The sequence below is a fragment of the Symbiopectobacterium sp. Eva_TO genome (assembly GCF_053848865.1).
Window position 1 is genome coordinate 1 of record NZ_JBSPEY010000002.1, and the last position, 91,741, is coordinate 91,741.

115 protein-coding genes, 2 tRNA genes and 10 pseudogenes are annotated in these 91,741 nt (G+C 50.0%); 84 read left to right on the plus strand and 43 right to left on the minus strand.

Annotation, left to right across the window (positions count from 1 at the left end; all coding sequences use genetic code 11):
* The first annotated feature begins 203 nt into the window (after nucleotides 1-203).
* The 4 genes from ACWWJF_RS00730 (at nucleotide 204) to ACWWJF_RS00745 (ending at nucleotide 2,894) form a co-directional block, all read left to right on the plus strand.
* On the plus strand, nucleotides 204-692 hold the full coding sequence (locus tag ACWWJF_RS00730) for a ricin-type beta-trefoil lectin domain protein (protein WP_455868374.1): 489 nt from the start codon (nucleotides 204-206) through the stop codon (nucleotides 690-692).
* 268 nt (nucleotides 693-960) lie between these two features.
* Nucleotides 961-1,212, plus strand: coding sequence for a phage holin family protein (locus ACWWJF_RS00735; protein ID WP_455868375.1), 252 nt, complete (start codon nucleotides 961-963; stop codon nucleotides 1,210-1,212).
* 82 nt (nucleotides 1,213-1,294) lie between these two features.
* Nucleotides 1,295-1,744, plus strand: a complete 450-nt coding sequence (locus tag ACWWJF_RS00740) for a lysozyme (RefSeq protein WP_455868376.1) — start codon at nucleotides 1,295-1,297, stop codon at nucleotides 1,742-1,744.
* Between the two features lie 109 nt (nucleotides 1,745-1,853).
* Nucleotides 1,854-2,894: an IS481 family transposase gene (locus ACWWJF_RS00745; protein WP_455868377.1), complete on the plus strand. Its 1,041-nt coding sequence runs from the start codon at nucleotides 1,854-1,856 to the stop codon at nucleotides 2,892-2,894.
* Between the two features lie 56 nt (nucleotides 2,895-2,950).
* Here ACWWJF_RS00745 and ACWWJF_RS00750 read toward each other — a convergent pair.
* Nucleotides 2,951-3,223: pseudogene (locus ACWWJF_RS00750) on the minus strand (ATP-binding protein); the annotation flags it as partial.
* Nucleotides 3,224-3,237: 14 nt separating this feature from the next.
* Nucleotides 3,238-4,767: an IS21 family transposase gene (istA, locus tag ACWWJF_RS00755; RefSeq protein ID WP_455868378.1), complete on the minus strand. Its 1,530-nt coding sequence runs from the start codon at nucleotides 4,765-4,767 to the stop codon at nucleotides 3,238-3,240.
* A gap of 281 nt (nucleotides 4,768-5,048) precedes the next feature.
* Here istA (ACWWJF_RS00755) and ACWWJF_RS00760 point away from each other — a divergent pair, with 281 nt between their 5' ends.
* From ACWWJF_RS00760 to ACWWJF_RS00775, 4 genes are all read left to right on the plus strand, one after another.
* Nucleotides 5,049-5,738: a Rha family transcriptional regulator gene (locus ACWWJF_RS00760; RefSeq protein WP_455868379.1), complete on the plus strand. Its 690-nt coding sequence runs from the start codon at nucleotides 5,049-5,051 to the stop codon at nucleotides 5,736-5,738.
* Nucleotides 5,710-6,186 (plus strand): hypothetical protein, encoded by a 477-nt coding sequence (locus tag ACWWJF_RS00765; protein WP_455868380.1) that lies wholly within the window; start codon nucleotides 5,710-5,712, stop codon nucleotides 6,184-6,186. The genes ACWWJF_RS00760 and ACWWJF_RS00765 overlap by 29 nt, the downstream gene beginning before the upstream one ends.
* Nucleotides 6,158-6,349: an Rz1-like lysis system protein LysC gene (lysC, locus tag ACWWJF_RS00770; protein ID WP_455868381.1), complete on the plus strand. Its 192-nt coding sequence runs from the start codon at nucleotides 6,158-6,160 to the stop codon at nucleotides 6,347-6,349. Before ACWWJF_RS00765 ends, lysC (ACWWJF_RS00770) begins: the two co-directional genes overlap by 29 nt.
* 211 nt (nucleotides 6,350-6,560) lie before the next feature.
* Nucleotides 6,561-7,094 (plus strand): phage antirepressor N-terminal domain-containing protein, encoded by a 534-nt coding sequence (locus ACWWJF_RS00775; protein ID WP_455868382.1) that lies wholly within the window; start codon nucleotides 6,561-6,563, stop codon nucleotides 7,092-7,094.
* Between the two features lie 135 nt (nucleotides 7,095-7,229).
* On the opposite strand, the gene ACWWJF_RS00780 is transcribed toward ACWWJF_RS00775, so the two are convergent.
* Complete coding sequence (locus ACWWJF_RS00780; RefSeq protein ID WP_455868383.1) at nucleotides 7,230-7,436, minus strand: hypothetical protein; 207 nt, start codon at nucleotides 7,434-7,436, stop codon at nucleotides 7,230-7,232.
* 139 nt (nucleotides 7,437-7,575) lie between these two features.
* On the opposite strand from ACWWJF_RS00780, the gene ACWWJF_RS00785 reads away from it, so the two are divergent.
* The 23 genes and pseudogenes from ACWWJF_RS00785 to ACWWJF_RS00895 all read left to right on the plus strand — a co-directional run.
* A complete protein-coding gene (locus ACWWJF_RS00785) occupies nucleotides 7,576-7,707 on the plus strand; it encodes a hypothetical protein (RefSeq protein ID WP_455868384.1) in 132 nt (43 codons plus the stop codon).
* Nucleotides 7,708-7,717: 10 nt separating this feature from the next.
* Nucleotides 7,718-7,933, plus strand: a complete 216-nt coding sequence (locus ACWWJF_RS00790; protein WP_455868385.1) for a hypothetical protein — start codon at nucleotides 7,718-7,720, stop codon at nucleotides 7,931-7,933.
* Nucleotides 7,934-8,136: 203 nt separating this feature from the next.
* Nucleotides 8,137-8,367, plus strand: a pseudogene (locus ACWWJF_RS00795) (phage regulatory protein/antirepressor Ant); the annotation flags it as partial.
* 70 nt (nucleotides 8,368-8,437) lie between these two features.
* Entirely contained in the window at nucleotides 8,438-9,895 is a 1,458-nt protein-coding gene (locus ACWWJF_RS00800; RefSeq protein WP_455868386.1) for a glycosyltransferase family 2 protein, read from the plus strand.
* Entirely contained in the window at nucleotides 9,877-10,476 is a 600-nt protein-coding gene (locus tag ACWWJF_RS00805; RefSeq protein ID WP_455868465.1) for a hypothetical protein, read from the plus strand. Before ACWWJF_RS00800 ends, ACWWJF_RS00805 begins: the two co-directional genes overlap by 19 nt.
* Nucleotides 10,469-10,837 carry an HNH endonuclease gene (locus ACWWJF_RS00810; RefSeq protein ID WP_455868387.1) on the plus strand — a complete coding sequence of 123 codons (369 nt, stop codon included), beginning with the start codon at nucleotides 10,469-10,471 and terminating at the stop codon, nucleotides 10,835-10,837. The genes ACWWJF_RS00805 and ACWWJF_RS00810 overlap by 8 nt, the downstream gene beginning before the upstream one ends.
* 182 nt (nucleotides 10,838-11,019) lie before the next feature.
* Nucleotides 11,020-11,511 carry a terminase small subunit gene (locus tag ACWWJF_RS00815; protein WP_455868388.1) on the plus strand — a complete coding sequence of 164 codons (492 nt, stop codon included), beginning with the start codon at nucleotides 11,020-11,022 and terminating at the stop codon, nucleotides 11,509-11,511.
* 2 nt (nucleotides 11,512-11,513) lie between these two features.
* Nucleotides 11,514-13,172 (plus strand): terminase large subunit, encoded by a 1,659-nt coding sequence (locus tag ACWWJF_RS00820; RefSeq protein WP_455868389.1) that lies wholly within the window; start codon nucleotides 11,514-11,516, stop codon nucleotides 13,170-13,172.
* 82 nt (nucleotides 13,173-13,254) lie between these two features.
* A complete protein-coding gene (locus ACWWJF_RS00825; protein ID WP_455868390.1) occupies nucleotides 13,255-15,189 on the plus strand; it encodes a phage major capsid protein in 1,935 nt (644 codons plus the stop codon).
* Between the two features lie 38 nt (nucleotides 15,190-15,227).
* On the plus strand, nucleotides 15,228-15,395 hold the full coding sequence (locus ACWWJF_RS00830) for a hypothetical protein (protein ID WP_455868391.1): 168 nt from the start codon (nucleotides 15,228-15,230) through the stop codon (nucleotides 15,393-15,395).
* The gene (locus ACWWJF_RS00835; protein ID WP_455868392.1) at nucleotides 15,395-16,753 is read left to right on the plus strand and encodes a phage portal protein; all 1,359 of its coding nucleotides are present in this window, start codon (nucleotides 15,395-15,397) and stop codon (nucleotides 16,751-16,753) included. The genes ACWWJF_RS00830 and ACWWJF_RS00835 overlap by 1 nt, the downstream gene beginning before the upstream one ends.
* Nucleotides 16,750-18,315, plus strand: a complete 1,566-nt coding sequence (locus ACWWJF_RS00840) for a phage portal protein (RefSeq protein WP_455868393.1) — start codon at nucleotides 16,750-16,752, stop codon at nucleotides 18,313-18,315. The genes ACWWJF_RS00835 and ACWWJF_RS00840 overlap by 4 nt, the downstream gene beginning before the upstream one ends.
* Entirely contained in the window at nucleotides 18,312-18,638 is a 327-nt protein-coding gene (locus ACWWJF_RS00845; protein WP_455868394.1) for a head-tail connector protein, read from the plus strand. Before ACWWJF_RS00840 ends, ACWWJF_RS00845 begins: the two co-directional genes overlap by 4 nt.
* Nucleotides 18,639-18,647: 9 nt before the next feature.
* A complete protein-coding gene (locus tag ACWWJF_RS00850) occupies nucleotides 18,648-18,989 on the plus strand; it encodes a phage head closure protein (protein ID WP_455868395.1) in 342 nt (113 codons plus the stop codon).
* The gene (locus ACWWJF_RS00855; protein ID WP_455868396.1) at nucleotides 18,982-19,431 is read left to right on the plus strand and encodes an HK97-gp10 family putative phage morphogenesis protein; all 450 of its coding nucleotides are present in this window, start codon (nucleotides 18,982-18,984) and stop codon (nucleotides 19,429-19,431) included. The genes ACWWJF_RS00850 and ACWWJF_RS00855 overlap by 8 nt, the downstream gene beginning before the upstream one ends.
* Nucleotides 19,428-19,775, plus strand: coding sequence for a hypothetical protein (locus ACWWJF_RS00860; RefSeq protein ID WP_455868397.1), 348 nt, complete (start codon nucleotides 19,428-19,430; stop codon nucleotides 19,773-19,775). The genes ACWWJF_RS00855 and ACWWJF_RS00860 overlap by 4 nt, the downstream gene beginning before the upstream one ends.
* Nucleotides 19,776-19,839: 64 nt before the next feature.
* The gene (locus ACWWJF_RS00865) at nucleotides 19,840-20,547 is read left to right on the plus strand and encodes an immunoglobulin domain-containing protein (RefSeq protein ID WP_455868466.1); all 708 of its coding nucleotides are present in this window, start codon (nucleotides 19,840-19,842) and stop codon (nucleotides 20,545-20,547) included.
* 17 nt (nucleotides 20,548-20,564) lie between these two features.
* Entirely contained in the window at nucleotides 20,565-21,044 is a 480-nt protein-coding gene (locus ACWWJF_RS00870) for a phage tail assembly chaperone (RefSeq protein ID WP_455868398.1), read from the plus strand.
* On the plus strand, nucleotides 20,962-21,237 hold the full coding sequence (locus ACWWJF_RS00875) for a phage tail assembly protein T (protein ID WP_455868467.1): 276 nt from the start codon (nucleotides 20,962-20,964) through the stop codon (nucleotides 21,235-21,237). Before ACWWJF_RS00870 ends, ACWWJF_RS00875 begins: the two co-directional genes overlap by 83 nt.
* Before the next feature lie 65 nt (nucleotides 21,238-21,302).
* Nucleotides 21,303-21,464 (plus strand): YebO family protein, encoded by a 162-nt coding sequence (locus ACWWJF_RS00880; protein WP_455868399.1) that lies wholly within the window; start codon nucleotides 21,303-21,305, stop codon nucleotides 21,462-21,464.
* A gap of 57 nt (nucleotides 21,465-21,521) precedes the next feature.
* Nucleotides 21,522-22,690, plus strand: a protein-coding gene (locus ACWWJF_RS00885; protein WP_455868400.1) for an IS3 family transposase whose coding sequence is annotated in 2 segments (ribosomal slippage) — nucleotides 21,522-21,777 and nucleotides 21,777-22,690 — 1,170 coding nt in all. Because the reading frame shifts where the segments join, the coding sequence is not laid out codon by codon here.
* 231 nt (nucleotides 22,691-22,921) lie between these two features.
* Nucleotides 22,922-23,176: a hypothetical protein gene (locus ACWWJF_RS00890; RefSeq protein ID WP_455868401.1), complete on the plus strand. Its 255-nt coding sequence runs from the start codon at nucleotides 22,922-22,924 to the stop codon at nucleotides 23,174-23,176.
* A gap of 61 nt (nucleotides 23,177-23,237) precedes the next feature.
* Nucleotides 23,238-24,887: pseudogene (locus tag ACWWJF_RS00895) on the plus strand (tape measure protein); the annotation flags it as partial.
* A 120-nt stretch (nucleotides 24,888-25,007) separates the two neighbouring features.
* Here ACWWJF_RS00895 and ACWWJF_RS00900 read toward each other — a convergent pair.
* Nucleotides 25,008-26,176 (minus strand): IS3 family transposase gene (locus tag ACWWJF_RS00900; protein ID WP_455868400.1). Its coding sequence is split into 2 segments (ribosomal slippage): nucleotides 25,008-25,921 and nucleotides 25,921-26,176, totalling 1,170 coding nucleotides; the frame shifts between segments, so codons are not numbered across the junction.
* A 90-nt stretch (nucleotides 26,177-26,266) separates the two neighbouring features.
* Here ACWWJF_RS00900 and ACWWJF_RS00905 point away from each other — a divergent pair.
* The 8 genes from ACWWJF_RS00905 (at nucleotide 26,267) to ACWWJF_RS00940 (ending at nucleotide 36,379) form a co-directional block, all read left to right on the plus strand.
* On the plus strand, nucleotides 26,267-27,781 hold the full coding sequence (locus ACWWJF_RS00905; RefSeq protein ID WP_455868402.1) for a phage tail tape measure protein: 1,515 nt from the start codon (nucleotides 26,267-26,269) through the stop codon (nucleotides 27,779-27,781).
* Nucleotides 27,781-28,137, plus strand: coding sequence for a phage tail protein (locus ACWWJF_RS00910; protein WP_455868403.1), 357 nt, complete (start codon nucleotides 27,781-27,783; stop codon nucleotides 28,135-28,137). The genes ACWWJF_RS00905 and ACWWJF_RS00910 overlap by 1 nt, the downstream gene beginning before the upstream one ends.
* 49 nt (nucleotides 28,138-28,186) lie before the next feature.
* Nucleotides 28,187-28,939, plus strand: a complete 753-nt coding sequence (locus ACWWJF_RS00915; RefSeq protein ID WP_455868404.1) for a phage minor tail protein L — start codon at nucleotides 28,187-28,189, stop codon at nucleotides 28,937-28,939.
* 3 nt (nucleotides 28,940-28,942) lie between these two features.
* Entirely contained in the window at nucleotides 28,943-29,671 is a 729-nt protein-coding gene (locus ACWWJF_RS00920) for a C40 family peptidase (RefSeq protein WP_455868405.1), read from the plus strand.
* Nucleotides 29,655-30,260 carry a tail assembly protein gene (locus ACWWJF_RS00925; protein ID WP_455868406.1) on the plus strand — a complete coding sequence of 202 codons (606 nt, stop codon included), beginning with the start codon at nucleotides 29,655-29,657 and terminating at the stop codon, nucleotides 30,258-30,260. Before ACWWJF_RS00920 ends, ACWWJF_RS00925 begins: the two co-directional genes overlap by 17 nt.
* Before the next feature lie 56 nt (nucleotides 30,261-30,316).
* Nucleotides 30,317-33,763 (plus strand): host specificity protein J, encoded by a 3,447-nt coding sequence (locus ACWWJF_RS00930; RefSeq protein ID WP_455868407.1) that lies wholly within the window; start codon nucleotides 30,317-30,319, stop codon nucleotides 33,761-33,763.
* An 84-nt stretch (nucleotides 33,764-33,847) separates the two neighbouring features.
* Nucleotides 33,848-34,825: a DUF6453 family protein gene (locus ACWWJF_RS00935; protein ID WP_455868408.1), complete on the plus strand. Its 978-nt coding sequence runs from the start codon at nucleotides 33,848-33,850 to the stop codon at nucleotides 34,823-34,825.
* Between the two features lie 33 nt (nucleotides 34,826-34,858).
* Entirely contained in the window at nucleotides 34,859-36,379 is a 1,521-nt protein-coding gene (locus ACWWJF_RS00940) for a phage tail fiber protein (RefSeq protein WP_455868409.1), read from the plus strand.
* Nucleotides 36,380-37,103: 724 nt separating this feature from the next.
* Here ACWWJF_RS00940 and ACWWJF_RS00945 read toward each other — a convergent pair.
* From ACWWJF_RS00945 to ACWWJF_RS00980, 8 genes are all read right to left on the minus strand, one after another.
* Nucleotides 37,104-37,754, minus strand: a complete 651-nt coding sequence (locus ACWWJF_RS00945) for a tyrosine-type recombinase/integrase (RefSeq protein ID WP_455868410.1) — start codon at nucleotides 37,752-37,754, stop codon at nucleotides 37,104-37,106.
* Nucleotides 37,755-37,889: 135 nt separating this feature from the next.
* Complete coding sequence (locus ACWWJF_RS00950) at nucleotides 37,890-38,348, minus strand: phage integrase Arm DNA-binding domain-containing protein (protein WP_455868411.1); 459 nt, start codon at nucleotides 38,346-38,348, stop codon at nucleotides 37,890-37,892.
* The gene (locus ACWWJF_RS00955) at nucleotides 38,326-38,565 is read right to left on the minus strand and encodes an excisionase (RefSeq protein ID WP_455868412.1); all 240 of its coding nucleotides are present in this window, start codon (nucleotides 38,563-38,565) and stop codon (nucleotides 38,326-38,328) included. The genes ACWWJF_RS00950 and ACWWJF_RS00955 overlap by 23 nt, the downstream gene beginning before the upstream one ends.
* A 149-nt stretch (nucleotides 38,566-38,714) precedes the next feature.
* A complete protein-coding gene (locus tag ACWWJF_RS00960) occupies nucleotides 38,715-38,876 on the minus strand; it encodes a protease FtsH-inhibitory lysogeny factor CIII (RefSeq protein WP_455868413.1) in 162 nt (53 codons plus the stop codon).
* Nucleotides 38,877-38,890: 14 nt separating this feature from the next.
* Nucleotides 38,891-39,100 carry a ParE family toxin-like protein gene (locus ACWWJF_RS00965; protein ID WP_455868414.1) on the minus strand — a complete coding sequence of 70 codons (210 nt, stop codon included), beginning with the start codon at nucleotides 39,098-39,100 and terminating at the stop codon, nucleotides 38,891-38,893.
* Nucleotides 39,090-39,413 carry a hypothetical protein gene (locus ACWWJF_RS00970; protein ID WP_455868415.1) on the minus strand — a complete coding sequence of 108 codons (324 nt, stop codon included), beginning with the start codon at nucleotides 39,411-39,413 and terminating at the stop codon, nucleotides 39,090-39,092. The genes ACWWJF_RS00965 and ACWWJF_RS00970 overlap by 11 nt, the downstream gene beginning before the upstream one ends.
* A 9-nt stretch (nucleotides 39,414-39,422) precedes the next feature.
* Nucleotides 39,423-40,196, minus strand: coding sequence for a Rha family transcriptional regulator (locus ACWWJF_RS00975; protein ID WP_455868416.1), 774 nt, complete (start codon nucleotides 40,194-40,196; stop codon nucleotides 39,423-39,425).
* A 63-nt stretch (nucleotides 40,197-40,259) separates the two neighbouring features.
* Nucleotides 40,260-40,787, minus strand: coding sequence for a Rha family transcriptional regulator (locus tag ACWWJF_RS00980; protein ID WP_455868417.1), 528 nt, complete (start codon nucleotides 40,785-40,787; stop codon nucleotides 40,260-40,262).
* A 320-nt stretch (nucleotides 40,788-41,107) separates the two neighbouring features.
* On the opposite strand from ACWWJF_RS00980, the gene ACWWJF_RS00985 reads away from it, so the two are divergent.
* A complete protein-coding gene (locus tag ACWWJF_RS00985) occupies nucleotides 41,108-41,422 on the plus strand; it encodes a DUF1640 domain-containing protein (protein WP_455868418.1) in 315 nt (104 codons plus the stop codon).
* A 482-nt stretch (nucleotides 41,423-41,904) separates the two neighbouring features.
* Here the strand turns inward: ACWWJF_RS00985 and ACWWJF_RS00990 are convergent, their stop codons facing one another.
* The gene (locus ACWWJF_RS00990; RefSeq protein ID WP_455868419.1) at nucleotides 41,905-42,123 is read right to left on the minus strand and encodes a hypothetical protein; all 219 of its coding nucleotides are present in this window, start codon (nucleotides 42,121-42,123) and stop codon (nucleotides 41,905-41,907) included.
* A 604-nt stretch (nucleotides 42,124-42,727) separates the two neighbouring features.
* On the opposite strand from ACWWJF_RS00990, the gene ACWWJF_RS00995 reads away from it, so the two are divergent.
* Nucleotides 42,728-44,059 carry an IS4 family transposase gene (locus ACWWJF_RS00995; protein WP_455868420.1) on the plus strand — a complete coding sequence of 444 codons (1,332 nt, stop codon included), beginning with the start codon at nucleotides 42,728-42,730 and terminating at the stop codon, nucleotides 44,057-44,059.
* 922 nt (nucleotides 44,060-44,981) lie between these two features.
* Here the strand turns inward: ACWWJF_RS00995 and ACWWJF_RS01000 are convergent.
* From ACWWJF_RS01000 to ACWWJF_RS01020, 5 genes are all read right to left on the minus strand, one after another.
* A complete protein-coding gene (locus ACWWJF_RS01000) occupies nucleotides 44,982-45,551 on the minus strand; it encodes a hypothetical protein (RefSeq protein ID WP_455868421.1) in 570 nt (189 codons plus the stop codon).
* Entirely contained in the window at nucleotides 45,542-47,926 is a 2,385-nt protein-coding gene (locus ACWWJF_RS01005) for a fimbria/pilus outer membrane usher protein (RefSeq protein WP_455868422.1), read from the minus strand. The genes ACWWJF_RS01000 and ACWWJF_RS01005 overlap by 10 nt, the downstream gene beginning before the upstream one ends.
* 10 nt (nucleotides 47,927-47,936) lie before the next feature.
* Complete coding sequence (locus tag ACWWJF_RS01010; RefSeq protein ID WP_455868423.1) at nucleotides 47,937-48,608, minus strand: fimbria/pilus chaperone family protein; 672 nt, start codon at nucleotides 48,606-48,608, stop codon at nucleotides 47,937-47,939.
* 104 nt (nucleotides 48,609-48,712) lie between these two features.
* On the minus strand, nucleotides 48,713-49,390 hold the full coding sequence (locus tag ACWWJF_RS01015) for a hypothetical protein (protein ID WP_455868424.1): 678 nt from the start codon (nucleotides 49,388-49,390) through the stop codon (nucleotides 48,713-48,715).
* 447 nt (nucleotides 49,391-49,837) lie between these two features.
* Nucleotides 49,838-50,532 (minus strand): IS1 family transposase gene (locus ACWWJF_RS01020; protein ID WP_455868425.1). Its coding sequence is split into 2 segments (ribosomal slippage): nucleotides 49,838-50,289 and nucleotides 50,289-50,532, totalling 696 coding nucleotides; the frame shifts between segments, so codons are not numbered across the junction.
* Nucleotides 50,533-50,752: 220 nt separating this feature from the next.
* Between ACWWJF_RS01020 and ACWWJF_RS01025 the strand changes: the two genes are divergently transcribed.
* Nucleotides 50,753-51,676, plus strand: a complete 924-nt coding sequence (locus ACWWJF_RS01025; protein ID WP_455868426.1) for an IS5 family transposase — start codon at nucleotides 50,753-50,755, stop codon at nucleotides 51,674-51,676.
* A gap of 36 nt (nucleotides 51,677-51,712) precedes the next feature.
* Here the strand turns inward: ACWWJF_RS01025 and ACWWJF_RS01030 are convergent.
* Both ACWWJF_RS01030 and tnpA read right to left on the minus strand, forming a co-directional pair.
* Nucleotides 51,713-51,844: pseudogene (locus tag ACWWJF_RS01030) on the minus strand (transposase); the annotation flags it as partial.
* Between the two features lie 180 nt (nucleotides 51,845-52,024).
* A pseudogene (gene tnpA, locus ACWWJF_RS01035) lies at nucleotides 52,025-52,174 on the minus strand (IS200/IS605 family transposase); the annotation flags it as partial.
* On the opposite strand from tnpA, the pseudogene ACWWJF_RS01040 reads away from it, so the two are divergent.
* The 4 genes and pseudogenes from ACWWJF_RS01040 to ACWWJF_RS01055 all read left to right on the plus strand — a co-directional run.
* A pseudogene (locus ACWWJF_RS01040) lies at nucleotides 52,118-52,312 on the plus strand (transposase); the annotation flags it as partial. The pseudogenes tnpA and ACWWJF_RS01040 sit on opposite strands and share 57 nt — an antisense overlap.
* Nucleotides 52,313-52,337: 25 nt before the next feature.
* A complete protein-coding gene (locus ACWWJF_RS01045) occupies nucleotides 52,338-53,546 on the plus strand; it encodes an RNA-guided endonuclease InsQ/TnpB family protein (RefSeq protein ID WP_455868427.1) in 1,209 nt (402 codons plus the stop codon).
* A gap of 309 nt (nucleotides 53,547-53,855) precedes the next feature.
* Nucleotides 53,856-54,242: a coiled-coil domain-containing protein gene (locus ACWWJF_RS01050; protein WP_455868468.1), complete on the plus strand. Its 387-nt coding sequence runs from the start codon at nucleotides 53,856-53,858 to the stop codon at nucleotides 54,240-54,242.
* A 15-nt stretch (nucleotides 54,243-54,257) separates the two neighbouring features.
* Nucleotides 54,258-54,335, plus strand: a tRNA-Gly gene (locus ACWWJF_RS01055).
* A 71-nt stretch (nucleotides 54,336-54,406) separates the two neighbouring features.
* On the opposite strand, the gene ACWWJF_RS01060 is transcribed toward ACWWJF_RS01055, so the two are convergent.
* The 8 genes from ACWWJF_RS01060 to ACWWJF_RS01095 all read right to left on the minus strand — a co-directional run bounded on the left by ACWWJF_RS01060 (nucleotide 54,407) and on the right by ACWWJF_RS01095 (nucleotide 58,235).
* Nucleotides 54,407-55,030: a lambda exonuclease family protein gene (locus ACWWJF_RS01060; protein ID WP_455868428.1), complete on the minus strand. Its 624-nt coding sequence runs from the start codon at nucleotides 55,028-55,030 to the stop codon at nucleotides 54,407-54,409.
* Entirely contained in the window at nucleotides 55,014-55,754 is a 741-nt protein-coding gene (gene bet, locus ACWWJF_RS01065) for a phage recombination protein Bet (protein ID WP_455868429.1), read from the minus strand. Before bet ends, ACWWJF_RS01060 begins: the two co-directional genes overlap by 17 nt.
* Nucleotides 55,751-56,059 (minus strand): hypothetical protein, encoded by a 309-nt coding sequence (locus ACWWJF_RS01070; protein WP_455868430.1) that lies wholly within the window; start codon nucleotides 56,057-56,059, stop codon nucleotides 55,751-55,753. Before ACWWJF_RS01070 ends, bet begins: the two co-directional genes overlap by 4 nt.
* The gene (locus tag ACWWJF_RS01075; RefSeq protein WP_438816323.1) at nucleotides 56,052-56,237 is read right to left on the minus strand and encodes a hypothetical protein; all 186 of its coding nucleotides are present in this window, start codon (nucleotides 56,235-56,237) and stop codon (nucleotides 56,052-56,054) included. The genes ACWWJF_RS01070 and ACWWJF_RS01075 overlap by 8 nt, the downstream gene beginning before the upstream one ends.
* Nucleotides 56,238-56,378: 141 nt before the next feature.
* Nucleotides 56,379-56,615 (minus strand): hypothetical protein, encoded by a 237-nt coding sequence (locus tag ACWWJF_RS01080; protein ID WP_455868431.1) that lies wholly within the window; start codon nucleotides 56,613-56,615, stop codon nucleotides 56,379-56,381.
* Nucleotides 56,612-56,815, minus strand: coding sequence for a hypothetical protein (locus tag ACWWJF_RS01085; protein ID WP_455868432.1), 204 nt, complete (start codon nucleotides 56,813-56,815; stop codon nucleotides 56,612-56,614). Before ACWWJF_RS01085 ends, ACWWJF_RS01080 begins: the two co-directional genes overlap by 4 nt.
* Before the next feature lie 106 nt (nucleotides 56,816-56,921).
* Entirely contained in the window at nucleotides 56,922-57,293 is a 372-nt protein-coding gene (locus ACWWJF_RS01090) for an antitermination protein (protein WP_455868433.1), read from the minus strand.
* Nucleotides 57,294-57,782: 489 nt separating this feature from the next.
* Complete coding sequence (locus tag ACWWJF_RS01095; RefSeq protein ID WP_455868434.1) at nucleotides 57,783-58,235, minus strand: helix-turn-helix domain-containing protein; 453 nt, start codon at nucleotides 58,233-58,235, stop codon at nucleotides 57,783-57,785.
* A 49-nt stretch (nucleotides 58,236-58,284) separates the two neighbouring features.
* Here ACWWJF_RS01095 and ACWWJF_RS01100 point away from each other — a divergent pair, with 49 nt between their 5' ends.
* From ACWWJF_RS01100 to ACWWJF_RS01120, 5 genes are all read left to right on the plus strand, one after another.
* Nucleotides 58,285-58,512, plus strand: coding sequence for a helix-turn-helix transcriptional regulator (locus ACWWJF_RS01100; RefSeq protein WP_455868435.1), 228 nt, complete (start codon nucleotides 58,285-58,287; stop codon nucleotides 58,510-58,512).
* Between the two features lie 202 nt (nucleotides 58,513-58,714).
* On the plus strand, nucleotides 58,715-58,993 hold the full coding sequence (locus tag ACWWJF_RS01105; protein WP_455868436.1) for a CII family transcriptional regulator: 279 nt from the start codon (nucleotides 58,715-58,717) through the stop codon (nucleotides 58,991-58,993).
* A 34-nt stretch (nucleotides 58,994-59,027) separates the two neighbouring features.
* Nucleotides 59,028-59,192, plus strand: coding sequence for a hypothetical protein (locus tag ACWWJF_RS01110; protein ID WP_455868437.1), 165 nt, complete (start codon nucleotides 59,028-59,030; stop codon nucleotides 59,190-59,192).
* Between the two features lie 11 nt (nucleotides 59,193-59,203).
* Nucleotides 59,204-59,974 (plus strand): helix-turn-helix domain-containing protein, encoded by a 771-nt coding sequence (locus ACWWJF_RS01115; protein WP_455868438.1) that lies wholly within the window; start codon nucleotides 59,204-59,206, stop codon nucleotides 59,972-59,974.
* Nucleotides 59,971-60,384, plus strand: coding sequence for a DnaB-like helicase N-terminal domain-containing protein (locus tag ACWWJF_RS01120; protein ID WP_455868439.1), 414 nt, complete (start codon nucleotides 59,971-59,973; stop codon nucleotides 60,382-60,384). The genes ACWWJF_RS01115 and ACWWJF_RS01120 overlap by 4 nt, the downstream gene beginning before the upstream one ends.
* Here ACWWJF_RS01120 and ACWWJF_RS01125 read toward each other — a convergent pair.
* From ACWWJF_RS01125 to ACWWJF_RS01145, 5 genes are all read right to left on the minus strand, one after another.
* Nucleotides 60,348-61,516, minus strand: a protein-coding gene (locus ACWWJF_RS01125) for an IS3 family transposase (RefSeq protein ID WP_455868400.1) whose coding sequence is annotated in 2 segments (ribosomal slippage) — nucleotides 60,348-61,261 and nucleotides 61,261-61,516 — 1,170 coding nt in all. Because the reading frame shifts where the segments join, the coding sequence is not laid out codon by codon here. The genes ACWWJF_RS01120 and ACWWJF_RS01125 overlap by 37 nt on opposite strands.
* Before the next feature lie 57 nt (nucleotides 61,517-61,573).
* A complete protein-coding gene (locus ACWWJF_RS01130; RefSeq protein WP_455868440.1) occupies nucleotides 61,574-62,011 on the minus strand; it encodes an antA/AntB antirepressor family protein in 438 nt (145 codons plus the stop codon).
* Between the two features lie 67 nt (nucleotides 62,012-62,078).
* Nucleotides 62,079-62,858 (minus strand): BRO-N domain-containing protein, encoded by a 780-nt coding sequence (locus ACWWJF_RS01135; RefSeq protein WP_455868441.1) that lies wholly within the window; start codon nucleotides 62,856-62,858, stop codon nucleotides 62,079-62,081.
* Nucleotides 62,859-63,141: 283 nt separating this feature from the next.
* Entirely contained in the window at nucleotides 63,142-63,351 is a 210-nt protein-coding gene (locus tag ACWWJF_RS01140) for a DUF1187 family protein (RefSeq protein WP_455868442.1), read from the minus strand.
* A 19-nt stretch (nucleotides 63,352-63,370) separates the two neighbouring features.
* Nucleotides 63,371-64,171 (minus strand): KilA-N domain-containing protein, encoded by an 801-nt coding sequence (locus ACWWJF_RS01145; protein WP_455868443.1) that lies wholly within the window; start codon nucleotides 64,169-64,171, stop codon nucleotides 63,371-63,373.
* A 62-nt stretch (nucleotides 64,172-64,233) separates the two neighbouring features.
* Here ACWWJF_RS01145 and ACWWJF_RS01150 point away from each other — a divergent pair, with 62 nt between their 5' ends.
* Nucleotides 64,234-64,770 (plus strand): DUF1640 domain-containing protein, encoded by a 537-nt coding sequence (locus ACWWJF_RS01150; protein WP_455868469.1) that lies wholly within the window; start codon nucleotides 64,234-64,236, stop codon nucleotides 64,768-64,770.
* Between the two features lie 9 nt (nucleotides 64,771-64,779).
* A tRNA-Lys gene (locus ACWWJF_RS01155) sits at nucleotides 64,780-64,855 on the plus strand.
* Nucleotides 64,856-64,914: 59 nt separating this feature from the next.
* Here the strand turns inward: ACWWJF_RS01155 and ACWWJF_RS01160 are convergent.
* From ACWWJF_RS01160 to ACWWJF_RS01175, 4 genes are all read right to left on the minus strand, one after another.
* Nucleotides 64,915-65,508 carry a lambda exonuclease family protein gene (locus ACWWJF_RS01160; RefSeq protein WP_455868444.1) on the minus strand — a complete coding sequence of 198 codons (594 nt, stop codon included), beginning with the start codon at nucleotides 65,506-65,508 and terminating at the stop codon, nucleotides 64,915-64,917.
* Nucleotides 65,505-66,673 (minus strand): IS3 family transposase gene (locus tag ACWWJF_RS01165; RefSeq protein WP_455868400.1). Its coding sequence is split into 2 segments (ribosomal slippage): nucleotides 65,505-66,418 and nucleotides 66,418-66,673, totalling 1,170 coding nucleotides; the frame shifts between segments, so codons are not numbered across the junction. Before ACWWJF_RS01165 ends, ACWWJF_RS01160 begins: the two co-directional genes overlap by 4 nt.
* Before the next feature lie 513 nt (nucleotides 66,674-67,186).
* Nucleotides 67,187-67,558: an antitermination protein gene (locus tag ACWWJF_RS01170; RefSeq protein ID WP_455868445.1), complete on the minus strand. Its 372-nt coding sequence runs from the start codon at nucleotides 67,556-67,558 to the stop codon at nucleotides 67,187-67,189.
* A 501-nt stretch (nucleotides 67,559-68,059) separates the two neighbouring features.
* A complete protein-coding gene (locus ACWWJF_RS01175) occupies nucleotides 68,060-68,749 on the minus strand; it encodes a helix-turn-helix domain-containing protein (protein ID WP_455868446.1) in 690 nt (229 codons plus the stop codon).
* Nucleotides 68,750-68,795: 46 nt separating this feature from the next.
* On the opposite strand from ACWWJF_RS01175, the gene ACWWJF_RS01180 reads away from it, so the two are divergent.
* Both ACWWJF_RS01180 and ACWWJF_RS01185 read left to right on the plus strand, forming a co-directional pair.
* Nucleotides 68,796-69,023 carry a YdaS family helix-turn-helix protein gene (locus ACWWJF_RS01180; protein ID WP_455868470.1) on the plus strand — a complete coding sequence of 76 codons (228 nt, stop codon included), beginning with the start codon at nucleotides 68,796-68,798 and terminating at the stop codon, nucleotides 69,021-69,023.
* Nucleotides 69,024-69,220: 197 nt separating this feature from the next.
* Nucleotides 69,221-69,463 carry a CII family transcriptional regulator gene (locus ACWWJF_RS01185; protein WP_455868447.1) on the plus strand — a complete coding sequence of 81 codons (243 nt, stop codon included), beginning with the start codon at nucleotides 69,221-69,223 and terminating at the stop codon, nucleotides 69,461-69,463.
* A gap of 719 nt (nucleotides 69,464-70,182) precedes the next feature.
* Here ACWWJF_RS01185 and ACWWJF_RS01190 read toward each other — a convergent pair.
* Nucleotides 70,183-70,746 (minus strand): helix-turn-helix domain-containing protein, encoded by a 564-nt coding sequence (locus tag ACWWJF_RS01190; protein ID WP_455868448.1) that lies wholly within the window; start codon nucleotides 70,744-70,746, stop codon nucleotides 70,183-70,185.
* 143 nt (nucleotides 70,747-70,889) lie between these two features.
* Here ACWWJF_RS01190 and ACWWJF_RS01195 point away from each other — a divergent pair, with 143 nt between their 5' ends.
* The 11 genes from ACWWJF_RS01195 (at nucleotide 70,890) to ACWWJF_RS01245 (ending at nucleotide 77,180) form a co-directional block, all read left to right on the plus strand.
* Nucleotides 70,890-71,099, plus strand: a complete 210-nt coding sequence (locus ACWWJF_RS01195) for a transcriptional regulator (protein ID WP_440866682.1) — start codon at nucleotides 70,890-70,892, stop codon at nucleotides 71,097-71,099.
* A gap of 104 nt (nucleotides 71,100-71,203) precedes the next feature.
* A complete protein-coding gene (locus tag ACWWJF_RS01200; protein WP_455868449.1) occupies nucleotides 71,204-71,482 on the plus strand; it encodes a CII family transcriptional regulator in 279 nt (92 codons plus the stop codon).
* A gap of 75 nt (nucleotides 71,483-71,557) precedes the next feature.
* Nucleotides 71,558-71,890 carry a hypothetical protein gene (locus tag ACWWJF_RS01205; RefSeq protein ID WP_455868450.1) on the plus strand — a complete coding sequence of 111 codons (333 nt, stop codon included), beginning with the start codon at nucleotides 71,558-71,560 and terminating at the stop codon, nucleotides 71,888-71,890.
* Nucleotides 71,891-72,176: 286 nt separating this feature from the next.
* Nucleotides 72,177-72,686, plus strand: coding sequence for a replication/maintenance protein RepL (locus tag ACWWJF_RS01210; protein WP_455868451.1), 510 nt, complete (start codon nucleotides 72,177-72,179; stop codon nucleotides 72,684-72,686).
* Nucleotides 72,687-72,752: 66 nt separating this feature from the next.
* Nucleotides 72,753-74,408 (plus strand): DEAD/DEAH box helicase family protein, encoded by a 1,656-nt coding sequence (locus ACWWJF_RS01215; protein ID WP_455868452.1) that lies wholly within the window; start codon nucleotides 72,753-72,755, stop codon nucleotides 74,406-74,408.
* Nucleotides 74,362-75,321: a primase-helicase zinc-binding domain-containing protein gene (locus tag ACWWJF_RS01220; RefSeq protein ID WP_455868453.1), complete on the plus strand. Its 960-nt coding sequence runs from the start codon at nucleotides 74,362-74,364 to the stop codon at nucleotides 75,319-75,321. The genes ACWWJF_RS01215 and ACWWJF_RS01220 overlap by 47 nt, the downstream gene beginning before the upstream one ends.
* Before the next feature lie 82 nt (nucleotides 75,322-75,403).
* Nucleotides 75,404-75,841: a recombination protein NinB gene (locus ACWWJF_RS01225; RefSeq protein ID WP_455868454.1), complete on the plus strand. Its 438-nt coding sequence runs from the start codon at nucleotides 75,404-75,406 to the stop codon at nucleotides 75,839-75,841.
* A 199-nt stretch (nucleotides 75,842-76,040) separates the two neighbouring features.
* Nucleotides 76,041-76,331: a DUF1364 domain-containing protein gene (locus ACWWJF_RS01230; protein ID WP_455868455.1), complete on the plus strand. Its 291-nt coding sequence runs from the start codon at nucleotides 76,041-76,043 to the stop codon at nucleotides 76,329-76,331.
* A complete protein-coding gene (locus tag ACWWJF_RS01235; protein ID WP_455868456.1) occupies nucleotides 76,328-76,690 on the plus strand; it encodes a RusA family crossover junction endodeoxyribonuclease in 363 nt (120 codons plus the stop codon). The genes ACWWJF_RS01230 and ACWWJF_RS01235 overlap by 4 nt, the downstream gene beginning before the upstream one ends.
* Nucleotides 76,687-76,845, plus strand: coding sequence for a helix-turn-helix domain-containing protein (locus ACWWJF_RS01240; RefSeq protein WP_455868457.1), 159 nt, complete (start codon nucleotides 76,687-76,689; stop codon nucleotides 76,843-76,845). The genes ACWWJF_RS01235 and ACWWJF_RS01240 overlap by 4 nt, the downstream gene beginning before the upstream one ends.
* Nucleotides 76,842-77,180: an antiterminator Q family protein gene (locus tag ACWWJF_RS01245; protein ID WP_455868458.1), complete on the plus strand. Its 339-nt coding sequence runs from the start codon at nucleotides 76,842-76,844 to the stop codon at nucleotides 77,178-77,180. The genes ACWWJF_RS01240 and ACWWJF_RS01245 overlap by 4 nt, the downstream gene beginning before the upstream one ends.
* Nucleotides 77,181-77,182: 2 nt before the next feature.
* On the opposite strand, the gene ACWWJF_RS01250 is transcribed toward ACWWJF_RS01245, so the two are convergent.
* Entirely contained in the window at nucleotides 77,183-77,494 is a 312-nt protein-coding gene (locus ACWWJF_RS01250; protein WP_455868459.1) for a hypothetical protein, read from the minus strand.
* Between the two features lie 319 nt (nucleotides 77,495-77,813).
* On the opposite strand from ACWWJF_RS01250, the gene ACWWJF_RS01255 reads away from it, so the two are divergent.
* Nucleotides 77,814-78,611, plus strand: a complete 798-nt coding sequence (locus tag ACWWJF_RS01255; RefSeq protein ID WP_455868460.1) for an ORF6N domain-containing protein — start codon at nucleotides 77,814-77,816, stop codon at nucleotides 78,609-78,611.
* Nucleotides 78,612-78,876: 265 nt separating this feature from the next.
* On the opposite strand, the gene ACWWJF_RS01260 is transcribed toward ACWWJF_RS01255, so the two are convergent.
* Entirely contained in the window at nucleotides 78,877-79,101 is a 225-nt protein-coding gene (locus ACWWJF_RS01260; RefSeq protein ID WP_455868461.1) for a YdiH family protein, read from the minus strand.
* A gap of 280 nt (nucleotides 79,102-79,381) precedes the next feature.
* On the opposite strand from ACWWJF_RS01260, the gene ACWWJF_RS01265 reads away from it, so the two are divergent.
* The 4 genes from ACWWJF_RS01265 (at nucleotide 79,382) to ACWWJF_RS01280 (ending at nucleotide 82,074) form a co-directional block, all read left to right on the plus strand.
* Complete coding sequence (locus ACWWJF_RS01265) at nucleotides 79,382-79,870, plus strand: ricin-type beta-trefoil lectin domain protein (RefSeq protein WP_455868462.1); 489 nt, start codon at nucleotides 79,382-79,384, stop codon at nucleotides 79,868-79,870.
* Nucleotides 79,871-80,139: 269 nt separating this feature from the next.
* Nucleotides 80,140-80,472: a phage holin, lambda family gene (locus tag ACWWJF_RS01270; protein WP_455868463.1), complete on the plus strand. Its 333-nt coding sequence runs from the start codon at nucleotides 80,140-80,142 to the stop codon at nucleotides 80,470-80,472.
* A gap of 2 nt (nucleotides 80,473-80,474) precedes the next feature.
* Nucleotides 80,475-80,924, plus strand: a complete 450-nt coding sequence (locus ACWWJF_RS01275; RefSeq protein WP_455868376.1) for a lysozyme — start codon at nucleotides 80,475-80,477, stop codon at nucleotides 80,922-80,924.
* A 109-nt stretch (nucleotides 80,925-81,033) separates the two neighbouring features.
* On the plus strand, nucleotides 81,034-82,074 hold the full coding sequence (locus ACWWJF_RS01280) for an IS481 family transposase (RefSeq protein WP_455868377.1): 1,041 nt from the start codon (nucleotides 81,034-81,036) through the stop codon (nucleotides 82,072-82,074).
* Nucleotides 82,075-82,130: 56 nt separating this feature from the next.
* On the opposite strand, the pseudogene ACWWJF_RS01285 reads toward ACWWJF_RS01280, so the two are convergent.
* A pseudogene (locus tag ACWWJF_RS01285) lies at nucleotides 82,131-82,403 on the minus strand (ATP-binding protein); the annotation flags it as partial.
* Nucleotides 82,404-82,417: 14 nt separating this feature from the next.
* Complete coding sequence (istA, locus tag ACWWJF_RS01290) at nucleotides 82,418-83,947, minus strand: IS21 family transposase (RefSeq protein WP_455868378.1); 1,530 nt, start codon at nucleotides 83,945-83,947, stop codon at nucleotides 82,418-82,420.
* Between the two features lie 282 nt (nucleotides 83,948-84,229).
* On the opposite strand from istA (ACWWJF_RS01290), the gene ACWWJF_RS01295 reads away from it, so the two are divergent.
* From ACWWJF_RS01295 to ACWWJF_RS01310, 4 genes are all read left to right on the plus strand, one after another.
* Complete coding sequence (locus tag ACWWJF_RS01295; protein WP_455868379.1) at nucleotides 84,230-84,919, plus strand: Rha family transcriptional regulator; 690 nt, start codon at nucleotides 84,230-84,232, stop codon at nucleotides 84,917-84,919.
* Nucleotides 84,891-85,367, plus strand: a complete 477-nt coding sequence (locus ACWWJF_RS01300; RefSeq protein WP_455868380.1) for a hypothetical protein — start codon at nucleotides 84,891-84,893, stop codon at nucleotides 85,365-85,367. Before ACWWJF_RS01295 ends, ACWWJF_RS01300 begins: the two co-directional genes overlap by 29 nt.
* Nucleotides 85,339-85,530, plus strand: a complete 192-nt coding sequence (gene lysC, locus ACWWJF_RS01305; protein ID WP_455868381.1) for an Rz1-like lysis system protein LysC — start codon at nucleotides 85,339-85,341, stop codon at nucleotides 85,528-85,530. The genes ACWWJF_RS01300 and lysC (ACWWJF_RS01305) overlap by 29 nt, the downstream gene beginning before the upstream one ends.
* A gap of 212 nt (nucleotides 85,531-85,742) precedes the next feature.
* A complete protein-coding gene (locus ACWWJF_RS01310) occupies nucleotides 85,743-86,276 on the plus strand; it encodes a phage antirepressor N-terminal domain-containing protein (protein ID WP_455868382.1) in 534 nt (177 codons plus the stop codon).
* A gap of 135 nt (nucleotides 86,277-86,411) precedes the next feature.
* On the opposite strand, the gene ACWWJF_RS01315 is transcribed toward ACWWJF_RS01310, so the two are convergent.
* A complete protein-coding gene (locus ACWWJF_RS01315; protein ID WP_455868383.1) occupies nucleotides 86,412-86,618 on the minus strand; it encodes a hypothetical protein in 207 nt (68 codons plus the stop codon).
* 139 nt (nucleotides 86,619-86,757) lie between these two features.
* On the opposite strand from ACWWJF_RS01315, the gene ACWWJF_RS01320 reads away from it, so the two are divergent.
* The 9 genes and pseudogenes from ACWWJF_RS01320 to ACWWJF_RS01360 form a co-directional block, all read left to right on the plus strand.
* Nucleotides 86,758-86,889, plus strand: coding sequence for a hypothetical protein (locus ACWWJF_RS01320; protein WP_455868384.1), 132 nt, complete (start codon nucleotides 86,758-86,760; stop codon nucleotides 86,887-86,889).
* A 10-nt stretch (nucleotides 86,890-86,899) separates the two neighbouring features.
* The gene (locus ACWWJF_RS01325; protein ID WP_455868385.1) at nucleotides 86,900-87,115 is read left to right on the plus strand and encodes a hypothetical protein; all 216 of its coding nucleotides are present in this window, start codon (nucleotides 86,900-86,902) and stop codon (nucleotides 87,113-87,115) included.
* Between the two features lie 203 nt (nucleotides 87,116-87,318).
* Nucleotides 87,319-87,549, plus strand: a pseudogene (locus ACWWJF_RS01330) (phage regulatory protein/antirepressor Ant); the annotation flags it as partial.
* 70 nt (nucleotides 87,550-87,619) lie between these two features.
* Nucleotides 87,620-89,077, plus strand: a complete 1,458-nt coding sequence (locus ACWWJF_RS01335) for a glycosyltransferase family 2 protein (RefSeq protein ID WP_455868386.1) — start codon at nucleotides 87,620-87,622, stop codon at nucleotides 89,075-89,077.
* Nucleotides 89,059-89,658: a hypothetical protein gene (locus ACWWJF_RS01340; protein ID WP_455868465.1), complete on the plus strand. Its 600-nt coding sequence runs from the start codon at nucleotides 89,059-89,061 to the stop codon at nucleotides 89,656-89,658. Before ACWWJF_RS01335 ends, ACWWJF_RS01340 begins: the two co-directional genes overlap by 19 nt.
* Complete coding sequence (locus tag ACWWJF_RS01345) at nucleotides 89,651-90,019, plus strand: HNH endonuclease (protein ID WP_455868387.1); 369 nt, start codon at nucleotides 89,651-89,653, stop codon at nucleotides 90,017-90,019. Before ACWWJF_RS01340 ends, ACWWJF_RS01345 begins: the two co-directional genes overlap by 8 nt.
* A gap of 181 nt (nucleotides 90,020-90,200) precedes the next feature.
* Nucleotides 90,201-90,401: pseudogene (locus ACWWJF_RS01350) on the plus strand (terminase small subunit); the annotation flags it as partial.
* Between the two features lie 102 nt (nucleotides 90,402-90,503).
* Entirely contained in the window at nucleotides 90,504-90,635 is a 132-nt protein-coding gene (locus ACWWJF_RS01355) for a hypothetical protein (RefSeq protein ID WP_455868464.1), read from the plus strand.
* Between the two features lie 57 nt (nucleotides 90,636-90,692).
* Nucleotides 90,693-91,741: pseudogene (locus ACWWJF_RS01360) on the plus strand (terminase large subunit domain-containing protein); the annotation flags it as partial.

Consider the following 91,741-nt stretch of genomic DNA (forward strand, 5'->3'; position numbering starts at 1 on the left):
GCATTTTCAAGGCTACGCTCCGGCGTGGCCTTTTTTCTGACCGACAGCCACCCTAGACGAGGTGGAGCGATGAAATCTATGGAAAAATACACCACCGGCTCCGCCTAAAGCTGAAGCCTTACTGCGTGCCTCCGTGGTGATTTTTTATACACTGACGGAGTTTCATTAAACACATTAACATAAGGAAAATTGCAATGAAAAAAATGAAACTGGCAATAATGACTACCTGTCTCTGCCTCTCGGTGCCGGTGTCTTTTAGCGCCTTGGTCGCATCTGATGTCACCGAAAATATAATGACGGGAGCACAGGTTCACACCGTGACCCAAACGGTCAAATCGGGTTTTATCTCAATAGCGAATGGTCGTAATTGCGCAGTAGCAAGTGCAGATAATCATAGTAGCATTCTGTCGCCTTGCCCATCGCAACCGTCTCAGCCAGAAGAAATTATCACGGTCTATTATATTGAGCTGCAAAATGGCATGTGTTTAGAGGACAGGGGCGGTAGCACAGTGGCGTTAAAAAGATGCCGTATTGGTGACGGCAAGCAGCAGTGGAAAAGGGGGGTTAACGCAGGAACTGAGTTGAAAAATGTGGTGACCGGAAAATGTCTTACCACTCAAGGGTTAAACAAGCAATTGAAAGTGGCGTCCTGTAACGGCTCGCCGGCTCAGTATTGGAAACTGCCTCAGTAACCCACAACCCATGATGAGATGAAGGCTGCCTTAGGGTCATATCGTTATACACATCTTTCTAACGCACTGTTTAATCAATGAGTTACGGGTTTATCTCAGAGTGGCATTTTGAACCTCAAAAAGCCAATGGGATGGCTTGAATGCCTTAATTCACGGGGTTCTGAGCATCCTGTTCAAAAAATGGCCAAAAGATGTGTATAACGATATGCCTTAGGTGGCCTTTTTCCTTACTGTTTTGTTTAAAATCCGCCCTAAGTAAGCCGTCAATATGCCTGAAAAAGAGCCTGCATTCTGGTACGCCTTTATCAACTGGATACAACGTCATCAGACTGAATTTGGCTATGCGACGCTGGCGGCCTTGTTTTCTTTTTTGCGCAACGCGTGTGTCAAAAGTTCATGGAGTCGACGCTTATTCGATGCGATGTCATGCAGTGCCCTGGCATTCTTTGTCAAACCCTTACTGAGTCTGGTTGAAAATATTTTAACTGGTCCTTACCTGACGCGACACCAGAATTACTAGCAATTTATATTGGTTATGTGGGAACAGATTATATCCGTGAGCGCATAAAGGCGTTTACACGACATAGGGATCTGAAGTAACGATGCAAATGAGTTCGCAAGGATTAGCACGGATAAAGGCGTTTGAGGGCATTAAGCTCAATGCCTATCAATGCAGCGCTGAAAAATGGACTGTCGGCTACGGGCATACCACCGGCGTCAAGGCAGAGGATGTTATTACGCCAGCGCAGGCGGACACTTTTCTGCGTGACGATATCGACGCTGTGGTTGAAGAGCTGAATGCCTTGATAACCGTGCCGGTGAGCCAGAATCAGTTTGATGCATTGTGTTCACTGGTTTTCAATATCGGCATCGGGGCTTTTGGCACTTCGACGTTGCTTAAGAAGCTGAATGAAGGTGATTACTCTGGTGCAGCGGCAGAGTTTCCCAAATGGTGCCATGTCACCGTCAAGGGTAAAAAATTACCGCTGCCCGGCTTGATTAAGCGCCGCCAGGAAGAGAAAGCTCTGTTTGAATCAGTGATTAATAACTGAATTAAAGTGTATTAGTCGCGACTTGATCTGACACTGGACCTTGAAAGGTTGAGAGTTACCGGTTTTGATATGGGTGTCGAATCCTTATACAAAACACGAGGTAACTCTCATGCTTCATACTAACAATCCCATCATCAAACACAAAGCCGGCCTGCTCAATCTCGCCGAAGAACTCGGTAACGTATCAAAAGCCTGTAAAATCATGGGGGTGTCACGCGACACGTTTTATCGCTATCAGGAACTGGCGGCAGAAGGCGGCATTGACGCTCTGGTTAACCAAAACCGCCGGGTTCCCAACCTGAAAAACCGTGCTGATGAAGCCACTGAACGTGCGGTTGTTGATTACGCCATTGAGTTCCCGGCTCATGGCCAGCACCGGACCAGTAATGAGCTGCGTAAAAAAGGCGTCTTCATTTCTGGCAGCGGTGTGCGCTCCATCTGGCAACGACACGATCTGGAAAACTTTCGTAAGCGCCTGAAGGCACTTGAGGAAAAAGTTGCCAGAGAAGGCATTGTACTTACTGATGCTCAAATCGCTGCACTGGAGAAGAAGGTGCACGACGACGAAGCCTGTGGTGAAATAGAGACTGCTCACCCGGGTTATCTGGGGTCGCAGGACACCTTCTACGTGGGTAATCTGAAAGGTGTTGGCCGTATCTACCAGCAGACGTTCGTGGATACGTACTCGAAAGTGGCGCACTGCAAGCTTTACACGAGTAAAGCACCGATCTCTGCCGCCGACCTGCTCAATGATCGCGTGCTGCCGTTCTACGAAGCTCAGGGGCTGCCAATGCTAAGAATACTGACGGACAGGGGGACGGAGTACTGCGGTAAAGTGGAACAACATGACTATCAGCTGTACTTGGCTATCAACGATATAGACCATACGAAAACGAAAGCGATGTCTCCGCAGACAAACGGTATCTGCGAGCGCTTCCATAAAACTATTTTGCAGGATTTTTATCAGGTTGCGTTCCGTAAGAAGTTATACGAGGACCTAGAAAGTCTACAAAAGGATCTGGACAACTGGTTGTGGCATTACAATAATGAGCGAACTCATCAGGGTAAAATGTGCTGCGGGCGTACGCCAATGGCCGCGTTACTTGATGGTAAACGAGTCTGGGCAGAAAAAAATCTGAACCAGATTTAATCTGACAGACACCTGTATAAATAACCGGTAACTGTTAGATCAGGTCTGAGCTAATACAGAAGCTCGCGCATCTGTTCGGCCTTTAACCCTCGGGAGACCGGATAGTACATACCCTCAGGGGTTGCACCGTGGCGCAACCGTGCCTGCTTTCTCAACCGCCCAACACGGCTGTTTTCACGATTCAGTAGCTCTTCTTCGACAAGTAACCCCAGGCGTTCTGCGAACCCCAGCTCATTGTATGTACCAGGTGCCTCACGCTGGCGTATCATGCCATCGGCCATTGCCGACAGCTTCAGCGTTCTAAGTTTGGTTAGCAGGTCATCAGTCATAACGACTCCCTTTTTCAGTGGTAATATTTTGGACCACGCAGATTCTCGTGCTCCAGTGGAAGCTGTAACTCTCTATTTCCTTTAACTGTTTCTCCGATGCCCTCCCTGTTGTGACGCAGCAGATTCTCGATAAAACGCCTTTCCGGATGGTTCAGCCCGCAGGCCTTGTCACAGGCTTTTTCCAGCCGTTCGGCACCGTATTTTTTCTGGAGCGACAGTAGGCCGAGAACAGCCCGATAAGCCTGCTCAGGATGATTCTTCGCGTTTAGCATCGCTTCCACCACCTGCCAGGTCGCCTTGCCGGTTCTCGCGGCATTATCCAGCAGCTTTTCAGGTGTCCAGCTGCTGTGCCCGCGGTGATTGACCGGCATGTGTGCCGGATTCGTGCTGTGGCTGTACTGCCGATCGCTGCGAGGGTGCTGAGCCACGCAGCGGCCCTTATGCCAGACCTGGACCAACGTCTGACCCGCTTTTACCGACAGCCTTTCACCAACCAGCTCATGGGGAACGGAGTACCAGTGGCGGTCGTATTCGACGTGATAGTCAGGAGCGACCTTCACCGCACGGTATTCGGTGTATTCATAGGGCATGGCTGGCAACGGCTGCAGGCACGGCGCATCGAGCAGCGCAAAGCGCTGCGCTCGGCTCTGGCCCCCATAACCTTTCATTGGCCGGTTATTCAGCTCGGTCATCAGCTCACTGAGCCTGACGTTGAGCGCATGCATCGTATGGAAGGTTTCATTGCGTATTCGCGCCAGGAGCCACCTTTCGACCAGCAGGACGCCGTTTTCCACTTTGGCCTTGTCTTTCGGTTTGTAGGGTCTGGCTGGCATCACTACCGTGCTGTAATGCGAGGCCAAAGACTGATAGCTGTCGTTGATGACCGGCTCGTAGCGATCTGCTTTGCTCACCGCGCTACGCAGATTATCGGGTACCAGCAGGGCTGGAACGCCGCCGAGGAAGGTCAGGCAGTGGCTGTTAGCATTCAGCCAGCTCATCATGTCCTGACCGGGGCAGGCTTCTGCATAGGTATAATTTGACGCTCCCATGACAGCGACGAAGATGGCGACCCGGCGCACATTTCCCGTATCGGGGTCGGATACCGGCACCGTGGGCCCGCAGAAGTCGATGAACAGCTTCTCACCGGCACGGTGGGTCTGGCGCATCGAGCGTTTCTGGCATTTCTTCCATTGGCGATAACAACGGCAGAACTGAGAGTAGCCCAGCGCCATTTCTCCGGTTTCGGTGCTGTATTCTATCCACAACAGCTGCCTGGTAACCCCTGGCCGTCTTAGCTCGGTATCGATATACAGCCAGTCTGGCGCGATAAGCTCCGAGGTGCGCATTCTGCGGGTGGGGAACAGCATCTTTTCCAGTTTTTCTGGCAAGAGCGCATCAGGCAATGGCCACGACAGCGATGCGGCGGTAAAACGGGAGAGCACCTCATAAACTGTGGAAGGGCTGACCCTAAGAGCAGCGGCGATGGTGCGATTAGACTGGTTGCACTCAAATTTGAGTTTGAAGATCTGAAGACAAGTCTCCATGGGACTCCTGCTTTTTCTCTTTCTGGCCATCGTTATCTCCATTTCAGTAGAAACTGCGAACGGAGAGGAGGTTAGAAGAGTTAAGTCCCGAGTGATCGATACGACGCGAATCAGTGATCGACCTTAGATGCGAAATCGTGATCGATTGTCATGCGAATCACTGATCGATCACGATGCGAATATGCAATATGAGCCTGAGACAGAGTGGCGGTTTCATCGCTAACCACTCTTGGGCCACTCATGTCTACGAGGCAGGCTCTATCATCAAAAGGAAATAAGCGATGCAATTAGTGGAAATAAAGAAATTTGATCTTGTAGCGAATACTATGGCGATTGCTGAGGGTGTTGAGAAAGATCATGACACCATTATCAAGCTTGTTGACCGTAACAAAGCCGATCTGGAAGAGTTCGGGCCACTCGGATTTGAAATCCGTATGGTTGAAAGAAGTCAAGGTGGTGGCAAGCCTCTTCGTATTGCATTTCTCTACGAGCAGCAAACTACACTCTTAATTACCTACATGCGCAATAATGATGCCGTTCGTGTATTCAAGAAGAAGCTGGTTTCCGAGTTCTTCCGTATGCGCAAGGCATTAGCGGGCAAGAAGATGGATCGCAATATTGCCAGGCTTGAGTACAAGCCAATGACTGATGCTATCAAGCATGAGCGCGAGGCACATGGCAAGACGATTGCCCCACACCATTTCAGCAACGAGGCCGACCTGATTAACCGGATAGCACTTGATATGACGGCGGTTAAATTCCGTGTTCATCACGAAATAGGTAAGCAGGAGAGTATCCGCGACTACCTGCCCCCTGAGCAGATTCACTGCATTACCGAACTGCAACGCGCCAACACGGTATTCATTGGTATGGGATGGGACTTTGAGCAACGCAAGGCCACGCTGATGGGAATATTTAACAAAAACCATCGCCAACCGCTGATTGAAGAGCAGTACAGACTGGCAGCATGATGCGCTGGAAACTTATTTGGGTGATTGCTGCCTTGCTGGCATTGATGACCGGCGCGGCGAAGGAAGAGTCACTATGTCTATCAGGGATACCGTAATCGCTATTTTGCTTGCTCTCATTGCTATGCTGTCATTCGGCGTCTACTACTACCACGACGCGTACAGTGATAAAACGGAAGACCTCGAAGCAGCAGCGCGGAAACAACAGCAGGCCGAAACTATCGCTGGAAATGTGATCCAGTCAATGCGTATCTTCAACGCCATCACGCGGGCCAATCACGATGAAAAACAGCAGATACAGCGGCGGTCTGAAACTACCGTGGTTTACATTCGTGAAAAGTTATCGACTGATGAGTGTGCTAGTCGGCCTGTTCCTGATGATGTCGTTAGCAAGCTGCGAGAGCACGCGGACAGAATTCGTAATGGCTCCAGTAGTCCCCATCCCCGCTGAACTTTTACAGGACTGTCCAGCACCAAAAATTCCGTATCAAATGAACTACGGCAAGAGTGTAGCGCTGAATGAAGAACTGCTGACCGTTATTGAGAAGTGTAACGCCGACAAGCGAAGCATTCGTGAAATCGAAGGATCCGGGAAGAATTTACCTGCCAAGTAGCTGTGCAACTCTGTGAAGAAGTGGCAAGGCTGCGAAACCAAACAATGATCCTCGGCACCGTCCGGGGTTTTTTTTCGCCTGCGCTTCATACGCGCATATCAACAAACCCTGAGGCTATTCACAAAAGCGACCTTGGAGAACGCCAGTAATTGGTGTGCTCAGGGGCTGGCTGTTCGTGTGATCTAAGGTCTCTTTTTGAAGGTAAACACCAATGAACAAGATGATCGTTACTGCAACATTTTACGGCACGGAACTTTACGTTATTGAGCACAATGGCGAGCCTCATGTGCCAATGAAACCCATTGTTGAAGGCATGGGGATGACTTGGCAGTCTCAATTAGAGAAGTTAAAACAACGCTTTAAATCAACTGTAACGGAAATCGTTATAGTTGCTTCTGATGGCAAGGAGAGAAAAATGGCTTGCCTTCCTTTGCGCAAACTTGCTGGATGGCTCCGTACCATCTATCCCAATAAGGTCAAGCCCGAAATCCGTGACAAAGTGGTTCAGTATCAAGAGGAGTGTGATGACGTGCTCTATGAATACTGGACAAAAGGACAAGTCATTAATCCCCGTAAGCGTAGCGTTATGCAAGAACTCAATGCAGCTTGCGCTGAATTAAAAAGTGACAAAGCCGTTGCTAGCGTGTTTGGCACGGGATTGAACGAGTGGAAAGGCATCAAGGCAGCACATGCGAAGAAAATTAAAGTGCTGATTGAAGAAGCTCAATTGTTGCTGACATTTTAAGGGGGAGACCATGAGCAATATTCCTGCTCCCGAATGCTTTTGCTGGCGCGTCGCGGATGCCTACATGTACCACCTGATGGCAACTAACCGTCGCCCGGTATACCGCTATCAGGCTGGTGATATCGAAGTCTGCCGCTATTTTCTTTGTGGTTTCCTTGATGACCACTTATCGAAAATATCGCCGCCGAAAAGGGCTGCATTTTGTCTTCGTTTGCTTGAGCCGTTTACTTTGACACCTGATCCTCGCGCCATCATCTGTGGGGGTAAAGCCATATCGTTATACACATCTTTTGGCCATTTTTTGAACAGGATGCTCAGAACCCCGTGAATTAAGGCATTCAAGCCATCCCATTGGCTTTTTGAGGTTCAAAATGCCACTCTGAGATAAACCCGTAACTCATTGATTAAACAGTGCGTTAGAAAGATGTGTATAACGATATGGGGTAAAGCCCCTATGTTGAATCGTCGAGGTGTCCGGTACATGAATGCATTAATGCACCAATACGGGGATACCCTAATGGATGTCGGCGTTAAAGATGAGCGAGGAGTGCTTGTTTTACCACCAGAAAGCGACTGGGCAAACCTGAAATTCAGCGATGTCTTGTTTGAATAAGGGAAGCCGAATGAAAGACTACACGCCATTCATTGAAAAGCATGTGGTCGCTGAACTGGTGAAACAGGGCTATGAGCCATCGGTTGCCCTGAAGGGGGCAGACAGGGCGATAGACCACTACCGCTGTTCAAGCTCAGCATCAGGGAAGGGGAAGATGTTTGACGATTGCTTTCGCATAGCAAAGGCATGGGCGATGAAGTACCAGCCGAAAACCAAAAATCGATAAGCCTCGTATCTCGCGGGACTTTTTTTCGCCTGTAGTCAATCAAACCGTGCATTCGCGTGCACTTCACTAGAGAGCTTTCCGTCGTGTGAGTCTGAGATAGGGCGGTGGATCACATCGTTCCGCTCTCGGCTGCCCATGTCTACGCGAACAGGCTCGCACCACAGAAGGGAAATACGCTGCAATATCCCGTTAATGATCAATCAATGTCCATGACCAGCCTTGAAATAGCTGATCTGGTAGAAAAGCGGCACGACAACGTTAAGCGCACCATCGAAACGCTGATAGAAAAAAGCGTAATAGCGTCTCCTCAAGTTGAGGAAAAGCCAACTGCCGGGCGTCCGATGTTGATTTACGTTTTTGAAGGGGAGCAGGGTAAGCGCGATAGCATTGTTGTAGTCGCTCAACTGTCCCCGGAGTTCACTGCTAAACAAATCCACACGGTAGCCAACTGTCCTAACCCGAAAAATCAGCATTCAACCTGGTTGATTACTTATCGGAGAAAATATGCAGGTCATTATTGATAATGTTCCGTATGCGCCTGTCTGTCATCCTTCTGCCCGGATCGGAATTGCTATCTCTACGCACAATCGCGCTGACGTTCTACGTCGCGCCCTGACGCAACATCTGCAGTTTTTACCCGCTGGCGCGCGAGTGGTTGTTGTAGACGACGGGTCAAATCCTGCCGCTTCAGTACCCGCGGGTGTGCAACGGGTTCGCCATGAAACATCATTCGGCATTGTCGCATCGAAGAACGCCAGCCTGGCCGCGCTGATGGATGCCGGATGCGAACATTTGTTTCTGTGGGATGACGATGCGTGGCCGATCACCGATAACTGGCATGTGCCCTATATCGCGTCGCCAGAACCACATCTGGCTTATCAGTTTCTTGACCTGGCTGGACCAAGAAAGCTGAAAGATATAGCAGTGCTTTATCGCGATGATAAACACGTTGCTTATACCGGACAACGTGGCGTGATGCTCTACTACCACCGCAGCGCCATTGAAAAAGTCGGCGGATTCGACTGGATTTACGGGCGCGGCATGTACGAACACAGCGACCTCGCCATGCGCATACATAATGCCGGGCTGACTACCTGGGCTTTTGCTGATGTCGTGGGTTCAGAAAAGCTCATTCATTCTCTTGATGAATATGAACACGTTACTCGGTCAGTTCCTCGACCTGATCGCGAAGCGCTAGTTAAACGAAATGTAAAAATTCACAACGGGCGGCGCGATACGGGGTATGTCGGTTATGTCGAATACCGACGCCAGCACGACGTTGTGATCACAACATTACTGACGAGCCAACCTGACCCGCAGCGCGGTAGCAGAATGCAGCCTGACCCGGCGGCGCTTGAGGTATGGGCTAAATCAATTCAGGATGCTGACGCCGTAGTGCTGGCTGACCAACTAACCTCCACACCTGATGGCGCTCAACGGGTGACAGTTCCTGATGTTGCAATGAACGTCTATTTCCGCCGCTGGCTGCACGTCTGGCAGTACCTGCGTGATCACCCTGAATACCGGTTCGTCTGGTGTACCGATGGAACCGATGTCGAAATGCTGAGCGCGCCGTGGGATGACATGGAGGCCGGGAAGACTTACGTCGGCTCCGAACCGAAGACTTATGCCGATGTATGGGCGAAGCAGAGCCATCCCGAACGCATCTATCAGGCGTTCCTCGAAGGCCATCGCAACGACGTGATGCTTAACGCCGGGCTGCTGGGCGGAACGCGTGATGATGTTATGGCATTCGCTCACGGCATCATTCGCCTGTATTACCGAATCGAAAGCTATCGGTTCTGGAAGATGGAACAACCGGCGGCCGCAGTAGGCGACATGATCGCCTTTGGCATCGTTGCACAGTCATTTGCTGACCGGCTTATCACCGGCCCGCAGGTTCACACCGTGTTCAAGACGGATGGACTCGGTAAGGAGAATGCCTGGTGGAAACACAAATAAAGTTTGTTGTTGTTGGGCATCACTCAAGAGAGCCACAGGCGAGGGCACTGGCTTATCAAATCGGCCCAACTTCCCACGTCATGATTGACCCTGAGGATCATGGCGCAGCCTGGGGCCATCGTCGGGCGCTTGAGTGGGCCGCTGGGCTGGATTTTCGGGTGGTGATCATTGAAGACGATGCACTACCGGTTGCTGGGTTTGTCAATAAGGCTGCTGAATGGCTGAGCCGCTTCCCTGATTCTTTGTGCTCCTTCTATCTTGGCACCGGACGTCCGCCGCAATATCAAATGCAAATCGCCGAGAGGTTGATAGTGGCTGACAAGATGCGGGCAGACCACATCACGCTAACGCGCCTCATACATGGTGTTTGCTATAGCGTGCCGCCGCAGCATGTCGATCGCGTGCTGTCCCGCTGGGACAACAGCAAACCCGCTGATTACGCCGTGGGTGATGCATACGGTGGCAGCGTCATCTATCCCTGTTACTCATTGGTGGACCATGCCGATGGTGAACCGGTAGAGCGTCACCCTGATGCCACTGCACGCACAGAGCGCCGCAGGGCCTGGAGGCTACATGTCTAAATTGAAAACGTTGCAGCCGAGACTGAAAGCCATCGACACCCGCAGGATAAAGCCGGTCTTTGGCGAGCATAGGCGCGTGAGTGGCAGCGCTAGGGTAAGCCTGAAGCGGCGTATTTATGCGCGTGACGGTGGTCACTGCTGCATGTGTGATCGTGTTGTTGACCTGCACGATAGCGAACTGGATCACCGGGTGGCGCTGCAGTTTGGTGGCAACAATGGAGAAGCTAACCTTTGGACGCTCTGCATTGAATGTCACTCAGGCAAGTCAGCGCGTGAAGCCTCGACGGGTCAGCCTGATGAGGAGGCGCTGAAGCATTACATTCCCGACGATGGCCTGGGGCCGAACATCGTGGTGATCTGACCATCGTGACAAGGGTTCTCAATATCACTTCGCCATTGGCTGAGTTTGAAATCATTAAAAATAAAATGATATTTATTCTCATTTAACAATGAGGGGGGGGGGGTTGGGTGTTAACCTCGATCGCCTTGGGCACCGCACTCCCTCTCACGCACAGAAAAAATTCCCCTCTGGAGGGGGTAAACATGTTAACAGCACAAAAGCGTAAATTCGCTCTCGCGCTGATGTCCGGGATGTCCCAGAAAGCGGCGGCAATAAAGGCGGGATACTCAGAGAAATCCGCGCGGTCAAAGGGGTCGCAGCTTGCTAAAGACCCGGAGGTCATCGCGTTTATAAAGCGAAAAAAGAATGAAAAAGTCGACGTTGATGATGAACCCGCGTACCGCCGAAATGTTTATACCCCAGCAGTAAACGCGCCCGGAGAAAAAACGCCTCGCACGACATTGACGCCCAGTCAATTTGAAGACCCTCTGGCGTTTCTTAAGTGGGTGATGAATGACACGGGAAATGAAATTGAAACCCGGAAAGATGCAGCAAAAGCGATGCTGCCTTATAAGCATCCCAAGATGGGGGATACCGGTAAAAAGGACGCCAAAAGCGACGCGGCCAGAAAAGCAGCCAATAAATTTGCCGTCCCACAACCGCCTAAACTGGTGGTAAATAACCGCGAGACATAGCTATGCCTGAATGGACAACCGCCTGCCCTGACTGGGCCGAGCGCCTGAAAAAAGGTCAGTCGATTATTCCTGCGCCGATTTACCCGCAGCAGGCTGAAATAGCCCTCAACGTTTTCAGACAACTGAAGATTGTGGATGCACCAGGATCGCCTACTTTCGGTGAAGCCTGTGCGCAGTGGGTGTTCGATCTGGTGGCCGCATTGTTTGGTTCTTACGATGCTGAAACCGGACGTCGGCACATCACGGAAGTGTTTGTTTTGATACCGAAGAAGAACTCAAAGTCTACGCTTGCCGCCGGGATCATGATGACGGCGTTGCTGCTCAACTGGCGACAGGCTGCCGGATACACCATTATTGCACCGACGGTTGAGGTTGCCACTAACGCGTTCAATCCCGCCCGGGATATGGTGAAGCGTGACGATGACCTTGATGACCTGTGTCAGGTTCAGACCCACATCCGGACTATCACCCACCGCGGCACAGATACCACCTTGAAAGTGGTGGCGGCTGATCCCAATACGGTTTCGGGCATCAAGTCGGTTGGCACGCTGATAGATGAATTATGGCTTTTCGGGAAGCAGCACAACGCTGACGATATGCTGCGCGAGGCGATAGGTGGCTTAGCATCGCGGCCTGAAGGTTTTGTGATGTACACCACCACGCAGTCGAACGATCCGCCGGCCGGCGTGTTCAGACAAAAACTTCAGTATGCCCGCGATGTGCGCGACGGAAAAATAGTCGATCCACATTTCCTGCCCGTTATTTTTGAACATCCTCCTGAAATGGTGGCCAGCGGCGAACATCTGCTGGTGGAAAACCTTGCAATGGTTAACCCTAACCTGGGCTTTTCGGTGGATGAGAAATTTCTTTATCGGGAGTTCAGGAAAGCCAAAGACGCCGGGGAAGAGGAATTCCGCGGCTTTATGTCAAAACATGCCAATGTTGAAATCGGCCTTGCCCTACGCGCTGACCGCTGGGTCGGCGCTGATTTCTGGGCGCAGCAGGCGCATAAAGTCAGCTTTGAGGAAATACTCCAGCGCGCTGAGGTGATCACCGTTGGTATTGATGGCGGGGGGCTGGATGACCTGCTGGGCCTGTCGATGATTGGGCGGGATAAAACGACACGCGAGTGGCTGGCATGGAGTCACGCCTGGGCGCATATGATAGCGCTGGAAAGGCGAAAAAGTGAGATCCCGAAACTCAGGGACTTCGAAAAGGCGGGTGACCTGACCATCGTGAAACGGGTCGGAATGGATGTCGAACAGGTTGTTGAGTATGTGAGCCGTATTCAGGATGCTGACCTGCTGGATAAAATTGGTATTGACCCCTCCGAGGTCGGGCAGATCCTTGACGCCCTGAGCGCGGCAGACATTCCCGCTGAATCAGTGGTGGGTGTCAGTCAGGGATGGCGTCTTGGCGGCGCGATAAAAACGACTGAACGCAAGCTTGCGGAAGGCGTGCTTATTCATGGTGGACAGCCGATGATGGCCTGGTGCGTGGGAAATGCGAGGGTTGAACCGAAAGGCAACGCCATTCTGATCACCAAGCAGGCCAGCGGCAAGGGCAAGATTGATCCGCTGATGGCGCTGTTCAATGCCGTTTCCCTGATGGCCCTTAACCCCGAACCTGCAAAAAAAGATTACCAGGTATTTTTCGTATAACAAACACGTCAGTTAATGACCCGCTCATTACTGGGGATCCCTCAGCGCACAGGCGGGTTTTTTCATTTCTGGAGGACAGAAAATGACGCTTAAGCGCGCCTGTACCCTCATGACGGTGAAGTCGGTAAATGAGGATGATCGGATTATTACCGGCATCGCCTCCACGCCGTCACCCGATCGTGACGGTGACATCATGGAGCCAGAGGGGGCGAAATTCCGTAGTGACACGCCGTTCCTCTGGCAGCACGACCGCTCGCAACCTATCGGCACCTGCACACCAAAAATGGTGAAGGAAGGATTGCAGATCACCGCAACGTTGGTGAAACCAACGTCTGACATGCCATCGCCGTTGGTCGCCCGTCTCGATGAGGCATGGGCATCGATAAAGGCGGGGTTAGTCCGGGGACTGTCTATCGGCTTCCGGCCGATTGACTATTCCTTCCTTGACGAAGGGGGTATCCGCTTTTTGTCCTGGGACCTGCTTGAAGTCTCGGCTGTAACTATTCCGGCAAATGCCGAATGTTCCATCCAGACCGTTAAATCGTTCGATCGCCAGCTTCTCGCCGCGTCAGGCAATGAGAAGCCGGTAGTGAAAACCGCTAAAACCGCTGGCGCTACAGCAACCAATACCAAAAAAGGAATCAATTCGATGAATATCGCAGAACACATTAAGAGCTTCGAAGCGAAACGTGCGGCGCTGGCAGCCTCCCTTGATGAAGTGATGTCCAAAGCAGCCGAAGAGGGGCGAACGCTGGATGCTGAGGAAGAGGAATGCTACGACAACACCTCCGCAGAAATCAAATCTGTGGATGCGCACCTTAAACGTCTGCGCGACATGGAAAGCAATATGGCAGCGACCGCTAAGCCGGTTTCTAAAGCCGCTAATGGTGAAGTCACTACTGTTAAGGCCGCTACACCGGGGATTATCCGCGTCGACCAGAAGCTGGAGAAAGGTATCGCCTTTGCCCGTTTCGCGAAAGCACTGGCCGCTGCTAACGGCAGCCGTTCTGAAGCGCTGGAGATCGCCCGTAAACAGTATCCTGATGATGCGAAGCTTCACCATGTGCTGAAAGCCGCGGTGGGTGCCGGTACCACCACCGATCCTACTTGGGCTGGCGCGCTGGTGGAGTATCAGGAATATGCGCAGGATTTTGTTGAATTCCTCCGTCCGCAGACCATTATCGGTCGATTTGGCCAGGGTGGCATCCCGGCCCTGCGTCAGGTGCCGTTCAACATCCGTATTCCGGCGCAGACGTCCGGCGGCTCAGCGAACTGGGTGGGACAGGGTAAGGCAAAACCGCTGACTAAATTCGACGTTGAGTCGATCACATTCAGCTTTGCCAAGGTGGCGGCTATCGCGGTACTGACCGATGAGTTGATCCGCTTTTCCAATCCGGCCGCCGATGCACTGGTGCGTAACGCGCTCGCTGAAGCGGTCATTGCTCGCCTGGATACTGACTTTATCAACCCGGCAAAAGCTGAAGTTGCTAACGTTTCCCCTGCATCCGTCACTCATGGCATTGCTGCGATCCCGTCCACCGGCAGCCCGGATGAGGATGCTGCTGCCGCCTTTGGGGTTTTCGTTGCCGCTAACCTGCAACCAAACGGCGCGGTCTGGTTGATGTCCAGCACTACCGCGCTGGCGCTGTCCATGCGTAAGAATGCTCTGGGTCAGAAAGAATACCCTGACATGACGTTGCTTGGCGGTACCTTCCAGGGGCTTCCGGTCATTGTTTCCCAGTACGTTGGTAGCCAACTGGTGTTTGTGAACGCGCCGGATATTTATCTGGCTGATGATGGTGGCGTGGCGGTGGATATGTCTCGTGAAGCATCGCTGGAAATGGAAAGTGAACCCACCGGCGACAGCATCACGCCTGCCGGCACTGAACTGGTCTCCATGTTCCAGACCAACAGCGTGGCTATCCGCGCCGAGCGCTGGATTAACTGGAAGCGCCGTCGCACAGCAGCGGTAGCGGTTATTTCTGGTGTGAACTACAGCGCCAACCAGGGCAGCTAAACGGCGGAAGGAGGGCGGGGGAAACCCCGCCGTATTGCATGGCAAAAATCAGATATCTGCAACGTACCCATGCTCCCGTTCCGGGCGACGTGAAAGCCGTGGACAATCGGTGCGCAAAGGTGCTGGTGCTGCTTGGCAAGGCGGACTATTTCACCGGTGCGCGTACCGATGGCAAAAAGAATAAGCGAAAAGCGGAGAACGGCTAATGTGGAATCCTTTGCGGAGAAAACAGGGAAAAGAAAAAGCCCTGCAGCAGCCTATCAGCCGCGGAGGCTGGACGTCATTATTCGGCTTTATTCATGAACCCTTCGCCGGGGCATGGCAGCGTAACCTTGAAATTAATCAGGACACCGTGCTTTCTTATTATGCTGTATTCGCCTGCATCTCGCTGATTGCGAGTGATATCGCCAAGATGCCGCCACGGCTGATGCGTCGTGACTCAGGAGGGGTCATGCAGGAGGTAAAAGCAGGAGACATTCCGGCACTGTACAAAAGACCCAATGCCTTTCAGAACCGAATACAGTTCTTTGAGCACTGGCTGAACTCCAAGCTGTGCCACGGGAATACGGTGGCGTTAAAAATACGTAATAACACCGGAAAAATTACCGAACTCAGGCTGCTGGACTGGAACAAGGTTACTCCACGGGTGGCGGATGATGGTTCGATCTTCTACCAGATAAACCCGGACAATATGGCCGGAATTGAATCGTCGGTTACAGTCCCTGCTCGTGAGGTGATACACGATCGCTTCAATTGTCTTTTCCACCCGCTCATCGGTTTATCTCCTCTTTACGCTGCTCGTCTGGCGGCGATGCAGGGACATCACATACAGGAAAACTCAGCTTATTTTTTCCGTAACGGCGGAAAGCCAAGCGGTGTGATTGAGGTGCCCGGGTCCCTAACTGAAGAGAACGCCAGAAAAATTAAAGATAACTGGGATACCGGATATTCCGGAGAGAATGCTGGGAAGACCGCCATTCTGAGTAACGGTGCTAAGTACAACCCGACAACGGTATCAGCTGCTGATGCGCAAACCGTCGAACAACTGAGCATGACAGCACAGATCATATGTTCCGTGTTTCATGTCCCGGCCTATAAAGTGGGTATCGGTGATCTCCCCACGCACGACAATATTGAAGCGCAGGACCAGCAATATTATTCGCAGTGCCTTCAGTCGCTCATTGAGTCGATAGAGTTGCTTCTGGATGAAGCCTTTGATCTCGATGGCGAAACGGGAACTGAGTTTGATGTAAATGCGCTGTTGCGTATGGACAGCGAGCGCCGCATCAAATCTCTCGGGGAGGGCGTGAAAAATACCATTCTGACGCCAAATGAGGCGCGCAAGAGTGAAAATCTGCCGCCTTTACCCGGCGGTGATGCGCTGTATCTTCAGCAGCAAAACTTCAGCCTTGAAGCACTGGCCCGGCGTGATGCTTCTGATGATCCGTTTGCTAAATCCGTTGCCGACAGCCGTACGACACCTGACGAATCAGGCGGGAAGGCGATGTCTGAATCTGAACTGACAGCGGCAAAAGCCATGATAAGAGGATTGTTAGCCAAATGAATGAACGTGAACTTTCCCTTATCAGGGCGCTGGGGGAGGAATTTTCTCAGGCACTCGGCGAGCTACGTGGATCTTTCAGAAAAAGCCTCAGCGACCATCAGCAGGCAACGGAAGAGAAGCTGAGCATGCTCGCTCAGGAGGTTGCGACCCTGAGGGATTTTCCGGCGCCAGATTTTTCCACCTTGCTTGCCGATGCGGTGGCATCTGTTCCGGCTCCCGAAATTCCTCAGTTGCCGGATATCGGCGCTATGGTCAGTGCGGCCGTAGCGGAAATCCCAGCACCGCAGGACGGCAAAAGCGTGACAGTGGATGAGATCCTTCCTGTTTTGGAAGACCTTGTCAGCAAAGCCGTTGGTGAAATACCCGCGCCGAAGGACGGTAAAGACTACGATCCGGCTGTGCTTATGCAGGCCGTTGACGATGCAGTCAGTGCGGCCGTAGCGGAAATCCCAGCACCGCAGGACGGCAAAAGCGTGACAGTGGATGAGATCCTTCCTGTTTTGGAAGACCTTGTCAGCAAAGCCGTTGGTGAAATACCCGCGCCGAAGGACGGTAAAGACTACGATCCGGCTGTGCTTATGCAGGCCGTTGACGATGCAGTCAGTGCGGCCGTAGCGGAAATCCCAGCACCGCAGGACGGCAAAAGCGTGACAGTGGATGAGATCCTTCCTGTTTTGGAAGACCTTGTCAGCAAAGCCGTTGGTGAAATACCCGCGCCGAAGGACGGTAAAGACTACGATCCGGCTGTGCTTATGCAGGCCGTTGACGATGCAGTCAGTGCGGCCGTAGCGGAAATCCCAGCACCGCAGGACGGCAAAAGCGTGACAGTGGATGAAATCCTTCCTGTTTTGGAAGACCTTGTCAGCAAAGCCGTTGGTGAAATACCCGCGCCGAAGGACGGTAAAGACTACGATCCGGCTGTGCTTATGCAGGCCGTTGACGATGCAGTCAGTGAAGCCGTAGCCGCCATCCCAGCACCGCAGGATGGTAAAAGCGTGACGGTAGAAGAAGTCAGGCCAGTGTTGCAGGAACTTATTACGGCGGTGATGCCGGAAATTCCTGATGTTAACGCTCTCATCAGTGAGGCAATCGCAGAGATTCCCACGCCGGAACCTGGCAAACCCGGTGAAGATGGCCGTGATGCGCTTGCACTGGAATTACTGACTTTTATTGATGCGTCAAAAAGTTACCCACGGGGGTCTTATGCCACCCATAACGGTGGACTCTGGCGGGCTTACGAGAAAACTCACGGGACACATGGCTGGGAATGCATAGTCGATGGTGTGTCAGGCGTTGATATCAGCATGGATGGTCTGCGCCACTTTATTGTCACTGTTAACCGTGCAAGTGGAGCCAGCGAGAAAAAAGCTTTCGATGTACCAGTTATGGTGTACCGCGGCGTATTCAAATCAGGCGACGAATATCTGCCCGGCGATACGGTCACATGGGGGGGTTCACTCTGGCATTGTGATACCAGGACTCAGGATAAGCCTGGTGAGACCGGTTCTTCCGGATGGACGCTAGCTGCGAAGCGTGGGCGAGACGGGAGGGATAAAACGTGATTGAGTTTGTGACGTTGTCACAGGTAAAAGAGCACTTGCGCATTGATGATGACTCCAGTGATGACGATCTGCTTCTGAAAATTCAGTCCGGTAGCGCGGCGATCCTGTCTTATATCCAGGGTAGCCGGGAACGGGTTGTCGAAGGTAATGGCCGCCTGGTTGAAGGGGAGCCACTAAAGAGAGTACAGGCAGCGCTACTGGTATTACTTGGATACCTTGACCGAAACCGCAACGGAGAAGAGGAAGAGAAACTAAATCAGGGGGAACTCCCGCTCTCTGTGACGATGCTGATTTACGATCTCCGACGACCAACGATTATTTAGGGAGGAATTATGTTGGCAGGACGGTTACGCCACCGCGTCACCCTCCAGAACTTCACCACAACCCGCGATGCTGGTGGTCAGCCTATCAAGACGTGGTTTGATGCTGCTACTGTGTGGGCCGAGGTTGCACCTATAAGCGGGCGTGAGCGGGTGGCTTCTGGTGTGGTATCTGCCGAGGCGACGATCCGCGTGTGGATGCGTCACCGCCGTGATGTATCGGCGGCGTCACGGTTACTGTGCCTGAATGGGCCGTTTAAAGGCTTAACGCTGGACATTATCGGGCCACCTATTCCAGACGGTAAGTGCACTCGGTTGGAAATATTGTGCAAGCAGGGGGTGAAGCGTGATTGATTTTGGTCTTGATTTCTCCGGCCTGAACGATATTGCCAGAGATTTGGAAAAGTTGAGTCGGGCAGAAAACAACAATGTGCTGCGTGATGCCACTCGCGCCGGTGCCGAAGTGTTGAAGGAGGAGGTTATCGCACGCGCCCCGGTTCGCACCGGGAAAATGCGTAAAAACGTTGTGGTGGTTACTCAGAAATCACGGCGAAAGGGAGAAATCTCATCTGGCGTGCATATTCGCGGTGTGAATCCCCGAACGGGTAACAGCGACAACACCATGAAGGCGGAAAACCCGCGCAATGCCTTTTACTGGCGCTTTGTCGAAATGGGTACGTTGAATATGCCTGCGCATCCTTTTGTCAGACCAGCATTTGATGTCAGGCAAGAGGAAGCCGCTAACGCCGCCATTGCACGCGCAAACCGCGCTATCGATGAGGTGCTGAGTAAATGACCGAAACCGATATTCACCCACTGATAGCCGGGATAGCAAACGGTAATGTTTATCCGTACATCATTCCGCTGAATAACGAGGGTGAGCCAGCGATTTCCCCACCGTGGGTGGTGTTCTCGTTTGTGTCGCAACCCTCCGCTGATGTGTTATGCGGCCCGGCAGAAACTACCTCATCTATTCAGTTTGATGCTTACGCAAAAACGATGGCGCAGGCGCGTGAAATTTGTGGCACTGTTATTGTTGCTTTGTCACCACTTGGCCCCGGCGAACAACTGAAAACACACGGCTACGACACTGAAACGGCACTTTATCGCGCAACGGTAGAATTACAGTTCGTTGATTAACCCCACCCTAACACCCGTTCACCATCAACCCGCCACTGCGCGGGTTTTTCTTTTGGAGAAAGCTATGTCAGCCCTTTATGAAAAATCACAGAAGACGGTAATTAAAATCTCGTCTGCGCCGACGACCGCTGAAGATATGGCATCAGCGACATACATTGATTTAACCTGCACCATCAAAGAAATCCAGTTCACCGGGGGCCAGAAAAACGACATTGATGTCACCACGTTGTGCTCGGATGAACAGGAAAACATTAACGGTCTGCCCGCCCAGTCTGAAATTTCGCTGAGTGGCAACTTCTACCGCAGTCCGGCGCAAGATGCGCTACGTGATGCCTATGACAATGACACCCGCTATGCGTTTCAGGTGATCTTCCCGTCTGGCAACGGCTTTCAATTTTTGGCTGAAGTACGCCAACATACCTGGTCATCGGGTACTAATGGCGTGGTAGCGGCTACGTTCTCTCTGCGTCTGAAAGGCAAGCCGACAAACATTGTGCCGACGCCATTGGCGTTGACAACCAATCTGCCCGCCACAAAATCAGCAACGGCTGGATCGGCATTAACGTTAACGGTAGCGGCCAGTGGTGGCATAACGCCATACACCTATAAGTGGAAGAAAGGCGGTACCGTAGTGAGCAGTCAGACAGCCGCGACATTCAACAAGGCCAGCGCGGTAGCCGGTGATGCGGGTGTTTATACCTGTGAGGTGACAGATTCGGCACTATCGCCGGTTACCCTCACATCCGCATCCTGCACCGTCACCATTAGCTAACCCGGAGCAACAACCGCATGGCAAAGAAAAGCATTAAATCGCTGGCGCTGGCTCCCGGTGCTGGCTTTCTCACGAAGGCTATCGAGGTGCCAGAGTGGGAAGGGGTGAACGTCACTCTACGGGAACCCTCCGCAGAGGCGTGGTTACGTTGGCAGGATGCTGTGAAAACCGGCGATGACAGCGAAGTGTTATCTGTATCTGAACGCGCCCGCCGTCATCTTCACGCCGATGCCACGCTGTTTATCGATATTCTGCGTGATGAAGAGGGTGAACCTGTGTTTTCAGTCGATAATCTCGAAGAGGTGGAAAGCGTTTATGGTCCTGTACATAGTCGCTTGCTGCGTCAGGCGCTGGACATCATCAACGACGCGGAGGTCGCCAAAAAAAGTAACTCAACCTGGCATGCAGTTTTTGATGGCGCTGGCGCTCCGACTTGGGCGCACGCTGTCAGAAATGCGTCAGACGATGACAGCCAGCGAGTTGATGATGTGGATTGAGTACGACAAACTTTCCCCCATCAGTGATGCTCGGGGAGATATTCAAACGGCGCAGATTGTCAGTGCTGTTTGGGGTGCGCAGGGGGTAAAAGTGGCTCTGACTGACGCTATGCTTGACTGGTCAGGCAAGGAAGAGGAGGACACTGACCCGTTTGGCAATCTGGAGGCGTTTCTTTCTCAGGCTGCGAGTTAAGTAGATCCCCATGCTAACTGGTGTTAGGTTGTAACCACCTGTTACTTAAGATATGGGGATTTTAAATGAGTACCTCCGGATGGATTATAGTTTTTCTGATTGCCCGAATTATAGACTTGTTTATCTGGTATCTGTTAAACCGTAGTAGCGTTAGAGCCAATGATCAGATAAAAATCTTACAAGAAATAAATGAAAAACAATCCGCGCAAATTGTAGTGGCACACTGATACTGGCCACCTGATCGGAGGTGATATGCTCACCTCATCAACACGACAGGTGACCTCATGGGTAAACATTTTACGGCGGAATTTAAGCTCGAAGCCGCAAAGCTGGTTGTCGACCACGGCTACACATACGTTAAGGCCGCAGAGGCGGTTAATGTCAGCCATTCTGCCATTAGTCGCTGGGTCAATAAGCTTCGCCTTGAACGACAGGGAAAAACGCCAACGGGACTTCCTCTTACCCCTGAACAGCTCGAGCTGCGTGAGATGAAGAAAAAAGTCCAATGCCTTGAAATGGAGAACGAAATCCTAAAAAAGGCTACGGCGCTCTTAATGTCGGACTCACTCAACGGTTCACGGTAGTCGACAGGCTGAGGGCGCGATACCCGGTCACGGCGTTGTGCCAAACTTTTGAGGTACATCGCAGCAGCTACAGGCACTGGCAGGCTTCCGCTAATGAACCCGACGGTGAGCGCGTGGTTAAGTGTAGTCGCGTCATGGAAGCCTGGAACGCCAGCGGCGGCTCTGCCGGCGCTCGAAGTATCGCGACCATCGTCACCGGCAGCTCTGGTGTCAAAATGGGGCGCTGGCTGGCTGGCAAGCTGATGAAGGAGCTGGGTATCGCTAGCTGCCAGCGACCGGCTCACAAATACAAACGCGGCGGCAATGAACACGTTGAAATACCGAACTATCTCAACCGCCAGTTCGCGGTTACCGCGCCGGATCAGGTCTGGTGCGGCGATGTGACCTACATCTGGACGGGCAAATGCTGGGCTTACCTTGCGGTGGTGCTAGACCTGTTCGCCCGCAAACCGGTGGGCTGGGCTATGTCGACGTCGCCGGACTCGGCGCTGACAGTTAAAGCGTTGCAGATGGCCTGGGAACTCCGGGGACAACCAACAGGAGTCATGTTCCACAGCGACCAGGGCAGCCACTATACCAGCCGTCAATACCGGCAAGCCCTGTGGCGCTGCCGGATAAAGCAGAGTATGAGTCGGCGGGGTAACTGCTGGGATAATGCGCCAATGGAGCGGTTCTTCCGCAGCCTGAAGACAGAATGGGTGCCGACAAAGGGTTACAACAGCTTCAGCGAAGCCCAGGACGCGATTATCCGCTACATCACGGGGTATTACAGCGCTATCCGGCCTCACTGGTATAACGGCGGCTTAACTCCAAACGAATCTGAGCGACTGTTCTACATACAGTCTAATGCGGTGGCCAATATTAGTTGACCACTACAAATCAACATTATCATCGATAAATCTAAATAACTGTTCTAAATAATTCTCCACTCTTGTCTCGCCCTTGTAAGACAAAGGATTGGATCACGGCTTTGTTGAATAAACAGATTTTATGCTGGCAGCCCAGTAAAACGATTGTTTCCAGCAACGTAAAATCATGCAGTTAAGCATCATGAGAAAACGGAATGCCTAAGGTGACAAGCATTTTCTGCCAAAAAGAGTATGGCAAAACAGCATGATTCCCTATTATTCAACAAAGCCTCAAAGCGTCATAAAATTTATATTATTATCAGGTGCGCCGTAAAACCCCGTACTTTAGGGCGGGGAGGATGTCAAGATTGTAAAAGCTGCACAGTTAAGTATTTGGGCACTGGTGATACGTTAGAACAAATGAAAAAATCATCGCCAGATAAAAGCATGGCACCAATTGTAGGAGAGTCAATTGCATACTATGTTGGATTAGAAGCCTGTAAATAACACATTGATAATCGATACAAACCCGCCCAGTGCGGGTTTTTTATTGCCCGGAGAAAATAAAATGGCAACCCTACGCGAATTGATTATTAAGATTTCTGCCAACTCTCAGTCTTTTCAATCTGAAATTAATCGCGCTTCGCGTATGGGGTCAGATTATTATAAAACCATGCAGAATGGCGGGCGACAAGCGGCGGCGGCATCGCGTGAAAGCCAGCGCGCATTGGCAGAAGTGAATGCACAGCTTGCCTCTGTAAAATCTACGGCGCTGGGCATGACGAGTGCATTGGCTGGTGCATTTGCTACCGGGCATCTCATTAACCTTGTCGATCAGTGGAATATGGTCAATGCGAGGCTTAAACAGGCGTCGATATCGACGCAAGACTTCACCAGTAATCAGGCCGCGTTGATGGCACTTAGCCAAAGAACGGGTACCGCTTTTGCAGATAATGCAGGGTTATTTGCCCGCTCAGCCGCTTCATTGCGTGAATACGGTTACTCATCGCAGGACGCGTTAAAGGTTACCGAAGCATTGGCTACCGGCCTTAAACTTTCTGGTGCGGGTGTTCAGGAATCCAGTTCTGTTATTACCCAATTCAGCCAGGCATTGGCACAGGGTGTGCTGCGTGGTGAAGATTTTAACTCTGTAAACGCAAATGGTGATCGCGTTATTCGTGCGCTGGCCGCAGGGATGGGGGTGGCGCGCAAAGACCTAAAGGCAATGGCTGACCAAGGACAGCTAACCGCTAATAAAGTTGTGCCAGCCCTAATCAGTCAGTTGGGCGCAATGCAAAATGAATTTGCGGCAATGCCAGCCACTGTTGGCGGATCAGTAACTAAAGTTCAAAACGCTTTTCAACAATGGGTGGGCGGGGTTAATCAGACATCCGGTGTGACGGCCACCCTGTCAGGAACACTGGATTCGTTAACCGATAATATTGATGGTGTAGCGACCGCTGCCGGTGCGCTGGTGGCTGTTGGTGCCGCTCGTTACTTTGGGAATATGGCGTCAGGCGCATACAGTGCTACGGCTGGGTTAATTTCTGCTGCAAAAAGCGAGGTGGCATTAGCTGAAGCACAATTACGAGGGACTCAGATTGCTACCGCTTGCGCCAGGGCTGCCGTTTATCGCGCACAGCAGGCGTTAATCGCGGCGCAGGGGACGGAAGCACAAGCAGCGGCAGAAAAGCGGCTGGCGGCAACACAAACAGTCTTAACGCGAAACATCACAGCGAGAACAGCGGCACACACCGCGTTAAATAGTGTCACTGCGGTTGGTTCTCGTCTTATGGCTGGAGCTCTTGGGCTTGTTGGTGGTATTCCTGGCTTGATTATGCTGGGTGCTGGTGCCTGGTATATGTATTATCAAAACCAAGAGCAAGCCCGCCAATCTGCTATTCAGTATGCCAGTACGCTTGATGACATTGTTGCCAAGTCAAAAGAAATGAATGTTGTGCAACTCAAAGGGGCTATTGCGGATTCTGGTAGCTCGATTGATGCGTTAAAGGCAAGACTCAGTGAGTTAAAAGATGCTCAAGAAACCGCTGCTGCAGAAGTAGAAAAGTATAATAAGCACGCAAGGGCCGTTGGCGGTGATGGTGGTGGTTATGCTGTAAATGCGGCCAACGCTCAGCGTGAATATGAGAAGGCGAGCCGCGATGTGTCAGATGCAACTGAACAACTCAATAATGCCATTGCTAATCAATCACGCCTTCAAGATGAGTTAAATAATAAAGTTTCTGTTTCATCGGCTGTTTTTCAAAAGATACAGCGTGAATTAGTCAGTACTTATAAATTAGCGGAAGGTGTTGCAGACGCGATGGCAATATAGTGGTCAACTAATATTGGCCACCGCATTAGACTGTATGTAGAACAGTCGCTCAGATTCGTTTGGAGTTAAGCCGCCGTTATACCAGTGAGGCCGGATAGCGCTGTAATACCCCGTGATGTAGCGGATAATCGCGTCCTGGGCTTCGCTGAAGCTGTTGTAACCCTTTGTCGGCACCCATTCTGTCTTCAGGCTGCGGAAGAACCGCTCCATTGGCGCATTATCCCAGCAGTTACCCCGCCGACTCATACTCTGCTTTATCCGGCAGCGCCACAGGGCTTGCCGGTATTGACGGCTGGTATAGTGGCTGCCCTGGTCGCTGTGGAACATGACTCCTGTTGGTTGTCCCCGGAGTTCCCAGGCCATCTGCAACGCTTTAACTGTCAGCGCCGAGTCCGGCGACGTCGACATGGCCCAGCCCACCGGTTTGCGGGCGAACAGGTCTAGCACCACCGCAAGGTAAGCCCAGCATTTGCCCGTCCAGATGTAGGTCACATCGCCGCACCAGACCTGATCCGGCGCGGTAACCGCGAACTGGCGGTTGAGATAGTTCGGTATTTCAACGTGTTCATTGCCGCCGCGTTTGTATTTGTGAGCCGGTCGCTGGCAGCTGGCGATACCCAGCTCCTTCATCAGCTTGCCAGCCAGCCAGCGCCCCATTTTGACACCAGAGCTGCCGGTGACGATGGTCGCGATACTTCGAGCGCCGGCAGAGCCGCCGCTGGCGTTCCAGGCTTCCATGACGCGACTACACTTAACCACGCGCTCACCGTCGGGTTCATTAGCGGAAGCCTGCCAGTGCCTGTAGCTGCTGCGATGTACCTCAAAAGTTTGGCACAACGCCGTGACCGGGTATCGCGCCCTCAGCCTGTCGACTACCGTGAACCGTTGAGTGAGTCCGACATTAAGAGCGCCGTAGCCTTTTTTAGGATTTCGTTCTCCATTTCAAGGCATTGGACTTTTTTCTTCATCTCACGCAGCTCGAGCTGTTCAGGGGTAAGAGGAAGTCCCGTTGGCGTTTTTCCCTGTCGTTCAAGGCGAAGCTTATTGACCCAGCGACTAATGGCAGAATGGCTGACATTAACCGCCTCTGCGGCCTTAACGTATGTGTAGCCGTGGTCGACAACCAGCTTTGCGGCTTCGAGCTTAAATTCCGCCGTAAAATGTTTACCCATGAGGTCACCTGTCGTGTTGATGAGGTGAGCATATCACCTCCGATCAGGTGGCCAGTATCAGTGTGCCACTACACAATAACCGTTCAGTTCATGGATGAGTTGAACAGTAAAAAGGTAGGTGGCGTTACTCAGCAAATAGAGAATGAGGCATACACAAAATATATTAAGCAGCAGCAAGAGAGCCTTGAGTTGTTACGCAAGGAAGGGATTGAACGTGCAAAATTAAAAGCCATTCAGGATGCAACGAAGAGAGGGGCGTTGAAGGTAGACACGGCAGGGAGTGTTGCTACTGGTCAAGATGCTCAGATTGAAAGGATTCAGGCTAATGCCGTAGAGGAATACCATCTTCAGCAGGCAGGGAAGGATAGAAATAAAAAGTCATCACTGCAAAAAACCGAAGATGCTTACAAACGCATTAATGAGCAACTGAGGGAACAGCTTGCATTAGATGGGCAATCTTCTGAGTTAGCTAAGATGAAATACAAAATTTCTCAGGGGGATTTGGCAGCAATATCGGCAAAGCATAAAGCCGAGTTGCTTCATAATGCAGATCTTATTGATCAGGCAGAAATACGGAAGAAAGCTACTGAATACGAGAATGGGTTGATTGATTCAAATGCCAATGCAAAGGCAGCTAACGACGCTAACCTTGTCGGTTTCGGCGAGGGTTCCCGCGTTCGTGAGCGTATGCAGGAAATGATCAGCATTCGCCGCGAGTTTATCCAGAAAGATGATGAGCTACGGCGTCAGCATCAGGCTGGTGAAATTGATGACGAATTTTTCAATCGAGCCATTGCCCTGAATAAGCGCTATCTGGATAAACGTCTGAATGACCAGCAGATGTATTACACCTCATTGGATGATCAGCGCAATAACTGGATGGGGGGCATGCGTGATGGTTTTGCCGATTGGGCTGATGATGCCACCGATTATGCAACTCAGGCGTCACAGGGCATGAAAACGGCGATGAGTGGTGCCGTTGGCTCCATCACTGAAATGCTGAACGGCAATAAAAATAGCTGGAAGGACTGGGGTGTTAGCGTACTGAAGATTATCCAGAACGTGCTGGTTAATATGGCGGTGGCAAACGCAGCTCAATCTGCCAGCGGTGTTTTTGGTAGCTTGTTTAGTGCCGGGGCATCAGCGTTTTCCGGTGCAGCGTCGGCGTCAAGCAATGCTTTTACAACTGGCGCATACAACAATCTTTCGTTCAATGCTCAGGGGGGTGTTTATCAATCACCGTCGCTCAGTGCCTACAGCGGTGGTGTGTACAGCACGCCTCGGTTGTTTGCTTTTGCTAAAGGGGCTGGAGTGTTTGGTGAGGCCGGGCCGGAGGCGATTATGCCACTGACTCGTGCTGCAAATGGTTCGCTCGGTGTCAGGGCGATCATGCCGGATGTTTCAGCGTTGGGCGGCGGTGCTCCTCAGGTGACGGTAAATATTTCCAGCAACGGGCAAGTAAGCCAAACGTCAACACCGGGTTATGAACAGTTTGGGCGTGAAATAGGTCAATTTGTCGATCAGCGGTTTCAGGTCCTGTTGCAGAAAGAAATGGGGCAAGGAAAAAGTCTGAATGCAGCAATGAAAGGAAGGAGAGGGGGATAATGGCTATCGAGACATTCACCTTCTGTCCCCGCGTCAATCCAGAGGGGGCATTTACACAGCGAACCCGATCGATACAGTTCGGTGACGGGTACACGCAGCGGGCAGGCGATGGGATTAACGGCGAGTCACAAAGCTGGCCGTTAACGTTTGTTGGCGATGATGCCCATATTCAGCCAATTATTGCATTTCTGCGTCGCCACAAGGGGTATATGTCGTTTCGATGGGTGAACCCGCTTGCTGAGTTAGGGCTGTACTGCTGCCCTGATGGATTTAACGTTACCGCATTGGGTAAAAACAGCCGTGGCGATCAGGTATTTCAACTCACAGCAACGTTTGTGACGGCCTACCATCCGTAAACCTCATTAAGTATCTCATCAAGACTAAATACCTTATTACGGGATTTTTATGTCATTAAATACTGACTCCCAAAAACTGGAGCCGGGCGATCGCGTGCGCCTGTTTGAAGTGGATTGCACGGCATTTGATGGCCCGGAACTGTATTTCCACAGTCATCCCATCGCTCATACCTCAGAGGAAATTGAGGCGGCGGGTGACGATGAAGCAAAGATACTCGCCAAATCGATCTGGTGGCAGGGCAAAGAATACAAAGCCTGGCCCACGCAGGTCGAAGGGCTGGAAATGACCAGCGATGGCAGTGCCCCGACGCCCACACTGGCGGTGGGTAATATCGATGGCACCATTACGGCGCTCTGTCTGGCTTATCAGAATCTGGCACAGGCCACGGTGCGTGTTCACACCACGTTTGCGCACTATCTTGATGCGCGAAATTTTCCTGAAGGTAACGCCGATGCCGATCCAACGCAGGAGCGGTTAGAAGTCTGGTATATCGACAGCAAAACCGCAGAAGACGACGAATCAGTCAGCTTCAAATTGTCATCCCCTGCAGACCTGCAAGGCATCATGATCCCCACCCGGCAGATACACAGCCTGTGCACCTGGTGCATGCGTGGTCAGTATCGGGGGGCATCCTGTGGCTATACCGGCACAAACTATTTTGATGCAGAGGGTGATCCTGTTAGCGATCCGGCGTTGGATGAATGCTCAGGGTTGCTATCGACCGGCTGTAAGCCGCGTTTTGGTGAAGATGCTGAATTACCTTTCGGCGGTTTCCCCGGCTCCGCGCTGATTAAGAGGTGAATAGTGAAACTCAGCAAATTAATCATTACAGAAGTACTGGCCCACGCCGAGCACGTCTATCCGTACGAAGCATGTGGACTGATTGTGCAGAGCGGCCGGAAACAGCGCTACGTGCGCTGTCGCAATCAGGCGCTGGAGCCGGAAGAGCATTTCACGATGAACCCGGAGGATTACGCGGAAGCAGAGGATAGCGCGACCATCATTGCCATTGTTCACAGTCACCCTGATGCGACCACGCAACCGAGTCATGTTGATCAGGCTGAATGTGATGTGTCACAACTGCCTTGGGTTATCGCCAGTTGGCCTGAGGGGGATATTCGCACCATTATGCCTACGGAGGGTATCAAGCCGTTGCTGGGGCGTCCTTTTGTGCATGGCATCTGGGATTGCTACGCCATTGTGCGTGACTGGTATCTGTTGGAGCGAGGCATAACGCTGCCCAATTTTGAACGTTCAGATGGATGGTGGAACCGTAGCGAAGACCTTTACATGAAACATTACGCCGAGGCGGGATTTACTGCTGTCAATGGTGAGCTACAACCCGGTGATGTCATCATTATGCAGGTGAGAGCCAGCGAGCCAAACCACGCAGGGATTTATGTCGGCAGCGGTGAAATGATCCATCACATGTACAACCAGTTGAGCCAGAAAGTGCCCTACGGCGGCTACTGGCTGGACAGGACCATAACCCGCCTACGTTATACGGGAGGCGTTAATGTCGGTAGCCATTGAGTACCAACCCCTGAAAACCATCCGCCTCTATGGCGTTCTGGGCGCAACGTTTGGTCGCGTTCATAAACTGGCAGTAGAAAGCCATCAGGAAGCTATCAAGGCGCTCAGCGTGATCATCCCCGGCTTTGAAAAGTTCCTGCTGATCAGCAAGGCGCGGGGGTTAACTTACGCGGTATTTGACGGTAAGCGGAATCTTACTCGTGATGAGTTGGATTTTACTATCAGCCATGAAATCCGTATTGCTCCAGTAATTATTGGGAGCAAAAAGGCGGGATTGTTTCAAACAATTTTGGGGGCGGTTCTTCTGGCCGCAGCTATATGGAACCCAGCCTCATTAATACCCGCTAAAGCACTTCTTTCCGTTGGCGCAATGGGCGCATCGATGATGCTTGGCGGCGTGGTGCAGATGCTAACCCCTGTTCAGGGGGGTCTTGCCATGCGCGAATCCCCTGACAACAAACCGTCCTACGCATTCGGCGGACCGGTCAACTCCATCGCTCAGGGTAATCCGGTGCCCATCCTGTATGGACGTCGCCGAATCGGTGGCGCAATTATCTCAGCGGGTATCTACGCAGAAGATCAGCAGTAATCATTCCGTTCACTTCTTAAGCCGTTCTCAGCGGTTTTTTTATTTCTGGAGCATTCATGACGATTCATGGTCGTAAAGGGGGCGGCGGTAATGCCCGGACGCCGGTTGAGTCGCCGGATTCTATTCAGTCTACGTCCTACGCAAAAATCCTGCTGGCGCTGGGGGAGGGTGAATTTAGCGGTGGGCTGGATGGTTCGCGGGTTTTTCTGGACGGTACGCCGATCACTGATACCAATGGCAACGCAAACTTTTCAGGCGTGACGTGGGAGTTTCGTTCCGGCACGCCCGATCAATCCTATATCCCCGGTTTCCCCGGCGTTGAGAATGAAATTACCGTCAGCACAGAATTAACCAGCCAGACAGCCTGGGTGCGTTCGCTCACCAATACCCAACTTTCCGCTGTGCGTCTGCGCTTTTCGTGGTCTGCGCTCCAGCAACAACTGGATAACGGCGATGTAGTGGGTTATCGCATTGAGTACGCGATTGATGTGGCTACGGACGGTGGCAGCTATCAGGAACTGCTGAAAACAGCGGTCGACGGTAAGACTATGACGAAATATGAGCGCAGCCACCGTATTGACTTACCTGATGCAACAACCGGCTGGCAAATCCGCGTGCGTCGCATTACGCCGAATTCAACGAGCAACCGCATTGCCGATAAAATGGTCATTGATGCCATCACGGAAGTCATTGATGCGAAATTACGTTACCCGGAAACTGCGCTGCTGTTTGTTCAGTTTGATGCGAAGCAGTTCCAGAATATCCCGGTGATTTCCTGTGAGCCTAATGGGCGTATTATCCGCGTTCCCTCAAATTATGATCCGGTAGCCCGCACTTACAGCGGGGCATGGAACGGCACCTTTAAATGGGCGTTCACCAATAACCCGGCTTGGGTGTATTACGACATCCAAATCAGCGATCGCTTTGGTCTTGGCAACCGCATCAAGGCTGAAAATCTCTCGGTTTCGAAGTGGACGCTGTACCAGATTGCGCAGTATTGCGATCAGCAAGTTCCAGATGGCCGTGGCGGTGTCGGCACCGAGCCACGTTTTTTGTGCGACGTATATATCCAGTCACAGGAAGAAGCCTGGACCGTGCTTAACGATCTGGCTGCCATTTTTCGCGGTGCCACGTTCTGGGGTAATAACCAGATGAACGTCATTGCCGATATGCCGCGTGACATTGATTACATCGTCACGCGCGCCAACGTGAAAGACGGGAAATTTACTTACAGCAACGCCAGCGAGAAAACTCACTACAGCACAGCGATGGTGTCCTGGTCCGATCCCGAAAACGGTTATCAGGATGCTGTTGAAGCCGTCAATGATAACAAGCTGGTTAAACGTTACGGGATTAAACAGGCCGAAGTGACGGCGATTGGTTGTATTCGCCAGACGGAGGCGATCCGCCGTGGTAAATGGATTTTGCACACCAATGATGCGGACCGGGCCATTGCGTACACGATGGGGCTGGATGGCGATATTCCTGTGCCTGGCTCAATTGTAGGTGTGGCTGATTCATTACTGGCAGGACGTCCATTAGGGGGGCGTATCAGCGCGGTTGACGGGCGTAACATCACGCTCGATCGCGTCTCTTCTGCTGCCGTTGGTGAGCGCTTGATTGTCAATCTGCCTAGCGGGAAAGCAGAAGGGCGTACCATTGAGGCGGTAAACGATAAAATCATTACGGTCACAACAGATTACAGCGAAACGCCGATCGCAGAATCTGTCTGGGCGATAGATGCCACTGATTTAGCTTTGCAACTGTACCGTATTGTTGGTGTGGCCGAGGCGGATGGCGGTCTGTCATTCGATATCACCGGCGTCGAGTATGACCCGGACAAATGGGACAAGATTGATAACGGCGCGCGCATTGAATCGTGTCCGATCAGCGTTATTCCTCCTTCCGTGCAACCCGCACCTGCAAATGTCGAGATCGGTAGTTACAACACGGTCGATCAGGGCATAAACATGACGACATTGCGGGTGACGTGGGATCGGGCTGAAAGTGCCATCGCGTATGAAGCGCAATGGCGACGGGATAACGGCAACTGGATAAATGCAGCGCGTACTTCTGCGTTGGGTTTTGAAGTCTCTGGCATTTACGCCGGACAATATCAGGCGCGTGTCCGGGCAATCAATGCGGCTGAAATCTCCAGCATGTGGGCCAACGCGCAGGAAACCCGGCTTAACGGCAAAGAGGGCAACCTGCCTGCACTGGCGAGCTTCACCACAACGCCACTTGTTTTCGGTATCCAGCTGAACTGGAATTTCCCCGCTGACACTGACGATACACTGAAAACGGAAATTCAGTATTCCCCGACGAGCGACGGGCAGAATGCGCTGTTACTGTCTGATGTGGCGTATCCTACGCGCACCTATCAACAAATGGGGCTCAGCGTAGGCCAGGCGTTCTTTTACCGTGCCCGCATTGTTGACAAGTCTGGCAATCAGGGACCGTGGACGAACTGGATACGCGGAGGATCCAGCACAGACGTAAGCGATATTACGGATGTGATTGTGGGTGAAATCACTGAAACCGACGCATGGAAATCTCTGGTCGGTGAGGTTGAGAACAATACCCAGCAAATCTCGGGTGGCATGCTGAACAGCATTGAACAGGCTAAAGCCATTATCCGTAACAGCCTGGCGAACGACGCTGAAACACGACGCTGGCGCGCGCAGAACGGCGACCGGGTGGCAGAAATCACCGAAACGCGGGCTGCAATTGCAAATGAAGTCGAGTCCAGGACAATTGCGCTGCTGGAAATGCAGTCAAGTATTGGTACCACTAACAGCAATTTGACCCGGCTGGAACAGACGGTGACCACGCTGGATGCGACCACAGCGCAGCAGCTAACCCACCTCAACAGCCAGATGACCGATCCTGTTACTGGCCTGACCGCAAATGCATCGGCGGTGGAGGGGCTGCAAACCGCTGTCACCAGCATTGATGGGCAGCTTACGACGCAAGCCACACAGATTACGCAACTTACCTCAACGGTTAACGGCGTCACGACCGAAATAAGCGATATCAGGAGTATCGTTAATGCTACGGATGCGCAGCTGTCGGCCTATCGCACACTGCGCATTAAGGTTGATGCGAATGGGCGCCAATATGTTGCGGGTATGACGCAGAGCATTGAGGACACGGACCAGGGTATGCAGTCGAATACCATTTTTCTGCAAGACCGATTCTCGATCATGAATGCGGCTGGGGGAAATCCGCAATTAATATTCACCACGCAAGGCAATCAGGTGATTATTAATTCTGCGGTTATTGGTGAGGGCACAATCACTGACCTGATGATTGGTGACGTCATCAAGTCGAAGACTTTGGGGGCGGGCGGAAAACCTCTCTGGCAACTTGATAAAAATACCGGGATGACCATGACAGGCAAGAGCACAACCAGCGGATATTTAACGCTAGACGGCAATGCACTCCAATATTTTGATAACACCAACGCAAGGAGAATTCTTCTTGGTGGCGTGTTGGCACTTTAGGGCTATTTTGATATGTTTGAAGTCTATTCCAAAATGCTAGGGCGGAATTTTTCGCTATACGAGAACAACAGAACGCTATCGTTTTTGGGTAGGGTAAAAAATGATGCTGAGTGGAATACGATACCACGCAAGCCTAGCCTCAACTCCAAACTAATATATTTGATGATAGTGCCAATTACCGTAGGAAGCGGATTTGGAAATAATACATATGCCACACTGGCAAATATTGACTTGTCTAGTAATCGTGAGCAGATTCGCTTTACTTGGTTTGAAATGACGAGCAGCGAGGATCCATTTTATAAGGCTGGGCCGATACCATCACCAAACTCAGGTCAAATAACTATTGATGTCTATGAGATTGATGGCAGTGAATCAGGAACCTATGGGCTCGTGCTTCAAAACTCCACGGACTATCTATCCATAACGGACGCAAGCCGACTCGGTTGTTGTGTGTGGGTTTACAGTGGGAATATTCAGAGCGGCTTTTCTATTCCATCCAACATCCCTGGCTACGAAAGCTGCATAATATTTACGAACTGGAATGATAATGGGTGCGTACTAAGTTTAGATGAAGAAAAACGCGTTCGTATTTATTCATCAGAATTCACCTGGAACCCGACCGTGGAGCGAACCAACTACGATTTGAACATCAAAATTGTTGCGTTCTCTAGCGGGTTCACGATCCCGCTCACAGGTTTTGAGGCGGGTTTATTGATCTGGAATGAAAACGGCGTTCTCACCTTCTCCTCAGACTACCCTCCAGTAAAGGTCGCCAAATTCGTTGATTATAGCGGTACGGGATCATTCCTGAACCGAGTGATAGACCTCGGAGGGGAAGGGTACATGGTCCCAATTACCAAGTCTATTGGGGGGCTGTATCGCAGCTATATCCAGCGGGAGCGCTTTGCGGCAGTCGGTCTTAGTATGAGTGGAAGGAATGTAACGATAAGAAAATCGGTCGAGCTGATGGATTATAACGGACACAATACTTTTTCAAACCCATCAATTCTTGTTCCGAACTACCCTTTTCCCATTCTTCAGGCGAGTGATTATTTCGGCTAGCCTCCCATATAACTATTTTACAGAGGAATTACCATGAGCGCATGGTACAAAACCGGAGCCATCGCTGCCACCAGCGGTAGCAAAATCATTATGGGCACAAGAACGCAATTCACTAATCCATTAAACGGTGTAGCAGCAGGGCGGATGTTATTATTACCCGCTGCTGGCACTGTTCAAATTTATGAAATTGAGTCTGTACAATCCGATACACAATTAACGCTGGTATCTGCGTTCACTGGCACAACGGGAACGGGTAAAGCCTATGCTATTCCCACCTCTCCGACGGTTTCCATTGAGCAGTTTGCGCATGAATTTGCCTCAACGCTTGCTTATTACCAGCAGCAGTTATCAAGCTGGCAGCAGATATTAACCGGAACGGGAAACGTTACGTTAACCACGCCAGACGGTCAGACCGTTACCGTTCGCTCGCAACGGGCGTGGGATACGGCGCTGAATGGGAAAGCCAATTCCAGCGATGTTTTCTTGCTGAAAGGCGCGCTGGGAACCAATGACCTGAACAATGTTATCGGGACGGATTACCAGGGTATTTGGTGGCAGAATGCGACCGCTAATGCCACGGCGGCAAGGAACTATCCTGTGGTGTCCGCTGGGAACCTGCTTGTGCTCTACAACAGTGTGACCAGCTACGGCATTACACAGATTTATATCACCCCTGTTTCAAAGCGCATTTTTATCAGAAGCAAGCCAACACCGAGCGATGCATGGACAACATGGGATGAGTTTTGGACTAGCGCAAATCTGCCAAACCCCGCAACGCTTGATACTGCGCAAAACATAACCGGACTAAAGCAATATCGTAGAGATTCAGAAGCGTTTATGATTTTCCCGGCTGCACAAGGAAAGTCATCATTTATTCGTGGTAATGAAGTTGATGGAAGTTCCAGATGGTACTTGGGTTACGGTGTTGACAACGTAAATACGCTAACGTTGCATAACTATAAAGCAAGTAACGGGATCTATTTCAACGAAAACGGCGATATATCGATTAATCCGGCTGATGGTAAACGTATTTACCAATGGACATACCCGCTACTGGCGGCAGGGCTGAATGCTGTATCCGACGCCAACGGCTTCTGGAAAACAGCAAGCCCGGTTGTGAAGCTGTTTGCTGACGGCACCAGCGAACTCACCAGCGAAGCCGAGGGCATCACCAGCGAGCGCCTGAGCGAAGGGGTGTACCGCATTTCCGGCTGTTTGGGGCTGAATGCCGATCGTGCCTGGGGCGGTGATGAGGGCGGTATCGATGTGCCGATGTGCCGTAACAAGTTACCCCGCCTGTGGGTGGACTATGGCGGCGATGAGGGAAGTTCGCAGATAAACCCGGATGGCTCTATGGTCATTCGTACCTATCACCGGCCACACCCGGATGCGCGCGCTTTCGCCCGCAATGAGATAGAGGGCTACACGAACGGCGACCCGATCGACATCCCGCGTGACACCTTCATATCGGTACGCGTGCAAATGCCAGAACGTGAGGAGCTCAAACCGAAAGTAATGCACAGTAATGTTTACTGCAACACCGTAGTGAATTGAAATGATAGCGTCCGGTGGTAATGTCGGGCGCTTCATTCACATCAATGAAACCAATCGTTCACAGATTCCAACCACTAAGATCTGCGTGCCGTGCACGTGTCGTACGGTGACGTAATGTGCCGTGTTATGGCGTAAAAATGCGGTGTGAATGCCAAGGATGGCTATCCTATCAGCCCACCATTGCATCATTTCTTTGCGCTTGTCGAGGTGCTACGGTTAAAGAAATAAATAGCTGTTCCGAATAGTAGATCACTTGGTAACTATAGGTGATTATTTTGCTACTCATCACTACCACTCCTGAGCCTTGATATAAAAGGCTTCTGGGACGGGAAGCTGATTATCCCTTGTGCCCAAGGCTTGTGAAGGGTGTGGCGGTATTAGGAGCAGCTATTTAGCGTGTGTTGAAGCACCTGAAAGCGGCTATAGCGAATGGGATTTCCTTCGTCAAATGTGGAGCGTTCAGCGGTCAAATTTGGGAGATTCTGATGTAGTCTGCAAGTCGAAATGGACGGTAACTTATTGATAAAAATGTCGTGTATTGTCGTGCTTTGTTGTGTTTTGTTGCCTATTTTTTGAGCACAAATATAACATAAGTATATGATAAATATCATATTATTGTTTTAGACTTTCGCTGATGCTCCAACATCGGCGGAGAAATATTATCCTTTTTATTCAGGTTGTTACAATTAATCGATCGAAATTACTCGAAATTCGATCGAAATAATTACACCTCTGTCCACTCTGAGCCACGTACATCTCGGTACTTGTCGGTCATGGTTGCTGATTTATGCCCTAATAGTTTTTGTGCGTAGTCTTTCCCTTTCTCTTCAGTATATAAGCGAGCTGACAAACTTCTGATTTCATGAAAAGAGGGAGCAGTGCCTTCCCATTTCAAACCTGATCCACGACGCGCTTTCATAAATACTTCAGATAATGTTCTCTTAGCGAGAACACTGTGTTTTTCATCCGCCACAATGTGAGATTTACCATTATTTAATATTCTTAATTGCTGAAGCACATCTAAAAGGGAAAGATTCAGACATTCAAGGCGGGTTGTTTCCGCGATGGCCAACATCATGCCTGTTTTTTCTTGTCTGACGTAAAGACGTCCATCTCGGTAATCACTCCAGCACATGCCCTGAACATCGCTTAGGCGTTGTCCTGTGAGTAGAGCCAGGTCAAGGCAGGGGCCAACCCATGCGGGTAATTTATCTGCTGCTTTACGGATAGCCTTCCAATCGTCCAACGTTATGCGCTCGCGTTGAATTTCTACACGCTGGTTGCGCGTAGCTTCGGCTGGATTGCTTTTGGTGACCCCTTCAGCAATGGCCTCACGAAACAAGTCAAGCAGCAATGTTCTGATGCGGTTTGCCATTGTCGGTTTTCCTGCCTTTACCCATATCGTTATACACATCTTTCTAACGCACTGTTTAATCAATGAGTTACGGGTTTATCTCAGAGTGGCATTTTGAACCTCAAAAAGCCAATGGGATGGCTTGAATGCCTTAATTCACGGGGTTCTGAGCATCCTGTTCAAAAAATGGCCAAAAGATGTGTATAACGATATGGCCTTTACCCACTGATTAAGGAACGAGGCAATGTCTTTGGTTTCTACTTTATGAATAGCAAACTCACCTAAATGGGCGTTAACGGCTTTCAGGTATTTATTGTACTCGTTCATCGTTGTCGGCTTGAGTTTCCGTCCTTCGAGTATCCTCAGATAACGTTCAGACCATTGACTCACTGTGGTCACCTGTGTGCCGTTGATGCGGTCAACGAGCGGTGATTGTTTTGATGAGCCATAAATTGCCATATTGGCGGCTATGGCTTGCGTAATGGCCTCCTGTCGATGGCGGCCCAGGCCATATTCTTTTCCTGTGCGTGGGTCACGGTAGCAAAAATAGCCGCCATTGCGCGGTTGCAGGTTTGGCGGCAAATCGCGGTTCTTATGACTTCTCCGGCGTGCCATGTCTTATCCTCGATAACAGGGTGGGGTGAAGGGCGCTGGATGGGCCAATGTTTTTGTTCTGGGTGAGCTTGCAGGCATTTTCGTCAACCAGGTACTCGCGCCCATCTCGTATCGGTGCGGGAAAAATCATTCCGCTCCTGACCAATCGCCTGACGGTTTCCATACAACGCGGACGGGGTTGCCGCCGGTTCCACTCGGATAAGGTGATGTATGCCATAATGACCTCTGCTAAAATTAAGCCGCCCAACCGTTCGTCATGGCGGTGAGCTGGCGGTAGGATTTAAAAATCGTAGAAATGGGGGCGTGAACGTGGCACACAGGGTGTGCTGGTGAAGGTGATTTCAGGCTGCCGTGCAACCGCCTTGATTAACGTACTGAAGCAGTTCTGATAGGCTTGCCTGCCTGTTCGAGGATATCGATAACCTTTCGGTATGCGTTTCGCAGCCATTTAACCAATTTATCCAGGTGAGTTTCTTCCGGGTGATAGCTCCCCATGAGGGCAGCATGACCCGCGAATGCATAATTCATGGGTGCTCCCGTTTTTAGATTGTTATTTGAGTGTCGTATTTTGCATGACTCATGGTTTTCCAACTCTGCCCATTATCTTTCGATAACATGCGCCAGTAGAGGGAAAGTCGTATTGATAAATAACCGGTTTGTCGTATGCGTCTTGCATGGATAAGTCCTTCACGGTATAAGCGCTTAAATCGCTTCTCCCGCTCTCTTATCCGTTTGGGTATTTTAGGTTTCATGGGCCTTCTCCATTTGATATTTGATTAATGCCTGAGTTGCCCGACTGTGACGACGACGGGCATTGTATAATTCACGTTTTTTCTTAAGGAGGGCGATAAAATAAGGGGCAGTATGTTTAATAACTCCCTCATATTCCGGTTTGTCCGGGCTAAGTCGACCGCCATCAATGCCAGGGTCACCATGCTTACGGAAATATTGATACATGGCGGTACGATAAATATCTTTCAGCGTTACCATCGCCTTTTCGCACGCGACAATATCTTTAGATGCTGCGATAATGCGGGCAACGATAACTTCTTGTGATTGCTTCATAATTTTTCCTCATGCGACCTGAAGATATTTATCGTGGGTAAATTCACCGTTCCAGCCTTTCTTCATCGGAAGCTCGCCTTTCAGATAGTGGCGATACAGCCATTTGGCACCTTCTTTTAAAAGAATGACTTCATAAAATTGCTTCTTGCCCTTTTCGGTGTTAACGGTGACCGTTTTTTCGGTGAAATATTTATCGCGCGCATAAGCCTTTACACGCCACTCATAAGGTTTGTTTTCCTCTTTCTGTCCGTCGTAGAGGAAATTACGCTCTGCCAGAAACAGATTTACCCCCATCACATTCACCCCGTTAAGTTGCTTGCAGAACTGGACGGGCGTCATGCCGACCTGAAAGAGGTTTTGCAGGCAATGAATCTCTTCTTCTTGCTTTTTGTTAACCAATGCCAGCGCTGCTTCACTCTTTTTCGACTCAAGCAGAGCTTCCAATGCTGAGATGTAGTTTTCTGGCAATGCTCGTTGGGCTGCCAGCTTCTCCAGCTCTTGCCAGCGGTCAACCAGACGGGCGGTGAACTCAGGGCAAAGTTGAGCGACGACGATAATACTGTCGCGTTTGCCTTGTTCTCCCTCAAAAATGTAAGCTTCAGAAAACCGGTTAGGGCTATTTGATTGTTTATTTTCAACTTTCGCCATTGGCGGTAGTTGGATTACCATGGATGCCGCGAGTCTTTCGATGCTGCGTTTAACATCGCCATGACGGCTTCCAACCAACTGAGCGATTTCAACGCTGGACATGGTTAATGTTTGTGCAATGGTTAAATTTTGCATGAGTAAACCTCTCACAAGTCAATGTGATTAATGGAACCCCGGCGCGTTACCGGGATGGATTGATTAGCTACCGAGCTTTTTAATCAGGTCGTCTTTGTGTATGACGAGATAGTCAGCTCGACGCGCGATTTCAAATAACGTATCGAGACTGGCAACATATTCGTCATCAGCGATTGGCCGGGATCTGATGACTTTATTATCTTGAAGGGTAAGTAGGATTTCGTTGGTTACGCCACTGACCGCAACTGCACCATGAAGCCGCTCTTCCATGCGGTTAAATTCCGCGATGTAGGCTTCCTTGAACGCTGCTGCTTTTTTGCCCGTAAAGCCCATAACGAGGAAAACGAAACCGTCTTTGGTCATTTCGTAGTAGACGACCTCGCGTGTCGCTCCACTACCAATTGCTTTATCTTTGACCATTCGCGAAAAGTTGCGGATGGTAAATTCTGGCGAGCAATCGAGGGATTCTAGCTTCTGTACGACGTGGTGGTGCTGTTTCTCGAAGTAAAGAGCTACATCTTCGGTAGTGGTGATCGCTTTACCGTTGTCGATGGTGACTTTGGGTGTAGAAAGGTTGGTATGAATGGTCATGATGACCTCCGATGGTTACTTGAGTAAATCACCACCGAGAGTTTCCAGACTCTGATTGGTGGTGAGTTGAACAGGGCTGGAAAAACCGGAGTAACCGTCCGGCGAGTCTTTCGACTCCCCCATCCAACCCACCATTGAGGTGCAGCCAGATGTGCGACATAAAAAAACACGCTCGCGGCGTGTTATTCTGTCGCGGTTACTCAAACAGGTTTCCAGACCCGGCACCTGAATTTGCAGATGCAGAACGACTATAGCGCATGGGTCGATCTTCCGTCAATATGATTGATCGGTTACACTTACCCAAAAGAGGAGGAACACCTATGGGTCAAGTTGCGTTCGATACATTGAAATTTGTGAAAAAGCTAGAACTTGCTGGTGTGCCAGCAGAGCAGGCTGAAGCTTTTTCCGAGGCCGTTCGTGAATCGCATGAAGCCGTCGATGTTGCTACCAAACGCGACCTTGAGGATGTGCGGAAAGAAATGATTGCCCGTTTCGAGAAGACCGACGCGCAGATAGCTGATGTCCGTAAGGATATGACTGCCGGTTTTGATAAACTTGGCATGCAGATGACCATCCGGCTCGGGCTAATGGTAGCTGCCGCCGTGAGCATCATTGCTGCCATTCTCAAAATGTGACGCCAGCCGCCCGGCGATGTTATTGATAATGAATTATCTTTTACCAAAGGCGCATTGGCTGGTATCAATGCATATCTGTATAATATATCTTAAAATTAACTCTATTGCTCATTAGTCAATTATGGTCGCATAAGCATTTTTACGAATTCATCTCGCATTTTTGGAGTGAGTTGATACCGGACGATACTGGTACCCATTTCCTCTAAGTCCAGAATAATATTGCCTTTTTTATCGTGATAAACCTCTAGGCTATAGATATGTGAGCACCAGTGTTCAATACTGGTTGGGGTAAGTAGCGTGTTATTGTAATACATAGTGTATGATTCCTTTCGTTGATATAATGGATACCCTTTTTTACGCAAGAAGGGGTATGCCTTCCATGAACCATGTTATTTATAAATGCAGTTAAAGGGTTATAGGTAGTAATTGTTTATAGTCGCGTTGATGCAATTTATTCTTCATCAGCTCTCGCTGATTCTTAACTAATTTTCTTCTTGTATGAAGAAAATAATCTTACCTCCGAGATTGAAGACATCTCTGCCCTCAGCTATTTTACGAGGGAAAGGCAGTGTCACAGTCATTAATGCGGATAGCTTAGAAGACTTTTTATCTGTGCTTAATAAGTCACCACTCGATAGTCCAAGAGGAAGCACATCTGTAGCAATAATAGTTTTTCTTTTGTAAATGTTTATATCACCCATTCTATCTCATATCGTTATACACATCTTTCTAACGCACTGTTTAATCAATGAGTTACGGGTTTATCTCAGAGTGGCATTTTGAACCTCAAAAAGCCAATGGGATGGCTTGAATGCCTTAATTCACGGTGTTCTGAGCATCCTGTTCAAAAAATGGCCAAAAGATGTGTATAACGATATGATTCTATCTCCATCGAGCGTTAGCGTGTTGAGCACTATATCTATTTCAGATTCTCTTATGGGAAATAAATGTGGTACATATGCTAACTCTACAAAGACTTTTCTTTTTTTACTGCAAGTTATATCTAGAGTCATTTGCTTGTTAATGCGATTATCGCGATTCAGCATACTGCGAGTAATGTCGCCATAATCAAGTATTGATGGTGATATATACTCAATAAACTTCAAGATGCACGCCAAGCCGAGGCCAGAGACTTACTGCCCGTGCCTTCTGCTGGACAAAAGAGGATGCATTTTGAAGTCACCTCGTTATACACAAGTCCGCAACGCCTTATATGCCAAGGGTTAGCGGGCTGAAATAGGCAGCCGGTGGGGTTGTAAATGAAGTGAAACCGACGTGTACTATCGCCATTTACGGCGCTGAAAAATGACACGGGATTCAGATGGCTGGGCACACCAAGAACTGGAAGGGGTAAATCTTGGTGACACGAGGCTCAATAAGCGTGCCAAAGGGCTTTTGATACGGCTGGCTGAGAATCCGCAAGCCAGCATTCCGCATGCGTGCCTCGGATGGTCTGAGACGCTGGGTGCTTACCGCTTCATGGAGAACCAAGCATTCGAATGGCGAGACATTCTGCAACCTCACTGGCAGCGTACGCAGGAAAGGATCCGAGAACACGAGGTTGTGCTGTGTATCCAAGACACTACCGAGCTTGACTTCAACGGGCAGCAAATCCAAGGCTTGGGTCCTTTGAACTACGAAGCCAGGCGTGGTCTGTACCTGCATCCGACCTACGCGGTCAGTCCGGATCGCGTGGGGTTGGGCGTACTGGATGCGTGGATGTGGGCAAGAGAGCCGAAGGATGCAGACGGAAAACGCGATGGGCTCAAGGAGAGTACGCGCTGGCTCGAGGGATACGAGCGAGTTGCTGAACTCGCCTCGGAGTTGCCAAACACACGTCTGGTGTACTTAGCCGATCGCGAAGCGGATATCAAGGCGTTGATGCAGCTCGCTGATGACCTTGGCACTCCGGCTGACTGGTTGATCCGCTCGACTCATAATCGCAGTCTGGACTGTAATGAGAAGCTTTGGCAGAAGGTTGGAAAGACCGTGCCGGTGGGAGAAATCCAATTCGTTATGGCGGCTCGCGCGGGGCAGAAGGCGCGTACGGTGAAACAGGCGCTGCGCGTGAAGCGAGTGTCGCTGCGTTGCGGGTTGGCAGTGACTTGTGTGATAGCCAAGGAAATTGAGCCGCCAGCAGGCGTGAAGCCGGTCGAGTGGCGGTTGCTGAGCAATCGCGTACCTGAAGGACGAGAAGATATCGTGGAGCTGATCGACTGGTATCGGGCTAGATGGGAAATCGAGATGTTCTTCAATGTGCTGAAGAACGGCTGCTGTGTCGAAGCGTTACAGTTATCGACCGTGGATCGCATTGAGCGGGCATTGGCGCTGTTCATGATCGTGGCATGGCGCATCGCCTATTTAATGCGTATGGGACGAACCTGTCCAGAGCTAGACGCAATGTTGTTCTTTGATTCCGACGAGACTCATGGAGCTTACCTACTGATGAACAAGCGTATGCCCAAGGGCCGCCCTAAGCTAAACGAAGTATTGCGCTTAGTTGCGCAACTGGGAGGCTTTCTTGCTCGAAAAGGCGACGGTGAACCAGGCGCAAAAACTATCAGGAAAGGCTTGCAGAAAGTCATGACGGCCGCCGAAACGCTACGCGCGCTCAGGCACGAACAGAGATGTGTATAACGAGGTGATTTTGAAGTACGTTAAGTCATATCGTTATACACATCTTTCTAACGCACTGTTTAATCAATGAGTTACGGGTTTATCTCAGAGTGGCATTTTGAACCTCAAAAAGCCAATGGGATGGCTTGAATGCCTTAATTCACGGGGTTCTGAGCATCCTGTTCAAAAAATGGCCAAAAGATGTGTATAACGATATGACGTTAAGTATACTGATATTACACACGTTTGGTTGCTGAGTCTTTGATAATTCAGCATAGGCCGGATTCAGTAATTCTGTAGTGATTGCATAAATGATAAACACACGTATTAATCTTTTCATGTTGTTTTGTCCTGTAATTTTAAAGTGGTGCCACCAAGGCCGCAGGGCTATCATCTTGATGGAATGTTTTTTAAAAATGTCATTGCGAAAATTTTGAGTCTTATCCTCTTAATATGCCAATACAATATCGTCTCTTTGCTCTATTGAAACACAAGCTTTCGCAGTTATAGAGGCCTTGTTGAATAATAGGTAATAATGCTGTTTTACATGTCATTTTTGGTATAAAATGCTTTCCGTCTCAGATTTTCCGTTTCCTCATGGGGTCTAACCCATATCGTTATACACATCTTTCTAACGCACTGTTTAATCAATGAGTTACGGGTTTATCTCAGAGTGGCATTTTGAACCTCAAAAAGCCAATGGGATGGCTTGAATGCCTTAATTCACGGGGTTCTGAGCATCCTGTTCAAAAAATGGCCAAAAGATGTGTATAACGATATGGGTCTAACCTCATGATTTCACGTTGCTGGGAGCAGTCGTCTCACTGGGTTGGCAGCATAAAATCTATTTATTCAAAAAAGCCAGCTATAGGAAGTTTAATAACTCATCAAAAACTAGGTAGGCTGTCTTTACGGAATAATGTATTGATGCGCTTATAAGTGTTTACATTATATAAAAGTTGATTACCTCATCTATAATAAATTCACTTCTAGACTGTTTAATCTCCTGGGGTAGCTCGAGAAGTACTGTTATTTCTGCCGAAAGTGTCGAGGTTTTATTTTTAGAACCAAAGACATTACCCATCTCCCATGCTACATTTGAGTAGGGATTTTCTAAAGAGTAGCTGATTGGTAGGTTACCATGCAAAACTGTTATTACTTCTTTTTCTCCATTTTCTAAAACATTATCAATACTCGTGATAATGTTAGCGCCTTTTTGACCTGTCGATTTACGACTTTGTGCTATGCGAATTTTTTTGTCTTCCGTGCATATCACACTCAAGTTAAACTTCCTATTCATAAGGCTTGGGTTATCAACCATGTGCTGACTAATGTCGCCATAATCAATAATTGTTGGTGAGACGCTGATATTACAAGCCTCTCTGGCGCTTTTACCCGAGAATCCGAGTAATGCAAAAGCCGGGTTCGCTATTTGTTCAGCGATGGCACCAATGATAATCACTGCCAAAATCATTTTCTTCATTCTGTTTTCCTTCTGTGCTTTTATCGGCAAATGGCCAATACGGTTTCATACGGTTCATCGTCTTTCGGTGGCTCAGGGCTTATTGCAAAGTCCAGCGTGCAACGCTGGCCGCTATCGTCTTCAATAATAAGACCGTTGTGGGTATGCTCTGCGTCCAGATAGATATCACTGTCTGTACCGGTAATGCTCAGATAGCTCCCCTGACGGTCCAGTACCGCCATACCCTGCGGGAATGATTTGCCGTCAGGTTTTGTGACCTGCAGCAGGATTTTCCGATGCCTTTCGGCCTTCAGGCTGACACGACTGACGGCGCCCCGTCCGGCTTCAGTAATGCTCGCTGCATTACTCACCTCCACATTGCGTGGTAGTCCCTGTGTCACCAGCTCAACGCGTGAGCGGCTATAAGGGGTAACGGAAGGGACGGCAGCACGGCCACTGCCGTTAGTCCATATCGTACCGGAGGGCGTCTGTATCCGCGCATGGGGTAATCCTGGGACACTGACCACACCAAAGGTATCGTGTACGCTGTGTGGCGAGAAAAGCATGCCATGACCATCGTGCATGACGCTGCCGTTCATGCTGGCTGACCAGGAATGGCTGTCGTGACCGTTATAGCTGTAGTTGCCATAGAGGCGTGTATAGCGCGGCTGCAGGTTCAGTGAGCCGTTAAAGCCATAACGCCGATGGTCTGATGTCGAGGTGCCGACACTGTAGCCAAGGGTGTCATTAAGCTGCTGGCTGACACTGGCGGAAGCACGGGTATAACGTCCCTCTTTGCTGGCAGAAAAACTGGTATGAGCCTTACCTAGCGGTAGGCTGACATGCAGGTAATACATGTCGTCATCACGCTGCCCGCTGCGTGGTGACATACTGAGCGAGACGCTGGCAGGGCCGACATTTCGACTCCAGCTGATGCTGGGGTAATTGTCGGCTGTGTTATCAAACCGTTCACTGCGGGTCATGCCGAGAGAGAAAAAGCCCAGCATCTCATTGTTCCACCCCAAGCTGGCGCCATACATCCGTTTCTGCGCGCCGCGGCGTGAAGTATCAGGCTGAGGGCTATCTGTCAGATAGCGGAAACCCGGGGTATGAAACGCTGCACTGAGGGTGGCCGACAGGTTACCCCCTAACGCCATGTTGTGCCCCGCCTGGGTAATGGTGCCCTGCGTGCCAGTGCGTGCATCCCGTGCCGCCATGAAGCGGAAATAGGTCGATGAGTCTTTCCACAGACTAGTCTCGGCATTGAGGCCGACAGACGTGTAGCGCTGAGCCGCCATCAAGCCAGTGGTCATATTGGTGTTTAACGCTTTTACCGGAAAAGTGGCGGTGGCGGTAACGAAGCCATTGCTTTTCAGTTCATTGGCACCCCGTCCAGTCTCACGGGGTTGGCCGATAGCCGCTGTCCAGCCCTGTTGTACAGGAACGAAATTCGAGCTGAATGACGCTGCGGGGACGATAAAGCGCCGTTGTCCACCGCTGTTTTCAATGACCGAAACCTCCAGGTCCTGCGAGGCGTTGTTCAGCGGCAGGTTATCTAACACAAAGGGGCCTGCGGGCACCAGTGTCGAGTATATCAGCGCGCCGCCTTGACGGACCTCGACCCGTGCGGCTGAGGGGGCAATGCCGGTGACGCGCACGCCATTATCGGTTTTGAGTAATGCGCTTTCCGGCCTGACTTGAAGCCCGTTAAACGCCGGGGCGGAAAACAGCGGGCTGTTGAGCGTGAGTTGTCCCGCCTGTAAGGTTGATTTAACGGCCGGAAACGTTCGTTGCACCCAAGCGCTCTGGTGGTGAAATCGTGCTTTATCGCCGTGACCGGAGTAAGAGTCATAGCTGCGCACTATCCAGTTATCCGCATTAAAGCCGCTTTCGGTATGGCCATAAAACGTCTGTGACCGACTATAGCGACTGTGATTACCGGTGGCATAGAGGTTGTAGTTAAGCAGTGCCGCGCTCCCGCCACTGACGTACACCGCTTTCGGGGCGCTGTTATCAATGAGCTGTGGAGGCACCAATAGCTCAACACGCTGACGGCCAGGCTGCAGTTTGACTTCAGTCCCTGTGGGCAGAGCAGGGCAGGCACCCTGTTGTGCCTGCGCTGGTCCCTCAGATTGTTTCGTGAGGATGCCTGCCGCCTTCAGAAAGTTGGCGTCGGCACATAAGGCGCCCTGGTCGTTGAAGGTCGCAGAGACGGTGCCGCGCGGCGTGCCGTTGACCACCAGAGTGAGGTGGTTGATACCCGGTGGAAATCGGGAGGCAGTCTGAAAATAGGTGGCCACCGAAACAGGAATGCCACGTGCGCGCAAAATATCGGTATCAAACATCGCCAGGGATTGTGCCAGCCCCTCTGGCGGACATAAGGCCAGGGCCAATGCAAGTCGGCTGGGGGTAAGATGTCGTTTCATGCCAGGCCCCTTATGATGCCGTGACCGGCAGTTCAACCGGGTCCAGCATATAGCTGTACAGCGATGCCGGCGTGAGCTTGACGCCGGTGACTGACGCTTTCGCCGGCAGACTGACGGACAGGGTTTTACCGGGCAAGAGATAACTGCCGGGCAGGCTGAGCGTTCGCTGAGAAGGTAATAAGGTCAGCCCCGGATGAAAGCGCACCACATAGGGGGAAGGGTTATGCACCGTCAACGTGTTGTTATCCACTTTCCACTGCAGATGTTTCCAGGGGGCATAATCCCGTTTAAGCCCTTTGGGTCGGATGATAACGGGAATATTCTGGGCAATATTGATACTGATGCGATTGCCGGCTTTCTCCCCTTTGGGGGGAATGCCTTCAAACGTGACGCGGGCCATGCGTTCTGTTTTTAGATTGGCGCTATTTTTCAGTAAAAAGCGCACAATCTGGGTATCATCTGGCTCGATACGCGAGACAGGAGGCGTAATGGTTACCAGTTTTTCTGGGTCTTCCGGCAAAGGCTCGAGTGTGGTGAGCATTATTAAAGGCGAAGAAGACTCATTTCTCACCGGGAAGGCATTTTCTCCGGCATCGGCCTCAATAATGACTGAGGAGGTATGCAGTTTTAAATGACCAGCTATAGAGATGTGTGTCGCGAATGCGAACAACAAAAAAAGCATGCTTTTTATGTTCATGAAATAAAAACCCCAATAAAAGTTAGGATTAGAGAAATAAGGTGGCAATGACTTGCCACCTCTTTTTTCTCTATATATTGATGTAAAAATTAATAATAAGCGACGATGAAAGTTGTCTTGCCTTCAAATGTAATATCTTCGGTATACTTGCTTTTTTGTTTGGGGTCATAATAAAAATATGCGACTGGAGTGATTCTGGTAGAGAATGTTTCTGCTTTTATTGGCTCGTCATCATCTTCATTTTTTTTCCATAGAATGGTATTTTTAGAGTTTCCCACGAATGCTTTCTTAGCAGATTGGAAAAATGAAAGTTGTGCACCATATAGACCTGAGTCTATATTATCTGCCTTGGAGTCAGAATATTTAAAATAATATCCCCCGATTTTTCTACTTAAATCAGAGCCGCTCGTTGCCTTAAATGCAAATGCATCTGATAATTTTGTATTATCAGCAAGTTTGGCAACACCTATTGCCCACGGAGCAAAAGATTTATAATTATCCATAATTCCAACGCCTACTGAAGCTTTGCTATCACATGTTACATTTAATGTAAAAGGGGTGAGTTTTTGTGATTCACCAAAAGTATTACTTGGGAATACTTTTCCTGTATGCCTTTTAATAAGCTCTCCATAGTAAATATTGCCCACATCAATCACTTCATTCTCCTTACCATTGATATTTATATCACAGGTAGTTGGAAGGAATCGTCCTTTGATGGTTAAGTTAGCCGTATCTCCAGCTAATGCATTAAAAGAAGATAATGTCAAACTCAGCAAGGAAACAGTAGCCAGTGTTTTTTTACAACGATTAACTCTCATGTTTCACCTTTTAATTAAATTCGCATTAATTACAACATTGGCTCACAGATATTCATCCAGATATTCTGGATGTCATTATCGGAGAATAAATGCTGCATGTTAATAAGTGTTTATATGTATAGATAATTCGTTATTACCTCCTTGCATGCCAAGTTAACATTCACAATAAACAAAATGCCTAAATGGTTCAGCTCTAATAGAACCTTGCATTTGCTGAAGGGAACTTACTCAACCCAAACAAAAAGGTAAATAAAATAAATTCGATCATTTCGATCGGATTTATTGATCTGTGTTTTTTTGTTTTTTTTATTAAAAGGATATCATTCAAGGGGAGTGTATAAATTTAAAAAATAACGAATGATTTTAATTCGTATCAATATAGGGTAATGACTCCAATTAGTAGAACATGTGTTTTTCGATGAAGGCTCCGATGACTTTTTCGTGGATCTCGACGGAGCGCGAGAAGCAAATCGTTTTACGCGCCAGTCGTTTAATGCGGGTACGGAGCGTCAGGTTATTGCGCTCTATGCGTTGCGTGAAGATCTTGCCAGTCAGATGTTTCTGCTTCGGAACCTCTCTTGCATAGCTGCCCCAGTTGTCACTGGTAATCATGCCGATGTTGAACGGTGTCAACAGAGCCAGCAATTCACGGCAGGTCTCATCGGTTCGGGGGCCAAAAGTGTAGGCCAGAACACCGCCCGTTTTGGTATTGTAAGCGTACCAGAGCCAGTGCTGTAGCGCCTGACTGCCAACGAAGCTCCATTGCTCATCAAGTTCACAGATAAGGGCGACGTCGGCGTGAGCAACGGGAGAAGACGTTATCCTGCGGGGCGAGAGCTTTTTAAAGCCCGGATGACCGTATTGATGCCGATTTTCAACGTTCTGGCGGTATCGCGAACACCGGCACCGTTGAAGGCCATATCAACGATCTGCTCTTTGACTCCCGGCTTTCGCGCTTCATAGCGGTAGGTAAGCTGAAACACGCGGTGGCAGTCACGGCAGCGAAATCTGTCATGGCCTTTAGGGTTCTGACCATGGCGGTAAACTTGAGCAGACTGACAACGGGGACAATGAACTTTAACGCTGGCCATGAGAGAACCTCAAAAGACCGCATTATACATCAGATTCAACCAATTAGAGACATTACCGTTTTTAGATTATCAGGTGCGCCGTAAAGCCCCGTCCTTCAGGGCGGGGATATAAGGCGCGTTTTTCCGACTAACTTGGTGTTTGCTGGGCTTTGTTGAATAAATAGAAAGTTTGGGTAATCATCGGATCAGATCACCATAGTTGTTTCAACATCAGGTCTCCATGGCAAAACAAAATTTTAAAATCACTAACTGGCCCTCCTATAACAAGGCCCTCAAGCAGCGCGGTTCTCTAACCGTATGGCTAGATGAATCAGCCATTGCTGCATGGACGGAAAATACGACTACTGAACGGCGTGGACGACCGCTCCACTACTCAGATATGGCCATCACCACAGTCCTGATGATGAAACGCGTGTTTGGCCTTTCATTGAGGGCTTTACAGGGTTTTGTTGACTCGATTTTTAAACTGATTAAATTGTCGCTGCATTGTCCAGACTATTCGCTGCTCAGCAAGCGAGCAAAGACAGTGAAGATCAGCATAAAAACGCCAACCCGTGGTGAAATCTCACATCTGGTCATTGATGGAACCGGCCTGAAGGTCTTTGGCGAAGGCGAATGGAAAGTCCGGCAGCATGGTGCCGACAGACGCAGGGTGTGGCGTAAGCTGCATCTGGCAGTAGACAGTGCGACGCATGAGATTATCTGTGCGGATTTGTCGCTCAGTGGTACGACTGATGCCCAGGCTCTACCGGCACTGATAAACCAGACCCACCGGAAAATCAGAGAGGCATCGGCTGACGGCGCTTACGATACAGGTTACTGCCATGATGCTCTGCTGAGGAAGAAAATAAGGCCGCTTATCCCGCCGCGAAGGGGGGCGCAATATTGGCCGGACCACTACCACGAGCGTAACCACGCTGTTGCAAATCAGCGCCTGAGCGGCAGCAAGGATACCTGGAAAAATAAAGTGGGCTATCACCGACGCTCAGTGGCTGAAACGGCCATGTTCCGGTTCAAAACGCTTCTGGGTGGTCATCTAAGTCTGCGTGACTACGATGCTCAGGTGGGTGAAGCCATGGCGATGGTCAAAGCGCTTAACCGGATCACGCTATTAGGAATGCCGAACAGTATTCGCATCACGTAACAATCGACCTGGGGCACAGTCGTTACAAGTTCTGATTTATTCAACAAAGCCTGTTTGCTGCTGCTCAATGTATTGTCGAATAATCGATATTGGCGTACCTCCGCAACTACTTGCAAAATAACTCGGTGTCCACAGAGCGCACTTGTAGTAATAGCGCTGGGCTATATCCATATCGTTATACACATCTTTTGGCCATTTTTTGAACAGGATGCTCAGAACCCCGTGAATTAAGGCATTCAAGCCATCCCATTGGCTTTTTGAGGTTCAAAATGCCACTCTGAGATAAACCCGTAACTCATTGATTAAACAGTGCGTTAGAAAGATGTGTATAACGATATGGGCTATATCGGGTCGGTCACGGCGAAGCAGTCTGCTGGATACGCCTTTAAGACTGTTGACCAAGTTAGATATTGCCAACTTTGGCGGATAGTTGATCAACAAATGCACGTGGTCGTGCTCGCCGTCCATTTCAACCAGTTCAACATCAAAATCAGCGCAAAAGAAACTGATATTCGACGGGGAAGACACTGCGTTTTCCTGATGCATGTTCACTTGATATTCGTTGCTAAATATCGACGAAAAATATTTGATCTGGATGCCATCGAAAAACTACGCAGCTACTTTACCAGCGTTTGTCATAGACCAAAGTATAATGATAGGCATGAAACGACTACAAGCCTTCAAATTCCAGTTAAGACCAAATGGTCAGCAGGAACGCGATATGCGGCGCTTCGCAGGGGCCTGTCGTTTCGTTTTTAACTGTGCGTTGGCACTTCAGAATGAGAACCATGAGGCGGGGAATAAGTATATTTTCTATACAAAAATGGCTTCATGGCTTATTGAGTGGAAAGCAAATCCTGAAACGCAATGGCTGAAGGATGCCCCATCGCAGCCGTTACAGCAGTCACTAAAGGATCTGGAGCGCGGCTACAAGAATTTCTTCCAGAAGCGCGCAGCATTTCCGCGCTTCAAAAAACGCGGGCAAAACGATGCATTCCTCTACCCGCAAGGCGTGAAGCTCGATCAGGCCAACAGTCGCATATCGTTGCCAAAGTTGGGGTGGATACGCTATCGCAACAGCCGCGAAATTATTGGCGAAGTGAAAAATGTAACCGTCAGCCAGTCATGCGGCAAATGGTACGTCAGCATCCAAACGGAATACGAAGTGACTGAACCGGTTCATAAGGCAGCGTCAATGGTCGGTTTGGATGCCGGAGTTATGAAACTTGCAACGCTTTCAGATGGTACGGTATACCAGCCAGTCAACAGTTTTAAAGCAAGCCAGCGCAAGCTGGCAATGCTTCAGCGCCAGTTAAGCCGCAAAGTTAAATTCAGCACCAACTGGCAGAAACAGAAGCAAAAAATCCAGCGTCTGCACTCGCACATTGCCAATATCCGACGCGACTACCTTCACAAAGTCACCAGTGAAATCAGCAAAAACCACGCAATGATCGTCATTGAGGACTTGAAGGTCAGTAACATGTCGAAATCGGCAAAAGGCACGGCAGAGCAGCACGGACGAAACGTCAAAGCCAAATCAGGCTTAAACCGCTCGATACTGGATCAAGGCTGGTATGAAATGCGCCGTCAGCTTGAATACAAGCAGCTCTGGCGAGGAGGTTCGGTGTTGGCTATCCCTCCGGCGTATACCAGCCAGCGGTGCGCCTGCTGCGGTCATACAGCGAAAGAGAACCGTCTGTCTCAGAGTAAGTTTGAATGCCAGATATGCGGCTACACCGAGAACGCCGATATCAACGGAGCTCGTAACATTTTAGCGGCGGGACATGCCGTGTTGGCCTGTGGAGGGATGGTGCAGTCAGTCCGCCCGTTGAAGCAGGAACCCACCGAGGCGATTCAGGCTTCGGTCTGAACGCTGTAGGAATCCCCGTCCTTTAGGGCGGGGAGGATGTCAACTTAGAAATACCCTTACTTTTAGTAAAAGCAGACGGCCGCTGAGATTCGGTTGCCTTTCCCTGCGCCACAGCGGCACGGTGTAAATCATTCAGGCAGTAACGTCCGAAAGAATCCTGACGGACGACGGTATTTTCAATGACAACTAAGTTAGACATAACGATTTCTCCATAATTAAACGGATGTGGTTATCAGAGGGCTAACTTGTAAAATTTTGCAGATTGGCGGTCAGATCGCTTACACTTGGATTAAAACAGGAGGATTTCCCATGGGCCAAGTTGCATTTGATACTCAAGAGTTCGTAGAAACGCTAGAAAACGCCGGGTTGCCCAAAGACCAGGCCAAGGCGATATCTCTTGTTGTGCGAAAATCACACGAAGTAGCAGATCTTGCTACAAAGCGCGATCTCGACGATGTGCGCAAAGACCTGTCTGCTGATATTGCCGAGGTGAAGCGTGAGATAGCAGATGTGCGTAAGGATCTGTCCGCAGAGATTGGCAACGTGCGCAAGGATATGGAAATCGTCCGCAGGGATTTACAGCTTGAAATGGCGGGTATTCGCGCTGAGCAGAAGTTAATGTGCTGGATGCTGAGCGCTGGAATTTTGGGTATTCTCTCTCTGGTTGTGAAAGCATTTCTCGTTACGGCTCTTTAATCAATTCTGCCACTTGGGTCGGTAGCTCAGTGTGGAAGAGCGTACGTGTTCCCCAACCGTAAGATGCGGGTTCGATTCCTGCTCGACCCTCCAGCTTTCAGCAACTCCGTTCCCGCGTCAGGCGACTCACCTGTTTGCACAGCCGCCCGACGACGTGCATGTACTCATGCGGCTACCTTGGCTAAATGTCTAATAGCCTCAAGTTCTCTTTCAAGTTCAGCCAGGAACTGCGTTAAAGCCTCCTCTATTTCAGCAATCCGTTTATCGTCCTGATGAATTCTCAACTGGTAATAGGCAAGGTCTGGCGGTAGCCTATCGTCATAGCTGACAAAATCACACCATTTCCTGCCCGTACACATCATTTGTGCGTGCATTTGGAGCAGATATTGCTGTTTTGGTTTGCCTGTCTTAATGGTCTCTAAATGCGTCCATGTATTGGGGCACTTGATTTCAATCAGACCATCACACCCTACCAGTCCGTCAGGCGATGCGCCAAATCCTGCAATGTCAGGGTGAAGAATAAACCCGACTTCCGTCACTTCTGCGTCAAACTGGTTAAGCAGGTACATCTCCCGCGCTACCGGTTCAAGTTCAGTGCCACGCTGCATGGCGGCGTTTGAGTAACTTTCTTCGATCTTTCCGGTCAGGCGCTGGCAGATAAGCTCTGCCATATAGTTCTGGCGGCTGGCGGAATAGCCCGATTTGTTTTTTGCCATCACGTCAGATAAGCGACTGGCGGTCACGTTACCGCACCGGGCGGCAAACCATTCATCACTCCGCTGTTGCATGATCCACCTCACTATATTCTGCGTCGACGGGAATGCTTTTCTTGATGCGCTCCTTCTCTGCATTGCCGATAATCTGGCGCTCTTCCTGCGTGAGGCTCTTCCATGTTTCAGCGAAGACTTCCATGCTAATCTGAGCCGCCTCTTCGCACCTGGCAATGAGTGCAGGGCGGCGCTCATCCGTCTCTTGTCCAGCAACAACACTTGCTGGCGTGCTTTCTATAATCCGTTCCGCTTCGTCACTGTCGTAAATGCCCGCGAAGCCAAATGCCATGCGTGCACACTGAATAAGTGACTTGTGGCGCAGCATACGGGTGGGGTGTGATTGCCACGGCTGGGTATTGCGCTTACACTCGCCCATGTATTCGGTTACTACAGTGGGGTGTTTGCGATCTTTGCGGTAAATCTTGCAGGTGCAAGCCCCCTCTTCCTTGTCGTAGCCGAATTCCATTCCGTCGAACTGAGGATGTTCGTTAATGATCCGCGCCCAACCATCGACACCAACAACCGGAACAATGCAGCCCTTATCAGGGAATGCGTAAATCTCTTTCGTCCACGGGTTAAGCCCGTACTGGTTGGCAACGATAAGTAGGGCGGTAAATTGCTCGTCCGTGACGTTACCCCCCTTGAACGCCGTATTCTTAAGGGTATCCATCAAATCCGTATCCTGCTCCATACCGAGACGCTCAGCCAGTTTTCCAGCCATTGTTGCTAATGCTGTGTTCATGCTGCATCCTCCGTGCTGTTCTGCCTGTCATAAATCCAAAAAGCCCGCTCCACCTTCACGCGATGGAAAATGGCGTCGAATACTCGCTGACTCTCGGCTTCCTGATAATCAACATCGCTGTCTTCCATGTACTCACAGGCTTGCTCTGTGTAAGCGTCGGGCCAATGCTTTCTGAGCGGATCACGAAACCTTTCGATAGACTTCTCCGCCAATTGCTCAGCCTCTGCGTAACAGTCCTCTGTTATTTCAGGCGGCATTTCTTCCATGATTTTCCGAATGGCCTGTATCTTTGATGGATTAAGCATTGGGGTTCCCCTTCTGATTAACCGTTGCAATAAGCTGCTCGAATAACCGTTGCAGCCAGCTTTTGTTTTTGAAGCTCTGGCCCGTGACGATATTTGAGCGGTGATGTTCGATTGACCGAATCGGGTCAAATTTAATTTCAGGACGCACGATGGGTGCGCCCGCGATAGCAAGTTCCATCGTGGCTTTCCTTGATTTGGATTGATGTATAATTTTGCCGACGAATATCGGCGCGGGTATAAAGAGGCAGTTCTGTGTTATCTATTATCAGTGTGATGTTGATTGCGGCGATAAGCGGATGATGGGAATTCTGAAAGTGTTTCAGTCATACACTAGCGTTAATTTTTTCACCTGCTTTTTAAGCCACTTATTTTCTTCCGTCAGATAGAAAATAGTTGACTTATATACTCTTGTCTCATTGTCATCACAAGGGAGGATGTCAATGCTCATCAAATAATGTGAATCATTAATATTATTGCTGCCGTTGGTGACAGCGACCATGTCACCGAAATCAGGGTGATTGAAGGTCGTGATATGAGGTTTATTAAGTTGCATCATTCAATTCTCCATTGGCTATCAAAATATTTTCGCTTTTCCCAATCTTCCCGACATTCTTTGCAGCAGAAATTACCCTCGGTTTGCTCTTCGCAATTATAGCAGCGCCCGTTAACCGGTAATTCCTTCTCTCGATGATTGGTGATCAGGTGTTGGCGAAAGGTTTCTTCGCTCTGGCTAGCTATATCTACATCATCTGCCATAACGCTATTTAATGCTCCTCAATCGTTTAATGACTTCCGGGTATTGTCCGTTAGCTGTGTTTGAAATAACGCCATATTTTCCAAGCAGCACGACCCAGCCTAAAATTCAATGAACGAGCCGTGATGTATATGTCTGTCTTGCCTTGGCGGTAATGCCATACTCCGTTTTCGGTTTGCTGTACCAGATGCGATGGTTAAGACGTCTGGTAATATCGTACTTTTCAGCGAAACGGTTAATTTGCTCTCTGAACTTGTCCAGTAAGCCGAAATTAATCCGTGGTGCACGTTTGCGCTTGAAGGCCAATTCGATTCGGTTAAGCGCCTTGCGTTTTTCTGGCTTCTGCCCCAATGCCTTGTCGATACGGGATGACACCAGTTCACGCCGGATGGCTTCTGCCTTGCGTCTCGCATGACGGCGAATAGCGGCGTTGGTTTTGTTAACAGGATTAACGGATTTACGGTAAATGATAGTAGCCATGCTCCCCTCCAACAGATGGTTTTGGTGGTGTGGTGAACGGTTATAGTCCTGGTGTTGGCTATAATTTTTATTCAGCCCACCACACCCCAAAAACATCTGGGCAAAGGTTCGGCACGTTGTCGGTGCCTTCCGTAGAGCGCGAGGCTCGTTTTGAAAGAGCATGTATTTGAAATATGCCCCAACCGCCGTCATGTTCCTGTGCCTCGGGCTGGCTACTTACGCTCAGGCAATCGGCGGGTAACTCGAGGTCTTGCATGGCGGGGTATTGCCGTTGCGGGTTGGTGGTCCACCGTCTGGCTGAAGGCTGTCTGGTGGGGTGATGAGATTAAGTATACATAATGGATTTTTATTGTAAATTACATTTTGTATATTTTGTTGCGATTGAAACTTATTTGATTGATTTATATTGTGATTTTAATTTGACTTACGAGTTAAGGAAGGCGTGGGGAGTTTGTAATAGAAGTAAGGATTTATGATATGTGACTGATATTAATAAACTTTTTTTCTTTTCTTGTGCATCTCGTCAAAAAGAGCATCGTAATGTGTCTTTTTGATCTTCATCTCGGCAAGAAATCGCTTGGCTTCAGCTTCAGGTAAATCATCAAACAGTTTGAGAAGTTCTAGCTCCTCTTCCGTCAATTCAGGTAGAAGTGGGGTAGCCAGCATTGCCTCAAAATCTTGGTCTACCAATAATGAGCCATCATTGTTAAGCATAAGTTTGTTCAGGCCGAGGATTGCCATGATCTTACAAAAATCTTCTATCCGAGGCTCACGCCTTCCATTCAACCAATGACTAATTCCGCCCTTAGTTACACCTAGGCGTTCCGCTAGTTCATCCTGTGTTATGCGTAAAGCCTTCATTCTAGCTTTAGCTATTTCATGCCATTTAGCTTGTTTCATATTTTTATTATACGCTTTGTATAAAATCCAATAAAACCACATAATGTAGAATCTTGTTGATATCAATGATTACGTTATGTATACTATTTTCATGGAGGTTCACGTGAATCAACTACGGCAATTCAGAAAACGAGTCCGGCTAACTCAGTCAGAACTCGCAAGAATAATGGGATGTACCCCTGGGGCTATTTGCCACTATGAACATGGTAGAAGAAACATAGATATCAAGTTAGCTCAGAAGATAGTTCAGGTACTTAATTCTAAAGGGGTATCAATAGGGTTAGATGACCTGTTCCCGTCAATAAATAAGATTGTTTAACCAGCAGCACCGCTCTTTACAACGGACACTCGTCCTACGGAAGCCACCGACAACGTGGCGAACTCAACATCCTACAGTAACAAACTCACTGTGACTGCCTCACGGCTTCGTCACGTCTGTTGATTACCCAATTACACACAGGTGCCGTGTTTCTACACGTGCATCCGATAACCTATTTTTTTCAACAAGGAAAGTATCACACATGAACCCTGCAACACAAAGCAAGAAAGCCGCTCACATCGAGTCGGCATTACTCAACAAGTTAGCCCTGATGGGACAGAAAGCCTTTGCCGCCGCCATGAACGTACCAGAGTACCAGGTTAGTCGCTGGAAGAACGGTCTGTTTCGACAGGTGAGCCTGATGCTGGCCGTGCTGAACTACGGCATTGCCGATGATGAAATGGCTGAGTTAGCCAAGCGGCTGGCGGGGTATTTGACCAAAGAAAAAGCCGAACAGTGCGCGAACACTTTTCCGGCTTAAAAATGCAAGGAGCTAATTGATTTCAGGAGGAATTATGGCACGAAACAGCCGGAATTTCAAGCAAAAGGGCACCTGTCGCCCTCATCCTGAACCCCAAACACTGATGCCGGAGGATGCGGCGAAGAAATTTGCCGAACTCTTCCGCCTGCAACAACAACTTTACTTAGCTCAGCATGAGTCCGAGGAGAAACGCAAATGAGCATGTCATTGATGGCTAAGGCCATGAGTATCAAGGTTGGCAATCCGCTACGCAAGCTGGTTCTCCTTAAGTTGGCTGATAATGCCAACGACAAAGGGGAGGCATGGCCATCCATTCCCCACATTGCTCAACAGTGTGAAATGGCAGAGCGTACTGTTCAAGGCCATGTTCAGTCTCTGCAAAAAAGTGGCTTCCTCTGGATAGAAAAACGCAAGGGAAGCAACGGGATTAATCAGTCAAATATTTACCACCTTACGTTAGAGAAAGGGGAAGAAGAATCACGGAAGTGTGGTGAGTTTCCAGCACCAAGGGATGATGCAAATACTGCACCCTATGGTGAATCTCCTGCACCATATGGTGCAAATGCTGCACCAGGGGATGGTGCATCTGCTGCACCCAGAACCAGTCACTCTTTTGAACCAGTCATAGAACCTAAACCCCCCTTACCCCCTACCGGGGGCGATGACGGGTTTTCCCTGCAAAGCCAAAAAAACAAACCAGCACCACCGGACTATCAGGCAGTACTTCAGGCTTACAACGATGCCGCGGGAAATCGTCTGCCCAATGCCTCCACCCTGAACGATTCCCGCCGACGCGCTATCAAGCGACTGTTGGGCGAGCTGGCAGAGCCCACGCCAGAGGCCGCCGGAAAGTATTTCCAGTACTTCATGGAGACCGCCAAGCCGTTTTACTTTGGCGAAAATCCCCGTCAGTGGCAGGCCAGTTTTGATTACCTGCTACGCAGCGATACCCTGCTGAAAACCCGGGAGGGTGCGTTATGACCCAGAGTATACCGACCGTGCCGTACAGTCTGGATGCCGAAGAAGGGGTTATTGGTAGCCTGCTACTGGATGCGCAGAGCGACAATGCTCAGAACGTGATGGCTTTTCTCAAACCCGAATCGTTCCACAGCAGCCATTGCCAAGCGATATTTTCCGTGCTGAAGGAGATGAATACACACCGCAAAACTATCGACAGCCTCACGGTGAACGACGAGTTGGAAAACCGTGGTTTGCTCCATCTGGTAGGCGGATTTTCCTACCTGGCCCAGATAGTCAAAAATACGCCCAGTGCCGCTAATGTGGTGGGGTATGCCAATGTCGTGCGGGACAAGGCTACAGAACGTTTTGCACTGCGTCAGGCTAACTGTAGTGGTCAACTAATATTGGCCACCGCATTAGACTGTATGTAGAACAGTCGCTCAGATTCGTTTGGAGTTAAGCCGCCGTTATACCAGTGAGGCCGGATAGCGCTGTAATACCCCGTGATGTAGCGGATAATCGCGTCCTGGGCTTCGCTGAAGCTGTTGTAACCCTTTGTCGGCACCCATTCTGTCTTCAGGCTGCGGAAGAACCGCTCCATTGGCGCATTATCCCAGCAGTTACCCCGCCGACTCATACTCTGCTTTATCCGGCAGCGCCACAGGGCTTGCCGGTATTGACGGCTGGTATAGTGGCTGCCCTGGTCGCTGTGGAACATGACTCCTGTTGGTTGTCCCCGGAGTTCCCAGGCCATCTGCAACGCTTTAACTGTCAGCGCCGAGTCCGGCGACGTCGACATGGCCCAGCCCACCGGTTTGCGGGCGAACAGATCTAGCACCACCGCAAGGTAAGCCCAGCATTTGCCCGTCCAGATGTAGGTCACATCGCCGCACCAGACCTGATCCGGCGCGGTAACCGCGAACTGGCGGTTGAGATAGTTCGGTATTTCAACGTGTTCATTGCCGCCGCGTTTGTATTTGTGAGCCGGTCGCTGGCAGCTGGCGATACCCAGCTCCTTCATCAGCTTGCCAGCCAGCCAGCGCCCCATTTTGACACCGGAGCTGCCGGTGACGATGGTCGCGATACTTCGAGCGCCGGCAGAGCCGCCGCTGGCGTTCCAGGCTTCCATGACGCGGCTACACTTAACCACGCGCTCACCGTCGGGTTCATTAGCGGAAGCCTGCCAGTGCCTGTAGCTGCTGCGATGTACCTCAAAAGTTTGGCACAACGCCGTGACCGGGTATCGCGCCCTCAGCCTGTCGACTACCGTGAACCGTTGAGTGAGTCCGACATTAAGAGCGCCGTAGCCTTTTTTAGGATTTCGTTCTCCATTTCAAGGCATTGGACTTTTTTCTTCATCTCACGCAGCTCGAGCTGTTCAGGGGTAAGAGGAAGTCCCGTTGGCGTTTTTCCCTGTCGTTCAAGGCGAAGCTTATTGACCCAGCGACTAATGGCAGAATGGCTGACATTAACCGCCTCTGCGGCCTTAACGTATGTGTAGCCGTGGTCGACAACCAGCTTTGCGGCTTCGAGCTTAAATTCCGCCGTAAAATGTTTACCCATGAGGTCACCTGTCGTGTTGATGAGGTGAGCATATCACCTCCGATCAGGTGGCCAGTATCAGTGTGCCACTACAGTTTGCTTAAGCGCTTCCACCTGTTCGGTATAGTTCAGCAGCATTCCGCGTAACCATGACGGGTCATTGAGTTGCGGTAGGACAACAGCAGCCTTGGCTTGTTTCTCGCACTGGATGAAGTACTGGCGCGCCTCTTTACCTTTCTCGTTGCGCTCAACCATCGAAAGCTCTTTCGCCATGTCGATGCTGATGGCGTATTCCATGGAAGGGCGGCCACCTTTGGGGTTTTCCCCAATTTCGGGGAAAACTAAATAGTCGATATTTTCAACAAATCCGTACTGCTTGATGCGGTCTTTAATCCAGGTGGTGAAATCCTTGCCGACCTTAAGGAACTCGTGCAGGTCACGGGCGTTCACTGTCTGGACGGTTTCGCCATTGATGCTATTAGTTTCGATGGCAATCAGTTGGTGTTCTTTAGACATGATCAATCTCCTCACAAGTGAATGTGATTAATGAAACCCCGGCACGATACCGGGGCGGGATTAGTGATTAGTGGCGCTGAAGGAACTGGCTAACGTTCGCCTGTTGCCATTTTTCGAGTGCATGGGTCATCACGCAGTAATGCTGCTGCGTGCTCTCTTCAAGCATCCGCTGCATTTCAGCAAGCACGATAGCTTCATCCTCACGATGACGCAGGATGCGGCGCATGGTCTGCTTCTCAGCGTCGAAGATGGCACCTTTGAGCGTGTTGGTAATGCCGTAGATACGGCGGCACTCTTCGGCCAGCAGGGGGAGTTGCCGGACTTCAAAGTGCTGAGGGGAGGGTACGCCTGTTACACGGCGCAGAGCATACCAGATGGCCTGTGTCCAGGCCCGGTCAAAATGAAAGCCATTGCTCATGCTCCAGACCAGATGGGTCAAACTATCAATATCGTGGCTGCTGAATAGTTCGGATGCTTGGGGTTTGTATTGTGGATGCTCGTATTTGCCAGTTTTGCGGATTGATGGAAGCACTTCACTCGTTACCCACTTGCGGAATCGATGGGGTAAGGTGCCTTGCTTCACGGCATCGCGGCAACGTAGTACCAAGGTGAACATGCCGGATTCGGATATCAGGCAAATGCTCTGAGCGCCCATTCCTGCCTGACTCTCGGTTAAACCGAGAGTCGTCTTCTCATCAGAATCCAGTTTATATAAAGCATCCGTGACATTGGCTATTTTTAGTGCTGAGCAAACATCTGTAGCAACGAACCAAAGCTCACCACCAACCATGGATGTACGGATTTGATTATTTTCAAAAGAGAATGGGGTTATTGCTAATGCGGTCATGATGACCTCCAGTGGTTGTATTTAAACTACTCACCACCGTTGAGGCTAATCTTGGGTGGTGAGCTGAACAGGGTTAGCCTTACCGGATACAACCAACCGGCGAGCCTTTCGGCTCCCCCATCCAGCACACCATTGAATGTAGCTAGATTGCGACATAAAAAAACACGCTAGCGGCGTGTCAGTCTGTCGCGGTTGTATCTGGCAGGAGGCTAATCCCGGCACCTGAATTTGCAGGTGCAGACTGACTATAGCGCATGGGTTATCCTTGCGTCAATGGGATGGTTTATTGTGCTATTCGCCACGTGTTCCTGTTTTTCACCTTGACGCAGTGAAAGTCCTCCAGTTTCACCTTATCGCCGAACGACTTACCTGCCTGCTTGGGCTTAAAGAGCAGTTTTTCGCATTCTGACATGGTGAGTTTCACCTTAGAGAACCGTAGCCACTGAACATCCAGCCCGCCGGGTTTTTTGATCGTTGCCGTTATTTTGTACATTAAGTATCTCCGGGGCTGTTTATGCCGCTATACCGTTCATCATGACGCCTAAGAGACGCGGAAACAGGCTGTCGTAGAAATGGGGCTGCGTCTGGCGCGGATTGGCTGGGTCAGTGAGATTTTTGCCAAACTGCAAGCCTTTCTCTGTTAGCGACCAGAATAGTTTCTCTTTGTCGGGATGCTTGCTGCTGGGGCGTGACTTGCGCTCAGCGAATCCGAGCAATTGCAGGCGCTTGAAACCTGACTGTGCGGTGTAGGGCTTGCCGTGCAGTATCAGCAGTTCGGTCAGGGAATGTGTGACTTCGCTTGAGCCGGTTACACTGCCCTCTGGCGCATCTACGGCGTAGGCTGGCAGGATATCCGGCATGCCGAGGGAAGATTGTAGCTTTTTCATTGCACCCAGCATCGCGGAAGGCGCTATGCGCAGCTCTTGCTTGTAGAAAGCAATCATTGCCAATCCAGCCTGAACTTTTTCTACCAGTACGCCATTGCTGGACTTTACAGAATCACGGAATTGCTCATATACCTGAACCTCGAATGCGGGTTCTATCCATGCAGCATAGCGGATGGCGATAATTTCAACTGCCCAGCTCCCCGATTCTAGTCCCCCCTTGATGATGTTGACCGAAGCACTTTGCGATGCTTCGCTTACTTTTTGTACAAATGTACTAATGCCTTCGCTTCTTAGAAAGACAGAAGGTCGTTGCGATTCTGTCGCTTTACCTTGTGAAACAGCAGCTCGGTGTAGGTCATTCAGACAGTAACGCCCGAAAGCATCCTGACGGACGACGGTATTTTCAATGACAACTAATTTAGACATAACAATTTCTCCATAATTAAACGGATGTGGTTATCAGAGAGCTAACTTGTAAAATTTTGCAGATGGGCGGTCAGATCGCTTACACTTGGCTTAACACAGGAGGATCCGCTATGGGCCAGGTTGCATTTGATACTCAAGAGTTCGTCGAGAAGCTGGAAAGCTCTGGTCTTAATAGAGAGCAGGCCAAGGCTATAACCCTTGTCGTGCGTCAATCCCATGAGGTCGCCGATCTTGCTACCAAGCGTGATCTCGAGGACGTTCGCAAAGACTTAAAAGCAGTTATTCAAAATCATGATGCTCAGTTACCTATCTGTTTTGAAAAAACTGAATCTAAAATAATGGATGTGCGAAAAGACTTTACAATTCAACTAACGGATATCCGTAGAGATATGGATGCTCGCTTCGAGAAGAACGAAGCTCAGATGCAAGCCCGCTTCGAGAAGACTGATGCTCAGATAGCCGATGTCCGTAAGGATATGACTGCCGGTTTCGATAAAATTAATGATAAATTTGAGACGCTTGGCATGCAGATGACCATCCGGCTTGGGCTAATGGTCGCCGCTGCCGTGAGCATCATTGCTGCTATTCTCAAAATGTGATGCCACTACGGGTTGTTAGCTCAGTTGGTAGAGCAGTGGACTCTTAATCCATCTGTCGCAGGTTCGAATCCTGCACAACCCACCATGCTACCCCTTGGGTCAGGTGGAACCTGATTGTGTAGACGCCCGACGACGTGCATGCACTCATGCGGCTACCTTGGATAATTTCCTGATAGCCTCAAGTTCTCTTTCAAGCTCAGCCAGAAACTGCCTTAACGCCTCCTGTATTTCAGCAACCCGTTTATCGTCCTGATGAATTCTCAACTGGTAATAGGCAAGGTCTGGCGGTAGCCTGTCGTCATAGCTGACAAAATCACACCATTTCCTGCCCGTACACATCATTTGGGCGTGCATCTGTAGGATGTACTGCTGTTTTGGTTTGCCTGTCTTAATGGTCTCTAAATGCGTCCATGTATTGGGGCACTTGATTTCAATCAGACCATCATCCCCCACAAGACCATCAGGCGACGCACCAAATCCTACGATCTCTGGATGGGGAATAAATCCCACTTCTGTAACTTCTGCGTCAAACTGGTTAAGCAGGTACATCTCCCGCGCTACCGGTTCAAGTTCAGTGCCGCGCTGCATGGCGGCGTTTGAGTAACTTTCTTCGATCTTTCCGGTCAGGCGCTGGCAGATAAGCTCTGCCATATAGTGCTGGCGGCTGGCGGAATAGCCCGATTTGTTTTTTGCCATCACGTCAGATAAGCGACTGGCGGTCACGTTTGTAGTGGTCAACTAATATTGGCCACCGCATTAGACTGTATGTAGAACAGTCGCTCAGATTCGTTTGGAGTTAAGCCGCCGTTATACCAGTGAGGCCGGATAGCGCTGTAATACCCCGTGATGTAGCGGATAATCGCGTCCTGGGCTTCGCTGAAGCTGTTGTAACCCTTTGTCGGCACCCATTCTGTCTTCAGGCTGCGGAAGAACCGCTCCATTGGCGCATTATCCCAGCAGTTACCCCGCCGACTCATACTCTGCTTTATCCGGCAGCGCCACAGGGCTTGCCGGTATTGACGGCTGGTATAGTGGCTGCCCTGGTCGCTGTGGAACATGACTCCTGTTGGTTGTCCCCGGAGTTCCCAGGCCATCTGCAACGCTTTAACTGTCAGCGCCGAGTCCGGCGACGTCGACATGGCCCAGCCCACCGGTTTGCGGGCGAACAGATCTAGCACCACCGCAAGGTAAGCCCAGCATTTGCCCGTCCAGATGTAGGTCACATCGCCGCACCAGACCTGATCCGGCGCGGTAACCGCGAACTGGCGGTTGAGATAGTTCGGTATTTCAACGTGTTCATTGCCGCCGCGTTTGTATTTGTGAGCCGGTCGCTGGCAGCTGGCGATACCCAGCTCCTTCATCAGCTTGCCAGCCAGCCAGCGCCCCATTTTGACACCGGAGCTGCCGGTGACGATGGTCGCGATACTTCGAGCGCCGGCAGAGCCGCCGCTGGCGTTCCAGGCTTCCATGACGCGGCTACACTTAACCACGCGCTCACCGTCGGGTTCATTAGCGGAAGCCTGCCAGTGCCTGTAGCTGCTGCGATGTACCTCAAAAGTTTGGCACAACGCCGTGACCGGGTATCGCGCCCTCAGCCTGTCGACTACCGTGAACCGTTGAGTGAGTCCGACATTAAGAGCGCCGTAGCCTTTTTTAGGATTTCGTTCTCCATTTCAAGGCATTGGACTTTTTTCTTCATCTCACGCAGCTCGAGCTGTTCAGGGGTAAGAGGAAGTCCCGTTGGCGTTTTTCCCTGTCGTTCAAGGCGAAGCTTATTGACCCAGCGACTAATGGCAGAATGGCTGACATTAACCGCCTCTGCGGCCTTAACGTATGTGTAGCCGTGGTCGACAACCAGCTTTGCGGCTTCGAGCTTAAATTCCGCCGTAAAATGTTTACCCATGAGGTCACCTGTCGTGTTGATGAGGTGAGCATATCACCTCCGATCAGGTGGCCAGTATCAGTGTGCCACTACACACAAGCAAACTTAGGGGAGAAAAATAAATTCATACGCTCTTCAATATCCACTTGATTTCTCTGTAGCTTTCAATGTCACCGATTTCGGCAGCGTTAGACATAATGCGTTCTAGTGTCTCCATGTTATTCGGTGTCAATCTGCGCGGTACGACATGAAAGGTTGCGGCGTCTACTATCGACAATGCAACCTCAGCATCAACATGATCGGACGGCCGATAGCGCCTTGCGTATATTCCTTATCGCTAATTTCAGATTGTCGCACTCCGCTGATACGCGCTTTAGTGAATCCTTTGTGGTTTCCAGTGATTCCCGAAGCAAAACCTCAGTGTCGTTTTTCTTGAATGAGAACATTTTCACCCCGCCGTTATATTTAAAGACTTCTTGTGACCGGCCGCCGTAAATCGCCATATTTTTCAAGCAGCACGACCCAGCCTAAAATTCAATGAACGAGCCGTGATGTATATGTCTGTCTTGCCTTGGCGGTAATGCCATACTCCGTTTTCGGTTTGCTGTACCAGATGCGATGGTTAAGACGTCTGGTAATATCGTACTTTTCAGCGAAACGGTTAATTTGCTCTCTGAACTTGTCCAGTAAGCCGAAATTAATCCGTGGTGCACGTTTGCGCTTGAAAGCCAATTCGATTCGGGTAAGCGCTTTGCGTCTTTCTGGCTTCTGCCCCAATGCTTTGTCGATACGGGATGTCACCAGTTCACGCCGGATGGCTTCTGCCTTGCGTCTGGCATGACGGCGAATAGCGGCGTTGGTTTTGTTAATAGGATTAACGGATTTACGGTAAATGATAGTAGCCATATTGCCTCCAACAGATGGTTTTGGTGGTGTGGTGAGCCAGTGGTGGCCCTGGTGTTGGCTATAATTTTTATTCAGCCCACCACACCCCAAAAACATCTAGGCAAAGGTTCGGCACGTTGTCGGTGCCTTCCGTAGAGCTCGAACTCATTTCGTCGGCTCGTTGTAAAGATCATGAGACCGTGTGTCTCAATGCCGCAATAATGCCAATAGGATTTAATAAAGTCAATACCATTTGGTATAAATTTGCTTTTCTAGGCATAACTATTTAAATCTAAATGTGATTTTTTTGTCTTATTAAGTGTCTGAAAGGTTTTTTTGTTACAAGGGTTGATATTTACAAAAGAAAAGAAGAGTATTGGTTGGTGCTGTAATTATGTACAGTTTTTTGGGTTTGGAGATGCCAGGGATTGGGAGATAAGGAATGTCACTTGGATATGTAAGGGTAGGTCCTGGAGATTACCGCCGACGATCCGCTGCAATTTGGATTGGTAGCGCGAAAGCTTATCGTTTCAGGTTTTTGCCTATGTATACTATAACTCCGATGATACTTGCTAAATCACCGACTGCTATCAATGGAATCCGCTGGTCGGCAGACATCAAAAAACCATTATCGCCTCCTGCAACAAACTTATACACAGACTCAGAATTGTGAACTTTGGCATATACGTAGTCGTTATAACCAGGTGTTTCGGTGCTATCGACAATTATAGTGGACCCCTCACTCATTTCACTGAAACCTGTCGAACGCCGCAAAACATATGCCTTGCAATTTTCGGATGCTACTTCACGAGGAGCGATAGCATAATCTGATGTTTTAACTACCCCTTCCCAAATAGGAATGAGGGAAACTCTAGCATAGTGATCTTTTTGCTCAGGAGTGTCATATTCTGTAGCTTCATCCTTTAGCATGGGGCCGGAGTTCAAGGCAAGCCATTCTGGACGAACATTCAAAGCCATTGCAATTTCAACAACGTAGCCAGAGTTTTTAGTTTTTCCATCTAATATTTTCCATATAGTTGGTTGAGCTAAGCCGGCTGCTTCGGCTAGCTTCCCCTGTGACATGCCTCGCTTATTCATAGCGAGCTTCAGTCTTTCTGAGAGTGTTGAGTGTGCGCTGTTCATGGTTGAAAACATATAACTCTGGGTATCGCCAGTCAAATGCCCAAAGGCATTGATTTTTTCTAGACTCATAGTTATTATGTTTTTGGTTTAAATCTTAAGGGTATATTTATCTATGGTGAACACGGCGATCCAAAAAGCTATCCAAGCTTTAGGCAGCCAGCAAAAACTGGCTTCGGCGGTTGGAATTAAGCAGCCAAATGTTTGGTGCTGGTTGCACAATAAAAAAAGAGTATCACCAGAGAATGTTAACGCTATCGTTGAGGCGACTGGTGGCCTAGTTAAGGCGTACGAAATTCGACCTGATTTACCTCAACTGTTCCCCCGCCCGGAACAGAACGCTTAACCAGCAGTACCGCTCTTTACAACGGACACTCGTCCTACGGAAGCCACCGACAACGTGGCGAACGCAACATCCCACAGTAACAAACTCACTGTGACTGCCTCACGGCTTCGTCACGTCTGTTGATTACCAAATTACAGGTGCCGTGTATCTACACGCGCATTCAATAACCTGTTTTTTCAACAAGGAAATCATCACAGATGAACCACACAACACAAAGCAAGAAAGCACGTCAGATTGAATCCCAGCTATTGAGCAAGCTGGCGTTATTCGGTCAGAGAAAGTTCGCTGATTTTCTGAACTTAGACGAATCCCAGATAAGCCGGATGAAAGTAGCCAAGGGGAAGGAGAAACATTTTTTCTTTGGGCTGATGAGTTTGGCTCTAGCGATTCTGGAATGGGGAGTTAACGACGACGAGCTAGTGCATCTGGAAAATTTTTAAATTTCATAATTACCTCACTTTTGAGCATGAAACGGATTTTTAGGCTTGCTGCGATGTCCAGCTCGAAAGAGCGCTACATCAGGTATGCATACTGAGCTGCCTGTTTCTTGCTGCTTTCTGTCGCGCAACTGAATTACCAGCTGAGCCAGTACATCAGCCGTTCCGACTCTTTTAAATACCGTAAGTTGGCCTGTAGCTATTGTTTCTTTCTTCTCCGCCCGGTGCGCGATGGCACGAGCTAGATTCTTGTGTCTGTTTCTTGGCATTTGAATTCTCCAACTGGTTAGCTTTGGTGATGATGGCTACACCTGAATAGCGGCGGTGTTTTTCGCACGGTTCTCTCCGCTGCAAGGCGTGTTTTTACACCACACTTTCGTGTCATCATCCCAAAGCAAATCACTTTGGCGGGGTGAATCACCCACAAGTCTATTGTTAAAGAGCACACATCCGTTTGAGTTACCCAGCGTCCTGCTGATGGACTAACTATGCGACAAAGAATAAAATGAATCAATAGAAACTTGCATAAAAAAGTCCATAATGACTTGTTGTTTATAATTCTCCAGAGAATTTATTTTGATTAGATTCTATTGCGGTGTTGTTTATGCTGTGATTTTATACAGTTGCTGTGACGCTGGTGGGGGGGTGTTAATGGGCTCTGTTCTTGATAGGGTTGGTGCGGGTGATTATGTGTATCGCCCCGCACCGAAAGATATGTCGGATTATCTTGATAAGGTGGGTATGTATATTTGTTGTGCAGGACCGCGCAATATTGATTGGTCGGTAATTTTCGCCAGTGGAACCCGCTCATCATCTACTGATAAGAATGATTCTCCGGCTCCATTAAAATGATAGGCAAACACAGATACAACTCCGGCAATAACAGCTACAACCAGATCACCCGTAAGCGGAATCTGGTGTGGATCTACAACAACTATCGCGCCCCTTGGGGCTTTGCTTATGCCAGTGTTTCCAGTCATTACATATGCCTGGTAATGATCTGGTACTTCTGATATCCAGTTGATTGTATTGCCAGTATCACCCTCTGCGTCCCATAGAGATAGTTGTCTTGAGATGTCAACACCCTCTATCCGACCAGATCCATCACCCCAGATATTACCCTGACCGCCGATCAACCAATCTGAACTTACACCCATCGCTACGGCAAGTTTTGGTGAATCCTTAGATGTAGCATTCTCCCCTCGCAGAATTTTGGATATTGTCGATTGAGAAACCCCAGACTTTTTCGCCAATGCGGTCTGGTTCTGGTTCCCTGTTTCTTTCATGGCGAACGCCAGTCTTTCCGATAGTGTTTTCATACTCAGTAAAATAATTCTACAAAGAATATCGTTAAAAGTCCATGTGGACTTGACTATTTCAATTCCCTAAAGCATAATTCATTCTGATTTATGTAAAAGGGAATACCGCTATGAATGCCGTTATCAAAAGGGCTATTGAGATTGCTGGCTCCCAGTCTGAGTTGGCTCGCCGAGTAGGAACGGGCCAGCCATCAATTAGCAAGTGGCTTAAAGGTTCAGAGATAAGCGCACGCTTCATATCCTCGATCGTGATGGCGACTGACGGAAAGATTAGTGCTGCTGAGCTTCTCAACTCAATGGCAAAAGCAAAAAACCAATAATCTTCACCGCTCTTTACAAACTTAACCGGTGGGTGCTTCACCCCCAATAACACAGTGGCACCCCACAGGGTTGTCACGCCTTAACAACAAGGAAAGTATCACAGATGAACCACGCAACACAAAGCAAGAAAGCCGCTCACATCGAGTCGGCATTACTCAACAAGTTAGCCCTGATGGGACAGAAAGCCTTTGCCGCTGCCATGAACGTACCTGAGTACCAGGTTAGTCGCTGGAAGAATGGTCTGTTTCGCCAGGTGAGCATGATGCTGGCCGTGCTGAACTACGGCATTGCCGATGATGAAATGGCTGAGTTAGCCAAACGGCTGGCGGGGTATTTGACCAAAGAAAAAGCCGGTCAGTGGGAGAACACTTTTCCGGCGTAACAAACAACAAAACATTTGATTTGAGAAGGAATTATACATGAAAAACACGAAATTTGTCAATCCAGTCAGGGGGCCATGATGGACCGTTTTGAATACGCCACCCAGGTCATGATGCCGGATAAATTTCATCCTGATGATGGGGCATGGATACGGCAAATGCTGCTGGAACTTCGATACACAACCCGGCTCAAAGTAGCACTGGAATACGCGAATGTTTATCAAAAAATCTGGGAGTCAGAGCCGATTTCCTTCAAAAAGGATAATCAGGCCAGGCATGAAGCCAACACCCGGTTACGTGAATTTGTCCGCAAGTATGCGGCTTACAGTCGGGGGAAAGTGACCACCCCCGAGTGGCTTCAGGACAGCACTAGCCAGAACAAACAGGCCACGCTGACGGTGCCAGGATGAGCACGGTGCTACAGACCTCACCGTTCTGGGCAGGTTCTTTTCTGGCTAGTGTTACTAACCTCATGTTTTCACGGTACAAAAACCTGAAACCCTAAGGTCAAGGTCAACGGCAGATCGAGTCTACGAGTCTGCTGCTATAAGAATAAGAAGTGGCGAATTTTAACGTCATGAAAAATAAAGATATTTTTTCCTAAAATTGACACCCATGTCAGCATACGCGCCATGCATGTCAAAACATTAAAAATCAATAAGTTACAAGAAGCTAAATGTTATAAAAAAGTTATAAATGTTAAAATTGTTAACGAGTATGGGGTTTTATATGAACACGAAGACCGCAAGGCAGATCATCGAAGAAATGGACCTGCCAGAGGGTAAACAGCACAACTTTGTTCAGGTTTATGAGTCTGGATTTGAGCTTCTTAAGTCACTTGGCCGTAAACGAGATTTAGCCACCGTCATGGTCTATCTGCACCTAATCCAGAATGCAGATCGTAACTCTGGCGCAACTTACAGTGATGTTGAATCTATGGCCAAAGATACCGGCCTATCCGGTCGCAGTGTTTACCGCGCAATAAAAATCCTGACAAACGCGGGTCATCTGCGGAGTCGTTACAAAAACCTTTTCGAGATAAACCCGGAGGGGTCATGGAAGGGGTACACCAAACGTAAAAATAACGCGATGTTCATGATGAGCGACGAAAAGGCGATGAGCAAAGGCGTAAGGCTGCGGCTAAATCCTGGAAGTAAACACGCGAAAGCCATCACTGTTCCAGCGACGTTTGAACCTGTATTTTAAAAGAACGCCCTGTTCTGACGACTTGACGGGACTCAGAACAGGCAAACAACAAGGAATGCATTAACGATGTTAACCATAACACTAAAAACCCGGCAGGTAACAGCATTAAATTTGCTGCGCCAGCACTGGAAGCAGCAACGTACCCTGCTACTTTCTGCACCAGTCGGGTTCGGTAAGACCGCGATATCGGCATTCATCACCGACGGTTTTGTCAGTCGCGGCCTTCGCGTGATGTTTGTCGCCCCGTTCACCGTGTTGCTTGACCAGACGGCGACCCGCTTTGTTGCATACGGCCTGCCTGCCGATGAAATCAGCTATGTGTGGCGTGACCATCCGTTGCATGATCCCGATAAGCTGGTACAGATTGCCAGTGCTGACACCCTGATACGCCGACCGTTTCCGGACAATATTGATTTACTGATTGTTGATGAAGCCCATATGCGGCGCAAAAAGCTGCTGGAAATCATCCGGGATACCGATATCAAGGTGGTAGGGTTATCGGGTACACCTTTCGCGGCCTGGATGGGAAAATACTACGAGAAGCTCATCAAGCCCACCACGATGCGTGAGTTGATAAGCCTCGGGGATTTAAGCCCGTATGAGTTCTACGCACCAGATCGTCCAGATGTGAGCGGCGTCAGGACATCGAATCTGGCCGCTTATGGGCAGGACTACAACGAGGAGCAACTGGCGGTCATCATGGGGGATGCCACGCTGGTTGGCAACATTGTACGCAACTGGCTGGAAAACGGCGAAGACAGGCCAACGGTCTGTTTTTGCGTTAATGTCAGTCATGCTAACTATGTCACACGAGAGTTTATAAAATCTGGCGTGAATGCTGAAGTGATGACCGCGGATACGCCGCATGATGAACGTCAGTTAATCATTACCCGGTTTGAAACCGGCGCAACGAAAGTCATCGTCAATGTTGGCGTACTGGTAGCCGGTTTTGACAGTGATGTGCGTTGCATCATTTACGCACGCCCGACGAAGTCTGAGATACGCTGGGTCCAATGTCTGGGGCGGGGGCTTCGCACCGCTTCAGGCAAAGAAAAATGCATTATCTTCGATCACTCGGGCAGTGTTCACCGGCTGGGTTTTCCCGATGAAATCGAGTACGACGCATTGCCGGCTTCCTCCGATGGGATGTGCTCCCAGACAAATAACCGTCAGCGCCCAGAAAAATCTGACAAGCCGAAAGCCTGCACGCAGTGCCATTACATGAAGCCTGCGGGTGTTTATGTTTGCCCTAAATGCGGTTTCAAGCCACTGGGTGGGGAAGATGTGCCTGTTGACGAAAGTCGGGGATTGACGAAGCTGAATGGCAAGATGCGGATTTATACTCGCGATGAGAAGCAGGCGTGGTGGAGTCAGATAAAATTCTACCAGCGGTCGTGCGAATATGCCGGAAAGCCACTGAGTGATGGATGGTGTAGCCATCTGTTCCGCGACAAGTTTGGTCACTGGCCCCGAAACCTGCACGATACCCCACAAGATATCTCTCCCGAAGTACTGAATTTCATCAAATCACGCCAAATCGCCTTTGCCAAAGGACGCGCCCGTCAGGTTGATACCCATGACAATGCGCCTTCGCGTCCAGCAGACGTGGAGGGTGAGAAAAGCACTACGCAACATATCATTGATATGCGTGAAGCATTATTGAGGAGAAAACCCCATGAAAACCATCGACGCGGTGATTGGGCGATGGGCGGAGATATTTAATTATTATGGCCTGCCCCCCATTGCCGGAAAAAAACATTATCAGGGTGATTGTCCAATATGCGGAAGAAAGGGCAAGTTCAGAATAGACAACAAGGAGGCTCGCGGCGAATGGATTTGTACTTGCGGGGCGGGAGATGGCTGGAAACTGCTTGAGTTAACGCAAGAAAAGGATTTCAAGACACTCGCAAGAGAGATAGACCGGCTTATAGGCAATACCTACCAACCGCAACAGCAGCAAACATTACAGCCGGTAAAGGAATTTCGAACACGGGTAATCAGTAGATTTTCCACGCTTCTTCCCCTCAGAAATACCGACGCACAGCACTATTTCTCCAGCCGGGGAATTCACGAGTTACCCGTCAGTCATCTTCGATTCAATCCGCATGAGACAACCCATGACGGCGTTTTTCAGTCATTGTGGGCGATGGCAACGGATGACAAGGGGGCAGGATGTTATCTGCACAGGACACTTCTTGATAACGCCAGAAAAGCCTCGATTACGGTAAATAAAAAAATGTCGAAGCTCCAGGAGGATAACTACCTCAATTTTGCAGGCTCAGTCGCTATCAGAATGTTCCCGGTATCGACCACGCTGGGGGTAGCCGAGGGAATAGAAACCGCGCTTTCCTGTAAACAACTGTATGGATGCAATACATGGTCAACGCTTAATGCAGGTTTTCTTCGCAAGTTCAGGGCACCAAAGGGGGTAAGGCATTTAATTATTTTTGCCGACACAGACCCTAATGGTGCGGGACTTGCGGCAGCGTTTGAGTGTGGGCACAGAAATATGCTTCATAACAATGACGTTGAACTGGTCAGCATACGTTGGCCGCAATCGGGAGATTTTAATGACATGCTTCAGAATGGCGCAAAGGTCTATCAGCAGCAATTAAGAAAAACGGAGGCGGCATGACAGCATATCTAACAGAATTAATCGTGGGGCTGCTGGCAATGGCAGCCCTTTTTGTTTGGGTGGGTAAATTCAGGAGTCGGTGATGGATAAAACACGCTTCCTGCTGCGTGATGAGCGAATACGAAAAAACTTGAAAGCGTTTATTGATTCCCTGCCCACCGACCCACACCGCCCCCTCGAAATCACCATCAACGATGCTAAACGGACATTGCCGCAGAACGACCTGTTCCATGCGTTATGCACCGATGTTTCGCGTCAGGTGGTGTGGGCCGATAAACCGCGCCCGCTGCTGGACTGGAAGGCGCTGTTTGTTTCGGGACATGCCATCGCTACTGGCAGGCCGGGGGAGGTGGTTACGGGGCTGGAGGGGGCGTTTTGCAGCCTCCGCGAGAGCACGGCTCAGATGGGCGTAAAGCGCATGAACAGTTTGATTGAGTACGCCCAGGCCTGGGCGGTCGGCAACGGCGTCAGGCTGCGCGAGGTGCGTTATTCAGGGGATTATTTCGGGAGAGTCGGATGAAGAAAACCAGTTTCAGGTACGACGGGTTAACCGGTGAAGAGGCCGCTCACCTTGTCAGGCATTACGAAGACAAGGGTTATCGCGCTGTCAGGTCACTGAGCAGCGACCCGAAATACTGGGATGTCGTCGTCACCCTTCCTGAACAGCAGTACCTCAAACCAACGCCACGCTCAATGGTTAACAGGATGTGGAGGTAGATATGGCGAATCTTGGAAAAGAGGCCAGAGGCCGAGAGTGTCAGGTGAGGCTCTCGGGTATCTGTAACGGCAACGCGGAAACTGTAGTGCTGGCCCATTACCGAATGTCCGGCATTTGCGGCACCGGAATGAAGCCTGATGACCTTTTTGGCGCATGGGCCTGTTCTGCCTGTCACGATGAAATCGACCGCCGTACGCGTATCACCGATGCCGACTATGCCGGGCTGCATCATCTGGAAGGCGTCATGCGCACACAGGCGATTTTACTGGCGCAGGGGAAGATTAAGCGATGACCGAATATCACCTGAAACTACCGTGGCCTCCCAGCCTAAACACCTACTGGTGGCACGCACGACATCGGCACTACATCAGCGAGAAAGGCAAAGCATACCGACAAAGCATCATCCAGATAATCCAGCAGCAACACCTCGATATCAACACTCCCGCAAGACTGAAAATCGCCATCATCGCCAACGCTCCAGACAAACGACGCCGTGACCTCGACAACCTGCAAAAGGCGGTTTTCGATTCGCTCACTCACGTTGGATTCATGCAGGACGACGAACAGATAGATGATTTCAGGGTAAAGCGTGGTGAGCGGGTGAAGGGTGGCGGTCTGGATATCGTCATCACTGAATTGGTGGTGACATGAGAAAACGAGTGCAACTCACGGCGCAAGATATCCCGCTTATCCGTGCGCTGCTGGCCTCCGGTATGCCGGTGGCGGAGGTGGCGAGGAAATTCGAGACCAGCAAGCAGCATATCTACAGCATCAGGAACGGAAAAAACTGGGGGACGGTGAAATGAGAGATATTCGATACCTGTTGACGGCATGGGGAAACTGGAGCGGCTCACGCATTGGCACCGAGTACAAGGCAGCATGGCCAATCGCCACGGCAAGCAGCGATATCCGGCCCATGCTGTCCGATGCCGACGGTGAGACAGTTGACCGGGCGGTAGGGAGACTGAAGCACTTCGACCCGCTGGGCTACGATATCGTGGTAGCGTATTACAAGGGCAAGGTGTCGTGCAGGGCGATAGGCCAGGAGTTAGGGAAGCCCACCTACTACATCACAGGCTTCCTTGCTCGCGCCGAGGCTTACATAGCGGGTAGAGTTGCCGATCTTTTGGAAGTGGCCTGATGTTAGACTGAGGCTACAAAAAACGCCTTAATAATCAGTGAGACGACGCCAGCAATAAGTGCGCTAAGCATCCAGCGGATGAGTTTTTGTTCGGAACGAATACCTGCCATTTCAAGCTGCAAATCTTTGCGAACATCAGTGATTTGAAATGTTAAATCTTTACGAACGTCTTCAAGGTCACGTGTTGTGGCTACATCGGCCACTTCGTGAGACTTTCGGACAGCAATAGAAATAGCCTTAGCTTGGTCTTTGGGCAACCCGGCGTTTTCTAGCGTTTCTACGAACTCTTGAGTATCAAATGCAACTTGGCCCATGGGAAATCCTCCTGTTTTAATCCAAGTGTAAGCGATCTGACCGCTAATCTGCAAAATTTTGCAAGTTCGGTTTGACAAGCTCGCAAAACCTATCGTAGGCTGACCGCACTGGAACCAATAAGCGGTCATCCGCACCCGATAGCCATGCGGCTTTTTTATGCCCGTAAAACGGCGTAATCACATCCGAAGGCCGGGTGGAGAGGCGTAATACAATACCCGAGAGGGGAATATGCCCGGAGCGTCTTATTGGGCTCTAGTTGACACCTGGCTACCAGCTACTAACTGGTGACCATGACTAAAACCAATAAGGAGGCCAATTATGGCTAATCATATCTCTACTGAATCTATCCCTGTGGTTCTATTCCAGAATATTCCAGTTGTTACTACGGAGTTACTCGCGAAGTTGTATGGTACCGAGCCAGATTACATCCGTAAAAATTACAGTCGAAATACGGAACGCTTTATTTCTGGGAAGCACTATTTCATGCTTGAGGAGCAGCAGTTACGAGACTTCAAGCACAGCATGTCTTTAAGACCTTCTGTGAAAATAGCCCCCAATGTTCGCAGCCTCATCCTGTGGACAGAGCGAGGGGCGGCCAGGCACGCCAAGATGCTTGAGACCGATCAGGCATGGAAAGTGTTCGAGCAACTGGAAGATTGCTACTTTAACAGTGAATGCGCTAACCATAAGCAACGCTACCAACCCGAAGTACGAGAGCCACTAACCGCCGACGATACATCCCATTTAGCTCGGCTTATCTGGGGCATGGCTAACGGCTTCCGATTTGGGCGCTCATGGAGCAATGCCATATGGCATGCACTGCGTTATGCGGCTGGCGTTTCGTCCCCACAGCATTTTGGCGTGAGTCATATCCCGATCCTCGCGGAAGAGTGCCAACGCATTTACAGTTTCACTAATGCGCTAAAAGAGGTCATGTGCGACGCTGAAAAGCAAGCTGTCCGGCGAGTGCTCAAGAATCGGGAGGATGCGGATGCTGTAGTATCAGAAATGAAGCAGTTGCTTGATGAAACCAATCAATCGCACAATCTGTTGCTGACGAATACATTGGCGCGATGGCAACAAGCGGATATCCAGCACTTTCTACAGCGGCATTGACGGGACTGAGGCTAAATAACTGATCAAACGATCAGTGAAACGCTTGACTGTTATAACGTTATAACACATAATACCCCCATTCTGCGACAGGAGCGCGCAGGACATGAAGCCTCAACTCCCTCTGGTGGTTGGGGCTTTTGTCTATTGACAGCGCATGATTGCTGAATAAAATCATCGGGTCTCACATCTAAATTTGTTGTTCCCTCTATATCAGTTTGGTACAGATGTGCGATAGGGCCCCGGTTAATGCCGGGGCTTTTCTTTTCTAGCGGTTTCCTCGCTGGCCATCGGCTTTGCATTTTGGGCAGAAGCGCGATAAAAACTCGCAAAGCCCTGTGGTTTTATCATTGGAGCATGATGAGTGAAGTAATGTGCTGAATTCTGATTCCAATTGTTCAAATTTCTTCAGGTAATCGGTAGGGCTTAGCTCCTCGGACAGTCTGCGAAGATATTCAAACGCAAGTTGGCGGGCTGTTGGTTTATTGTTCATGGCGATGTCCTTTTCGTTATGGGTAGGCAGTCTGATAAGTACTGGTAACTCAAGTTAAGCATAATTCGTGTTTGACGCATTTTTCAAGGCTACGCTCCGGCGTGGCCTTTTTTCTGACCGACAGCCACCCTAGACGAGGTGGAGCGATGAAATCTATGGAAAAATACACCACCGGCTCCGCCTAAAGCTGAAGCCTTACTGCGTGCCTCCGTGGTGATTTTTTATACACTGACGGAGTTTCATTAAACACATTAACATAAGGAAAATTGCAATGAAAAAAATGAAACTGGCAATACTGACTACCTGTCTCTGCCTCTCGGTGCCGGTGTCTTTTAGCGCCTTGGTCGCATCTGATGTCACCGAAAATATAATGACGGGAGCACAGGTTCACACCGTGACCCAAACGGTCAAATCGGGTTTTATCTCAATAGCGAATGGTCGTAATTGCGCAGTAGCAAGTGCAGATAATCATAGTAGCATTCTGTCGCCTTGCCCATCGCAACCGTCTCAGCCAGAAGAAATTATCACGGTCTATTATATTGAGCTGCAAAATGGCATGTGTTTAGAGGACAGGGGCGGTAGCACAGTGGCGTTAAAAAGATGCCGTATTGGTGACGGCAAGCAGCAGTGGAAAAGGGGGGTTAACGCAGGAACTGAGTTGAAAAATGTGGTGACCGGAAAATGTCTTACCACTCAAGGGTTAAACAAGCAATTGAAAGTGGCGTCCTGTAACGGCTCGCCGGCTCAGTATTGGAAACTGCCTCAGTAACCCACAACCCATGATGAGATGAAGGCTGCCTTAGGGTCATATCGTTATACACATCTTTCTAACGCACTGTTTAATCAATGAGTTACGGGTTTATCTCAGAGTGGCATTTTGAACCTCAAAAAGCCAATGGGATGGCTTGAATGCCTTAATTCACGGGGTTCTGAGCATCCTGTTCAAAAAATGGCCAAAAGATGTGTATAACGATATGCCTTAGGGTGGCCTTTTTCCTTACTGTTTTGTTTAAAATCCGCCCTAAGTAAGCCGTCAATATGCCTGAAAAAGAGCCTGCATTCTGGTACGCCTTTATCAACTGGATACAACGTCATCAGACTGAATTTGGCTATGCGACGCTGGCGGCCTTGTTTTCTTTTTTGCGCAACGCGTGTGTCAAAAGTTCATGGAGTCGACGCTTATTCGATGCGATGTCATGCAGTGCCCTGGCATTCTTTGTCAAACCCTTACTGAGTCTGGTTGAAAATATTTTTAACTGGTCCTTACCTGACGCGACACCAGAATTACTAGCAATTTATATTGGTTATGTGGGAACAGATTATATCCGTGAGCGCATAAAGGCGTTTACACGACATAGGGATCTGAAGTAACGATGCAAATGAGTTCGCAAGGATTAGCACGGATAAAGGCGTTTGAGGGCATTAAGCTCAATGCCTATCAATGCAGCGCTGAAAAATGGACTGTCGGCTACGGGCATACCACCGGCGTCAAGGCAGAGGATGTTATTACGCCAGCGCAGGCGGACACTTTTCTGCGTGACGATATCGACGCTGTGGTTGAAGAGCTGAATGCCTTGATAACCGTGCCGGTGAGCCAGAATCAGTTTGATGCATTGTGTTCACTGGTTTTCAATATCGGCATCGGGGCTTTTGGCACTTCGACGTTGCTTAAGAAGCTGAATGAAGGTGATTACTCTGGTGCAGCGGCAGAGTTTCCCAAATGGTGCCATGTCACCGTCAAGGGTAAAAAATTACCGCTGCCCGGCTTGATTAAGCGCCGCCAGGAAGAGAAAGCTCTGTTTGAATCAGTGATTAATAACTGAATTAAAGTGTATTAGTCGCGACTTGATCTGACACTGGACCTTGAAAGGTTGAGAGTTACCGGTTTTGATATGGGTGTCGAATCCTTATACAAAACACGAGGTAACTCTCATGCTTCATACTAACAATCCCATCATCAAACACAAAGCCGGCCTGCTCAATCTCGCCGAAGAACTCGGTAACGTATCAAAAGCCTGTAAAATCATGGGGGTGTCACGCGACACGTTTTATCGCTATCAGGAACTGGCGGCAGAAGGCGGCATTGACGCTCTGGTTAACCAAAACCGCCGGGTTCCCAACCTGAAAAACCGTGCTGATGAAGCCACTGAACGTGCGGTTGTTGATTACGCCATTGAGTTCCCGGCTCATGGCCAGCACCGGACCAGTAATGAGCTGCGTAAAAAAGGCGTCTTCATTTCTGGCAGCGGTGTGCGCTCCATCTGGCAACGACACGATCTGGAAAACTTTCGTAAGCGCCTGAAGGCACTTGAGGAAAAAGTTGCCAGAGAAGGCATTGTACTTACTGATGCTCAAATCGCTGCACTGGAGAAGAAGGTGCACGACGACGAAGCCTGTGGTGAAATAGAGACTGCTCACCCGGGTTATCTGGGGTCGCAGGACACCTTCTACGTGGGTAATCTGAAAGGTGTTGGCCGTATCTACCAGCAGACGTTCGTGGATACGTACTCGAAAGTGGCGCACTGCAAGCTTTACACGAGTAAAGCACCGATCTCTGCCGCCGACCTGCTCAATGATCGCGTGCTGCCGTTCTACGAAGCTCAGGGGCTGCCAATGCTAAGAATACTGACGGACAGGGGGACGGAGTACTGCGGTAAAGTGGAACAACATGACTATCAGCTGTACTTGGCTATCAACGATATAGACCATACGAAAACGAAAGCGATGTCTCCGCAGACAAACGGTATCTGCGAGCGCTTCCATAAAACTATTTTGCAGGATTTTTATCAGGTTGCGTTCCGTAAGAAGTTATACGAGGACCTAGAAAGTCTACAAAAGGATCTGGACAACTGGTTGTGGCATTACAATAATGAGCGAACTCATCAGGGTAAAATGTGCTGCGGGCGTACGCCAATGGCCGCGTTACTTGATGGTAAACGAGTCTGGGCAGAAAAAAATCTGAACCAGATTTAATCTGACAGACACCTGTATAAATAACCGGTAACTGTTAGATCAGGTCTGAGCTAATACAGAAGCTCGCGCATCTGTTCGGCCTTTAACCCTCGGGAGACCGGATAGTACATACCCTCAGGGGTTGCACCGTGGCGCAACCGTGCCTGCTTTCTCAACCGCCCAACACGGCTGTTTTCACGATTCAGTAGCTCTTCTTCGACAAGTAACCCCAGGCGTTCTGCGAACCCCAGCTCATTGTATGTACCAGGTGCCTCACGCTGGCGTATCATGCCATCGGCCATTGCCGACAGCTTCAGCGTTCTAAGTTTGGTTAGCAGGTCATCAGTCATAACGACTCCCTTTTTCAGTGGTAATATTTTGGACCACGCAGATTCTCGTGCTCCAGTGGAAGCTGTAACTCTCTATTTCCTTTAACTGTTTCTCCGATGCCCTCCCTGTTGTGACGCAGCAGATTCTCGATAAAACGCCTTTCCGGATGGTTCAGCCCGCAGGCCTTGTCACAGGCTTTTTCCAGCCGTTCGGCACCGTATTTTTTCTGGAGCGACAGTAGGCCGAGAACAGCCCGATAAGCCTGCTCAGGATGATTCTTCGCGTTTAGCATCGCTTCCACCACCTGCCAGGTCGCCTTGCCGGTTCTCGCGGCATTATCCAGCAGCTTTTCAGGTGTCCAGCTGCTGTGCCCGCGGTGATTGACCGGCATGTGTGCCGGATTCGTGCTGTGGCTGTACTGCCGATCGCTGCGAGGGTGCTGAGCCACGCAGCGGCCCTTATGCCAGACCTGGACCAACGTCTGACCCGCTTTTACCGACAGCCTTTCACCAACCAGCTCATGGGGAACGGAGTACCAGTGGCGGTCGTATTCGACGTGATAGTCAGGAGCGACCTTCACCGCACGGTATTCGGTGTATTCATAGGGCATGGCTGGCAACGGCTGCAGGCACGGCGCATCGAGCAGCGCAAAGCGCTGCGCTCGGCTCTGGCCCCCATAACCTTTCATTGGCCGGTTATTCAGCTCGGTCATCAGCTCACTGAGCCTGACGTTGAGCGCATGCATCGTATGGAAGGTTTCATTGCGTATTCGCGCCAGGAGCCACCTTTCGACCAGCAGGACGCCGTTTTCCACTTTGGCCTTGTCTTTCGGTTTGTAGGGTCTGGCTGGCATCACTACCGTGCTGTAATGCGAGGCCAAAGACTGATAGCTGTCGTTGATGACCGGCTCGTAGCGATCTGCTTTGCTCACCGCGCTACGCAGATTATCGGGTACCAGCAGGGCTGGAACGCCGCCGAGGAAGGTCAGGCAGTGGCTGTTAGCATTCAGCCAGCTCATCATGTCCTGACCGGGGCAGGCTTCTGCATAGGTATAATTTGACGCTCCCATGACAGCGACGAAGATGGCGACCCGGCGCACATTTCCCGTATCGGGGTCGGATACCGGCACCGTGGGCCCGCAGAAGTCGATGAACAGCTTCTCACCGGCACGGTGGGTCTGGCGCATCGAGCGTTTCTGGCATTTCTTCCATTGGCGATAACAACGGCAGAACTGAGAGTAGCCCAGCGCCATTTCTCCGGTTTCGGTGCTGTATTCTATCCACAACAGCTGCCTGGTAACCCCTGGCCGTCTTAGCTCGGTATCGATATACAGCCAGTCTGGCGCGATAAGCTCCGAGGTGCGCATTCTGCGGGTGGGGAACAGCATCTTTTCCAGTTTTTCTGGCAAGAGCGCATCAGGCAATGGCCACGACAGCGATGCGGCGGTAAAACGGGAGAGCACCTCATAAACTGTGGAAGGGCTGACCCTAAGAGCAGCGGCGATGGTGCGATTAGACTGGTTGCACTCAAATTTGAGTTTGAAGATCTGAAGACAAGTCTCCATGGGACTCCTGCTTTTTCTCTTTCTGGCCATCGTTATCTCCATTTCAGTAGAAACTGCGAACGGAGAGGAGGTTAGAAGAGTTAAGTCCCGGAGTGATCGATACGACGCGAATCAGTGATCGACCTTAGATGCGAAATCGTGATCGATTGTCATGCGAATCACTGATCGATCACGATGCGAATATGCAATATGAGCCTGAGACAGAGTGGCGGTTTCATCGCTAACCACTCTTGGGCCACTCATGTCTACGAGGCAGGCTCTATCATCAAAAGGAAATAAGCGATGCAATTAGTGGAAATAAAGAAATTTGATCTTGTAGCGAATACTATGGCGATTGCTGAGGGTGTTGAGAAAGATCATGACACCATTATCAAGCTTGTTGACCGTAACAAAGCCGATCTGGAAGAGTTCGGGCCACTCGGATTTGAAATCCGTATGGTTGAAAGAAGTCAAGGTGGTGGCAAGCCTCTTCGTATTGCATTTCTCTACGAGCAGCAAACTACACTCTTAATTACCTACATGCGCAATAATGATGCCGTTCGTGTATTCAAGAAGAAGCTGGTTTCCGAGTTCTTCCGTATGCGCAAGGCATTAGCGGGCAAGAAGATGGATCGCAATATTGCCAGGCTTGAGTACAAGCCAATGACTGATGCTATCAAGCATGAGCGCGAGGCACATGGCAAGACGATTGCCCCACACCATTTCAGCAACGAGGCCGACCTGATTAACCGGATAGCACTTGATATGACGGCGGTTAAATTCCGTGTTCATCACGAAATAGGTAAGCAGGAGAGTATCCGCGACTACCTGCCCCCTGAGCAGATTCACTGCATTACCGAACTGCAACGCGCCAACACGGTATTCATTGGTATGGGATGGGACTTTGAGCAACGCAAGGCCACGCTGATGGGAATATTTAACAAAAACCATCGCCAACCGCTGATTGAAGAGCAGTACAGACTGGCAGCATGATGCGCTGGAAACTTATTTGGGTGATTGCTGCCTTGCTGGCATTGATGACCGGCGCGGCGAAGGAAGAGTCACTATGTCTATCAGGGATACCGTAATCGCTATTTTGCTTGCTCTCATTGCTATGCTGTCATTCGGCGTCTACTACTACCACGACGCGTACAGTGATAAAACGGAAGACCTCGAAGCAGCAGCGCGGAAACAACAGCAGGCCGAAACTATCGCTGGAAATGTGATCCAGTCAATGCGTATCTTCAACGCCATCACGCGGGCCAATCACGATGAAAAACAGCAGATACAGCGGCGGTCTGAAACTACCGTGGTTTACATTCGTGAAAAGTTATCGACTGATGAGTGTGCTAGTCGGCCTGTTCCTGATGATGTCGTTAGCAAGCTGCGAGAGCACGCGGACAGAATTCGTAATGGCTCCAGTAGTCCCCATCCCCGCTGAACTTTTACAGGACTGTCCAGCACCAAAAATTCCGTATCAAATGAACTACGGCAAGAGTGTAGCGCTGAATGAAGAACTGCTGACCGTTATTGAGAAGTGTAACGCCGACAAGCGAAGCATTCGTGAAATCGAAGGATCCGGGAAGAATTTACCTGCCAAGTAGCTGTGCAACTCTGTGAAGAAGTGGCAAGGCTGCGAAACCAAACAATGATCCTCGGCACCGTCCGGGGTTTTTTTTCGCCTGCGCTTCATACGCGCATATCAACAAACCCTGAGGCTATTCACAAAAGCGACCTTGGAGAACGCCAGTAATTGGTGTGCTCAGGGGCTGGCTGTTCGTGTGATCTAAGGTCTCTTTTTTGAAGGTAAACACCAATGAACAAGATGATCGTTACTGCAACATTTTACGGCACGGAACTTTACGTTATTGAGCACAATGGCGAGCCTCATGTGCCAATGAAACCCATTGTTGAAGGCATGGGGATGACTTGGCAGTCTCAATTAGAGAAGTTAAAACAACGCTTTAAATCAACTGTAACGGAAATCGTTATAGTTGCTTCTGATGGCAAGGAGAGAAAAATGGCTTGCCTTCCTTTGCGCAAACTTGCTGGATGGCTCCGTACCATCTATCCCAATAAGGTCAAGCCCGAAATCCGTGACAAAGTGGTTCAGTATCAAGAGGAGTGTGATGACGTGCTCTATGAATACTGGACAAAAGGACAAGTCATTAATCCCCGTAAGCGTAGCGTTATGCAAGAACTCAATGCAGCTTGCGCTGAATTAAAAAGTGACAAAGCCGTTGCTAGCGTGTTTGGCACGGGATTGAACGAGTGGAAAGGCATCAAGGCAGCACATGCGAAGAAAATTAAAGTGCTGATTGAAGAAGCTCAATTGTTGCTGACATTTTAAGGGGGAGACCATGAGCAATATTCCTGCTCCCGAATGCTTTTGCTGGCGCGTCGCGGATGCCTACATGTACCACCTGATGGCAACTAACCGTCGCCCGGTATACCGCTATCAGGCTGGTGATATCGAAGTCTGCCGCTATTTTCTTTGTGGTTTCCTTGATGACCACTTATCGAAAATATCGCCGCCGAAAAGGGCTGCATTTTGTCTTCGTTTGCTTGAGCCGTTTACTTTGACACCTGATCCTCGCGCCATCATCTGTGGGGGTAAAGCCATATCGTTATACACATCTTTTGGCCATTTTTTGAACAGGATGCTCAGAACCCCGTGAATTAAGGCATTCAAGCCATCCCATTGGCTTTTTGAGGTTCAAAATGCCACTCTGAGATAAACCCGTAACTCATTGATTAAACAGTGCGTTAGAAAGATGTGTATAACGATATGGGGTAAAGCCCCTATGTTGAATCGTCGAGGTGTCCGGTACATGAATGCATTAATGCACCAATACGGGGATACCCTAATGGATGTCGGCGTTAAAGATGAGCGAGGAGTGCTTGTTTTACCACCAGAAAGCGACTGGGCAAACCTGAAATTCAGCGATGTCTTGTTTGAATAAGGGAAGCCGAATGAAAGACTACACGCCATTCATTGAAAAGCATGTGGTCGCTGAACTGGTGAAACAGGGCTATGAGCCATCGGTTGCCCTGAAGGGGGCAGACAGGGCGATAGACCACTACCGCTGTTCAAGCTCAGCATCAGGGAAGGGGAAGATGTTTGACGATTGCTTTCGCATAGCAAAGGCATGGGCGATGAAGTACCAGCCGAAAACCAAAAATCGATAAGCCTCGTATCTCGCGGGACTTTTTTTCGCCTGTAGTCAATCAAACCGTGCATTCGCGTGCACTTCACTAGAGAGCTTTCCGTCGTGTGAGTCTGAGATAGGGCGGTGGATCACATCGTTCCGCTCTCGGCTGCCCATGTCTACGCGAACAGGCTCGCACCACAGAAGGGAAATACGCTGCAATATCCCGTTAATGATCAATCAATGTCCATGACCAGCCTTGAAATAGCTGATCTGGTAGAAAAGCGGCACGACAACGTTAAGCGCACCATCGAAACGCTGATAGAAAAAAGCGTAATAGCGTCTCCTCAAGTTGAGGAAAAGCCAACTGCCGGGCGTCCGATGTTGATTTACGTTTTTGAAGGGGAGCAGGGTAAGCGCGATAGCATTGTTGTAGTCGCTCAACTGTCCCCGGAGTTCACTGCTAAACAAATCCACACGGTAGCCAACTGTCCTAACCCGAAAAATCAGCATTCAACCTGGTTGATTACTTATCGGAGAAAATATGCAGGTCATTATTGATAATGTTCCGTATGCGCCTGTCTGTCATCCTTCTGCCCGGATCGGAATTGCTATCTCTACGCACAATCGCGCTGACGTTCTACGTCGCGCCCTGACGCAACATCTGCAGTTTTTACCCGCTGGCGCGCGAGTGGTTGTTGTAGACGACGGGTCAAATCCTGCCGCTTCAGTACCCGCGGGTGTGCAACGGGTTCGCCATGAAACATCATTCGGCATTGTCGCATCGAAGAACGCCAGCCTGGCCGCGCTGATGGATGCCGGATGCGAACATTTGTTTCTGTGGGATGACGATGCGTGGCCGATCACCGATAACTGGCATGTGCCCTATATCGCGTCGCCAGAACCACATCTGGCTTATCAGTTTCTTGACCTGGCTGGACCAAGAAAGCTGAAAGATATAGCAGTGCTTTATCGCGATGATAAACACGTTGCTTATACCGGACAACGTGGCGTGATGCTCTACTACCACCGCAGCGCCATTGAAAAAGTCGGCGGATTCGACTGGATTTACGGGCGCGGCATGTACGAACACAGCGACCTCGCCATGCGCATACATAATGCCGGGCTGACTACCTGGGCTTTTGCTGATGTCGTGGGTTCAGAAAAGCTCATTCATTCTCTTGATGAATATGAACACGTTACTCGGTCAGTTCCTCGACCTGATCGCGAAGCGCTAGTTAAACGAAATGTAAAAATTCACAACGGGCGGCGCGATACGGGGTATGTCGGTTATGTCGAATACCGACGCCAGCACGACGTTGTGATCACAACATTACTGACGAGCCAACCTGACCCGCAGCGCGGTAGCAGAATGCAGCCTGACCCGGCGGCGCTTGAGGTATGGGCTAAATCAATTCAGGATGCTGACGCCGTAGTGCTGGCTGACCAACTAACCTCCACACCTGATGGCGCTCAACGGGTGACAGTTCCTGATGTTGCAATGAACGTCTATTTCCGCCGCTGGCTGCACGTCTGGCAGTACCTGCGTGATCACCCTGAATACCGGTTCGTCTGGTGTACCGATGGAACCGATGTCGAAATGCTGAGCGCGCCGTGGGATGACATGGAGGCCGGGAAGACTTACGTCGGCTCCGAACCGAAGACTTATGCCGATGTATGGGCGAAGCAGAGCCATCCCGAACGCATCTATCAGGCGTTCCTCGAAGGCCATCGCAACGACGTGATGCTTAACGCCGGGCTGCTGGGCGGAACGCGTGATGATGTTATGGCATTCGCTCACGGCATCATTCGCCTGTATTACCGAATCGAAAGCTATCGGTTCTGGAAGATGGAACAACCGGCGGCCGCAGTAGGCGACATGATCGCCTTTGGCATCGTTGCACAGTCATTTGCTGACCGGCTTATCACCGGCCCGCAGGTTCACACCGTGTTCAAGACGGATGGACTCGGTAAGGAGAATGCCTGGTGGAAACACAAATAAAGTTTGTTGTTGTTGGGCATCACTCAAGAGAGCCACAGGCGAGGGCACTGGCTTATCAAATCGGCCCAACTTCCCACGTCATGATTGACCCTGAGGATCATGGCGCAGCCTGGGGCCATCGTCGGGCGCTTGAGTGGGCCGCTGGGCTGGATTTTCGGGTGGTGATCATTGAAGACGATGCACTACCGGTTGCTGGGTTTGTCAATAAGGCTGCTGAATGGCTGAGCCGCTTCCCTGATTCTTTGTGCTCCTTCTATCTTGGCACCGGACGTCCGCCGCAATATCAAATGCAAATCGCCGAGAGGTTGATAGTGGCTGACAAGATGCGGGCAGACCACATCACGCTAACGCGCCTCATACATGGTGTTTGCTATAGCGTGCCGCCGCAGCATGTCGATCGCGTGCTGTCCCGCTGGGACAACAGCAAACCCGCTGATTACGCCGTGGGTGATGCATACGGTGGCAGCGTCATCTATCCCTGTTACTCATTGGTGGACCATGCCGATGGTGAACCGGTAGAGCGTCACCCTGATGCCACTGCACGCACAGAGCGCCGCAGGGCCTGGAGGCTACATGTCTAAATTGAAAACGTTGCAGCCGAGACTGAAAGCCATCGACACCCGCAGGATAAAGCCGGTCTTTGGCGAGCATAGGCGCGTGAGTGGCAGCGCTAGGGTAAGCCTGAAGCGGCGTATTTATGCGCGTGACGGTGGTCACTGCTGCATGTGTGATCGTGTTGTTGACCTGCACGATAGCGAACTGGATCACCGGGTGGCGCTGCAGTTTGGTGGCAACAATGGAGAAGCTAACCTTTGGACGCTCTGCATTGAATGTCACTCAGGCAAGTCAGCGCGTGAAGCCTCGACGGGTCAGCCTGATGAGGAGGCGCTGAAGCATTACATTCCCGACGATGGCCTGGGGCCGAACATCGTGGTGATCTGACCATCGTGACAAGGGTTCTCAATATCACTTCGCCATTGGCTGAGTTTGAAATCATTAAAAATAAAATGATATTTATTCTCATTTAACAATGAGGGGGGGGGGTTGGGTGTTAACCTCGATCGCCTTGGGCACCGACACTCCCTCTCAGCACAGAAAAAATCCCCTCTGGAGGGGGTAAACAATGTTAACAGCACAAAAGCGTAAATTCGCTCTCGCGCTGATGTCGGGATGTCCCAGAAAAGCGGCGGCAATAAAGGCGGGATACTCAAGAAATCCGCGCGGTCAAAGGGTCGCAGCTTGCTAAGACCCGGAGGTCATCGCGTTTATAAAGCGAAAAAAGAATGAAAAAGTCGACGTTGATGATGAACCCGCGTACCGCCGAATGTTCTATACCCAGCAGTAAACGCGCCCGGAGAAAAAACCGCCTCGCACGACATTGACGCCCAGTCAATTTGAAGACCCTCTGGCGTTTCTTAAGTGGGTGATGAATGACACGGGAAATGAAATTGAAACCCGGAAAGATGCAGCAAAAGCGATGCTGCCTTATAAGCATCCCAAGATGGGGGATACCGTAAAAAGGACGCAAAAGCGACGCGGCCAGAAAAGCAGCCAATAAATTTGCCGTCCCACAACCGCCTAAAACTTTGTGGTTAAATAACCGCGAGACATAGCTATGCCTGAATGGACAACCGCCTGCCCTGACTGGGCCGAGCGCCTGAAAAAAGGTCAGTCGATTATTCTGCGCCGATTTACCGCAGCAGGCTGAAATAGCCCTCAACGTTTTCAGACAACTGAAGATTGTGGATGCACCAGGATCGCCTACTTTCGGTGAAGCCTTTGCGCAGTGGGTGTTCGATTCTGGTGGCCGCATTGTTTGGTTCTTACGATGCTGAAACCGGACGTCGGCACATCACGGAAGTGTTTGTTTTGATACCGAAGAAGAACTCAAGTCTACGCTTGCCGCCGGATCATGATGACGGCGTTGCTGCTCAACTGGCGACAGGCTTGCCGGATACACCATTATTGCCACCGACGGTTGAGGTTGCCACTAACGCGTTCAATCCCGCCCGGATATGGTGAAGCGTGACGATGACCTTGATGACCTGTGTCAGGTTCGACCCACATCCGGACTATCACCCACCGCGGCACAGATACCACCTTGAAAGTGGTGGCGGCTGATCCCAATACGGTTTCGGGCATCAAGTCGGTTGGCACGCTGATAGATGAATTATGGCTTTCGGGAAGCAGCACAACGCTGACGATATGCTGCGCGAGGCGATAGGTGGCTTAGCATCGCGGCCTGAAGGTTTTGTGATGTACACCACCACGCAGTCGAACGATCCGCCGGCCGGCGTGTTCAGACAAAAACTTCAGTATGCCCGCGATGTGCGCGACGGAAAATAGTCGATCCACATTTCCTGCCCGTTATTTTTGAACATCCTCCTGAAATGGTGGCCAGCGGCGAACATCTGCTGGTGGAAAACCTTGCAATGGTTAACCCAACCTGGGCTTTTCGGTGGATGAGAAATTTCTTTATCGGGAGTTCAGGAAAGCCAAAGACGCCGGGGAAGAGGAATTCCGCGGCTTTATGTCAAAACATGCAATGTTGAAATCGCCTGCCCTACGCGCTGACCGCTGGGTCGGCGCTGATTTCTGGGCGCAGCAGGCGCATAAAGTCAGCTTTGAGGAAATACTCCAGCGCGCTGAGGTGATCAACGTTGG

Bases quoted from the DNA above. Each gene is read 5' to 3' on its own strand.
- ACWWJF_RS01295 (WP_455868379.1), top strand. From the start codon at position 84,230: ATGCAATTAGTGGAAATAAAGAAATTTGATCTTGTAGCGAATACTATG.
- ACWWJF_RS01150 (WP_455868469.1), top strand. From the start codon at position 64,234: ATGGGCGGTCAGATCGCTTACACTTGGCTTAACACAGGAGGATCCGCT.
- ACWWJF_RS01230 (WP_455868455.1), top strand. From the start codon at position 76,041: ATGGCGAATCTTGGAAAAGAGGCCAGAGGCCGAGAGTGTCAGGTGAGG.
- ACWWJF_RS01255 (WP_455868460.1), top strand. From the start codon at position 77,814: ATGGCTAATCATATCTCTACTGAATCTATCCCTGTGGTTCTATTCCAG.
- ACWWJF_RS00925 (WP_455868406.1), top strand. From the start codon at position 29,655: ATGTCGGTAGCCATTGAGTACCAACCCCTGAAAACCATCCGCCTCTAT.
- ACWWJF_RS00905 (WP_455868402.1), top strand. From the start codon at position 26,267: ATGGATGAGTTGAACAGTAAAAAGGTAGGTGGCGTTACTCAGCAAATA.
- lysC (WP_455868381.1), top strand. From the start codon at position 6,158: ATGGCTCCAGTAGTCCCCATCCCCGCTGAACTTTTACAGGACTGTCCA.
- ACWWJF_RS01145 (WP_455868443.1), bottom strand. From the start codon at position 64,171: ATGTCTAAATTAGTTGTCATTGAAAATACCGTCGTCCGTCAGGATGCT.
- ACWWJF_RS00840 (WP_455868393.1), top strand. From the start codon at position 16,750: ATGAATGAACGTGAACTTTCCCTTATCAGGGCGCTGGGGGAGGAATTT.
- ACWWJF_RS00865 (WP_455868466.1), top strand. From the start codon at position 19,840: ATGTCAGCCCTTTATGAAAAATCACAGAAGACGGTAATTAAAATCTCG.
- ACWWJF_RS01205 (WP_455868450.1), top strand. From the start codon at position 71,558: ATGATGGACCGTTTTGAATACGCCACCCAGGTCATGATGCCGGATAAA.
- ACWWJF_RS01325 (WP_455868385.1), top strand. From the start codon at position 86,900: ATGAAAGACTACACGCCATTCATTGAAAAGCATGTGGTCGCTGAACTG.
- ACWWJF_RS01105 (WP_455868436.1), top strand. From the start codon at position 58,715: ATGAACCCTGCAACACAAAGCAAGAAAGCCGCTCACATCGAGTCGGCA.
- ACWWJF_RS00930 (WP_455868407.1), top strand. From the start codon at position 30,317: ATGACGATTCATGGTCGTAAAGGGGGCGGCGGTAATGCCCGGACGCCG.
- ACWWJF_RS01110 (WP_455868437.1), top strand. From the start codon at position 59,028: ATGGCACGAAACAGCCGGAATTTCAAGCAAAAGGGCACCTGTCGCCCT.
- ACWWJF_RS01235 (WP_455868456.1), top strand. From the start codon at position 76,328: ATGACCGAATATCACCTGAAACTACCGTGGCCTCCCAGCCTAAACACC.
- ACWWJF_RS01005 (WP_455868422.1), bottom strand. From the start codon at position 47,926: ATGAAACGACATCTTACCCCCAGCCGACTTGCATTGGCCCTGGCCTTA.
- ACWWJF_RS00790 (WP_455868385.1), top strand. From the start codon at position 7,718: ATGAAAGACTACACGCCATTCATTGAAAAGCATGTGGTCGCTGAACTG.
- ACWWJF_RS00990 (WP_455868419.1), bottom strand. From the start codon at position 42,123: ATGGGTGATATAAACATTTACAAAAGAAAAACTATTATTGCTACAGAT.
- ACWWJF_RS00960 (WP_455868413.1), bottom strand. From the start codon at position 38,876: ATGAATTATGCATTCGCGGGTCATGCTGCCCTCATGGGGAGCTATCAC.
- ACWWJF_RS01095 (WP_455868434.1), bottom strand. From the start codon at position 58,235: ATGTGGTTTTATTGGATTTTATACAAAGCGTATAATAAAAATATGAAA.
- ACWWJF_RS01195 (WP_440866682.1), top strand. From the start codon at position 70,890: ATGAATGCCGTTATCAAAAGGGCTATTGAGATTGCTGGCTCCCAGTCT.
- ACWWJF_RS01185 (WP_455868447.1), top strand. From the start codon at position 69,221: ATGAACCACACAACACAAAGCAAGAAAGCACGTCAGATTGAATCCCAG.
- ACWWJF_RS00825 (WP_455868390.1), top strand. From the start codon at position 13,255: ATGACGCTTAAGCGCGCCTGTACCCTCATGACGGTGAAGTCGGTAAAT.
- ACWWJF_RS00830 (WP_455868391.1), top strand. From the start codon at position 15,228: ATGGCAAAAATCAGATATCTGCAACGTACCCATGCTCCCGTTCCGGGC.
- ACWWJF_RS01135 (WP_455868441.1), bottom strand. From the start codon at position 62,858: ATGACCGCATTAGCAATAACCCCATTCTCTTTTGAAAATAATCAAATC.
- ACWWJF_RS00965 (WP_455868414.1), bottom strand. From the start codon at position 39,100: ATGAAACCTAAAATACCCAAACGGATAAGAGAGCGGGAGAAGCGATTT.
- ACWWJF_RS01215 (WP_455868452.1), top strand. From the start codon at position 72,753: ATGTTAACCATAACACTAAAAACCCGGCAGGTAACAGCATTAAATTTG.
- ACWWJF_RS00880 (WP_455868399.1), top strand. From the start codon at position 21,303: ATGAGTACCTCCGGATGGATTATAGTTTTTCTGATTGCCCGAATTATA.
- ACWWJF_RS01100 (WP_455868435.1), top strand. From the start codon at position 58,285: ATGGAGGTTCACGTGAATCAACTACGGCAATTCAGAAAACGAGTCCGG.
- ACWWJF_RS01050 (WP_455868468.1), top strand. From the start codon at position 53,856: ATGGGCCAAGTTGCATTTGATACTCAAGAGTTCGTAGAAACGCTAGAA.
- istA (WP_455868378.1), bottom strand. From the start codon at position 4,767: ATGGAGACTTGTCTTCAGATCTTCAAACTCAAATTTGAGTGCAACCAG.
- ACWWJF_RS01170 (WP_455868445.1), bottom strand. From the start codon at position 67,558: ATGGCTACTATCATTTACCGTAAATCCGTTAATCCTATTAACAAAACC.
- ACWWJF_RS00745 (WP_455868377.1), top strand. From the start codon at position 1,854: ATGCTTCATACTAACAATCCCATCATCAAACACAAAGCCGGCCTGCTC.
- ACWWJF_RS01010 (WP_455868423.1), bottom strand. From the start codon at position 48,608: ATGCTTTTTTTGTTGTTCGCATTCGCGACACACATCTCTATAGCTGGT.
- ACWWJF_RS01075 (WP_438816323.1), bottom strand. From the start codon at position 56,237: ATGGAACTTGCTATCGCGGGCGCACCCATCGTGCGTCCTGAAATTAAA.
- ACWWJF_RS01190 (WP_455868448.1), bottom strand. From the start codon at position 70,746: ATGAAAGAAACAGGGAACCAGAACCAGACCGCATTGGCGAAAAAGTCT.
- ACWWJF_RS01140 (WP_455868442.1), bottom strand. From the start codon at position 63,351: ATGTACAAAATAACGGCAACGATCAAAAAACCCGGCGGGCTGGATGTT.
- ACWWJF_RS01085 (WP_455868432.1), bottom strand. From the start codon at position 56,815: ATGGCAGATGATGTAGATATAGCTAGCCAGAGCGAAGAAACCTTTCGC.
- ACWWJF_RS00815 (WP_455868388.1), top strand. From the start codon at position 11,020: ATGTTAACAGCACAAAAGCGTAAATTCGCTCTCGCGCTGATGTCCGGG.
- ACWWJF_RS00995 (WP_455868420.1), top strand. From the start codon at position 42,728: ATGACACGGGATTCAGATGGCTGGGCACACCAAGAACTGGAAGGGGTA.
- ACWWJF_RS00985 (WP_455868418.1), top strand. From the start codon at position 41,108: ATGGGTCAAGTTGCGTTCGATACATTGAAATTTGTGAAAAAGCTAGAA.
- ACWWJF_RS00890 (WP_455868401.1), top strand. From the start codon at position 22,922: ATGGCAAAACAGCATGATTCCCTATTATTCAACAAAGCCTCAAAGCGT.
- ACWWJF_RS01280 (WP_455868377.1), top strand. From the start codon at position 81,034: ATGCTTCATACTAACAATCCCATCATCAAACACAAAGCCGGCCTGCTC.
- ACWWJF_RS00800 (WP_455868386.1), top strand. From the start codon at position 8,438: ATGCAGGTCATTATTGATAATGTTCCGTATGCGCCTGTCTGTCATCCT.
- ACWWJF_RS01345 (WP_455868387.1), top strand. From the start codon at position 89,651: ATGTCTAAATTGAAAACGTTGCAGCCGAGACTGAAAGCCATCGACACC.
- ACWWJF_RS01115 (WP_455868438.1), top strand. From the start codon at position 59,204: ATGGCTAAGGCCATGAGTATCAAGGTTGGCAATCCGCTACGCAAGCTG.
- ACWWJF_RS01335 (WP_455868386.1), top strand. From the start codon at position 87,620: ATGCAGGTCATTATTGATAATGTTCCGTATGCGCCTGTCTGTCATCCT.
- ACWWJF_RS01045 (WP_455868427.1), top strand. From the start codon at position 52,338: ATGAAACGACTACAAGCCTTCAAATTCCAGTTAAGACCAAATGGTCAG.
- ACWWJF_RS01070 (WP_455868430.1), bottom strand. From the start codon at position 56,059: ATGCTTAATCCATCAAAGATACAGGCCATTCGGAAAATCATGGAAGAA.
- ACWWJF_RS01060 (WP_455868428.1), bottom strand. From the start codon at position 55,030: ATGCAACAGCGGAGTGATGAATGGTTTGCCGCCCGGTGCGGTAACGTG.
- ACWWJF_RS01320 (WP_455868384.1), top strand. From the start codon at position 86,758: ATGAATGCATTAATGCACCAATACGGGGATACCCTAATGGATGTCGGC.
- ACWWJF_RS00870 (WP_455868398.1), top strand. From the start codon at position 20,565: ATGGCAAAGAAAAGCATTAAATCGCTGGCGCTGGCTCCCGGTGCTGGC.
- ACWWJF_RS00970 (WP_455868415.1), bottom strand. From the start codon at position 39,413: ATGAAGCAATCACAAGAAGTTATCGTTGCCCGCATTATCGCAGCATCT.
- bet (WP_455868429.1), bottom strand. From the start codon at position 55,754: ATGAACACAGCATTAGCAACAATGGCTGGAAAACTGGCTGAGCGTCTC.
- ACWWJF_RS00775 (WP_455868382.1), top strand. From the start codon at position 6,561: ATGAACAAGATGATCGTTACTGCAACATTTTACGGCACGGAACTTTAC.
- ACWWJF_RS01355 (WP_455868464.1), top strand. From the start codon at position 90,504: ATGAATGACACGGGAAATGAAATTGAAACCCGGAAAGATGCAGCAAAA.
- ACWWJF_RS01260 (WP_455868461.1), bottom strand. From the start codon at position 79,101: ATGAACAATAAACCAACAGCCCGCCAACTTGCGTTTGAATATCTTCGC.
- ACWWJF_RS01310 (WP_455868382.1), top strand. From the start codon at position 85,743: ATGAACAAGATGATCGTTACTGCAACATTTTACGGCACGGAACTTTAC.
- lysC (WP_455868381.1), top strand. From the start codon at position 85,339: ATGGCTCCAGTAGTCCCCATCCCCGCTGAACTTTTACAGGACTGTCCA.
- ACWWJF_RS00975 (WP_455868416.1), bottom strand. From the start codon at position 40,196: ATGCAAAATTTAACCATTGCACAAACATTAACCATGTCCAGCGTTGAA.
- ACWWJF_RS00940 (WP_455868409.1), top strand. From the start codon at position 34,859: ATGAGCGCATGGTACAAAACCGGAGCCATCGCTGCCACCAGCGGTAGC.
- ACWWJF_RS00730 (WP_455868374.1), top strand. From the start codon at position 204: ATGAAACTGGCAATAATGACTACCTGTCTCTGCCTCTCGGTGCCGGTG.
- ACWWJF_RS01245 (WP_455868458.1), top strand. From the start codon at position 76,842: ATGAGAGATATTCGATACCTGTTGACGGCATGGGGAAACTGGAGCGGC.
- ACWWJF_RS01080 (WP_455868431.1), bottom strand. From the start codon at position 56,615: ATGATGCAACTTAATAAACCTCATATCACGACCTTCAATCACCCTGAT.
- ACWWJF_RS01220 (WP_455868453.1), top strand. From the start codon at position 74,362: ATGAAAACCATCGACGCGGTGATTGGGCGATGGGCGGAGATATTTAAT.
- ACWWJF_RS00735 (WP_455868375.1), top strand. From the start codon at position 961: ATGCCTGAAAAAGAGCCTGCATTCTGGTACGCCTTTATCAACTGGATA.
- ACWWJF_RS00820 (WP_455868389.1), top strand. From the start codon at position 11,514: ATGCCTGAATGGACAACCGCCTGCCCTGACTGGGCCGAGCGCCTGAAA.
- ACWWJF_RS00785 (WP_455868384.1), top strand. From the start codon at position 7,576: ATGAATGCATTAATGCACCAATACGGGGATACCCTAATGGATGTCGGC.
- ACWWJF_RS00950 (WP_455868411.1), bottom strand. From the start codon at position 38,348: ATGGCACGCCGGAGAAGTCATAAGAACCGCGATTTGCCGCCAAACCTG.
- ACWWJF_RS00740 (WP_455868376.1), top strand. From the start codon at position 1,295: ATGCAAATGAGTTCGCAAGGATTAGCACGGATAAAGGCGTTTGAGGGC.
- ACWWJF_RS01225 (WP_455868454.1), top strand. From the start codon at position 75,404: ATGGATAAAACACGCTTCCTGCTGCGTGATGAGCGAATACGAAAAAAC.
- ACWWJF_RS01200 (WP_455868449.1), top strand. From the start codon at position 71,204: ATGAACCACGCAACACAAAGCAAGAAAGCCGCTCACATCGAGTCGGCA.
- ACWWJF_RS00945 (WP_455868410.1), bottom strand. From the start codon at position 37,754: ATGGCAAACCGCATCAGAACATTGCTGCTTGACTTGTTTCGTGAGGCC.
- ACWWJF_RS01240 (WP_455868457.1), top strand. From the start codon at position 76,687: ATGAGAAAACGAGTGCAACTCACGGCGCAAGATATCCCGCTTATCCGT.
- ACWWJF_RS01025 (WP_455868426.1), top strand. From the start codon at position 50,753: ATGGCAAAACAAAATTTTAAAATCACTAACTGGCCCTCCTATAACAAG.
- ACWWJF_RS00910 (WP_455868403.1), top strand. From the start codon at position 27,781: ATGGCTATCGAGACATTCACCTTCTGTCCCCGCGTCAATCCAGAGGGG.
- ACWWJF_RS00850 (WP_455868395.1), top strand. From the start codon at position 18,648: ATGTTGGCAGGACGGTTACGCCACCGCGTCACCCTCCAGAACTTCACC.
- ACWWJF_RS01275 (WP_455868376.1), top strand. From the start codon at position 80,475: ATGCAAATGAGTTCGCAAGGATTAGCACGGATAAAGGCGTTTGAGGGC.
- ACWWJF_RS00955 (WP_455868412.1), bottom strand. From the start codon at position 38,565: ATGGCATACATCACCTTATCCGAGTGGAACCGGCGGCAACCCCGTCCG.
- ACWWJF_RS01265 (WP_455868462.1), top strand. From the start codon at position 79,382: ATGAAACTGGCAATACTGACTACCTGTCTCTGCCTCTCGGTGCCGGTG.
- ACWWJF_RS00860 (WP_455868397.1), top strand. From the start codon at position 19,428: ATGACCGAAACCGATATTCACCCACTGATAGCCGGGATAGCAAACGGT.
- ACWWJF_RS00835 (WP_455868392.1), top strand. From the start codon at position 15,395: ATGTGGAATCCTTTGCGGAGAAAACAGGGAAAAGAAAAAGCCCTGCAG.
- ACWWJF_RS00810 (WP_455868387.1), top strand. From the start codon at position 10,469: ATGTCTAAATTGAAAACGTTGCAGCCGAGACTGAAAGCCATCGACACC.
- ACWWJF_RS01250 (WP_455868459.1), bottom strand. From the start codon at position 77,494: ATGGGCCAAGTTGCATTTGATACTCAAGAGTTCGTAGAAACGCTAGAA.
- ACWWJF_RS01090 (WP_455868433.1), bottom strand. From the start codon at position 57,293: ATGGCTACTATCATTTACCGTAAATCCGTTAATCCTGTTAACAAAACC.
- ACWWJF_RS01210 (WP_455868451.1), top strand. From the start codon at position 72,177: ATGTTAAAATTGTTAACGAGTATGGGGTTTTATATGAACACGAAGACC.
- ACWWJF_RS01270 (WP_455868463.1), top strand. From the start codon at position 80,140: ATGCCTGAAAAAGAGCCTGCATTCTGGTACGCCTTTATCAACTGGATA.
- istA (WP_455868378.1), bottom strand. From the start codon at position 83,947: ATGGAGACTTGTCTTCAGATCTTCAAACTCAAATTTGAGTGCAACCAG.
- ACWWJF_RS00915 (WP_455868404.1), top strand. From the start codon at position 28,187: ATGTCATTAAATACTGACTCCCAAAAACTGGAGCCGGGCGATCGCGTG.
- ACWWJF_RS00875 (WP_455868467.1), top strand. From the start codon at position 20,962: ATGGCGCTGGCGCTCCGACTTGGGCGCACGCTGTCAGAAATGCGTCAG.
- ACWWJF_RS00760 (WP_455868379.1), top strand. From the start codon at position 5,049: ATGCAATTAGTGGAAATAAAGAAATTTGATCTTGTAGCGAATACTATG.
- ACWWJF_RS01130 (WP_455868440.1), bottom strand. From the start codon at position 62,011: ATGTCTAAAGAACACCAACTGATTGCCATCGAAACTAATAGCATCAAT.
- ACWWJF_RS01120 (WP_455868439.1), top strand. From the start codon at position 59,971: ATGACCCAGAGTATACCGACCGTGCCGTACAGTCTGGATGCCGAAGAA.
- ACWWJF_RS01175 (WP_455868446.1), bottom strand. From the start codon at position 68,749: ATGAGTCTAGAAAAAATCAATGCCTTTGGGCATTTGACTGGCGATACC.
- ACWWJF_RS00980 (WP_455868417.1), bottom strand. From the start codon at position 40,787: ATGACCATTCATACCAACCTTTCTACACCCAAAGTCACCATCGACAAC.